Source organism: Chryseobacterium taiwanense (genome assembly GCF_000813825.1).
GTDB lineage: Bacteria > Bacteroidota > Bacteroidia > Flavobacteriales > Weeksellaceae > Chryseobacterium > Chryseobacterium taiwanense.
In genome coordinates this window covers 115,344-230,686 of the sequence record NZ_JWTA01000007.1, presented here as the reverse complement: position 1 = coordinate 230,686, position 115,343 = coordinate 115,344, and the positions used below count along the sequence as shown (strand labels likewise).

115 protein-coding genes, 1 tRNA gene and 1 pseudogene (2 of these 117 cut by a window edge) are annotated in these 115,343 nt (G+C 33.8%); 66 read left to right on the top strand and 51 right to left on the bottom strand.

From position 1 onward, the window contains the following. The 3 genes from RM51_RS10550 to RM51_RS10540 form a co-directional block, all read left to right on the top strand. Window positions 1-118, top strand: partial view of a DoxX family protein gene (locus RM51_RS10550; RefSeq protein ID WP_039368740.1) — the end only. It extends 311 nt beyond the left edge of the window; 118 of the gene's 429 nt are visible here — the last part of the coding sequence; its start codon lies beyond the left edge, outside the window; it ends in the stop codon at window positions 116-118. A gap of 94 nt (window positions 119-212) precedes the next feature. After that, window positions 213-2,615 (top strand): S9 family peptidase, encoded by a 2,403-nt coding sequence (locus tag RM51_RS10545; RefSeq protein WP_084111067.1) that lies wholly within the window; start codon window positions 213-215, stop codon window positions 2,613-2,615. Window positions 2,616-2,684: 69 nt separating this feature from the next. Then, window positions 2,685-3,119 (top strand): hypothetical protein, encoded by a 435-nt coding sequence (locus RM51_RS10540; protein ID WP_039368738.1) that lies wholly within the window; start codon window positions 2,685-2,687, stop codon window positions 3,117-3,119. 25 nt (window positions 3,120-3,144) lie between these two features. Here the strand turns inward: RM51_RS10540 and RM51_RS10535 are convergent, their stop codons facing one another. After that, entirely contained in the window at window positions 3,145-3,834 is a 690-nt protein-coding gene (locus RM51_RS10535; protein ID WP_039368734.1) for an HAD family hydrolase, read from the bottom strand. 88 nt (window positions 3,835-3,922) lie between these two features. On the opposite strand from RM51_RS10535, the gene RM51_RS10530 reads away from it, so the two are divergent. Together RM51_RS10530 and RM51_RS10525 are read left to right on the top strand one after the other, a co-directional pair. Then, window positions 3,923-4,501 (top strand): Crp/Fnr family transcriptional regulator, encoded by a 579-nt coding sequence (locus tag RM51_RS10530; RefSeq protein ID WP_039368731.1) that lies wholly within the window; start codon window positions 3,923-3,925, stop codon window positions 4,499-4,501. A gap of 50 nt (window positions 4,502-4,551) precedes the next feature. After that, on the top strand, window positions 4,552-5,061 hold the full coding sequence (locus tag RM51_RS10525) for a GNAT family N-acetyltransferase (protein ID WP_039368728.1): 510 nt from the start codon (window positions 4,552-4,554) through the stop codon (window positions 5,059-5,061). Window positions 5,062-5,064: 3 nt separating this feature from the next. On the opposite strand, the gene RM51_RS10520 is transcribed toward RM51_RS10525, so the two are convergent. The 9 genes from RM51_RS10520 to RM51_RS10480 form a co-directional block, all read right to left on the bottom strand. Further along, the gene (locus tag RM51_RS10520; protein ID WP_039368725.1) at window positions 5,065-5,559 is read right to left on the bottom strand and encodes a hypothetical protein; all 495 of its coding nucleotides are present in this window, start codon (window positions 5,557-5,559) and stop codon (window positions 5,065-5,067) included. 82 nt (window positions 5,560-5,641) lie between these two features. Beyond that, window positions 5,642-6,466, bottom strand: coding sequence for a GLPGLI family protein (locus RM51_RS10515; protein ID WP_039368722.1), 825 nt, complete (start codon window positions 6,464-6,466; stop codon window positions 5,642-5,644). Between the two features lie 119 nt (window positions 6,467-6,585). Further along, on the bottom strand, window positions 6,586-7,947 hold the full coding sequence (locus RM51_RS10510) for an MATE family efflux transporter (RefSeq protein ID WP_039368719.1): 1,362 nt from the start codon (window positions 7,945-7,947) through the stop codon (window positions 6,586-6,588). 94 nt (window positions 7,948-8,041) lie between these two features. Next, on the bottom strand, window positions 8,042-9,226 hold the full coding sequence (locus RM51_RS10505) for a sigma-54-dependent transcriptional regulator (RefSeq protein WP_039368717.1): 1,185 nt from the start codon (window positions 9,224-9,226) through the stop codon (window positions 8,042-8,044). 57 nt (window positions 9,227-9,283) lie between these two features. Beyond that, window positions 9,284-9,943, bottom strand: coding sequence for a YggS family pyridoxal phosphate-dependent enzyme (locus RM51_RS10500; protein ID WP_039368714.1), 660 nt, complete (start codon window positions 9,941-9,943; stop codon window positions 9,284-9,286). 201 nt (window positions 9,944-10,144) lie between these two features. Continuing rightward, window positions 10,145-11,011, bottom strand: a complete 867-nt coding sequence (locus RM51_RS10495) for a polysaccharide deacetylase family protein (RefSeq protein WP_039368712.1) — start codon at window positions 11,009-11,011, stop codon at window positions 10,145-10,147. A gap of 317 nt (window positions 11,012-11,328) precedes the next feature. Continuing rightward, entirely contained in the window at window positions 11,329-14,172 is a 2,844-nt protein-coding gene (locus RM51_RS10490; protein WP_039368710.1) for a heavy metal translocating P-type ATPase, read from the bottom strand. A gap of 149 nt (window positions 14,173-14,321) precedes the next feature. Beyond that, complete coding sequence (locus RM51_RS10485; RefSeq protein WP_039368708.1) at window positions 14,322-14,882, bottom strand: helix-turn-helix domain-containing protein; 561 nt, start codon at window positions 14,880-14,882, stop codon at window positions 14,322-14,324. After that, window positions 14,879-15,280: an acyl-CoA thioesterase gene (locus tag RM51_RS10480; RefSeq protein ID WP_039368705.1), complete on the bottom strand. Its 402-nt coding sequence runs from the start codon at window positions 15,278-15,280 to the stop codon at window positions 14,879-14,881. Before RM51_RS10480 ends, RM51_RS10485 begins: the two co-directional genes overlap by 4 nt. Before the next feature lie 300 nt (window positions 15,281-15,580). Here RM51_RS10480 and RM51_RS10475 point away from each other — a divergent pair, with 300 nt between their 5' ends. Beyond that, entirely contained in the window at window positions 15,581-15,943 is a 363-nt protein-coding gene (locus tag RM51_RS10475; RefSeq protein WP_039368703.1) for an RNA recognition motif domain-containing protein, read from the top strand. Between the two features lie 70 nt (window positions 15,944-16,013). On the opposite strand, the gene RM51_RS10470 is transcribed toward RM51_RS10475, so the two are convergent. Next, the gene (locus RM51_RS10470; RefSeq protein WP_039368700.1) at window positions 16,014-16,481 is read right to left on the bottom strand and encodes a BlaI/MecI/CopY family transcriptional regulator; all 468 of its coding nucleotides are present in this window, start codon (window positions 16,479-16,481) and stop codon (window positions 16,014-16,016) included. A gap of 9 nt (window positions 16,482-16,490) precedes the next feature. Next, window positions 16,491-17,093: a phosphatase PAP2 family protein gene (locus RM51_RS10465; protein WP_039368698.1), complete on the bottom strand. Its 603-nt coding sequence runs from the start codon at window positions 17,091-17,093 to the stop codon at window positions 16,491-16,493. 127 nt (window positions 17,094-17,220) lie between these two features. On the opposite strand from RM51_RS10465, the gene pdhA reads away from it, so the two are divergent. From pdhA to RM51_RS10385, 17 genes are all read left to right on the top strand, one after another. Beyond that, a complete protein-coding gene (gene pdhA, locus RM51_RS10460) occupies window positions 17,221-18,222 on the top strand; it encodes a pyruvate dehydrogenase (acetyl-transferring) E1 component subunit alpha (RefSeq protein ID WP_039368696.1) in 1,002 nt (333 codons plus the stop codon). Between the two features lie 81 nt (window positions 18,223-18,303). Continuing rightward, window positions 18,304-19,905, top strand: a complete 1,602-nt coding sequence (locus RM51_RS10455; protein ID WP_039368694.1) for a pyruvate dehydrogenase complex dihydrolipoamide acetyltransferase — start codon at window positions 18,304-18,306, stop codon at window positions 19,903-19,905. A 244-nt stretch (window positions 19,906-20,149) separates the two neighbouring features. Then, window positions 20,150-21,511, top strand: a complete 1,362-nt coding sequence (locus RM51_RS10450) for a hypothetical protein (protein WP_131667067.1) — start codon at window positions 20,150-20,152, stop codon at window positions 21,509-21,511. A 13-nt stretch (window positions 21,512-21,524) separates the two neighbouring features. Further along, window positions 21,525-22,088, top strand: coding sequence for a DUF6705 family protein (locus RM51_RS10445; RefSeq protein WP_039368687.1), 564 nt, complete (start codon window positions 21,525-21,527; stop codon window positions 22,086-22,088). 49 nt (window positions 22,089-22,137) lie between these two features. After that, window positions 22,138-22,704 (top strand): DUF6705 family protein, encoded by a 567-nt coding sequence (locus RM51_RS19125; protein WP_052248465.1) that lies wholly within the window; start codon window positions 22,138-22,140, stop codon window positions 22,702-22,704. A 202-nt stretch (window positions 22,705-22,906) separates the two neighbouring features. Next, window positions 22,907-23,077, top strand: a complete 171-nt coding sequence (locus RM51_RS19490; protein ID WP_165584999.1) for a hypothetical protein — start codon at window positions 22,907-22,909, stop codon at window positions 23,075-23,077. Window positions 23,078-23,307: 230 nt separating this feature from the next. Then, entirely contained in the window at window positions 23,308-23,664 is a 357-nt protein-coding gene (locus tag RM51_RS19120) for a hypothetical protein (protein ID WP_131667066.1), read from the top strand. 15 nt (window positions 23,665-23,679) lie between these two features. Further along, window positions 23,680-24,267 carry a DUF6705 family protein gene (locus tag RM51_RS10430; protein ID WP_039368684.1) on the top strand — a complete coding sequence of 196 codons (588 nt, stop codon included), beginning with the start codon at window positions 23,680-23,682 and terminating at the stop codon, window positions 24,265-24,267. 145 nt (window positions 24,268-24,412) lie between these two features. Next, window positions 24,413-25,081: an ABC transporter ATP-binding protein gene (locus RM51_RS10425; protein WP_039368683.1), complete on the top strand. Its 669-nt coding sequence runs from the start codon at window positions 24,413-24,415 to the stop codon at window positions 25,079-25,081. Window positions 25,082-25,093: 12 nt separating this feature from the next. Further along, window positions 25,094-25,675: a murein L,D-transpeptidase catalytic domain-containing protein gene (locus RM51_RS10420; RefSeq protein WP_039368680.1), complete on the top strand. Its 582-nt coding sequence runs from the start codon at window positions 25,094-25,096 to the stop codon at window positions 25,673-25,675. 23 nt (window positions 25,676-25,698) lie between these two features. Then, window positions 25,699-26,376: a RadC family protein gene (gene radC, locus RM51_RS10415; RefSeq protein ID WP_039368678.1), complete on the top strand. Its 678-nt coding sequence runs from the start codon at window positions 25,699-25,701 to the stop codon at window positions 26,374-26,376. Then, window positions 26,373-27,290 (top strand): hypothetical protein, encoded by a 918-nt coding sequence (locus tag RM51_RS10410; protein WP_052248463.1) that lies wholly within the window; start codon window positions 26,373-26,375, stop codon window positions 27,288-27,290. Before radC ends, RM51_RS10410 begins: the two co-directional genes overlap by 4 nt. Before the next feature lie 76 nt (window positions 27,291-27,366). Next, window positions 27,367-28,299, top strand: a complete 933-nt coding sequence (locus tag RM51_RS10405; protein WP_039368675.1) for a phytanoyl-CoA dioxygenase family protein — start codon at window positions 27,367-27,369, stop codon at window positions 28,297-28,299. A gap of 98 nt (window positions 28,300-28,397) precedes the next feature. Further along, window positions 28,398-29,519 carry an ArnT family glycosyltransferase gene (locus RM51_RS10400; protein WP_165584998.1) on the top strand — a complete coding sequence of 374 codons (1,122 nt, stop codon included), beginning with the start codon at window positions 28,398-28,400 and terminating at the stop codon, window positions 29,517-29,519. A gap of 92 nt (window positions 29,520-29,611) precedes the next feature. Further along, a complete protein-coding gene (locus RM51_RS10395; protein ID WP_039368667.1) occupies window positions 29,612-30,124 on the top strand; it encodes a DUF7935 family protein in 513 nt (170 codons plus the stop codon). A 24-nt stretch (window positions 30,125-30,148) separates the two neighbouring features. Beyond that, window positions 30,149-30,760, top strand: coding sequence for an inorganic pyrophosphatase (locus tag RM51_RS10390; RefSeq protein ID WP_039368665.1), 612 nt, complete (start codon window positions 30,149-30,151; stop codon window positions 30,758-30,760). A 184-nt stretch (window positions 30,761-30,944) separates the two neighbouring features. After that, complete coding sequence (locus tag RM51_RS10385; RefSeq protein ID WP_039368662.1) at window positions 30,945-33,677, top strand: sodium-translocating pyrophosphatase; 2,733 nt, start codon at window positions 30,945-30,947, stop codon at window positions 33,675-33,677. Between the two features lie 70 nt (window positions 33,678-33,747). Here the strand turns inward: RM51_RS10385 and RM51_RS10380 are convergent, their stop codons facing one another. Continuing rightward, entirely contained in the window at window positions 33,748-34,887 is a 1,140-nt protein-coding gene (locus RM51_RS10380) for an aminotransferase class I/II-fold pyridoxal phosphate-dependent enzyme (protein ID WP_039368657.1), read from the bottom strand. 87 nt (window positions 34,888-34,974) lie between these two features. Between RM51_RS10380 and RM51_RS10375 the strand changes: the two genes are divergently transcribed. The 3 genes from RM51_RS10375 (at window position 34,975) to RM51_RS10365 (ending at window position 36,905) form a co-directional block, all read left to right on the top strand. After that, on the top strand, window positions 34,975-36,021 hold the full coding sequence (locus tag RM51_RS10375) for a M28 family metallopeptidase (RefSeq protein ID WP_039368653.1): 1,047 nt from the start codon (window positions 34,975-34,977) through the stop codon (window positions 36,019-36,021). A 78-nt stretch (window positions 36,022-36,099) separates the two neighbouring features. Continuing rightward, the gene (locus tag RM51_RS10370; protein ID WP_039368650.1) at window positions 36,100-36,537 is read left to right on the top strand and encodes a GNAT family N-acetyltransferase; all 438 of its coding nucleotides are present in this window, start codon (window positions 36,100-36,102) and stop codon (window positions 36,535-36,537) included. Window positions 36,538-36,539: 2 nt separating this feature from the next. Beyond that, the gene (locus RM51_RS10365) at window positions 36,540-36,905 is read left to right on the top strand and encodes a VOC family protein (RefSeq protein WP_039368647.1); all 366 of its coding nucleotides are present in this window, start codon (window positions 36,540-36,542) and stop codon (window positions 36,903-36,905) included. Between the two features lie 208 nt (window positions 36,906-37,113). Here RM51_RS10365 and RM51_RS10360 read toward each other — a convergent pair whose 3' ends face one another. Beyond that, complete coding sequence (locus RM51_RS10360; protein WP_039368644.1) at window positions 37,114-37,473, bottom strand: winged helix-turn-helix transcriptional regulator; 360 nt, start codon at window positions 37,471-37,473, stop codon at window positions 37,114-37,116. A gap of 292 nt (window positions 37,474-37,765) precedes the next feature. Between RM51_RS10360 and RM51_RS10355 the strand changes: the two genes are divergently transcribed. Further along, the gene (locus RM51_RS10355; RefSeq protein ID WP_039368830.1) at window positions 37,766-38,677 is read left to right on the top strand and encodes a ClpXP adapter SpxH family protein; all 912 of its coding nucleotides are present in this window, start codon (window positions 37,766-37,768) and stop codon (window positions 38,675-38,677) included. A 65-nt stretch (window positions 38,678-38,742) separates the two neighbouring features. Here the strand turns inward: RM51_RS10355 and RM51_RS10350 are convergent, their stop codons facing one another. Next, on the bottom strand, window positions 38,743-39,141 hold the full coding sequence (locus RM51_RS10350; RefSeq protein ID WP_039368641.1) for a VOC family protein: 399 nt from the start codon (window positions 39,139-39,141) through the stop codon (window positions 38,743-38,745). A gap of 141 nt (window positions 39,142-39,282) precedes the next feature. Here RM51_RS10350 and RM51_RS10345 point away from each other — a divergent pair, with 141 nt between their 5' ends. From RM51_RS10345 to RM51_RS10335, 3 genes are all read left to right on the top strand, one after another. Beyond that, window positions 39,283-40,080, top strand: coding sequence for an SDR family oxidoreductase (locus RM51_RS10345; RefSeq protein WP_039368637.1), 798 nt, complete (start codon window positions 39,283-39,285; stop codon window positions 40,078-40,080). Window positions 40,081-40,158: 78 nt separating this feature from the next. Continuing rightward, entirely contained in the window at window positions 40,159-41,073 is a 915-nt protein-coding gene (locus tag RM51_RS10340; protein WP_039368634.1) for a helix-turn-helix domain-containing protein, read from the top strand. 381 nt (window positions 41,074-41,454) lie between these two features. Beyond that, window positions 41,455-43,287, top strand: a complete 1,833-nt coding sequence (locus tag RM51_RS10335; RefSeq protein ID WP_039368632.1) for a T9SS type A sorting domain-containing protein — start codon at window positions 41,455-41,457, stop codon at window positions 43,285-43,287. A gap of 70 nt (window positions 43,288-43,357) precedes the next feature. Here the strand turns inward: RM51_RS10335 and uvrA are convergent, their stop codons facing one another. Then, window positions 43,358-46,144 carry an excinuclease ABC subunit UvrA gene (gene uvrA / locus RM51_RS10330; protein ID WP_039368629.1) on the bottom strand — a complete coding sequence of 929 codons (2,787 nt, stop codon included), beginning with the start codon at window positions 46,142-46,144 and terminating at the stop codon, window positions 43,358-43,360. Between the two features lie 229 nt (window positions 46,145-46,373). Between uvrA and RM51_RS10325 the strand changes: the two genes are divergently transcribed. Continuing rightward, a complete protein-coding gene (locus tag RM51_RS10325; RefSeq protein WP_039368828.1) occupies window positions 46,374-48,185 on the top strand; it encodes a TonB-dependent receptor plug domain-containing protein in 1,812 nt (603 codons plus the stop codon). A 75-nt stretch (window positions 48,186-48,260) separates the two neighbouring features. After that, entirely contained in the window at window positions 48,261-48,977 is a 717-nt protein-coding gene (locus RM51_RS10320) for a DUF2490 domain-containing protein (RefSeq protein ID WP_039368626.1), read from the top strand. Between the two features lie 89 nt (window positions 48,978-49,066). On the opposite strand, the gene RM51_RS10315 is transcribed toward RM51_RS10320, so the two are convergent. From RM51_RS10315 to RM51_RS10305, 3 genes are read right to left on the bottom strand one after another with little or no spacing between them, the layout of a single operon-like run. After that, complete coding sequence (locus RM51_RS10315; protein ID WP_039368624.1) at window positions 49,067-49,513, bottom strand: phosphohydrolase; 447 nt, start codon at window positions 49,511-49,513, stop codon at window positions 49,067-49,069. Between the two features lie 60 nt (window positions 49,514-49,573). Next, window positions 49,574-50,020: a hypothetical protein gene (locus RM51_RS10310; protein WP_039368623.1), complete on the bottom strand. Its 447-nt coding sequence runs from the start codon at window positions 50,018-50,020 to the stop codon at window positions 49,574-49,576. A 37-nt stretch (window positions 50,021-50,057) separates the two neighbouring features. Beyond that, window positions 50,058-50,567 (bottom strand): hypothetical protein, encoded by a 510-nt coding sequence (locus RM51_RS10305; RefSeq protein WP_039368620.1) that lies wholly within the window; start codon window positions 50,565-50,567, stop codon window positions 50,058-50,060. Window positions 50,568-50,689: 122 nt separating this feature from the next. Between RM51_RS10305 and RM51_RS10300 the strand changes: the two genes are divergently transcribed. Continuing rightward, window positions 50,690-51,460: a response regulator transcription factor gene (locus RM51_RS10300; RefSeq protein ID WP_039368618.1), complete on the top strand. Its 771-nt coding sequence runs from the start codon at window positions 50,690-50,692 to the stop codon at window positions 51,458-51,460. A gap of 22 nt (window positions 51,461-51,482) precedes the next feature. Here the strand turns inward: RM51_RS10300 and RM51_RS10295 are convergent, their stop codons facing one another. The 13 genes and pseudogenes from RM51_RS10295 to RM51_RS10235 all read right to left on the bottom strand — a co-directional run bounded on the left by RM51_RS10295 (window position 51,483) and on the right by RM51_RS10235 (window position 63,825). Further along, on the bottom strand, window positions 51,483-51,764 hold the full coding sequence (locus tag RM51_RS10295; RefSeq protein WP_131667065.1) for a hypothetical protein: 282 nt from the start codon (window positions 51,762-51,764) through the stop codon (window positions 51,483-51,485). Between the two features lie 108 nt (window positions 51,765-51,872). Beyond that, window positions 51,873-52,352 (bottom strand): hypothetical protein, encoded by a 480-nt coding sequence (locus tag RM51_RS10290; RefSeq protein ID WP_039368616.1) that lies wholly within the window; start codon window positions 52,350-52,352, stop codon window positions 51,873-51,875. Further along, window positions 52,345-52,845: a hypothetical protein gene (locus RM51_RS10285; protein WP_039368614.1), complete on the bottom strand. Its 501-nt coding sequence runs from the start codon at window positions 52,843-52,845 to the stop codon at window positions 52,345-52,347. Before RM51_RS10285 ends, RM51_RS10290 begins: the two co-directional genes overlap by 8 nt. A gap of 6 nt (window positions 52,846-52,851) precedes the next feature. After that, window positions 52,852-53,976, bottom strand: coding sequence for an FISUMP domain-containing protein (locus RM51_RS19115; RefSeq protein ID WP_052248462.1), 1,125 nt, complete (start codon window positions 53,974-53,976; stop codon window positions 52,852-52,854). Between the two features lie 151 nt (window positions 53,977-54,127). After that, window positions 54,128-55,906, bottom strand: a complete 1,779-nt coding sequence (locus RM51_RS10275) for an acyl-CoA dehydrogenase family protein (RefSeq protein ID WP_039368611.1) — start codon at window positions 55,904-55,906, stop codon at window positions 54,128-54,130. A 48-nt stretch (window positions 55,907-55,954) separates the two neighbouring features. After that, window positions 55,955-56,314, bottom strand: a complete 360-nt coding sequence (locus tag RM51_RS10270; protein WP_039368608.1) for a four helix bundle protein — start codon at window positions 56,312-56,314, stop codon at window positions 55,955-55,957. Between the two features lie 31 nt (window positions 56,315-56,345). Further along, window positions 56,346-57,527, bottom strand: coding sequence for an acetyl-CoA C-acyltransferase (locus RM51_RS10265; protein WP_039368606.1), 1,182 nt, complete (start codon window positions 57,525-57,527; stop codon window positions 56,346-56,348). A gap of 113 nt (window positions 57,528-57,640) precedes the next feature. Further along, complete coding sequence (locus tag RM51_RS10260; RefSeq protein WP_039368603.1) at window positions 57,641-60,034, bottom strand: 3-hydroxyacyl-CoA dehydrogenase/enoyl-CoA hydratase family protein; 2,394 nt, start codon at window positions 60,032-60,034, stop codon at window positions 57,641-57,643. A gap of 108 nt (window positions 60,035-60,142) precedes the next feature. Further along, the gene (locus RM51_RS10255) at window positions 60,143-60,592 is read right to left on the bottom strand and encodes a MarR family winged helix-turn-helix transcriptional regulator (RefSeq protein WP_039368600.1); all 450 of its coding nucleotides are present in this window, start codon (window positions 60,590-60,592) and stop codon (window positions 60,143-60,145) included. 167 nt (window positions 60,593-60,759) lie between these two features. Beyond that, on the bottom strand, window positions 60,760-61,683 hold the full coding sequence (locus RM51_RS10250) for an ABC transporter ATP-binding protein (RefSeq protein ID WP_039368822.1): 924 nt from the start codon (window positions 61,681-61,683) through the stop codon (window positions 60,760-60,762). 100 nt (window positions 61,684-61,783) lie between these two features. After that, window positions 61,784-62,148, bottom strand: a pseudogene (locus tag RM51_RS10245) (GxxExxY protein). A gap of 134 nt (window positions 62,149-62,282) precedes the next feature. Then, on the bottom strand, window positions 62,283-63,254 hold the full coding sequence (locus RM51_RS10240; RefSeq protein ID WP_039368597.1) for an iron ABC transporter permease: 972 nt from the start codon (window positions 63,252-63,254) through the stop codon (window positions 62,283-62,285). Between the two features lie 16 nt (window positions 63,255-63,270). Then, complete coding sequence (locus tag RM51_RS10235; protein ID WP_039368594.1) at window positions 63,271-63,825, bottom strand: TlpA family protein disulfide reductase; 555 nt, start codon at window positions 63,823-63,825, stop codon at window positions 63,271-63,273. Between the two features lie 32 nt (window positions 63,826-63,857). On the opposite strand from RM51_RS10235, the gene RM51_RS10230 reads away from it, so the two are divergent. Both RM51_RS10230 and RM51_RS10225 read left to right on the top strand, forming a co-directional pair. Then, window positions 63,858-64,982 carry a ferredoxin--NADP reductase gene (locus RM51_RS10230; protein WP_039368591.1) on the top strand — a complete coding sequence of 375 codons (1,125 nt, stop codon included), beginning with the start codon at window positions 63,858-63,860 and terminating at the stop codon, window positions 64,980-64,982. A gap of 2 nt (window positions 64,983-64,984) precedes the next feature. After that, complete coding sequence (locus RM51_RS10225) at window positions 64,985-65,596, top strand: SanA/YdcF family protein (RefSeq protein ID WP_394330996.1); 612 nt, start codon at window positions 64,985-64,987, stop codon at window positions 65,594-65,596. Here RM51_RS10225 and tamL read toward each other — a convergent pair. Continuing rightward, on the bottom strand, window positions 65,593-68,187 hold the full coding sequence (gene tamL, locus RM51_RS10220; RefSeq protein WP_039368587.1) for a translocation and assembly module lipoprotein TamL: 2,595 nt from the start codon (window positions 68,185-68,187) through the stop codon (window positions 65,593-65,595). The two genes, RM51_RS10225 and tamL, sit on opposite strands and share 4 nt — an antisense overlap. On the opposite strand from tamL, the gene RM51_RS10215 reads away from it, so the two are divergent. Continuing rightward, complete coding sequence (locus RM51_RS10215) at window positions 68,173-68,901, top strand: TrmH family RNA methyltransferase (RefSeq protein ID WP_039368584.1); 729 nt, start codon at window positions 68,173-68,175, stop codon at window positions 68,899-68,901. The genes tamL and RM51_RS10215 overlap by 15 nt on opposite strands. A 38-nt stretch (window positions 68,902-68,939) precedes the next feature. On the opposite strand, the gene RM51_RS10210 is transcribed toward RM51_RS10215, so the two are convergent. The 5 genes from RM51_RS10210 to porQ all read right to left on the bottom strand — a co-directional run bounded on the left by RM51_RS10210 (window position 68,940) and on the right by porQ (window position 72,039). After that, complete coding sequence (locus tag RM51_RS10210) at window positions 68,940-69,437, bottom strand: hypothetical protein (protein ID WP_039368582.1); 498 nt, start codon at window positions 69,435-69,437, stop codon at window positions 68,940-68,942. A 3-nt stretch (window positions 69,438-69,440) separates the two neighbouring features. Next, complete coding sequence (locus tag RM51_RS10205) at window positions 69,441-69,749, bottom strand: phage holin family protein (protein ID WP_039368579.1); 309 nt, start codon at window positions 69,747-69,749, stop codon at window positions 69,441-69,443. Between the two features lie 79 nt (window positions 69,750-69,828). Continuing rightward, on the bottom strand, window positions 69,829-70,179 hold the full coding sequence (locus tag RM51_RS10200) for a YtxH domain-containing protein (protein ID WP_039368576.1): 351 nt from the start codon (window positions 70,177-70,179) through the stop codon (window positions 69,829-69,831). 95 nt (window positions 70,180-70,274) lie between these two features. Continuing rightward, window positions 70,275-70,949: a (d)CMP kinase gene (cmk, locus tag RM51_RS10195; RefSeq protein ID WP_039368572.1), complete on the bottom strand. Its 675-nt coding sequence runs from the start codon at window positions 70,947-70,949 to the stop codon at window positions 70,275-70,277. Window positions 70,950-71,046: 97 nt separating this feature from the next. After that, on the bottom strand, window positions 71,047-72,039 hold the full coding sequence (gene porQ, locus RM51_RS10190; RefSeq protein WP_039368568.1) for a type IX secretion system protein PorQ: 993 nt from the start codon (window positions 72,037-72,039) through the stop codon (window positions 71,047-71,049). 166 nt (window positions 72,040-72,205) lie between these two features. Between porQ and pyrH the strand changes: the two genes are divergently transcribed. Then, on the top strand, window positions 72,206-72,913 hold the full coding sequence (gene pyrH / locus RM51_RS10185; RefSeq protein ID WP_039368565.1) for a UMP kinase: 708 nt from the start codon (window positions 72,206-72,208) through the stop codon (window positions 72,911-72,913). Between the two features lie 107 nt (window positions 72,914-73,020). Then, complete coding sequence (gene frr / locus RM51_RS10180) at window positions 73,021-73,575, top strand: ribosome recycling factor (protein WP_039368561.1); 555 nt, start codon at window positions 73,021-73,023, stop codon at window positions 73,573-73,575. Window positions 73,576-73,630: 55 nt separating this feature from the next. Here the strand turns inward: frr and RM51_RS10175 are convergent, their stop codons facing one another. Both RM51_RS10175 and RM51_RS10170 read right to left on the bottom strand, forming a co-directional pair. Next, window positions 73,631-74,722, bottom strand: a complete 1,092-nt coding sequence (locus tag RM51_RS10175; protein WP_039368559.1) for a DUF695 domain-containing protein — start codon at window positions 74,720-74,722, stop codon at window positions 73,631-73,633. A 133-nt stretch (window positions 74,723-74,855) separates the two neighbouring features. Beyond that, on the bottom strand, window positions 74,856-75,605 hold the full coding sequence (locus RM51_RS10170; protein ID WP_039368556.1) for an NUDIX hydrolase: 750 nt from the start codon (window positions 75,603-75,605) through the stop codon (window positions 74,856-74,858). A 197-nt stretch (window positions 75,606-75,802) separates the two neighbouring features. Here RM51_RS10170 and RM51_RS10165 point away from each other — a divergent pair, with 197 nt between their 5' ends. Further along, window positions 75,803-77,224, top strand: coding sequence for a sugar MFS transporter (locus RM51_RS10165; RefSeq protein WP_228375806.1), 1,422 nt, complete (start codon window positions 75,803-75,805; stop codon window positions 77,222-77,224). A gap of 69 nt (window positions 77,225-77,293) precedes the next feature. On the opposite strand, the gene RM51_RS10160 is transcribed toward RM51_RS10165, so the two are convergent. From RM51_RS10160 to RM51_RS10145, 4 genes are all read right to left on the bottom strand, one after another. Then, entirely contained in the window at window positions 77,294-77,836 is a 543-nt protein-coding gene (locus tag RM51_RS10160) for a hypothetical protein (RefSeq protein WP_039368550.1), read from the bottom strand. 82 nt (window positions 77,837-77,918) lie between these two features. Beyond that, window positions 77,919-79,373, bottom strand: coding sequence for an LptF/LptG family permease (locus RM51_RS10155; protein ID WP_039368547.1), 1,455 nt, complete (start codon window positions 79,371-79,373; stop codon window positions 77,919-77,921). 66 nt (window positions 79,374-79,439) lie between these two features. Further along, window positions 79,440-80,087 (bottom strand): LolA family protein, encoded by a 648-nt coding sequence (locus RM51_RS10150; protein ID WP_039368544.1) that lies wholly within the window; start codon window positions 80,085-80,087, stop codon window positions 79,440-79,442. A gap of 62 nt (window positions 80,088-80,149) precedes the next feature. Then, a complete protein-coding gene (locus RM51_RS10145; protein WP_039368543.1) occupies window positions 80,150-82,672 on the bottom strand; it encodes an FtsK/SpoIIIE family DNA translocase in 2,523 nt (840 codons plus the stop codon). 343 nt (window positions 82,673-83,015) lie between these two features. Between RM51_RS10145 and ccsA the strand changes: the two genes are divergently transcribed. The 3 genes from ccsA (at window position 83,016) to RM51_RS10130 (ending at window position 87,739) form a co-directional block, all read left to right on the top strand. Then, window positions 83,016-86,261 carry a cytochrome c biogenesis protein CcsA gene (gene ccsA / locus RM51_RS10140; RefSeq protein ID WP_039368540.1) on the top strand — a complete coding sequence of 1,082 codons (3,246 nt, stop codon included), beginning with the start codon at window positions 83,016-83,018 and terminating at the stop codon, window positions 86,259-86,261. 360 nt (window positions 86,262-86,621) lie between these two features. After that, window positions 86,622-87,488, top strand: a complete 867-nt coding sequence (locus tag RM51_RS10135; RefSeq protein WP_039368537.1) for an SPFH domain-containing protein — start codon at window positions 86,622-86,624, stop codon at window positions 87,486-87,488. Window positions 87,489-87,550: 62 nt separating this feature from the next. Beyond that, on the top strand, window positions 87,551-87,739 hold the full coding sequence (locus RM51_RS10130; RefSeq protein ID WP_039368535.1) for a hypothetical protein: 189 nt from the start codon (window positions 87,551-87,553) through the stop codon (window positions 87,737-87,739). A gap of 102 nt (window positions 87,740-87,841) precedes the next feature. On the opposite strand, the gene RM51_RS10125 is transcribed toward RM51_RS10130, so the two are convergent. Further along, on the bottom strand, window positions 87,842-88,039 hold the full coding sequence (locus tag RM51_RS10125; protein ID WP_039368532.1) for a hypothetical protein: 198 nt from the start codon (window positions 88,037-88,039) through the stop codon (window positions 87,842-87,844). A 138-nt stretch (window positions 88,040-88,177) separates the two neighbouring features. Between RM51_RS10125 and amaB the strand changes: the two genes are divergently transcribed. The 10 genes from amaB to RM51_RS10075 all read left to right on the top strand — a co-directional run bounded on the left by amaB (window position 88,178) and on the right by RM51_RS10075 (window position 99,959). After that, window positions 88,178-89,728: an L-piperidine-6-carboxylate dehydrogenase gene (amaB, locus tag RM51_RS10120; RefSeq protein ID WP_039368530.1), complete on the top strand. Its 1,551-nt coding sequence runs from the start codon at window positions 88,178-88,180 to the stop codon at window positions 89,726-89,728. A 102-nt stretch (window positions 89,729-89,830) separates the two neighbouring features. Continuing rightward, a complete protein-coding gene (gene lat / locus RM51_RS10115; protein WP_039368528.1) occupies window positions 89,831-91,159 on the top strand; it encodes an L-lysine 6-transaminase in 1,329 nt (442 codons plus the stop codon). A 61-nt stretch (window positions 91,160-91,220) separates the two neighbouring features. Then, a complete protein-coding gene (locus RM51_RS10110) occupies window positions 91,221-91,451 on the top strand; it encodes a DUF2007 domain-containing protein (protein WP_039368525.1) in 231 nt (76 codons plus the stop codon). Between the two features lie 181 nt (window positions 91,452-91,632). After that, window positions 91,633-92,145, top strand: a complete 513-nt coding sequence (locus RM51_RS10105; RefSeq protein ID WP_039368522.1) for a GNAT family N-acetyltransferase — start codon at window positions 91,633-91,635, stop codon at window positions 92,143-92,145. Between the two features lie 116 nt (window positions 92,146-92,261). Next, window positions 92,262-92,717 carry a hypothetical protein gene (locus RM51_RS10100; RefSeq protein ID WP_039368520.1) on the top strand — a complete coding sequence of 152 codons (456 nt, stop codon included), beginning with the start codon at window positions 92,262-92,264 and terminating at the stop codon, window positions 92,715-92,717. A 1-nt stretch (window position 92,718) separates the two neighbouring features. After that, the gene (locus RM51_RS10095; protein ID WP_039368518.1) at window positions 92,719-93,903 is read left to right on the top strand and encodes an efflux RND transporter periplasmic adaptor subunit; all 1,185 of its coding nucleotides are present in this window, start codon (window positions 92,719-92,721) and stop codon (window positions 93,901-93,903) included. 1 nt (window position 93,904) lies between these two features. Next, entirely contained in the window at window positions 93,905-97,051 is a 3,147-nt protein-coding gene (locus RM51_RS10090) for an efflux RND transporter permease subunit (protein ID WP_039368515.1), read from the top strand. Window positions 97,052-97,130: 79 nt separating this feature from the next. Further along, window positions 97,131-98,546, top strand: coding sequence for an efflux transporter outer membrane subunit (locus RM51_RS10085; RefSeq protein WP_039368512.1), 1,416 nt, complete (start codon window positions 97,131-97,133; stop codon window positions 98,544-98,546). A gap of 435 nt (window positions 98,547-98,981) precedes the next feature. Further along, a complete protein-coding gene (locus RM51_RS10080) occupies window positions 98,982-99,470 on the top strand; it encodes a GNAT family N-acetyltransferase (RefSeq protein WP_039368510.1) in 489 nt (162 codons plus the stop codon). A 3-nt stretch (window positions 99,471-99,473) separates the two neighbouring features. Further along, window positions 99,474-99,959, top strand: coding sequence for a MarR family winged helix-turn-helix transcriptional regulator (locus tag RM51_RS10075; RefSeq protein WP_039368508.1), 486 nt, complete (start codon window positions 99,474-99,476; stop codon window positions 99,957-99,959). A 56-nt stretch (window positions 99,960-100,015) separates the two neighbouring features. Here the strand turns inward: RM51_RS10075 and RM51_RS10070 are convergent. Further along, a tRNA-Ala gene (locus RM51_RS10070) sits at window positions 100,016-100,089 on the bottom strand. Between the two features lie 298 nt (window positions 100,090-100,387). Between RM51_RS10070 and RM51_RS10065 the strand changes: the two genes are divergently transcribed. From RM51_RS10065 to RM51_RS19485, 14 genes are all read left to right on the top strand, one after another. Then, window positions 100,388-100,762 (top strand): hypothetical protein, encoded by a 375-nt coding sequence (locus tag RM51_RS10065; RefSeq protein WP_039368506.1) that lies wholly within the window; start codon window positions 100,388-100,390, stop codon window positions 100,760-100,762. 163 nt (window positions 100,763-100,925) lie between these two features. Beyond that, window positions 100,926-101,486: a C40 family peptidase gene (locus RM51_RS10060; RefSeq protein WP_052248460.1), complete on the top strand. Its 561-nt coding sequence runs from the start codon at window positions 100,926-100,928 to the stop codon at window positions 101,484-101,486. Between the two features lie 149 nt (window positions 101,487-101,635). After that, on the top strand, window positions 101,636-102,448 hold the full coding sequence (locus RM51_RS10055) for a 2,3,4,5-tetrahydropyridine-2,6-dicarboxylate N-succinyltransferase (protein WP_039368504.1): 813 nt from the start codon (window positions 101,636-101,638) through the stop codon (window positions 102,446-102,448). A gap of 14 nt (window positions 102,449-102,462) precedes the next feature. Next, the gene (locus RM51_RS10050) at window positions 102,463-103,137 is read left to right on the top strand and encodes a glycosyltransferase family 32 protein (RefSeq protein WP_039368501.1); all 675 of its coding nucleotides are present in this window, start codon (window positions 102,463-102,465) and stop codon (window positions 103,135-103,137) included. Beyond that, window positions 103,121-104,221, top strand: coding sequence for a glycosyltransferase family 4 protein (locus tag RM51_RS10045; protein ID WP_039368498.1), 1,101 nt, complete (start codon window positions 103,121-103,123; stop codon window positions 104,219-104,221). Before RM51_RS10050 ends, RM51_RS10045 begins: the two co-directional genes overlap by 17 nt. A gap of 250 nt (window positions 104,222-104,471) precedes the next feature. After that, the gene (gene hisG / locus RM51_RS10040; protein WP_039368495.1) at window positions 104,472-105,329 is read left to right on the top strand and encodes an ATP phosphoribosyltransferase; all 858 of its coding nucleotides are present in this window, start codon (window positions 104,472-104,474) and stop codon (window positions 105,327-105,329) included. Between the two features lies 1 nt (window position 105,330). After that, on the top strand, window positions 105,331-106,623 hold the full coding sequence (gene hisD / locus RM51_RS10035; protein WP_039368493.1) for a histidinol dehydrogenase: 1,293 nt from the start codon (window positions 105,331-105,333) through the stop codon (window positions 106,621-106,623). Then, entirely contained in the window at window positions 106,610-107,635 is a 1,026-nt protein-coding gene (hisC, locus tag RM51_RS10030; protein ID WP_039368490.1) for a histidinol-phosphate transaminase, read from the top strand. The genes hisD and hisC overlap by 14 nt, the downstream gene beginning before the upstream one ends. 2 nt (window positions 107,636-107,637) lie before the next feature. After that, window positions 107,638-108,732 (top strand): bifunctional histidinol-phosphatase/imidazoleglycerol-phosphate dehydratase HisB, encoded by a 1,095-nt coding sequence (gene hisB / locus RM51_RS10025; protein WP_039368487.1) that lies wholly within the window; start codon window positions 107,638-107,640, stop codon window positions 108,730-108,732. 1 nt (window position 108,733) lies between these two features. Further along, window positions 108,734-109,312, top strand: coding sequence for an imidazole glycerol phosphate synthase subunit HisH (gene hisH, locus RM51_RS10020; RefSeq protein WP_039368484.1), 579 nt, complete (start codon window positions 108,734-108,736; stop codon window positions 109,310-109,312). 2 nt (window positions 109,313-109,314) lie between these two features. Beyond that, window positions 109,315-110,037, top strand: coding sequence for a 1-(5-phosphoribosyl)-5-[(5-phosphoribosylamino)methylideneamino]imidazole-4-carboxamide isomerase (hisA, locus tag RM51_RS10015; protein WP_039368481.1), 723 nt, complete (start codon window positions 109,315-109,317; stop codon window positions 110,035-110,037). Further along, window positions 110,030-110,782, top strand: coding sequence for an imidazole glycerol phosphate synthase subunit HisF (gene hisF, locus RM51_RS10010; protein ID WP_039368480.1), 753 nt, complete (start codon window positions 110,030-110,032; stop codon window positions 110,780-110,782). The genes hisA and hisF overlap by 8 nt, the downstream gene beginning before the upstream one ends. Further along, the gene (gene hisIE / locus RM51_RS10005; RefSeq protein ID WP_039368478.1) at window positions 110,779-111,366 is read left to right on the top strand and encodes a bifunctional phosphoribosyl-AMP cyclohydrolase/phosphoribosyl-ATP diphosphatase HisIE; all 588 of its coding nucleotides are present in this window, start codon (window positions 110,779-110,781) and stop codon (window positions 111,364-111,366) included. Before hisF ends, hisIE begins: the two co-directional genes overlap by 4 nt. Before the next feature lie 34 nt (window positions 111,367-111,400). After that, window positions 111,401-111,544, top strand: coding sequence for a hypothetical protein (locus RM51_RS19485; protein WP_165584997.1), 144 nt, complete (start codon window positions 111,401-111,403; stop codon window positions 111,542-111,544). Window positions 111,545-111,601: 57 nt separating this feature from the next. Here RM51_RS19485 and RM51_RS10000 read toward each other — a convergent pair whose 3' ends face one another. The 5 genes from RM51_RS10000 to thrS all read right to left on the bottom strand — a co-directional run. Continuing rightward, window positions 111,602-112,768: a M28 family peptidase gene (locus tag RM51_RS10000; RefSeq protein ID WP_039368476.1), complete on the bottom strand. Its 1,167-nt coding sequence runs from the start codon at window positions 112,766-112,768 to the stop codon at window positions 111,602-111,604. A gap of 101 nt (window positions 112,769-112,869) precedes the next feature. After that, window positions 112,870-113,214: a 50S ribosomal protein L20 gene (gene rplT / locus RM51_RS09995; RefSeq protein WP_039368473.1), complete on the bottom strand. Its 345-nt coding sequence runs from the start codon at window positions 113,212-113,214 to the stop codon at window positions 112,870-112,872. Between the two features lie 122 nt (window positions 113,215-113,336). After that, window positions 113,337-113,534, bottom strand: coding sequence for a 50S ribosomal protein L35 (gene rpmI, locus RM51_RS09990; protein ID WP_034676300.1), 198 nt, complete (start codon window positions 113,532-113,534; stop codon window positions 113,337-113,339). A gap of 215 nt (window positions 113,535-113,749) precedes the next feature. Further along, entirely contained in the window at window positions 113,750-114,250 is a 501-nt protein-coding gene (gene infC, locus RM51_RS09985) for a translation initiation factor IF-3 (RefSeq protein ID WP_185095002.1), read from the bottom strand. 155 nt (window positions 114,251-114,405) lie between these two features. After that, window positions 114,406-115,343 carry the end of a threonine--tRNA ligase gene (thrS, locus tag RM51_RS09980; protein WP_039368469.1) on the bottom strand. Its footprint extends 1,000 nt past the window's final position, so only the last 938 of its 1,938 coding nucleotides appear in the window; its start codon lies beyond the right edge, outside the window; its stop codon occupies window positions 114,406-114,408.

The window sequence follows — 115,343 nt, the reverse complement described above, 5'->3', positions numbered from 1 at the left end:
TAAAAGAGAATTAAGTTTACTATATCTTTCCGTCTATTTATTGATCATTTCTTTCGGAGCAGGTAAACTCTCAATAGATTATATGATCGAAAAAAGAAAAAGAGCTTCAGATTGGTAATTCTTTTACGATAGAAATACTAAAAAGCAGGAAAATATTTTCCTGCTTTTTTTATGTCATTAATTTCGTTAAATTCGTGAAAAATGAAATTATAATGAAGATAAAACTAACAATCTGTCTTCTTGCGTTCCTTAATTTTTATAATGCGCAGGAAAATATTACGTACCAAAAACCCTCACCGGAAATTTTAAAACTTGCTGATTATGACAGACCACCAAGTGTTTTAATGAACAGTAAAAAAGACTGGATTGTTTTTACCTATCGTCCGACTTATAAAACTCTGGAAGATCTGAGTCAGCAGGAAATGAAGCTTGGAGGGTTAAGAATTAATCCTGTCACTAATATTTCAAGCAGTGTTACTTATCTGAATAACCTGAAGGTGAGAAAAACAAGCGATAAAAATGAGACTCAGGTGAAAAATCTACCTTCCAATCCTAAAATCGCGTATACTTCATTTTCTCCGGATGAGAAGAAGTTTGCTTTTACCAATACCACAAGCAAAGGAGTAGAGCTTTGGATTGTTGATTTGGAAACAGCTACGGCAAAAAAAATAACTTCAGATAATCTGAATGCTAATTTAGGTTCTCCATATGTTTGGTATAAGGACTCTCAGAATGTATTGATCAGAACATTACCTCAAAATAGAGGAACTTTAATTGATTCCAGTAAAGACTTACCTACAGGACCTATTGTTTCTACAGCAGATGGAAAAGTATCTCAAAACAGAACGTATCAGGATCTTCTGAAAAATCCTCAGGATGAAAAGAATTTTGAAATCCTTACGTCTTCAGATATTTATAAAGTTGACCTCAATGGAAACTTAAATAAGGTAAAAGAGAAAGATATGTATGCCGGATTGAGTTTTTCACCGGATGGAAATTATTTAATGGCAACGACCATTAAAAAACCATTCTCTTATATTGTTCCTTTAAGTAGGTTCCCAATGACGACAACGGTTTATGATAGTAACGGGAATGTCGTAAAAGTAGTGAATGAAACTCCTCTGAACGAAATCATGCCTAAAGGATTTTCTTCTGTAAGAGTAGGGAAAAGAGATATGGGATGGAGAAGCGATATGCCTGCAACTTTGGTATATGCGGAAGCTTTAGATGGAGGAGATCAGTCAAAATCTGCTGAATTCAGAGATGAAATTTTCACTTGGGAAGCACCGTTCAGTAGCAATTCAAAGTCTTTTTTCAAAACAAAACAAAGGTATGAGGATGTAAGCTGGACGAATGATCATTATGCGATTGTTCACGAATCTTGGTATGATACAAGAAATACAAAATCTTTCTTAGTAGATCTCAATAATAATGAATCTAAAGTTATTGACGACAGAAATTATCAGGATGTTTACAGCGATCCAGGAAACTTCAATACCACAAAAAATCAGTTTGGAAGAACCGTTCTTGATATAAAAGGCGGAAAGGCTTATTTAATTGGTGCCGGTTTTACAAAAGACGGGCAACATCCGTTCATTGATGAAATGGATATTAAAAGTTTGAAGAAAAAAAGATTATATACTTCTAATCTAAAAAATGAAAAAGAAGAAATCATTGATATTCTAAACCCGTCCAAAGGCGAAATCCTTACCGTACAGCAATCAGCAAGTCAGTATCCGAATTATTTTAAGCGAAATATAAAATCGAATAAAACAGAATCGGTAACCAATTTTGCCAATCCTTTTGAAAGTATAAAAGATGTGTACAAAGAGGTAATTACTTATAAAAGAAATGATGGTGTAACGCTTACAGGAACGCTTTATCTGCCTGCAAACTATGACAGAAAAGCAAAAAAAGAAAAACTTCCTTTGCTGATTTGGGCGTATCCTACAGAATATAAAGACAAAAATACAGCAGGACAAAGCACACAAAACCCGAATGACTTTACTTTCCCATATTACGGATCGTTTGTATATTGGACAACAAAAGGATATGCTGTATTGGATGATGCCGCTTTCCCGATTATCGGAGAAGGAAAAACAGAACCGAATGATACATTTATTCCTCAGTTGGTAGCAAATGGAAGAGCCGCCATTGATGCCGTTGATAAACTAGGTTATATCGACAGAAATAAAGTGGCAGTAGGAGGTCACTCTTACGGAGCATTTATGACCGCCAATCTTTTGACCCATTCTAAAGATTACGCCTGCGGAATTGCAAGAAGTGGAGCGTATAACAGAACATTGACTCCATTTGGTTTCCAGAGTGAGCAACGAAATTATTGGGATATTCCGGAAATTTACAATGCAATGTCTCCATTCATGAATGCTGATAAAATGAAAACTCCATTATTATTGGTTCACGGAGATGCCGACAATAACCCTGGAACATTTACACTACAGACCGAACGATATTTTCAGGCACTGAAAAATCTTGGGGCTCCTGTGAAAATGGTTCTTCTTCCAAAAGAAGCTCACGGATATGCTGCTAAAGAAAATATCCTGCATTTGCTTTGGGAACAGGATCAGTTCTTAGACAAGTGTTTGAAGAAGTAATAAATAGATAAAAAAACTCGTTCTTTTTGAGCGAGTTTTTATTTTATTTGTATTAAAATGATTTAGACTATGCCAATAATACGCCGTTCAGAACAAAAGAGACAAACTCTTGAAGATTTTTATAAAGAGTTTATACCTAAAGCCGAGAATGTATACCAAGACGTAGGAACGCCTATGCTAGAAGTTTTGAGAGTATTAAATGAAATGTTTTATGAAACGAAAATATATGGATTAACCTCTCATGCCTCTCTTCTTTTATTTAATAATGATGAGGAAGATTCAGACTACTTTATTGTTATTAATGCATGTCAATCAAATTATTATAATGAATTTAGAATAGAATATATAATTCCAGAAAATGAAAGACCTTGGGAAGGAGCTATAATACAAGGAGTATCAGGAACATTTAAAGAATTTGAAAAAATGATAATTATATCAATATATAATTCAGGAGGATGGAAGAACAATTTTGAAATTGAAAATTTATATCAAAAAATTAAATAATTCCATTCCAACCTGAATGATTTTTTTATAAATAATTCAAAATATCATTAATTCTTTCCAGCTCCATAAAATTAGAATGCTCCAGATTAAGATCATGCTGTTCATGAGACCACGTTACATGATATGGAATATGAGCAGCAAATCCTCCAATTTCTAAAACGGGTAAAATATCTGATTTAATCGAATTTCCAAGCATTAAAAAGTTCTTAGGTTTACAATCTAAGTGCTTTAAAAGTTTCTGATAATCACTTTCTTTTTTATCGCTCATGATTTCAATATGATGAAAATATTCCTGCAATCCTGATTTTTTTAATTTACGCTCCTGATCCAGTAAATCACCTTTTGTAGCAACAACCAATTTGTATTTTCCTTTTAAATTTTCTAAGGTTTCAGTAACGCCTTCTAAAAGTTCAACGGGTTTTTGAAGCAGTTCATGACCGATCTCAATGGTTTTATTGATTAATGTTAAAGGCGCAGTATCATTTGAAACTTTGCTTACTGTTTCGATCATACAAAGCATAAATCCTTTTACCCCATATCCGTACAAATGAAGATTTTTCATTTCCGTTTTGAATAATTCTTGAGAAACAGAATGTTGCGGAAGATAATCTTCCAACAAAGCACAAAACTCCTTTTCAGCCTCCTGAAAATAAGGTTCGTTGATCCAAAGAGTATCATCTGCATCAAAAGCGATAGTAGTTATATCATTATTCATATTGAGTTTACTTTAGTTTTTGTAATTTTCGCTCACAAAAATCAGGATAAAAAACAAAACAGAAAAGGACATTTGTCCCCGGTAAAATATGTTACGTACGAATCAACCATTTTTAGATTATTTAGAAAAGCTTTATGAAAATCAGGATCATAAAGAGAATATTGTGTTGAAGTCTTTTGAAAAAGGAGAAAAGATCTTGACGCAAAATGAAGTTTCCACCAAGATCATGCTTGTCAAAAGTGGAATTACGAAGTGCTATTTCGTGGAAGAAAATGATAAAGAATATATTGTTGAATTCTTAGGGAAAGGAGAAATTGTAGGAGAAATTGAGGTCATTAAGAATGTTCCGTGTCTGTGCAGTATTGAAGCCATTACAGAAGTTACTGTGTATTCGATGACGATACCATATTTTCAGTCTTTGATTAAAAATGATCTGACCTTGAATAATTTGTTACTTGATGTTTTTGCAGACCGTATCTTCAATACATCAAGCAGGGCATCTTATCAACAGCTTCACACGACAGAGCATACCTTATCGCAGCTTCTAGAGGTAAAATCAAAAGAAATGAAAATTTCAAAAGAAGATATGGCCGCTTATCTCGGAATTACAGTAAGAAGTCTTAACAGGGCTTTTAAAGAACTGAAAGATAAAGAACGTGATGAATAATCAGCTGTCATAGAACGAAAATCTTCATGTATCTTTGCAAAAATAAGATCATGACAATGGAAGAATTAACGTTCAGAAATGCAACGCTTGAAGATTTACCTAAAATAGTTGAAATTTATAACTCAACCATTGCCTCCAGAATGGTAACTGCAGATATGGAAGAAGTCTCTGTAGAAAGTAGACTAAAATGGTTTCAGGAACATAATCCGGAGACCCGACCTCTATGGATGATTGAAGACCAGCAAAATAATGTCATTGGCTGGGTAAGTTTCTCTTCATTTTATGGAAGACCTGCTTATGACGGAACCGTAGAAATGAGCATTTATATGAGCGAAAACAGCAGAGGAAAAGGCTTTGGAAAGAAAGTACTGCAATATTGCATAGACAATGCCGGAAAACTGGGCGTAAAGACATTGTTAGGTTTCATTTTCTTGCATAATGAACCCAGTTTGAAACTATTCAGACACTTTGGATTTGAAGATTGGGGTGTACTTCCAAATGTTGCAGTATTGGATGGAGTAGAGCGTACTTTAGTGATTTTAGGAAAGAGAATTAATTAGCGCTTAATTTGTATTAACAGGATATTGGATATATACCAACTGATTCCTCCAAGATTTCAAAACTTTAGTAATTTTACTTAAATTTCTTTCTTTGTTCAAAATTTTAATTCCATGATAAATAGGTGAATTATTAATATCTAAGTTATGGTTGTTTAAGTTTGTTTTTGAACTCTCAGTATTTGATGTAATGTACTCTGATAAAGTAAGAATCAAAATTATATCTGGTGAAAGATTGTAAAAATGTTGTGGATTTTTATATTCATTACACAAATTTGTAGCACTTGAAGTTATATAAGTTTCAAAAGCTAAAATAGCTAATCTATAAATTGTTTCACATTCATATTTTTCATCCATACACCCGTACCAATCAATACATAGTTCGGAGTCATAAAGATGTTTAAGAGCATTATTTAATCCTTCAATAATCGTTTCTAATCTTGAAAATTCAGGATCGAAAGATAAGGCATGCCTTCTTAAATCACGTATTGTTAAATCCATTCAATAATATTAACTATAAACAAATTTAATAAAAAAAGCGATCCTAAAAGATCGCTGCTTATATATAAATATCTAATAATAATTAATTGTTTTCAAATTTTGGAGCCTTATCTTTTTCAATATAAATATATCGGCTTTTTATTCCTTTCTGCAGCATAGCTTTCTTTTTATTCAGCTCTTCTAAAGATTCTACTGTTTCCTTTCCAAAAGTAGATCCGCCGTTTTTTACGCCATTAGAAAACATTCTTACAGGATCAGAATAGGTATCCTCAACATATTTATTGAATTTTTCATTAGAAATTGGCAATGCAGCTTTTCCATAATGGGTTTCAACAAAGTCTTTTGTATTATAGGTTTCTGGAAGTTTTATGTTTTTAACCAGCTTATAGATAAACTCTTTTTTATCATCTTCAATAATGAAAATCAATCCTGGAAGCCCTCTGAATTTATAAGGCCCTTCTTGAATATCGATCTCTTTAGAAAACCAAGCCGTCCATTGTCTGCCTCCGAAATCCGTAGTGGCTTTCTGTAAAGTGTAACCATTGTATGTTTGGGTATCTGATAAAAGCTTCCATTTCATCTCATCATTCGTTTTTATGACAAAATATTCAAAGAAATCTCTGTACCAGTTGTTTTTAAAAGAATTAGGCTGTCTTTCGATCACCTGATCTGTCCTTGTACTGAAATGAGAATTTCCCATTGATGAACTTTTATTGATAGAATCATAGTCGGCAAAATTCTTATCATAAAATTTGACCGATTTCGGACTTATATCAAGGTTCATTAAAGCTTTTCGGTATTCCTGATCAGTATCTGCTTTGAATTGAAGTTCATAAATAAATCTATTCGTTTGCGATTGGTAGAAAGATAATGTGCAAATACCTAACAGGAGAAAGATTTTTTTCATGTGAATTATACGTGTTTTTTTAATTTTTAAGGAAGCAAAAATACAAATATCTTTCCTTTACTTCATGGGATAATGAATAGGATTAAAAAAAACGATCCTTTTAAGGATCGTTTACTGTTTTATGAATTCAATTTAATCTTTTTTGCAGACATATTCAGGAATCGTTTTACGAGAAACAAGGCTGAAATAGTAAGTCCTAAACCTAAAGCAATCCACATTCCAAAAGCACCCATTTTTAAAGTGACACAAAGGAAATATCCTAATGGAATGGTGATGATCCAATACGCAATAAAAGTATAGATCGATGGAATCTTTACATCTTGCAGTCCTCTCAATGTTCCTAAAGCAGTCACCTGAATTCCGTCTGATAACTGAAATAAAGCCGCTATGATCATCAATTTGGAAGCGAGAGTAATCACTTCAATCTCTTCTTTTTTGGTAAAGAAAGTAGGCAGGATGTTTCTTCCTAAAATGAAGACAATCCCACAGATACACATGAAAATAAAAGCTATTTTCAGGTTATTGATTCCGACTTTTCTTAGCTCCACATAATTCTGTTCACCTAATTTTCTTCCAATCATTACAGTAGAGGCAACACTGAAACCAACACATAAATTGAAGGTAAATGAAGCCATACTCAATGCGATCTGGTGAGAGGCAATATCATGGGCAGAAATCAATCCGCAGATAAATGCAGCTCCGGCAAAAGCGGTAACCTCAAAAAACATCTGTAATGCAGTAGGAAGTCCCAATCTTACCATTTTATCAAACATTTTCTTAGAAAAAACTTCAACTTTTAAAGAAAAAGCTTTGATATACTGTCTGGTTTTAGGCTCTTTTAATAATACGATATAAAGGAAAACAACCATAAAGATACGGGCAATTAAACTTGCCAATGCGGATCCTTTTACTCCCATTTCGGGAAATATCCAAAGTCCTTTAATAAAGACATAATTAAGAACGATATTAATCACGTTGGCAATAATCGTAGCCTTTGTTACTCCAATCGTATAAGATAAGCCTTCAGATACCTCTCTTAAGGTCTGAAATGCCATAAACGGAACAATACTTACCGCCATAATGGTTAAAAAATCTACCGTATCAGGAATAATTTTAGCAGGCTGTCCCGAATGATAGAGTAGTGGCATTCCCAAAAACAAAATTCCCATCAAAATAATCCCTACAGACATATTAATAATAAATCCGTGGCTGAAAACCGAATTGATCGTTTTATGATCATGTTGTGAATGGGCTTCGGAAACCAATGGAGGAATCGCGAATGAGAATCCCAATGCCAAAACAAACATAGAGAAAAAAACCGCGTTTCCTAAGGATACAGAAGCCAAAGCATCTGCACCTAATAGTTTTCCAACGATAATATTGTCAAATAAGTTTACCGAGACTTGTCCTACCTGCGTTAGCATTACCGGTAAGGCAAGGGTCAAGGTTTCTTTTGTGTATTTTTTATTTAAAAAATTCATAGTTTACAATTCATATAGTTTGAGTTCAAAAAAAAATTGCAGTAACAAAAAATGATACTGCAATTTTATAATTTATAGTTAGTAATAATTTACATTATTTCCTCACAAAACTTGCAACATCTTCGGCAGAAACAGTGTTTCCTCCTAAAATAATTAATCTTTCCACCACGTTTCTCAACTCTCTGATATTTCCTGTCCAGGAAAGCGCTTTTAAGGCTTCAATAGCTTTATCATCAAATTTTTTTGTAGCGGTACCATGCTCATCGGCAATCATTCCTGAGAAATGCTCTACCAACAATTTGATATCATCTTTTCTTTCATCCAATGGTGGCACATAGATTTCGATCACAGAAAGTCTGTGATAAAGATCCTCTCTGAATCTTCCGGCTTCAATTTCCGTCTGCATATTTTTATTGGTTGCCGCCAATACTCTTACATCAACTTTTATTTCCTTATCACTTCCTACAGGAGATACTTTGCTTTCCTGTAAAGCTCTTAAAACCTTTGCCTGAGCAATAAGACTCATATCTCCGATTTCGTCTAAGAAAATAGTCCCTCCGTTTGCCTGCTCAAATTTTCCCTGCTTATCTTTAATAGCTCCTGTAAACGATCCTTTCACGTGACCGAAAAGTTCAGATTCTATAAGCTCAGAAGGAATAGCCGCACAGTTTACCTCAATCATTGGTCCTCTAGCTCGCTCACTTTGGTTGTGAATAGCATGAGCTACAAGCTCTTTTCCAGCTCCATTGGGTCCGGTAATTAAAACTCTAGCATCAGAAACAGCAACTTTATCAATCATATCCTGGATTTTCTGCAATCCTGCAGACTCACCAATCATCTGATATTTTTTGTTGACTTTTTTCTTCAGCGTTTTATTTTCGGTTTGAAGATTTTTGTTCTCTTTTTTAAGTGTTTCTTTAGTTAAAGCATTTTTCACGCTTGTAATCAGTCTGTTGATGTCAATAGGCTTTGAAATAAAGTCATAAGCACCTTCTTTCAAACAAGAAACTGCAGAATCAATATCTGCGTGTCCCGAAATCATAATAAAAGTAGTTTCAGGTTTTAAAACCAAACTTTGTTTCAAAAGTTCAGTTCCTGAAAGTTTCGGCATTTTGATATCAGAAATTACCAATGCAAAGTCTTCTTTCTCTACCTGTTTGTAGCCTTCTAGGCCATCTTCGGCGATTACAAATTCATAATCAGTAAGTTCATCTGAGAGAATACTGTGAAGAACTCCCGATATTGCTTTTTCGTCTTCTACGATAAGGATTTTTTGCATAGTTGCAAATTTAGAAATTTTTGATTGAATTATTAGCAAAAACCATACCTAAATGATCTATTTCGTATAATCTCTTCTGCCAAAAATTGCAGAACCTACTCTTACGGAATTGGCACCACATTCTATGGCAATGGGGAAGTCGTCGCTCATTCCCATAGATAAGGTGTTTAACGATTTTTGACTACTCAACTCATCAAAAAGGTTTTTTAATAATGAAAATTCTTTTCTAATTTGTTGTTCGTTGTCTGTGAATGTTGCCATTCCCATCAATCCTGTAATTTCTATATTTGAATAAGTTCCTTCAAGATATTTTTGAAATAAAGCTTTAGCCTCTTCAGTTTCTAATCCGAATTTGCTTTCTTCCTCGGCAATTTTGACCTGAAGTAAAACTTTAATTTTTCTATCGTATTTTGCTGCCTCTTTGTTGATTTCTAATAGTAATTTTTCAGAATCTACACTTTGAATTGTATCTACAAATTCAGCGATGTATTTTACTTTGTTGGTCTGCAAATGTCCGATAACATGCCATTGAATGTCTTTTGGAAGAAGCGGATGTTTTTCCATCACTTCCTGAACTTTATTCTCACCAAAGACTCTCTGACCTAAATCGTAGACCTCCTGAATTGCTGAAACCGGATGCGTTTTGGATACAGCCACCAATTGTACATTGTCCGGAAGCTGATTTTTTATCGTGTTGTAATTTTCCTGAATACTCATAATTGCAAATTTCTGAATTTTAAAAGCAAAAAACGAATGAATTTATAAATTTTAGAAGTTGGATTCTGTTTCAGGGTTTACAGAAAAGTAGTTTGCCTGTCATTCTGAACGAAATGAAGCGGAGTGAAGAATCTTTTTGGTAAATAATTAAATTAGAGATTCTTCCTTCGTCAGAATGACAGGCAAATTAAATTATTCAAATTAATTTAAAACTTCATTGATTTTAGGATATTCCGATATTTTTCTGAATACAAAACGGTTGCTTTTTTGAAGCTTTTCAATAAAGAGATCAAGCTCATTAATAGAATCCGCATCTGTTAAATACTGATCGTGAGTAAGAAATACAAGATGTCTTGATGTTTTTTCAAGATCATTGAAAAAAATGCTATCTACTTTTTTCAGCATGGCTTCATGGTTTCCTTTCAAAACCATTTTCTGACCTGGTTTCCATTCCAAATCCCAACCGATCACTTTGTATCCTGCTTCTTTAAGTTTATTCGCTGCTTCTGTAGAGCTTTTAAGATCGGTTACGGTTGTATTGTTGAGTCTCCATATATTTCTACCCGGGGTTCTGGCAATTTTATCGTACAGTTTTAGACTATCTTTTGCCGTATCAAAATCATGCACCACGGCTTGTGAATTTTTATAAAAATCGGTGTATTTATTATTGGCATGAGTAAAACTATGATTTGCCAGTTCTATTAACGGATCTCTTTTTAAGAGTTCGAAATCATTTTTTTGTGTTCTACTTCCATAGACATGTTTGCCAACAATAAAAGCGGTTGCACAGACATTTCTTTTATTTAAAATTTTCAGGAGATTTTTTGTCCCTTGATTGGGGCCATCATCAAAGGTAAGGTAGATAACCCTTTTATCTGAGGCTACATTTTCATCATCTATTTTAGGAATTGCTTTTGCGACGGGAAGCTTTTGGGGAATCAGTCTGTCTGATTCTTTTTTATCGTTTTTACGGTTACAACCGTTGAATAAGATTGACGTTGCACTCATCACTGCAAACATCCCAAGAAAAGTCTTGTTTCTAGACTTTTCCGCAAAAGTTTTTTTCATAAAAGTAAGGGAATTTAAATCGTTAAAAAATGTTAATTTTTACAAATTATTCTTAACAAATTGTATGCCGAATTGTAATGAAATTATCTTTTTAAGGATATTTTAATAATAAATTTTATGCTAGAAATTTCTTTAGATATAAACTGTATCGATTTAGTTTTATGTATTTTATAAAATTACATAAATATGTAAAGAAGATTGGTTTAATTTCAGCTTATATAATAAAGATAATGTTAATTCAAGCAGGTACATAAAAAAATATCAAGAAATTGAGTTTAATCAACATTCTCGATATTTTCTTTATTCTGAAGTCAGATTTATTTACTATTTAAATCCACTGAGTTTAACCGTAATGAATTTAAAATTACCGATAAAGAACTAAAACTCATTGCAGCGGCAGCAATCATTGGAGATAAAAGGATTCCAAAAAACGGATATAGTAATCCAGCCGCCACAGGAACTCCTAAAACGTTGTAAATAAAGGCGAAAAATAAGTTCTCTTTAATGTTTTTCAAGAGTTTTTCACTTAACAATTTCGCTTTAGCAACTCCAAGAATATCGCCTTTTAATAAAGTAATCTCCGAGCTTTCAATCGCAACATCTGTTCCTGTTCCCATTGCAATCCCGATATTAGCTTGAGCAAGGGCAGGAGAGTCATTGATTCCGTCTCCGGTCATTGCAACGATTTTTCCTTGTTGCTGAAGTTTTTTGACTTCATTTAATTTATCTTCAGGATGACAATTGGCTTTAAAATGTTTAATTCCCAATTCTTCAGCTACGGCTTTTGCAGTATGCTCATTATCTCCGGTCATCATTATCACATCTACACCTTCATCGAGGAGTTGCTGAACGGCTTTTTTAGAGCTTTCTTTGATTTTATCTGTAAAACTAATGAAACCTAAAGTCTCATTTCCTTGCGCTAGATAAGAAATAGTATGTGCCTTTGACTGAATTTCAATTGCTTTTTGTTTTAAATTTTCAGGGATTGATATTTGATGAGAAGTTAAAAGGCTTTCGTTTCCAAGATAGACAGTTTCTCCGTTGATATTTCCTTTCACTCCTTTTCCTGAAATATTTTCAAATTTTTCTACTTTTTCAGGGGAAATATTTTCATCTTTTGCTTTTTTTATCACCGCATTTGATAAAGGATGTTCAGAGTTCTGATTCAATGAATAAGCTAATTTCAAGATTGAATTTTTATCTCCATGAAGCGTTTCAATATATTCTACAGAAGGCTTACCTTCTGTTAAAGTTCCTGTTTTATCAGTGACTAGAACATTTACTCTATTCATTTGTTCAAGAGCTTCGGCATTTTTAATAAGGATTCCGTTTTTTGCTCCTTTTCCGATTCCCACCATTAAAGACATAGGAGTTGCTAATCCTAACGCACATGGACAGGCAACAATTAAAACTGCAACGGCATTTACAAAAGCAAATAAACTTCTTTTGCCTTCCGGTCCAAAAAACTGCCAGATAATAAAGGTTAAAACTGCAAGTAAGATCACCGTTGGTACAAATATTTTGGAAACTTTATCTGTTAATTTCTGAATCGGAGCTTTACTTCTGCTGGCTTCATTCACCATTTTAATGATCTGTGAAAGTAAGGTTTCATCACCTACTTTTTCAGCTTTCATAATGAATACCTGATTTCCGTTGATAGTTCCTGAAGAAACTCTGTCGTTGATGCTTTTCTCAACAGGAATAGGTTCTCCGGTAATCATGCTTTCGTCAACATAAGAACTTCCTTCTGTAATTTTACCGTCAACAGGAATTTTCTCCCCTGGTTTTACTTTCAATAAATCTCCTATTTTCACCTGAGAAAGCAAGACTTTCTTTTCTTCACCATTTATAATAAGGTTTGCTTCGTCCGGTGAAAGATTCATCAGCTCGCGAATGGCATTTCCTGTTTTTTTATGCGCAGCAGCTTCCATAAGCTGTCCCAAAATTACCAATGTTAAGATCACACAGACTGCTTCAAAATACAAAGGAATTTCATGATTATGACCACGAATTTCATGTGGAATCATATTAGGAAAGGCTAAAGCCACTATACTGAAAATAAACGCCGCAGCAACTCCTAAAGCAATTAAGCTGAACATATTTAAGTTCCAGGTTTTAAAGGAAACCCAGCCTCGCTTTATCAAGAACCATCCTGAATAGAAAAGAACAGGAAGCGTTAAAATAAGCTCAATAATACCTTGAATCTGATGTGAAAAAGGAAAGTTAATAAACATTCCCCCCATAGATAGAATGAAAACAGGAATAGTGAAGATTAAAGAAATGATGAATTTTCTTTTCAGGATATTATAAGTTTCATCTTCTCCATCATCGTTTGTATCCGGCATTTTTACTAAATCCATTCCACAGATAGGGCAGCTTCCCGGTTCGTCTCTCACGATTTCAGGGTGCATCGGACAGGTGTATTTTGCTACTTTTTTCTCAGGGTATTTTACCAGATCCATTCCGCAAACCGGACATCCGAGATTGCTGTCATATACTTTATCACCTTCACAATACATAGGACAGTAATATTTACCTGCCATTTCATCCGTAACTTTTGGAGTTTCATGATGATGACTGTGGTTATGAGAATGATGATGTGAGTGAGTTGCTGTATTTTTGACTAAATCCTCTGTAATTTCGTTTAAATGCATATGACAAACCGGGCAATCGCCTTTTTCATCATAGATTTTATCTCCTTCACAAAACATTGGACAGTAATATTTTCCAATATTGTCTTTAAAATTTCCAGGTAAATGCGTAGAAGAATAGGTTGGTTTATGATTGGGATCTTTTGCTAATTTCTCCTCAATAGGAACCAGATACATATTGCAGGTCGGACATCTTTTTCCTTGCTGGAAGTAGACTTTATCACCTTCACATTCCATTGGGCAATAGTAAACAGATGATGGAGAAACTCTGTCTTGTGGCTTGATAAAAGCTTTCTCAGGATTGTTCGGATCATCTAATTTATAGTTTCCGATCTCTTCCAATGCTTTGTTTAATGTATTTAATTCAATATCTTTTTCGGAAGTAATGGTGGCTGTATTGGCTTCTAAATTAACATCGGCTTGTACGCCTTCAATACTGTTCAGTTTTTCAGAGATTTTTTTCTGACAACCGGAGCAGGTCATTCCGAGTATTTTATATTGTTTTTCCATGATCCTTTTATTTATACTACAAATTTCCAAAATGCAATCGGAAGGTTGTTATAAATTTAAGGATAAAGTTTATAGAATTAGGTGGAAAAAATAGAAAGGATTAGAGTTTTGAAATTCTATCGAACTCAAAACTCTAATAAGGTTAATTCTCAGACAAGATCCAGCGGTTTTCTGTTGTGGACTTTCAATTTCTTGAATTCAGTAGGTGTAAATCCTGAACTGTTTCTGAATTGAGACGATAAATGCTGAACACTTTTATAACCCAGCTTTCCCGCAATTTCGGTTAATGTAAACTCATTATATAAAAGCAATTCTTTTACTTTTTCAATCTTTTGAAGAATAAAAAACTGCTCCAGTGTAATATTTTCGTTTTGTGAGAACGTTTTTGAAAGAGAACTGTAATCTTTATGAAACTTTGAAGTTAAAAACTCAGAAAGAAGGAAGTTTTCATCAATATCTAATTCGCTGACCTTTTCAATAATATGATTTTTAATTTTTTCGACAAGTTGATGAGCAGAATCTTTTATTCTTTCAAAACCTGTCTCCAATAATTGTTTTTCTATAGACTGAAGGTCATGTTCTGAGATTTCAGATTCCGTCTCCACTTCACCAAGACTAATGGATTTAATCTTCACATGAGCATCATTGAAAATATTTGTAACAGCAGAAATGCATCTGCCACACACCATATTCTTTATGAAAATCTTCATGATTGATTCTGATTGTTTAATCTGTCTTTTACAAATTCAACTTTTGTTTTTCCGTGTGGAACAGGGTTTCCATCTTCATCCAGGTTTACCATTACAATTCTGTCAACGGTAATAATGGTTTGGTGAGTCATTTTGTTTCTTACATCACATCTTAATGTAAGAGAAGTAGAACCAAAAGCTGAAACTTCAATACCGATTTCAATAATATCACCTTGTTTTGCAGAACTGACAAAATTAATCTCTGAAATGAATTTTGTTACGACTTTTTTATTTTCTAATTGAATAACAGCATATAATGCAGCCTCTTCATCAATCCATTGTAATAATCTTCCTCCAAAAAGTGATTGGTTAGGATTTAAGTCTTCGGGTTTTACCCATTTTCTTGTATGATAGTTCATGTTTTTAATAATTTGAAATACAAATTTAGGGCTAAAAACTCGTTTTTACCTTCGATTAATATTTAGTTAGTGAAAGATAGTGATTTGTTTTCTCAATTAAGCTCTTGGAATTTTCATAAATATTGTTGTATAGAAATTAAACTTCAATATTAAGTGAGAATTAATTATAAAAAAGCTTTGATTTGTAATTTTTAATTGTATCTTGCAATCGTTTATATTTGGAATCAATATTTGTTCATTAATTTATGTTGTTTTTCTTTTATATGCCAAATTTTTATTAATTTTTTAATTTTATTTAAAATGAACATTTTTGTTTCAAACATCAATTACGCAACTAAAGAATATGAGTTGCACGACTTATTTGCTGAATTTGGAGATATTGCATCTGCAAAAATAGTTACAGACAGAGAAACTGGCCGTTCTAGAGGTTTTGGTTTTATTGAAATGGGTGATGAAGAAGGAAAACAAGCTATCGAAGCTTTAAACCAAAAAGAATTTAACGGAAAGATTCTTAATGTATCTGAAGCTAAACCGAGAGAAGAAAAACCAAGAAGAAGTTTCGATAACAACAGAGGTGGTGGTTATGGAAACAACAGAGGAGGTAACAACGGTGGTGGTTACGGAAACAACAGAGGAGGTAACGGCGGTGGAAACCGTTGGTAAAAAATATAAGCGGCTTTTCGGAGCCGCTTTTTTTATGTCTTTATTTTAATTAAAAGTAATTAATTTTCAATTACTCTTTTTTCTTCTTTTTCTTCTTATCCTTGTTCTTTTTATCTTTTTTAGGATTTAATATTTCTTCGGCATATTCCAGTTTAGGTTCTTTTATTTTAGCCGGTTTTAATTCTATCTTAAGATCAAAATATCCTCTCAAATCGTCCTGAGAAATTAAATTCTCATTAAATAAAAACTCCAACATTTCTTTCCCTGAATTATTGAAGAAATTATGAGAAAGTTCTCTTAATAAAAATTTTCTATACTCTTCTAAAGGTACAAGAACTGTATATTTAAAGATTCTACCTTCTTTTTCGGTAGATAAATATCCTTTTTCAACTAATATTTTTAAGTAGGTAGAAACGGTATTCTGATGGGGTTTAGGCTCTGGATGCTGCTCCATAACGTCTTTTAAATAAAAAGACTCCAGCTTCCAAAACAGTTTCATTAAGTTTTCTTCAGCAGCGGTGAGATGATTTATTTTCATAATAGATTCTTAATGTTGAAATTCTATATTGCAATATAGGTAAATAAAAGATACAATAAAAGCAATGATGGCTCCCATGAATACTTCTTTCGGACTATGCCTCTTCAAAATAATCCTTGTAATTCCTACTAAAACAGCAATTCCCAACCAAATAAACCCAAAAGCTGGATCAAGAGCATAAAACAGTGCAGCGACAAATATATTGAATGCTGTATGCATAGAACTTTTAATAAAAAAATTACTGATCTGTAAAGCGAAAAGAAGAATGAGAATAAACAGCATTACAAAATCAATATATCCGTTTTTAAAATAATTAAAGGCGATATATCCGATGATACATGCTGCTATAAATATATATAAGGTCTTTCTCTGTACTCTGTTCGAAACATCCATATTTGTATATCTCCCGGTTTTAACATTCCAAACCAGCCAGACAATGATTGGGATAATAATAATTAATAAAATGGGTAAGAAATACAATAAAGAATCTTTCAATGAATAATTCTTTAGGCTCATATATAAAAAGAATATGAACAAAGAAAGGAGAGGATTAAAGAAATCTGAGATTATTTTTGATGCTTTAAGGATAAATGAAGGCTGTTTTTCTTCCATATTTTAGTTTGATAATGTAAATATAATATTATAAGTAAAAAAACAATTGGTATGTATACAATAAAAACAAAGTTTTTTTTATAATTTTGCTCAACTATTTCATAATAAATAAGCAAGAGCTCAACACATGAAAGAATTTTCTAAAGAGGTATACCTGAAGTGGTATGAAGATATGACTATGTGGAGAAGGTTTGAAGACAAATGCCGTTCTCTTTATCTAAAACAAAAAATCAGAGGTTTTTTACATTTGTATAACGGACAGGAGGCTATCCCTGCTGGTTTCACGCATGCAATGGATTTAACTAAAGATAGTATGATCACTGCTTACAGATGTCACATCCATCCTATGGCGATGGGAGTAGATCCTAAAAGAATCATGGCAGAACTTTGTGGTAAAGCTACAGGTACGTCAGGAGGTATGGGTGGATCTATGCACATTTTCAGCAAAGAACACAGATTTTACGGAGGTCATGGTATTGTAGGAGGACAAATTCCTTTGGGAGCAGGTATCGCTTTCGCGGATAAATTTTTCGACAGACAAGCTGTAAACATTTGTTTCTTCGGAGACGGAGCAGCTAGACAAGGGTCATTACATGAAACGTTTAACATGGCAATGAACTGGAAGTTACCTGTAATTTTCGTTGTTGAGAACAACCAATATGCAATGGGTACTTCTGTTAAGAGAACAGCTAACCACGAAGATATCTATAAATTAGGTTTAGGATACGAAATGCCATGTCTTGCTGTAGACGCGATGGATCCTGAGAAAGTAGCTGAAGCTGCTTACGAAGCTATCGAAAGAGCAAGAAGAGGAGACGGGCCAACTTTCATTGAAGCGAGAACTTACCGTTTCAGAGGTCACTCAATGTCTGATGCAGAACCTTATAGATCTAAAGAAGAAGTTGCCATTCACAAAAATGATGACCCAATTGAATTGATAAAACAAAGAATTTTATCAAACGGATGGGCTACAGAAGAAGAATTGGAAACTATGGATAACAAATCTAGAGATTTTGTAGAAGAATGTATCGAGTTCATGGAAAACTCTCCGTATCCGGATGCAGAAAAAGTATATGAATACGTATACGCTCAGGAAGATTATCCATTCTTAGATAAATTAGAAAACTAAAATTAATAATTAATTTGATATTTGAATTTGAGTTTCCCTAATCTCAAATCTCGAATCTCGAATCTCAAATCAATATATATTATGGCAGAAGTGATTACAATGCCACGTCTTTCTGATACTATGACGGAAGGAAAAGTGGCTAAATGGCATAAAAAAGTAGGAGATAAGGTAAAGGAAGGTGATATTTTAGCCGAAATTGAAACAGATAAAGCAGTTCAGGATTTCGAATCTGAAATAGAAGGTACTCTTCTATATGTAGGTGTGGAAGAAGGTAATGCAGCAGCTGTAGATTCTGTTTTGGCAATTATCGGTAATGAAGGAGAAGATATTTCAGGATTAACAGGTGGAGCTGCTGCTCCGGCTACAACTTCTGAGGAGAAAAAAGAAGAGCCTAAAGTAGAAACTGCTGCTCCGGAACAAGCATCTGCTGAAGTTCCTGCAGGAGTAGAAGTGATTACAATGCCGAGACTTTCTGATACAATGACAGAAGGGAAAGTGGCTAAATGGCACAAAAATATTGGTGATACAGTAAAAGAAGGAGATCTTCTTGCTGAAATCGAAACAGATAAAGCGGTTCAGGATTTCGAATCTGAATTCAATGGTGTATTATTGAAACAAGGTGTAGAAGAAGGTGGTGCTGCTCCGGTTGATACCGTTTTAGCAATTATCGGTCCTGCAGGAACAGACGTTTCTGGAGTGGGTGCTGCAAAACCTGCTGCTTCATCATCAGAAAAGCCTGCTGAGCAAAAAACTGAGGCTAAAGCAGAAGAAAAAGCTACTCCTGCTGTAAGTTCTTCATCTACAGATAGAATTGCAATTTCTCCGTTAGCGAAGAAAATGGCTCAGGATAAAGGTCTTGATATTAATTCTATTCAAGGTTCAGGTGAAAACGGAAGAATCGTTAGAAAAGATATTGAAAACTATCAGCCAGCTGTAAAACCAGCTGCTTCAGCTCCGACGGCAAGTCCTGCTGCTGCACAAGTTGCATTAAGCTTTGTACAGGGTGAAGATACAGAAACTCCGAATTCACAAGTAAGAAACATTATCGCTAAGCGTCTTTCTGAAAGTAAATTCTCTGCGCCTCACTACTATCTAATGGTAGAAATCAATATGGATAAAGCAATTGAGGCTAGAAAAGAAATCAATTCTTTACCGGATACTAAAATTTCTTTCAACGATATGATCATTAAGGCAACTGCTGTTGCATTAAGAAAACACCCACAGGTAAATTCAAGCTGGGCAGGTGATAAGATCATTCACAGAGGAAATATTAATGTTGGTGTAGCAGTTGCAATTCCTGACGGATTGGTAGTTCCTGTACTTAAAAATACAGACCAAATGAACTACACTCAAATTTCTGCTGCTGTGAAAGATATGGCTTCTAGAGCAAAATCTAAAGGTCTTAAAGCAAACGAAATGGAAGGTTCTACATTCTCAATTTCAAACTTGGGGATGTTCGGAATTGAAACATTTACAAGTATCATCAACCAGCCAAACTCTGCAATCCTTTCAGTAGGAGCAATTATCGAGAAGCCAATTGTTAAAAACGGTCAGATCGTAGTTGGAAACATCATGAAGCTTTCATTAGCTTGTGATCATAGAGTAGTAGACGGAGCTACAGGTGCTCAGTTCTTACAAACATTAAAAACATATTTAGAGAATCCATTAACTTTGTTACTGTAATTTTTCTAAACTGTACATAAAAAGCCTCCTGATAATTCAGGAGGCTTTTAGTTTTATAGGGCTTAAAGTTTTAAGTTGTTGATATTATTGAAGCGTAAGTTATAGTTTTTATTTATAATTATTAATTTTTTAAAAGTATATTTTTCTTGTTTACGGAAATCCGTAATGTTTTTTCAAATTTTATAATAAAATTTGCCAGATCATTAAAATTTTATATTTTTAATTCTTACAAACCAAATGATTGATGAAGAAAAATTTAACTCCTCGGCTATTATTAATAGCCTCTATGCTCGTATTATTTTCTTGCCGGAATGACGAAGATCTCATTTCTCCCGTCGAAAAAGAAACTTCCCAAAATGCTTTGCTCAAAGAAGGAAGCTCCCTGAGCCTCTGGAAAGAAGACGAAACCTACATCCGCAAAGTACAGGAAGTATATGCCCAATATGCAGATGAAAATTATATTTTCAGCACCCATGGAACCATCTTATGGGAATATGCCATGACAATGGATACCTTTAATGAAAACTATCTTATAGCCCCGGTAGTGAAAGACGGAAAAGTGATAAAGACATTGGAAGTATTCCGGGTAAAAGGTAAAGTATATTTTCAGTTTTCAGATAAAGATCCGGATGCAAACGATTTCTTCCAGACTCTTGTCTTTACGGAAAGAGATAAGATAAGTGCTTCTGTTGCAGAAGGAAAATACACATCCAAATCGGGTACCATAAGCACACCTATATGCAGGAAATTTATCCTTACAGTAGGATATGTAGATGGAGCCGGTGGTGAACAATACCCTATACAAGAAACTAAAACTATCTGTAAATTTGTAGAAACAGCCTTGCCAGATTCCGATTGTCTGGGAGATGTAGATCCTATAACAGGGGAATGTGGTGGCGGAGGTACAGGAGGAGCAGGAGGATATAATTATCCCGACCCTCCGGATACGGATGAAGATCCTTGTGAGAAATTGAAAGCACAGACTAGCAATTTCATTTTTAAAGAAAACGTTACAACGCTTGAAGGAAAAACGGGAGAGAGTTATGAAAGTGGTTTTAGAATTAGTAATTTAGGGCAAAGCCAATTGTTACAAAATAAACCCGGATCTCAGCAAGTAGATATGAAAGTATTCTCTAATACAGTTATTTTAATGCATTCTCATTATGATGGATTATATCCTATATTTTCACCAGGAGACATTATATTTTTTAACCAATGGATTGTTTGGGCTCAAAACTGGAACGCAATAGCGACAAATACACCTAAAATACCTTTAAATAACCTTACATTTACTTTGGTAACAAGTAATGGCAATTATTCATTTACCTTTGATGGAACATCTACAAATGCTTTTCCTAATTATACACAACAACAAATGGATGATTTGAATGATAAATATATAAAGTTATTAAGCAAAGCTAAAACCATTACAAATGTAAGTGGAGAGGTAATTTTTAATATGGAAAAACTAGAAGAAGAATTTTTGAAGTTTATGGATAAAGAAATGAACATGATAGGAATAAAATTATACAAAACCACAGACACAGGAAATTCAGAACTAAAACTAGTAAATGGAAATAGAGAAAAAAACGATTGTCCTCAATAAAAAATAAAAAATTATGAAACAAATATTATTAATACTGATTTCAATTTTTACCATTTCATGTAATGCACAAGTTTATCCTTTAAATTATCAGGATGATGTTCCCGACGGTGCTTACTATAAAGACTTGGACAATGAATTAGATAAATATGTTGGAACATGGAAAGGCACATGGAGTGGCAAAACCTTATATTTGGATCTAAGAAAAGTTAAATATCATTATACGGGAAATCAATCATATTATGAAGATAAAATTTTCGGTGAAAGAAAGGTTATCGCATCCGATGGTACTATTGAGATTGACAGAATTACAAATTTTGATATTCAATCACCGGAATTTAGAGGTATTGAGACTAGTTTAAAAAATGGAAATTGGAAAAGACTTTATTTTAATCCTAAAAATATGTGCAACAAAAAAGCTACTTTAGATATCACCAGTTTTACAGGAAACCAAATGACATTACATTTTGAATATCTTCCAAGCATTTATGATGAGAATTGTCAGCATAATGCCTATGTAGATCAGTATGGAGATTTTCCAATAAACTTTCCTAAAGATATTGTGTTGACAAAACAGTAAAAAGCAAAACCTCCAAAACTGGAGGTTTCACTTATTCAAAACACATATTATGAAACAGATATTTTTAATACTACTTTCAGTCGTTACAATTTCATGTAATGCTCAGATTTATCCATTAAATACATCACCAAGTGATATTCCAGATAACGCTTATATAAAAGATACAAACAATGAATTTGACAAGTATGTAGGCTTATGGAAAGGAACTTGGGATGGCAAAACTTTATATTTAGAGTTAAGAAAAGAAAAATATTACTATAATGGAAGTCATCCTTTCTATGCGGATAAAATATTAGGAGAGCGAAAGGTAGTAGCATCCGATGGAATAGTACAAATAGATAGAATTTCTAATTTTGGTAATGAAGGGGCAGAGTTTAGCGGTATTGGGATAAGTTTGAAAAATACTAATTGGAAAAGATTATATTTTTACCCTAAAAATATGTGCGGGAAAACAGGAACTCTTGATATTACAAGTTTTACAGGCAATCAAATGACATTACATTTTGAATATCTTCCAAGTATTATTGATGAAAACTGCCAACATAATGCTTATGTTGATCAGTATGGTGATTTTCCTATTAATTTTCCTAAGGATATTACATTAACTAAACAATAACTAGACCTCCCTATTTGTGGGAGGTTTATTTTTAAAAATGTTTTAAACTATATGGAGTAGTCTACAGAAATTCCAGATTAATTGGTAAATGGAATATGAAAGTATCATTGTTACTTTCACAGTAGGGTATGTAGAGGGAGTCGGTGGTGAACAATACCCTATACAATAAACGAAAACCATCTGCAAATTTGTAGAAGTAGTCTTGCCGGATTCCGATTGTCTGGGAGATGTAGATCCTATAACAGGGGAATGTGGTGGCGGAGGTACAGGAGGAGCAGGAGGATATAATTATCCCAACCCTCCGGATACGGATGAAGATCTTTGTGAGATATTAAAAAATAAAAATCTAAGTTTTGACTACAAAGAAAAATAACTGAGCTTAAAAAAAATTCTGTTTTAAGCCAAAAGAAAGAATCTGGTTATTCTGAAAGCAAAAGCGGAATTTTCACGGAGCTAGAGGAAGCTTCATCTACGGATAGTTCAGACGGTCTTAAAGTACCTGTATCTCCGGATACTAAAGGATATATCCATACTCATCAGAATGATTATGAGACAGGAAATACTGATGGAAATGGTAGTCCCGAGATAAGACAACCTATCAGAATGTTCTCTCCAGCAGATGTAAATACATTAATGACTATGGCTGGTTTTGTAACTGATGGGAATTATAGTCAACTATATGGAACAATGGTCTCCAGTTACGGAAATTATACCATTGTGTTTACAGGTACACCCTCAGATATTAAGGTAGGCTTTGATACTCAACAATGGAAAGACGATTATATTAATTATAGAAAAAATAATCCATATTGGTCATTTGAAAAGATATTTCTTACTTTTTTAAAAGATAAAATGAATGTAAAAGGGGTTGATTTATATAAAATAAAAAATGACTTTAGTATCCAAAAGAAAACATTAAATTCAAATAACCAAATAGAATCCACTGATTGTCCTCAATAACTAAAACATACAACAATGAAAAACAGATTATTTATCATCATATTATTTTTAACAATTGTTTCTTGCAAAGCACAGGTAGTAGGAACTTTAGAACAATTTGAGGAATGTGCAAGTCGTCCTAATCATGATGAAGGTTGTCCAGATTTAGAAAATATTACCTATGCAAAAGATACGAATAATAGATTGAATCCGTTTGTTGGAACTTGGAAAGGTGTATTCGGAGGTAAACAATATGAAATAAAACTTGAAAAAAAGTTACAAGTAGGAGAAGGCACGGTAAAATGGGATAGGATTATTGGCAGAATGTTAGTAAAAGATAGTTCTGGAAATATTATTTATAACTCCATGGATAAACCTGATAATAATACTTTTTTTTCAGGATACAACTTTCAACATAGAGCTTATATAATGGATTTTTTTGGAAATGTTGAATATTGTAATGATAGTGGTGTTGTTTTCATAGAAATAAGTCAAAATAATCCTAACATTATGTATTTAAGTTTTGATAGAGATAAGGGGGCATTTGATCCTGTAAAGTGTCCAAATTATTCAACTTTTGTTCCGTTGTTACCAAAAACTAAAATGACATTGACGAAGCAATAAACCATACCTCCTATTTGTGGGAGGTTTGTCATTACAAATACTTTATTAAATATTTGTATAGACGGGTAAACATACAAATTTTAAAAGTATAGAAAACCATTACATAATGGTTTTTTATTTCTAAGTAAATCACTATTTTTGAATCATGATTAAAGCAAGAAATATCCATAAATCATATGGGAATTTAGAAGTATTAAAAGGAGTCGATATTCATATAAAAGTAGGAGAAGTTGTTTCTATTGTTGGCGAATCCGGAGCTGGAAAATCTACACTTTTGCAGATTTTAGGAACGTTGGATCTTCCTACAAATTCGAAAAATTTTGATACTGAAATAACGATTGCAGGAGAGTCTTTCATTAATATGAACGATAAGCAGCTTTCTAAATTCAGAAATCAAAATATTGGTTTTGTATTTCAGTTTCATCAGTTACTTCCTGAGTTTACCGCTTTAGAAAATGTGCTACTTCCTACAAAAATTGCAGGAGCTAACGAAAAAGAAGCGATTGAGAAAGCCTATGCTTTATTTGAAGATCTGAAAATAGAACAGAGATTACATCATAAACCGAATCAATTATCCGGTGGTGAAGCACAAAGAGTTGCGGTAGCAAGAGCTTTAATTAACTCTCCAAAAATTATTTTTGCAGATGAACCTACAGGAAATTTAGATTCAAAAAATGCGGATGATCTTCACCGTCTTTTCTTTGATTTAAGAGATAAATATAACCAGACTTTTGTGATTGTAACGCATAATCCGGGTCTTGCTGAAATTACCGATCGAAAATTAGTAATGAAAGACGGAATGATTATCGAATAAACTTTCCGACAAATGATGAAACACCTTATTTTTTTATTTCTTTTCCTTATTTCCTGTTCAAAGTTTGAATCTCAGGCGAATCAGGTAATTGATTACTTACCCAAGTCAAAAATTTCGGAAATAAAGAATTATATCAAAGGAAAAAATTATAATCAAAATGTAGCTGTTTTTATCAACTTTAAAGTTCACTCTGGAAAGTACAGGTATTTTGTTTACGATCTGAAAAATAATAAGATCTTACAAAAAGCAATTGTGGCTCATGGTGACGGTTCGGTGGTGAAAAATTCAGAAGCTTTACAGTTCAGTAATATTGATGGCTCTCATCAATCATCTCTGGGTAAATATGAAATAAACGAAAGCTATACCGGAAAGTTTGGTAAGGCGTATCGATTGGATGGTTTAGATGAAACCAACAGTAATGCAAGATCAAGAGCGATCGTTCTTCATTCATATTATTGTATTCCGGATAAAGAATCAGCAAATTCAGCCTGCTTAAGTTTTGGTTGTCCAATGCTTTCAAAAAATGCATTTAATGAAACCGCAAAATATATTGACCAGTCAGAGCAGCCTATAATTTTATATGCTTTTTATTAGTTTAATTCCTTTATTCCATAAAAATGTCTATTAAGTTTTTAGCAGAAGATGACAGACCACGCGAAAAGTTTTTATCAAAAGGTAAAAATTCGCTTTCTGATTCGGAATTATTGGCTATTATTATGGGAAGCGGAAATAAAGATGAAACAGCAATTGAGTTGGCCAGAAAAATCTTAGCTTCAGTTAATAACAATTGGCATCAGTTAAGTTTACTTTCCTTAAAAGATTTGATGAAGTTTAAAGGAGTAGGAGAAGTAAAAGCTATTTCCATCATTACCGCTTTGGAAATTGGAAGAAGAAGGGCTAATCAAGAGATTCCTGAGAAACCAATTATATCGAACAGCAATGATGCCTATCTTATTTTGAAAAATCATTTGTCAGATTTAAGAACCGAAGAATTCTGGGCTATATTCTTAAATCAAAGCAATAAGGTTATTCATCTTACGCAATTGACACAGGGAGGAATAAACCAATCGATGGTAGATGTAAGAGTCTTGTTTAGAACAGCCTTAGAGCATTTTTCTACAGGAATTATTATCGCTCATAATCATCCATCCGGAAATTTAAAACCAAGCAGAGAAGATATTGATATTACACAAAAAATAAAAGAAGCCGGAAAACTATTGAGCATCCAGTTATTGGATCATTTAGTGATTACACAGAATTCATATGCCAGTTTCTCAGACGAAGGATTATTATGATTAGGAGATTAAAATATCACGAAATAGATTTTAAAAAATATTCTGATTGTCTTGAAAATTCTCAACAGAGAAAGTATTCTGCAACAAAAGATTTTTTAGATATTACCTCAGGAAAGCAATGGGAAGCATTAGTTTACAATGATTATGAAGCCGTAATGCCTGTTCCTTTTGTGATAAAATATGGTGTTAAAATCGTACACAATCCAAGACTTTGTCAGCAATTAGGAGTATTTTCTTCTAAGGACGACATTAAAATAAATGAAGATTTTCTCAATTATTTAAAGGAAAATTATTTAGTCCGAATTTATACATTTAATGATGCAAATCATTTTAATTCAACAATTGAATCAAAAAATAATTTTCTGATTTTTCCTGATGTATATGAGAAAGTATATGCTAAATATTCACCAAAAAGAAAAAGAAAACTAAGATTAGATGAAGAGGTTTTGCAATATTCTGAGATAAAAGAAATCACTTATGATGAAGCAAAAAACTTTATTAAAACTAATTTTATTGGAGCCAAAAGCGAAAGTGATAAGCTGAGTTTTATGAAAATTTTTGAATTATTTTTCGCAATGAATTTTCTAAAATTTTCTGCTTTTTATTACAAATCTAAAATCATTAATATTATTGTAACTTTTTGTGATAAAGATGCTATTGCACTTTTAGGCACTTTTAATGATAAAGAATACGTGAAGTTATCAGGAGCTTCTGTATTAATTGACAAGGCAATTAAAGAAAATATCGAAACTCACATCTTTGATTTTGAAGGTGGAAGTCTTCCCAATATTGAGGAGTTTTTCAGAGGTTTTCGTCCTGAATTAAAGCCCTATAGTATTATAGAGAGTTCTAAGAAAGAACTTTTTAAGACTCTTTTTAAACTTATTTTTAATGGTAAGTTCTTTAAAAATTGAGGCAATTAATTATTTAGATTCATTCTAATTGGCGTATTATTTTGTAACTTTAGAGTAAATTATTACATAGAATCTGATGTTGAAGCAAATCCGAAATTATAAACTTCCCTATATTATTTACAATTTCTTTAATAAGAGTAAATTAAAACATAATATTCCTTTATATAAAAAATACGGGATCAACAAAAATTACTTCTCAAGTATTTCAAGCAAAGACTTTGCCCATCTTCCTGAAAATGAAAGAAAAATAAATTTACATAAATTAACAGAAACTGCTTTCTACAAAAACCTTACAGAAGAAAATAAAAGCAGTGTAAATAGTTTCGACGATAAAGGATATTTGATCCTAAGGAATTATCTAAGTCCTGAAACTGCTGATCAAATCAACATAGAAATTGATAAATTGATGGCAGAAGGAACCATAAAATTCCGATATGGAGGGAAATTAATGTTCGTTATTCATCATTCTGAAATCATTAAAAATATTGGAGATAATAAAGAATTATTAGAATTCCTTTCTGTACTCATTGATGGACAAGCCAAACTATTTCAAAGTATTAATTTCATTAACGGAAGTCAGCAAAAGACACATTCCGACAGTATTCACATGACAACTTATCCTTTAGGTGGACTTTTGGGAGTCTGGATCGCACTGGAAGATATTGATGAAAATAATGGAGCTCTTCATTACATTCCGGAAAGTCATAAGTTACCCTATTTTTTAAATTCGGACTACGATAATGAAGGGGATGGAATCAGAATAGGTAAGAAAAGTTATAAAGCTTATGAAGAATTTCTTGAAGAGAAAGTAAAAGAATTAGGACTAAAAAAAGAAGTATTCAGAGCAAAAAAAGGTGACTTATTAATCTGGCATGCGAATATTTTGCATGGTGGTGAACCTCATTTGGATAAATCAAGAACGAGAAAAAGTCTTGTGTATCACTATTTTGATGAAAATAGCGTTTGTTATCATGAAGTGACGCAACGACCTGCACTTTTTGAGATATAAAAATATATAGTAGAATTTTAAATTATCAGATACCATCAAGAATGCTGAAAAAAGCCAATTCTCTTTTTACTTATTTCCTTTATATCTATTTATGTATAATGTCTTACTATTTATATACGCATCAGTATTATAACGTAGACATAGAAGCTTATATGGGTTTGGTATATAAAGCAGAGTATCCTGAGATGGAAATAAAGGAGATTCATGAAAAAGTATATGCTGAACTAAAGGAGAAAAATCCAGGACATTTTTTATATGACTTATCTCACGAAGAGATTGCAAAAGGAGAAAATACCTATTATAAAGTATTAGCAGAAAACCCGAGAGCATATGAAGAAGAACTGCAACTTTTTTCTGTGAAGCCTTTTTTTAATTTCGTTAATTCAATATTTTTCAAGTTGGGTTTTGAAGCTTCAACTTCCATATTTTTAGTATCTATTATTACCTATGTTCTTATTCTACTTTTAGTTTTTAGATTTCTGACTAAAGTTTTAAATAATCAAAGTCTTGCGGTATTCATTACAATTATTCTATCATTATTTAAACCTCTTTTAGAATCCAGTAGACACGCTTCTCCTGATAATTTAGCATGTTTTTTACTTTTATTAAGTTTCTATTGCTTTATTATCAAACGGAACTTTCTTTGGGCAACTATTGTTGCGATGTTATGCATCTTAACAAGACCAGAATACTATATTTTTTATTCCTTTATTTTAATATTCCTATTTTTTTATAGAAAAAAAACTGGAGTTTCTTTACGTAATTGGGGTTTTTCTTGCATGTATTTAAGCTTATCTTTTTTTCTGATCCAATATTTTAATCAGATTTCTTGGTCGACCTTATTTATGAATCAATTCACCAAAGTCCAGATTTACCCAATTTCTAATCCCGATCCTTTTTATTTTTCTTCTTATTATAATTTTATAAAGAGTAATATATTACTTGAGTTCAATGGCTCTTATTTTCCAATTTTATTGCTGTTCATTATTATCATCCTTGCAAGTAAGTTCAATTTTAAAAATCCTAAACTTCAGTTTTACAGTTTATTTTTTGCCTGTATTTACCTCTCTGTTTTTATAAGATTTTTAATATTTCCTAGTTTAGTAAACAGAATGATGTTAGGGTATTATCTTCTTATAATTTTAGCTTTAATTTATATCCAATTCTCAGAAAAAGATATTTTAAATAAGAAAAATATTGAAATCAGTTATTCTTCATAAGACTATTGAATATTACCTTTATATAAATTTAAATGCTTTGGTTATTTAGAAGGTAAATTCAGAAAATATTAGTAATTTTGCTACCTCAAATTATGACAAATTTTTCAGGATATCTGCCGTATGCATTTGCATTAATTATTGCAATCCCTTTCTTGGTTTTACTAAGACAGTTTGTATTCACTTATATTAGGCTTAAAGAGCAGGAAATTAGATTACTTACTGTAAAATCAAACTCTGAAAATAAGACTCAGGCGTATGAAAGAATGACCTTGTTTTTGGAAAGAATAAAACCTTCTAACTTGGTTCAGAGATTCAATAAAGATCTTGCAAGTCACGAATTTATTTTCCTTACTGAAAAGACAATCAATGAAGAATTTGAATATAACTCTTCTCAGCAATTATATGTTACGAAAAATTCATGGCAGAATATTGTTGATTCTAAAAATGCTGTAATAGATTTGCTTCACAAAACATATGATGGCTTGAACGGAAATGCTAACCTTGAAGAATTCAAGACCATTTTCATCATGAATTATATGGAAAATGAAGACTATATCTCAACAACCATTGAAGATTTAAGACGAGAAATTCTAATAATAGCTTAACTAAAAAATAAAATTTTAAATAAAATGATTCCAAATTTTAAAGCACATCCATGGCATGGGATTTCTGCGGGAGAAGATGCGCCAAATGTTGTAAATGTTTTCGTGGAGATCGTTCCTTCAGACACTATTAAATACGAAGTAGATAAAGAAACAGGGTTTTTAAAGGTTGACAGACCTCAAAAATTCTCAAATATCATTCCTGCATTATATGGTTTTGTTCCAAGAACATACTGTGATACAGCTGTAATGAACTTAGCAATCGAAAGAGGAGCTAATGACGTTACGATGGGAGATCATGACCCGCTTGACATTTGTGTTTTGAGCTCTCACAACATTCATTCAGGAGGACTATTGATGGAAGCTATTCCAATCGGTGGATTTAAAATGATTGATGGAGGAGAAGCTGATGATAAAATCGTTGCGGTAATGATAGGTGACCACGCTTTTGGACATTACAGAGATATTACTGAATTACCTGAAGCTGAAGTTAAGAGATTAATGCACTACTTCCTAACGTATAAAAACTTACCGGATGAGCCTGCAAAATGCAGAATTCAGGAAGTTTACGGAGCAGATCATGCTAAAAAAGTAATTAAAGCTTCTCAGGAAGATTACGCAAATAACTACGGAGGATAATATCTTTCGTTAAGATAAAATTAAAGGATAAATGAAGTTTCATTTGTCCTTTTTTATTTTGTCCATTACATCTATTTTGATTATTCGTTTAATCTTAGTTTTTAGGTAGTTATCTTATTTTTTGAAAAATCCTTAAGAATTATTTATTATATTTAATTCTCTATTACCAAAAAAATATTAAACTATGGACTTATTTGTGTTAGTACCAATTTTTGGTGTCGTTGCTTTGTTATATACCTTCATTCAAAGTAACTGGGTTAGCAAGCAGGATGCCGGAAATGACAAAATGAAAGTTATCAGCGGACATATCGCTGACGGTGCAATGGCCTTTCTAAAAGCCGAGTACAAGATTTTAACTTATTTCGTAGTAATTGTAGCCATTCTTTTAGCGGTGATGGGAATGAGCAATGCCAACTCACATTGGAGTATTGGAGTTGCTTTTGCGGTAGGAGCTATATTTTCTGCTTCGGCAGGTTTTATCGGAATGAAAATCGCTACTAAAGCGAATGTAAGAACTGCAGAAGCTGCAAGAACTTCACTTTCAAAAGCGCTTAAAGTTTCTTTTACAGGAGGTTCTGTAATGGGAATGGGTGTTGCCGGATTGGCTGTTTTAGGATTAGGAGCTTTATTTTTAATTATAAAACAGATTTTTGCGCCAGATGCTACGGTAGATTCTCACGAAATGGAAAGAACCATTGAAATCTTAACCGGATTTTCTTTAGGAGCAGAATCTATTGCCCTTTTTGCAAGAGTAGGTGGTGGAATTTATACAAAAGCTGCAGATGTTGGAGCCGATTTGGTTGGAAAAGTAGAAGCGGGAATCCCGGAAGATGATCCTAGAAATCCGGCAACAATTGCAGATAACGTTGGAGATAATGTTGGAGACGTTGCAGGAATGGGTGCCGATTTATTCGGTTCTTATGTAGCTACGGTTTTAGCAACAATGGTTTTAGGAAGAGAAACCATTTCCGAAGATTCTTTTGGTGGTTTCGCACCGATTCTTCTTCCTATGCTGATTGCAGGAACGGGAATCATTTTTTCAATTATAGGAACTTTATTTGTGAGAATTAATGACAATGAAGGTTCATCTACTTCAAGTGTTCAGAATGCATTAAATCTTGGAAACTGGGGAAGTATTGTTATCACGGCGATAGCTTCGTATTTCTTGGTAACTTATATCCTCCCTGATAAAATGGTTCTAAGAGGCCAGGAATTCACTAAAATGGGCGTTTTCGGGGCAATTATGGTAGGTTTGGTTGTGGGTACATTAATGAGTATCATTACAGAATATTATACCGCAATGGGAAAAAGACCGGTTTCAAGTATTGTAAGACAATCTTCAACAGGTCATGCCACCAATATTATCGGTGGACTTTCGGTGGGAATGGAATCTACTTTGCTTCCGATTATTGTTTTAGCAGGTGGAATTTACGGTTCTTATTTATGTGCAGGATTATACGGAGTTGCCATTGCAGCTGCGGGAATGATGGCAACAACAGCGATGCAGCTAGCAATCGACGCATTTGGACCTATTGCGGACAATGCAGGAGGAATTGCCGAAATGAGTGAATTACCTAAAGAAGTACGCGAAAAAACAGATATTTTAGATGCTGTCGGAAACACTACGGCAGCTACAGGAAAAGGATTTGCAATTGCTTCAGCAGCATTGACAGCTTTAGCTTTATTTGCAGCTTTCGTAGGAATTGCAGGTATCGATGGAATTGATATTTACAGAGCCGATGTGTTGGCCGGATTATTTATCGGAGGAATGATTCCTTTTATCTTCTCTTCATTAGCTATTACAGCGGTTGGACAAGCGGCAATGGCAATGGTAGAAGAAGTTCGTAGACAGTTCAGGGAGATTCCAGGGATTTTGGAAGGAAAAGCACAACCCGAATATGAGAAATGTGTTGCGATTTCTACCGATGCTTCTATCAGAAAAATGATGCTTCCGGGAGCGATTGCGATTATTTCACCATTATTAATCGGATTTATTTTTGATCCTGAAGTATTAGGCGGATTTTTAGCGGGAGCTACCGTAAGTGGTGTTTTAATGGGGATGTTCCAGAATAATGCCGGTGGAGCTTGGGATAATGCTAAAAAATCCTTCGAAAAAGGAGTTGATATTAACGGACAAACGTATTACAAAGGCTCTGAACCTCATAAAGCTTCGGTAACAGGAGATACAGTAGGAGATCCATTTAAAGACACTTCTGGGCCTTCAATGAATATTCTAATCAAGTTAATGTCTATCGTTTCTTTGGTGATTGCTCCAACTTTGGCTACATTACATAAAGATAAAATTGAGGCCAACCGAAAAGCAAAAATTGAAGCTTTAACGGGTATTTCAGGGCTTAATTCTTCTATAAATACTCATAGTGGAACAGTTGCATTAGCTCCAAAAGAAATTAAAGGATATGTAAATGAAAATGGTGACTTTGTGTATGATACAGGCACTATTCAAGAAATTAATTTAAAAGGAGGAAAGAAAATTTCTATCGGTGAAGGAAGTCAATTGTATCAACTGTATAATTCTTTAAAACAAAAAGACAAAAGAATTTTAGATCCTAATAATTGGTATACAATCGAGAATCTTTATTTTGAAACAGGTTCAAGTGATTTAAAACCTGGTTCAGAAGCTCAATTATTAAATCTGGTTGAAATCATGACTGCTTATCCGGATCTGAAAATAAAATTAGGAGGCTATACCGATAATTCAGGAAATGATGAAAGCAATCAAAAGCTTTCAAATTTAAGAGCTCAGACTGCAAAACTGAAATTGTTAGAATTAGGAATTGCTGCAGATAGAGTAGAAGCTGAAGGATATGGTGCTCAACATCCTATTTGTGCCGCAAACGATACGGATGAATGTAAAGCAAAAAACAGGAGAATTGATATAAGAGTCCTATCTTTTTAATCAATGACAACATCAAACTAAAAAGCACTGTAATCACAGTGCTTTTTTATTTTGATTATTCTGTAAATTTTCAAAGACTCTTTCTCAAATGTTCCAGAGCATCAATAATTAAATCATCTTTTTTTGCAAAACTAAATCGGATATAATCCGAATTTAATTTTGAATGATAAAATGCAGAAACCGGAAGACAGGATACTTTTTTCTCAATAGTCAGCCATTTGGAAAACTCAACATCAGTCATAGTTTTAGAAATATTTCTGAAGTTAACAATCTGGAAAAAACTTCCCTGTGCCTTTTGCTCAACCTGCAAAGGAGTATACTGAATAAGGTCATTAAAAATATCTCTTTTATTTTGCATAGCCTTTCGATTTTCTTCGGGATCAAATACTTCAAGATATTTGGCAACTGCATACTGAGCCGGAGCATTAGTACTGAAAGAAATATACTGCTGATAGCTTCTGAAATTATTTAATAAATCTTCTGCAGCAAGTAAGTAGCTTACTTTCCAGCCTGTTGCATGAAACATTTTTCCAAAAGAAAATATACAAAAGGTTCTTTTTCGTAAATCCGGATGAATAAATGAACTGTAATGCTCAATATCATCATAACAGTAAATATCATAAATCTCTTCTGAAATAAGGTATATTTCCTGATCTTTAATCAATTCATATAAGTGATTCCAATCATGCTGATTCCAGATTTTTCCGGTAGGATTTTGGGGAGAATTTACAATGATCGCCTTTGTTTTCGTTGAAATACAAGTTTTAAGTTTATCCCAATCTACCTCAAAATTATCTTCCAGATCATAATACACCGGAACACCGCCATTAATGACAATTGAAGGAGCATAAGTATAATAAGAAGGTTGAATAACAATTACTTCATCTCCTTGATTAATAATAGATTTTAGAGAAGTATATAAAGCAAATGTTGAACAAGGAACAATGTTCACTTCTTCTTTTTTTATAATAACTTTATTCTTTCTTTTAGCATTGAATTTAATGATATTATCAATCAGTAAAGCATTCCCTTCAAGAGATTCATAGCTGTGGCTAATACTGTCTGCAGATTCTTTCAGATAATATCGTAATCGACTGTCTACCTCAAAATCAGGTAATCCTAAAGACAAATCAAAACTTCCGTGCTTTTGAGAAAGCTCGGACATTTCTGTAAAAAAGGAAAAATGGCTAAACCCGTAAAGTTCTTGCATCTATTTTGCATTTAAATCAAATATAATAAATTTTAGATTCCACCAAAGAATAAATATATTTTGCTATTTTTAAGGAAATTATTTTACATGAAAAAGTTAATCATTCCGCTATTCGCTGCCGTTTTACTTACCAGTTGTGGAGCTTCAAAAGTTTCTAAAGAAAAGGCTGGTTCCTCCGTTGCTTCTCCTAAAACATATAACAAAGCTTTTCAGTCTGCTTACAAAGAGATTAAGGCAGAAGACCTAAAGAAAAACTTATATGTAATTGCTTCCGACGAAATGGAAGGGAGAGATACAGGAAGTCCCGGACAAAAAAAGGCAGGGGAATACATGATTAACTATTATAAAAACTTAGGAATTTCTTATCCTAAAGCTTTAGGATCGTATTACCAGAAGGTTCCGGCAGACTTTATGAAGAAAAGAGGAGGAGGAAATCTTCCCGATTCTGAAAACATCTTGGCATTTATCGAAGGAAGTGAAAAACCTGATGAGATTGTCGTTATTTCCGGTCATTACGATCACGTAGGAACAAGAAACGGAATCGTTTATAACGGTGCAGATGATGACGGAAGTGGAACTGTTGCCGTAATGGAAATTGCAAAAGCTTTTCAGAGTGCTAAAAAAGCTGGAAAAGGACCTAAAAGATCAATCTTATTTCTTCACGTAACTGGAGAAGAACATGGCTTGTTCGGTTCAGAATATTATACGGATAATCCCGTGTTTCCTTTGGCCAATACGGTTGTAGACCTGAACATTGATATGATTGGTCGTGATGATCCTGAGAACAGAGGAAAACAATATGTGTATGTTATCGGTTCAGATATGTTAAGCTCCCAATTAAAGGTCATTAATGAAGCTGCCAACAAAACAACCAATAACCTAGAGTTAAATTATAAGTATGATGATCCGAATGATCCACAAAGGTTATATTACAGATCAGACCACTATAATTTTGCTAAAAACAATATTCCTGTAGCATTTTTCTTTGATGGAATTCATGAAGATTACCATAAACCGACAGATGATGTAGAAAAAATTGATTACAATTTGTTAGCGAAAAGAACTCAATTGGTTTTTGCCACAGCCTGGGAATTGGCGAATAGAGCAGAAAGAATTGTAGTAGATAAAAAGTAATTGGTTTTACCATAATAATACATGTAAGAAGGCAGATTTGTAGATAAACAATTTGCCTTTTTACTTTTACATTTTGAAATGATGATTAGAGAAGCTAGAGTAGAAGACATTCCACAGATACAGATTGTAAGAAATTCAGTGAAAGAAAATACATTATCAAATCCAAATTTAGTAACTGATAAAGACTGTGAAGAGTTTTTATTTGAAAGAGGAAAGGGTTGGGTTTGTGAAATTGACAATCACATAGTTGGGTTTTCCATTGTGGATTTAAAGGAGAATAATATTTGGGCGTTATTTTTACATCCTGATTTTGAAAAGAAAGGAATCGGACGGGAACTTCATGATATAATGCTCAATTGGTATTTTGAGCAAACTCAAGAAAATATCTGGCTAGGAACTTCACCCAACACAAGAGCCGAATTTTTTTATAGGAAATCTGGTTGGAAAGAAATAGGGATTCATGGAAAAGGAGAAATAAAGTTTGAAATGACTTATAGCAATTGGAAAAACAAATAATTATGAAACAGAAAATCAAATCAATCCGACCATTTATAGGATCAGAAAATTTTGAAGTCAGCCGCAGTTTTTATAGAGATTTAGGCTTTGAAGAAATTGTATTAGAACCTAAACTATCTCTTTTCATATGGAATGAAATCGGATTTTATTTACAGGATGCCTATGTAAAAGACTGGATGGATAATACCATGCTTTTTATTGAAGTAGGGAATGTGGATGAATTCTGGACTGAACTTCAGCAATTAAATCTAGAGAAATATGAAGGAGTAAGATTAACTCCTATAAGAACAATGCCTTGGGGAAAAGAATGTTTTGTTCACGATCCGGCCGGAGTTTTATGGCATTTTGGAGAATTTTTCACGCAATAATTTGGAATAAACAAGATATGATCAGATAAAAGAATTTTTATAAAGGTGACAAATGTCAATGTTATTTTATTTTTATTAATTCTAAATAAATATAAATTTGTATCAACAAAAAAATACATAACTAGAATTTATAAAAACACATATCTAATCATATCCATATCAATTTTTGTTTTTTGAACCGGCATGCCATATTTGCCGGTTTTTATTTTTAATTCTGATACAAAGATTTCCTGTATTCAATGCCCCATTTAGCAATTTCATCAATAATAGGCTGTACAGTTCTGCCATATTCCGTTACTTCATATTCTACGGTTACAGGTTTTGTACTCAATACCGTACGTTTAATAAGATGATTGATCTCCATATCTTGAAGCTCTTTTGAAAGCATTTTTGCAGCAATCCCGTCAATTTCCCTCAATAAATCCATAAAACGCATTTTTTCACCCTGCAATAACGTTCCTAAAATATGAAATTTCCATTTGCCGGATAATATTTCCATGGCATCTTTAATGGCGTTCATTCTGTGCTTACAAACTAATGATGAATTTAAATTGGCCTCCTTTTTCATGATCTTTCAAATAATATATTCTTAATAAATGACTAAAATCCCTTACAAAAACGTAAAGAAATTAGATTTTGTAAATGTATAAAAAAATATTCAGGTAGTTTCATCGAGGAAACTGGTTTCCAAAAGGAAATGCATTGTGAAAATGTAATGTTTAAATATTAGCTTTGCAGTCAATAACAAGTATTAAAATCTTATCATGGTTAAAAGAATGATAAACTACAAGATACTAACATTCTTTTTCCTTACCTTAACTTTAGGCAGTTGTAAGGGACAGAACGATAAAAGTAAGAAAATGGAAAACAAAACTACTAACCCATTATTATGTGATCCTGCAACAGGGGTCTGTGAAACTCCAGGAGAAAAAACAGAGAATGGGCATGCAAAAACCAATGAAAAACCAGTGAAAGTTATTTATTTTACAGATCCTATCTGCTCTTCTTGTTGGGGGATCGAACCTCAATTGAGAAAGCTGAAATTAGAATACGGAAACAATGTAGAGATAGAATACAGAATGGGAGGTCTTCTTCCTGACTGGAGCTACAACAGTGGCGGAATCAACAAGCCTTCAGATGTTGCTCATCACTGGGATGAAGTAAGCGGGTATTACGATATGCCGATTGATGGAGATGTGTGGTTGAAAGATCCGTTAGATTCTTCTTATCCACCTTCAATTGCTTTTAAGGCGGCTCAGCTTCAGGATAAATATAAAGCGTTGGATTTCATGAGAGAGCTTCGCGAAATGGTATTTTTAAAGAAAAAGAATATCGCAAAATGGGAGCATATCGCTGCTGCTGCTGAAAAAGTTGGGTTAGATACCAATCAACTAAAAGCAGATTTTGAAGGAAAAGCAAAAGACCTTTTCCAGGAAGATCTGAAATTGGCAAGAGAAATGGGAGTTCGTGGTTTTCCTACTATGTTTTTTACAAACGGAGGTGGAAACAGAGAAACAGTATATGGTTCAAAGCCTTATGCATTCTATGAAACTGCGATCTTAAAAATAAATGCAGATACGAAAAAATCTGAATATTCTAAAAACTGGGAGAGTTTATTCGCAAAATATCCTTCTATGACTGCAAAGGAATTTTCAGAACTATCGGGAACGCCAAGAGTTGAAAGTGAGAAAATTTTAAATGACCTTGCTTCTAAAGGAACTCTTGAAAAATTTACGACAAAGAACGGTTCAATTTGGACTTTAAAATCGTAATTAATTTCAATCATATTTAGCAAATTTTACCAAAGATTCTTAGAATCTTTGGTATTTTTTTACAGCTACATTCCCGGCCAGTATAAGACATTGAATTTATGTCCGTCCGGATCTGAAAACCCAAATGTATATCCTTCTCCGGTTGTATATGGTGTTGTAGAAATAATACCACCTGCATTCTCAACTACTTGTACCCATTCATCTACTTCTTCTTTACTTTTAGCAGAAAGACTAAAAATGATTTCATTTTCTTCCTTTACACCTGAAAACTTCATTTTGGTATTAGTTTCGAGAATGTCTTTCAGGAAAAAATTGATGATAAAGTTATTTTCTCCAAACGAAAAACTTATTAATTCATGAGGTTTTACTGAGTTGTTTAATGTAAACCCTAATTCTTCATAAAACTTTTTCGTTCTTTCAAGATCAGTTATAGGGAGATTGGCCCAAATTTGTTTTGTTTTCATATTTGTTATATTAGTGATATTTTGATTTTAGAATGAAATTTTCAGACCAATTTCATTTTGGCTACATCAATATCCGTTTTGGCAACTTTAATCATCTCATAAGTTTAGAATTTTGTCATGTAATTTTTAAACAACAAAAAAATGAAAACAATTTTCATAACAGGTGCCTCAACAGGACTAGGAAAAACAACCGCAAAATTATTTCAAAGCAGAGGATGGAACGTCATCGCAACCATGAGAAATCCGGAAGCTGAAACAGAGCTGAATCAATTAGAAAATGTAACACTTCTTCCATTAGATGTTACCAATTTAGAGCAAATTCAGACCACAGTAAAAAAAGCACTGGAATATAGCGATATTGATTTGGTATTCAATAATGCGGGTTATGGCTTAATTGGTCCTTTAGAAGCGCTTCATGATGATCAAATCTTAAAACAATTAGATACTAATTTATTAGGTGTGATTCGTGTTACCAAAGAATTTATTCCTTACTTCAGAGAGAGAAAAAGCGGAATGTTTATTACGACAACATCCATCGGAGGATTAATTGCATTTCCATTAGGTTCAACTTATCATGCGACAAAATGGGCATTGGAAGGATGGAGCGAAAGTTTGGCGTATGAACTCAATACATTTGGAATAGATGTAAAAACAGTTTCTCCGGGTGGAATTAAAACCGATTTTATCAGCCGTTCTTTGGATATGGGTACAAAACCTGAATATCAAAAAATGGTAGATACCATGTTTTCAAATACTGAAACGATGATGGAAGGAGCTTCTGAGCCTGAACTCATTGCAGAAGTAGTATACGAGGCTGCAACAGATGGCAAAAAACAGTTGAGATATGTTGCCGGTGAAGATGCTAAAGCATTATATGCACAACGATTGGAAATGGGAGCTGAAGCATTCAGGGAACAGTTCGGAAAACAATTTATTTAATTTCAAAGTTTGAATGTCTCATAACAATGAGACATTCAAACTTAAATACAATATCACTTCTTTTTAATACCTTTAATTATGGAAAAGAAAGATAATTCTCCTTTAAAAATTTCATCGATCTCGGAACTCCATCAAATACTAAATGTTCCGAAACCGCTTCATCCACTGATTAGTCTAGTAGATAATACGGTGATGAGTGTAGATAAAGATTCTCTTTACAGAAGCTTTACGTTAGGTTTTTATAAGATTTCTTATAAATTTTCCGATAAGGGAAAAATGGGGTATGGACAAGGTTATTACGATTTCAATGAAGGAGGAATGATGTTTACAGCTCCTAATCAGGTTTTAGCTACTGATGAAAATGCAAAATATTATGGTTATACTTTATTTATTCATCCTGATTTTTTAAGGAATTATCCTTTAGCGAAAAGCATCAAAAAATATGGTTTCTTTTCTTATGATACGAATGAAGCATTGCATTTATCCGAAAAAGAAAAGACATTAATTGTAGGCATCTTGAATAATATTAATGATGAACTGAATACATCCATTGACGAAATCAGTCAGGATGTTATCATCTCTTACTTGGAAGTTTTACTCAATTACAGCAACCGTTTTTATAAAAGACAGTTCATTACACGAAAGGTAGTAAATCATGACCTTCTTTCCAGAATGGAAGATCTCTTGGAAGATTATTTTGATTCTCAGAAAACCCTTACACAAGGACTTCCAACTGTAGACTTTTTAGCTTCTGAATTGAATCTTTCATCCCATTATCTGAGTGATATGCTTCGTAATCTGACGGGCAGAAATGCCCAACAACATATTCATGAAAAACTTATAGAAAAAGCAAAGGATTATCTTACAACAACTAGTTTTTCTATATCTGAAGTGGCTTATCAATTAGGATTTGAACACTCTCAATCTTTCAATAAGTTATTTAAGAAGAAAACAGATATGACGCCTTTGAGCTATAAACAATCATTTAATTAAAATGAAAGAATCCGCTCTTTAGGAACGGATTCAGTAGATAAATACATCTCATTTTTTTAATTAGACAACAATAAAAAAGCACAGCCGACAATGCTGTGCTTAAATTTTTATAAATTTAATTGCAATTTCAAAACTGAAAAAAGCAAAATTTGATTTCATTTCAGATTTATTACATAGTAAATGTAGTAATAATTTTAATACGAAACATTAATTTAATGTTAAAATTAACAAGTTACTAACAATTCGTTGTGGATAAAATAAAAGATGAAATTTCTATTTAATAACGACATACACAGGAATTTTATCGTAAAAACATTGAGCAAATTACCTATTCTATTGTGAATCAATTAATTTTTTATAAATTTGAGAAAATTCACAAATATGAGACAAATTTTTATTTTAATTTCCTTTATCTTTTCATCATACATACTAAATGCTCAAACCTCATTTCCATACAACAGAGAATGGGGAACCTATGTAGGAGGTACGGGAAGTTTATTATTTGATGAATACAAGGTAGGAACCAATATATTTCATGATTCTCAAAATAATATCTATACCAATTCACAAACAACTCTACAAAGTGGTTATCAGAGCAGTTATTATAATCAGTTTGTGTTAGGAGGAAATAATTGCGATCTTTCTTCTTCTATTAATCTGTATCATGCAGCATTCGGAAATTCAGGAGCGATGATATATGCAGGTTATAAAGGTTCTGATATAGGAAGCAATGTTAATTTCGAAATTATAAGAGGTATTGATCCGCAGAACAACAAATATGTATTGAAGGGATACAATAGTATTGTCAATAATCTTTCAACTCCAGGAGTTTGGCTGACTCAAAATCAAAATTTACCTACCAATAAAACATTCACCCTTTCAAAATATTCTCCTTCTGGAAGCTTATTATGGACAACTTATCTTCCTAGGACAAATTCATCAAGGGCAATGATGCTTAGATTTGATGAAGAAAGTAATGTCTATCTGGAAGGCTCTACAGATGAAAATATTCCGGGACTTACTACTTCAGGGGTGTTTATAGAGAATTTTATTAGTTATCAGGTGGGTACAGCACCGGGGGCAATCAGTTATTTGGTAAAGCTTAACAGTTCCGGGCAGAAAATATGGGCGACGTATTCACCGTCTATTTTTGATTATGAATACCAAGAAGGATATATTTACACTGTTTCACAATATACGTCATCAATGCCTGGAAATTATACAGATTCAGGAACTTTTCAGCCTACGGGAAATGCTAAAAATTTAATTACTAAAATTAATAGTACAACAGGACAAAAAGTATGGGGCACATTTTACGGAACCCCAGCCTCTACAACTACTTACACGGGAGTTGGAATTTACGGAATCGAAGTAAGTTCTACAGGAATCTATGTGTCTGGGGAAAATCAAGATACAAATTACCCAACTTACTTCGCAACGAGCGGAGCTTTTAAACCACAAATGACAGGTTCCGGAGATCTTTTCTTAAGTAAATTTGATTTTACAGGCAACAGAGTCTGGAGTACTTATTTCGGAACCAATGGCTATGACATTAATTTAGGATTCGACAACCTGTCTGTTTATGGAAACAAAATTATTATTACAGGTAACCAATATGGAGCTTCTGATAATATTTCTACTCAAAATGCTTTTTTAACTACAATTCCCAATACTTCGCCGAATTGGACGAATATGTATTTTGCCGAGTTTGATGATACAGGTGCAAGAATGTGGTGTTCGTATTACGGTGGCCCTGGAACTAGTTTCTGGGGAGAATATATTACCCCTCAATTTTTAAATGATGGTTCTTTTATTATTTATGGTACAACTGGAGCCGTTACCGGAATAGGAACTTCCAATGGTGCTTTTCCAACCATGATCAATCCAGCTGTTCAGCAACCCTTTGGCTATATTGGGAAATTCGTTTTAAAAGAACAGCTTTCCACCTCTGAAGTTGCAGAGTCTACAGATCTTGTCCTTTATGATAATCCTAATAATGGAAACTTCTATTTAAAAGGTGATATTCTTGAAAAAAAGCAAGCCATAATGAAGCTTCTAGATCTATCCGGAAGATTGATTTCCGAACAAAAACTGGAGAAGAACAAAACTAATTTTATTCAGATGAAAGGAAGACTTTCTACAGGAAATTACATGCTTCAGGTACTTTCTGACCAAGGAGAGCAGATTAAGGTTTTTAAAATGACTGTGAAATAATTTAGTAATAAATAAAAACAACAAAAAAGGAAGCAAAATTTGCTTCCTTTTTTATATAGTAAATGATTTTCTATAATTTCTCTGCCACATATTTTGCAGTATGTGATTTTTTATTCTTTGCCAAATCTTCAGGAGTTCCTGCAAAAACGACTTCACCACCGTATTTTCCGGCTTCCGGACCAATGTCGATGATGTAATCAGCACTTTTGATAATATCCGGTTGGTGTTCAATAACAATTACAGAATGTCCTAAATCAATTAATGCTTGTAAAGATTTCAGTAATTTTTTAATATCATGAAAATGAAGTCCTGTAGAAGGCTCATCGAAAATAAATAAGGTTTTATCTGTGGTAACCCCTTTTACCAGGAATGAGGCCAGCTTCACACGCTGTGCTTCACCTCCGGAAAGGGTAGAAGAGCTTTGCCCTAATTGTAAATACCCCAATCCAACATCCTGTAAAGGTCTTAGTTTAGTAACAATTTTATCTTCATGATTATCTTTAAAAAATTCCAAAGCTTCATCAACGGTCATGTGAAGAATGTCTGAAATATTCTTTTCATCATATTTCACCTCAAGAATTTCATTCTTAAAACGGGTTCCTTTACACACTTCACATTCAAGCTCAATATCTGCCATGAACTGCATTGAAACATTGATGACTCCTTCACCTTTACATTCGTCACATCTTCCGCCGTCTACGTTGAAAGAGAAATGCTTAGGTTTATAACCCATCATTTTGGCTACTTTTTGTTTCGCAAACAAATCTCTGATATCATCATACGCTTTCAGATAGGTTACTGGGTTTGATCTTGATGATTTTCCGATTGGATTTTGATCAATCAGTTCAATATGCTTGATGAGCTTTTTAGGAAACTCCACTGAATCATAATCTCCTTTTTTACCGCCCATTCCTAACTGAATCTGAATATCATTGGTAAGAATTTCTTTCATTAAGGTAGATTTTCCACTTCCTGAAACTCCTGAAATCACCACAAGATTTTCTAACGGAAGATCTACATCTATATTCTTAAGATTATTTTGGCGTGCACCTTTTATATGAATCCATTCTTTAGCCTTTCTACGTTTTGCAGGAACTTCAATTTCCAGTCTTCCTGTCAAATATTTTGAGGTTAAAGTATCCGCATCTTTCAATTCTTTATAATCACCTGCAAATACCAATTCTCCACCCAAATAACCCGCTTCCGGACCAATATCAATAATATAATCTGCCGCTCTCATTACGTCTTCGTCATGTTCTACAACGATTACGGTATTTCCAAGATCACGAAGATTTTGAAGTACTTCAATCAGGTTTTCCGTATCTCTGGAGTGAAGTCCGATTGACGGTTCATCCAGGATATAAATCGATCCTACCAAAGAGCTCCCTAAACTTGTCGCAAGGTTAATTCTCTGGCTTTCTCCTCCTGAAAGGGTATTGGATGTTCTGTTTAAGGTTAAATATCCTAAACCAACCTTTAATAAAAATTCAAGTCGGGTAGTGATTTCATATAATAATCTTTTGGAAACTTCCTGATCGTGTTCAGATAACTTTAAGTCTTTTATTAATGGGAAAAGCTCATCTAAAGGAAGCTCGATCATTGACTGAATATTGTGTCCGTCGATTTTCACCCAGCTTGTTTCTTCACGCAATCTCAACCCTTCACAAGTCGGGCAAAGTGTTTTTCCACGATATCTGGAAAGCATGACACGATACTGGATTTTATATAAATTTTCCTCCAACATCTGGAAGAAATTATTTACTGATGGGAAATTTGTACTTCCATCTCCTTTCCAAAGATACGTTCTCTGTTCTTTGGTTAACTGATGATACGGCTTATGAATAGGAAAGTCTTTGGCTTTTTTAATGAAGTCTTTCTTCCATTCGCTCATCGTTTCTCCTTTCCAGGAAGCAACAGCATCTTCAAAAATCGACAACGTTTTATTCGGGATTACCAAATCTTCATCAATTCCGATTACTTTTCCGTAGCCTTCACAAGTAGGACATGCTCCATAAGGATTATTAAAGCTGAAAAAATGAACGTTGGGTTCTAGAAATTCGATCCCGTCAAGTTCAAATTTATTTGAAAATTCTTTGATTTTTCCGGACTCAATATTCTTCAAAGAACAATAGCCACGACCTTCATAGAAAGCCATCTGGATAGAATCTGCCAATCTCTGTAGGAAACTTTCATCTTCTTCATAAGAAAAACGGTCGATCACCAAATTGATCTGCATTCCTTTTTCAGGAGCAAAACCAAAGCTTTCTAAATCTTCAATTCCGGCAACATTTCCGTTAATTTCCAATCGGGTGAAACCTGCTAATTTCAGAATATTCAAAGTTTCTCCAAAATTTGCAAGGTCATATTCCAATGGAGCTGTTAACAAAAATGAAGTCTCTTTTTTAGAATCTTTAATAAAGTCTACGACATCAGAAACCGAATCTTTTTTTACTTCTTCACCGGAAACCGGAGAAAATGTTTTTCCGATTCTGGCAAAAAGGAGTTTCATATAATCGTAAATCTCCGTTGAAGTTCCCACTGTTGAACGTGGGTTCGAAGAAATTACTTTCTGCTGAATAGCAATAGAGGGTGCTAATCCTTTAATATCATCTACTTTCGGCTTTTCTAATTTGCCCAAAAACTGACGTGCATAAGAGCTTAAACTCTCAACATATCGTCTCTGTCCTTCGGCATAAATGGTATCAAAAGCCAATGAAGATTTTCCGCTTCCGGAAACTCCTGTGATGACAATTAATTTATTTTTAGGGATAAGTACATCTATGTGTTTCAGATTATTAAGATGTGCATTCTTAACGAAAATCTGTTTTTTAATATCTATATCTGTAGTTGAAGCCATAGTAAAATTAAGACTAACAAAATTACGAATTTTTGCGGGAATATTGTCATCTCAAAAATTCTTAATCAGATAGATTCTTTTTCCTTTCATTCTTACCCTTTTTACAGCTTAAATAGTTTAATTTTAAATGTTTTTGCAGTGTATGACAACAATCATTTTGTGATGTAAGTAAACTCCGCTACTTTTGGGGACTTTTAAAAATGACCAAAAATTAAAAGTAAATACCGTTATGATTAAGAAAATAGGCAGCCTTTTCTTTATTGGATCTGTACTTTTTGTACATGCTCAGGAAAAAACCACCGATATAGAAACGATTGAAGTTCAGGGAAAATTTATTTCTACTCCTTATAAATTGGCCAATCAAAATATTACTGTAATTACAAAAGAGGAAATTGCCAACTCACCTGCAAAAAGTGTGGATGAAGTTCTTCAGCAGGTTGCCGGAATGGATATCAGAAGGAGAGGAGCCAATGGAGTACAAAGTGATGTTACTTTTAGAGGAAGTTCTTTTGAACAGGTTCTTCTTCTTATCAACGGAATTCGAATGAATGATTCTCAAACAGGACATAACGCTCTTAATATTCCGGTTAATTTGGCAGATGTAGAAAGAATTGAAGTGATAAAAGGACCTGCAGCCAGAAGATTTGGACAAAATGCCTACGCAGGAGCGATCAATATTATTACCAAGATCAATCCAGGTAAAAACGTAAGAATAAATGCTGAAGCCGGAGATTATGAAACGTACGGATTAGGACTTAATGCTAGTTTGGGAGGTGAAAAATTCTCGAACTCATTAAATATAAATTCCAATTCTTCTCAGGGATATATGCATAATACGGATTATGAAATCCGAAATGTATTTTACCAGAGTCAATTAAAAATAAAAGAAGGGGATATCAAATTACAGGCTGGGTTTTCTGAGAAAAAATTTGGAGCTAACGGTTTTTACTCCTCCGCAGCCGCGACAGAACAATATGAAGAACTTCAGGCTTCAATTATCAGCTTGGCTCACAGACAGACTTTTGGAAAGTTTAAACTGAATTCTAATGTGTACTGGAGAAGAGGACAGGATATGTATCTATATAACCGTCAGAAGCCGGAAATCTATAGAAATATGCACATTGGGAACAATATAGGTGGTGAAGTAAATTCAAGCTATAATTGGGGATTAGGAACCACCGGAATAGGAGTGGAGTTAAGAAAAGAATTTCTGGCAAGTAATAATTTAGGAGACAGAGAACGATTTGTATCTCAGGTTTTCTTTGAACATTATTTTTCTTTCTTTGATAAGAAACTTAATATTTCTCCGGGAATTTCATGGGCTAATTATTCCAATGCGGGCAACTTTTTTTATCCCGGGTTAGATATTGGATATAACTTTAGCACCAATAGCAAAGTCTATGGAAATATTTCAAAAGTTCATAGAGTTCCCACTTTTACCGATCTTTATTATGTAAGTAAAACAGAGCAAGGGAATCCTAATTTGCAACCGGAAAGTGCTTTGTATGCAGAAGTTGGATATCAGTATCAAACTAAAAATATTTTAGCCAAAGTGAGTGGTTTCCTAAGGAGTTCCGATAATCCGATCGACTGGACAAAAACCTTTTTAAATGATCCTATTTGGTATGCTCAGAATGTGGGAGATACAGAAATAAAAGGAATAGAGGTTGAAGTCAATCAACAGGTATTAAACTGGTTGAGATATTCTGTCGGATATACCTATTTGGACAATGATTTTAAACAGGTAAAAGATCTGGTTTCAAGATATACTTTAGATAACTTAAAACATCAGTTTATTGGGAAATTGGAAACGAAGTTTTTGAAAAACTTTACCAATGAACTTGTATACCGATATAATCAGAGACTGAACAATGGAAGCTATAATCTTTTGGACGAAAAAATAAGTTTCGCTAAAAAAGACTTTTCAGTGTATGTTTTGGTGAATAATATTACGAATACAGAATATACAGAAGCATTTGGAGTGAAAATGCCACAAAGATGGTTTCACTTAGGATTTACCTACAATATCAATATTAAGTAAATGTTAATTGATGATGAATTAAAGTTAATATTACGAAATTGTTAATTCAATTACATTTGCAAAAATTTTTTAAAGATGAAACTTTTTCTAAGTCTTAGTTTACTTTTAAGCCTTACATTTATTAAAGCCCAGGAACATATTTCCGGATTCGGCGCATTAACTTTAACCTATAAGTTTCATCCGAAATTTTTCCTCTACGCAGAAGGTCAAATGAGAAGTATTGAAGAATATACTTACCCTGATTATTATGAAATAAAAGGAGGACTAGGATATAATCTTACTAAAAATCATAAGCCTTTCGTTGGTTTAGGAAGATACGCAACCTACAAAGACCATGCAATCAATAAAGAAGAATTCCGAGTATGGTTACAGGATGTAATTGATATTAAAAAAGGGATCGTAAAATTTGAAAACCGTTTTCGTGTGGAGAAAAGCTGGTTTTATGAACCACAGACCGATAAAAACTCGCAAAGAATGCGTTACCGTTACCGTTTAAATGTGAGTGTTCCTTTAAATGCTAAAGAAGTGAAAAAAGGGACTGTTTTTGCAAACGTATATGATGAAGTATTTGTTGTAACCCCTATGAAACCTGCTTTTGCAAGAAACAGAGTATACGGAGGATTTGGGTATCAGATTGATAACAGTATTGGAATTGCAGCAGGATACCTTTGGCAAAGAGAATTTGAGGCAAAAGGAAACAAAAATTTACATTTTACTTATCTTGCTTTAAACATCAATATTGACGGTACAAATCACCCTGTAAAAACGTTTGATTATCCTGGAGCGGATTAATTCTCCTAATATAAAAGCATAAATTAAGGCATTAAGAATTTTTTTCTTGATGCCTTAATTATTTTATAACGTAAAGATTATACCTTTGTTTAATATTTTTCAGTCAGATAGCGGTACGCTTTTAAGTATTTATTAAACCTCTTAATATCTCTTGGAGTAAGCTCTCGATTGACTCTTCTCAAATCCATATTATCTCGAAGGTCATTTATTTTTACAGCTACGGCTAAAGGAGATCTTTCGGTTCTTTTGATAAAATCATCATATTCTTCTTCCGGATCATACTTTGTAAGACAGCTCACTGCAAAAATAATATATTCAGGAAATCCCTCATTTCTCAGATAATCTAGGCTGAATTCCGAAGGATGATCTTCTACCACATCGTGTAAAACACCTACTATTTTTTCGTCAGTTGTTTTTCCGTATTCCATCACACGCATTACGTGTGCTATATAAGGTGCATGATATTTATCGGTTTGCCCTTTGTGTGCTTTAGCAGCTATCTTAATTGCTTTATGAAGCAGTTCTTCTTTTGTCATTTTTCTTAGAAAAGTAGATACAAAAATAAAAAATGCTTCAACATATCTAAGCATTTGTATTTATTTTTTTTTCAGTTTTTCTATGATTTTTAAAAGGGCTTCTCTGTTTTTAGATTCGTGATAAAATTTAGGAAGTTTTTCTAATAAAGTAAAGCCTGTTCTGTCTTTATGCTCCCGTAATGTGGCAGAAATATATTCTTCCAAATAAGAAAGGTGTTCACCGTTGTATGCGAAAAAAATATGTTCTTTAAAGGGATATTGCAGCCAGAGTTCCGCTTCAAAAAATCGATGGGCCGCCGTTCTTATATTTACTTTTTTGTTGAGAATAGTAGATTCTGTAGAAGAATCTTTGTGATAACCACAACTCAGACACTGAAGATGAACCCTGTGTTTTTCTACATCGGTTTTAGCAATTCCTTTTTTACTACAAACGGGGCAAACCACCCAAACTTTGTCGTAAAAATCTGAAATGATCTTATTCTGATCTGCGAAACGTTGGTTTTCCATTGGTTATTCTTTTTTTACGATCACCTATAAATGATTTTTAATCATACCAATATTCTTTCTTGATAGAGTAGCCGGCTTTTTTAAAGGCTTGAATCAGTTCATAGGCTAATTTCTCATTCTTTTTTTCATAAGAGAGATTCAAGAAATACATATCTCCGGTAGATATACTTTCTTTGCCATTTTCATCCACTTCTGTGACTTTTGAAGCGTCGGAATCTGTCCTGAAAATGATATTGATATCTTTCACAATGGCTTTTATCTTAGATAAGTCTATTTCCTGTTGTATGGTATAATGCGTATTACTATAAGTATCTTTCTTTTTGATTTCAAGAGCTAAAATATTAATATTCTGATCATTAGTATCTTTAATACTGTATTGTTTTATCACCTCAAACCTTTCTCCATAATAATTGGAAGAGTCTTTCTGTTGTGCTTTCACCTCTTTCTGAAGTTCACGGTTCAGGATCTTCACAATTTTTTGCACTTGTGAAGGAGCATACAACCACTGTAAAAGAAATGCAATAAAGAAGAGTTTTTTATTGATCATGATTGGTTTGTCTTAATTATTTAACAACTTCACAATTTTATCAATTGATATTTACATAAAAATACCATATTTATACGATTTTTTAAAATAATTTTAATTATTTTTATAAAAACTCTCCGCCTATGAAATCTGTTAAACATATTTTGAATGATGTTTGGGATCAATATCCAGAAGTTTTATCTAATCAGCAAATTGTAGGAGCAATCCCTGAAATAGAACGGCTTATTGCCGAATTATTTACATTAGGTCCGTTTTATTATTATACTTTAAATGTTGAAAACAGCACATTGAGTAATTTTAGTGAAGGTATTCTATCTATTCACAGTTTAAAAAAATATCCAAAACATTTAAAAGATATTATAGATCTGATACATCCGGACGATTTAGCCTTTGTAATGGAAGCAGAAACGTGGACGTTGGAAATGTATAAAGAAATTGGTTTCGAACATCAAATGCAGTTGAAATCCGGTTATTCTTTTCGAATGAAAACAAAAGAGAATGTATATGAAATGTTTCACCACCAAGCTATTCATACCCTAAAAGATCAAAATGGGAAGCTATTGGAAACCATAAATATTCATACCAATATTCAGCATCTTTCGCAAGAAAATAATTATGTAGTCACCGTTTCAGGCATTGGAACGAGACACGATTTTCATCAAAAAACCTTACGTCCCGAATTATTTGCATTGAATATAACAGACCGTCTTACCAAAAGAGAACTGGAGGTTTTTGTCCTATTAATAAAAGGATATAGTGATAAAGAAATCGCGGAAACCATCGTAATTTCATATCATACGGTTCGTACTCATCACAAAAATATTCTCAAGAAAACCAAAAGCAGGAACAGCAAAGAACTCATAAAAAAAGGATTGGTACAGGGATTTTTATAAGTTCTTATCCGTTCGTTTTATCTTATTTTGGAAAAGTCTTTATTTTTTCTGGAGGGGTAGAATTTAATACTTTATAATCCGTATTATCCTTTATTTTAACTTTTAAACATGAATAAATAGCCGTGTCTTTAGGCTTTGCCACCAGTATTTTGTACATGTTTTTTGGCTGGTTTTTCTTTTGTTGATTAAGTCCAATACTCTTTGTCTTTAAGGTATCTATTCTAAGAGACGGAATTTTTTTCTCTGTTTTCTGAGCTGATATCGAAATCGAAACAAATATAATAGGAATAAGTAATAATTTCATGGGTGTAATTTTATTGAAGTGAATCGTCACTATTTTTAGTAAGACAATTCAAATAACCTAAATATTACATCTTGTTTTAAAATAAATAAGAAAATTGCATTATAATCTTCATCTTAGGCTGATTATTAATTCAACCTTGGGATACTGCTGTTGCCAAAGTTCAATAAAATTACTTTCATTCTCCGGGATTTCTGCTATCAAAGTCTGCAATCCTGAAAATGACTGCAATATTTTTGAAATGCCATTTACCGTGACATCTGTAAATTTTATATAGAGATATTCCAGGTTTTTAAAGTGTAAAATACAGTCTAAATTATCATCATTTAGACGCATACTTCGCAGGTCTAAATATTCCACATTATTTAGTTTCTTTAGATATTGTAACCCGTGTTCTGTTACAAAAGTACCACCAAGAGCCAAGTGATTAACTTCTGTAATATATTGGGTAAGAAAGAATAGATCTTCATCGGTTGTATCACAGTCACGACAACCAAACTGACTTAAGTAGGCAGGAATATTCTTTTTATTTTTAGTGTTAAAATATTTTTCCAGCAAATACTTTTCACGGCTTTTGGAGAATTTAGTCATACCAGTTTTCCATTTTGATAGAATATCCTGCTTTTTCGAGTAGTCCTAAGAGTTCTTTAGCCCATATCTCATTATATTTTCCTGAACAGCAGAGTTGGAGAAAAAACAGGCTGTATTTTCGAGTTTCTTTACCGTTTTCGTAAATTTTCACCGCATCAGGTTGGGTTACAAAGATTACGTTGATATCTTTAGTAAGCTGAGTGATTTTACTCAATTCGACCTCTTGTTTTTCAAGATAATACGTTTCTGTGTATTGATTATCTTTTTCCGAAAAATCTACTTTTTTACGCTTTACACTTATGCTTAAGACACCGTTTTTAATTTGAAAAGGTTCTGCTACGACAAGGGTATCGTATCGTTCAATTCTTTCAGAATTTTTAAATTGATTTTTAACTTCCCAACGCAGATCTTTATTTAAGAAGTCTACGATTTTCTTTTCCTGCCCTTTAAAATGTAGAGCGAAAAGGAATATGAACAAAAAACAGAACCTCATTTGTATTTAATCTTTAATTAAACGAACAGAAAAACCTCTTTGTGGGGCTTCAGATCCTACTCCCGTAAGATTTTTTTTGTAAGAACTGAAACCTAAGGCAAATCCATTATTGTAATAACCATATTGTCCTCCATTATCATTCCAGCGTGCGGAACCATCAATGGTAGAAGACCACCATTGTCCATCACTATAATAAGGATGAAAAACATCTGCTTCAGAAGTAGGGTCTTTACTGTATTCATTTTCCCAAGCTCTTCCGCTCGGTAAAAAATTCAACCCGGATTCGTTGGTTCCGTTCCCTGCATATTCACCATATTTTTTATCAGGAATATCCCAACTTTTTGTAGCTCTCATTTTCTTTCCGGCTTCATATTTTCCTCCTAAAAATGAAATCAAATTTTCAAATTCATTTTGACTAGGAACATGCCATCCATTAGGTGCTAAACCTCTGGGATCCATAACGGCGTGAAAATTATACAGCTTTCCATATTTTTTTCCGTTTTTAGAATCAAAATTCAGATAAACAAAAGCGGGTTTATTATTTGTACAGAATTCTTTCCATTCAGCAGCATTTTTCGCTTCCGGAATAGGATCTCCATTTCTAAAAGTACTGACATCTAAATTTCTATTACTCCATATTTGATTACCCACCTTCACCGGTGCTTCAATTTCTTCAGTGGCATTATATATTTCCTTTGAAGTTCCTGTATTGGCAGAGTTACAACTCCATACAAAATTACTGGGAGTAGCTCCGTTGCTTCGCTTCAAAGCTTCTTTTGTGGCAATAGCATCCGCCGCTTCTTTTGTTTTGGCAAAACCCCAACCAAATGCAGTTCCAACATTACCGTCAATTGTACGATAAGCTGCGCATCCAGTTCCTGAAAAAGAAAGGACTACAGAACAATTTCCGCCTTTGTTATCACATTCAGATTTAGCTTTATCTTCAGCTTCGTTTAATGTGGCATAATCATAGGAAAAGCCATAGTAAAAACCATTGCTTCTGTCAATTGCCAAAGCTCCATATTTGGAAGCTGTTGATTTTGGAGCTACTTTTCCAGCTGTTTTTTTTGCTTGGGCAGCTATTTGTACTGAAAGTCCACAAATAACCATAGGGATAATAAAACATTTCATAGTATTCGTTTTTAGTTTTAATAATAATATCAGGGTAAATTTCCGATTAATCCCAATGCAAAAAAATACCACATTTGTAGTATTTTTTAAATAAAAAAACGTCCCAAAAGATTGAGACGTTTTTTAAAAATCAAATGTATATTTATAGAGATTAGTACGCTCCTTTATCAATAAAGTGAGCCGCTACTTTTTCTGTTAATGCCACTACATTCGGATGGTTTGCATACTTCGTAAATCTTCTTAATCCTGAAAGCATCATTCTTTGCTCATCACCTTCCGCGAAAGAAACAATTCCTTCTTTTGCTGCTACAATGATTTTCTCAACCGCTTTATAAAGGTTTAACTGAGCCATTGCAGCTTCTACCGAATCAGCAGAGAAGTGCTTTTCAGCTCTTAAAATTGCGGATTCTGCCATATAGATCTGGTTCAGAATTTCAGAAGCATTTAATAATAAATGTTGTTGTTTCTCAATATCCATCATATATTTTTGAAGAGCAGCACCCGAAACCATTAAGAAAACTTTCTTAAGATTTGCGATAATTGACTTTTCTTCACTCATGAATGCAGAATAATCAGGAACTTCGAAAGACGGAATTCCCATCAATTCTTTGCTGATTGCCATTGCCGGAGATAATAAATCCAATTCTCCTTTCATTGCTCTCTTAATCAACATTCCAACTGCTAAAAGTCTGTTGATTTCATTGGTTCCTTCATAGATTCTACCAATTCTAGCGTCTCTCCATGCAGATTCCATTGGAGTATCTTCTGAAAATCCCATTCCTCCATAGATCTGAATTCCTTCATCCGCTGTATTTTGAGTAAGATCTGATACAAAAACTTTAAGGATAGAAGCTTCTACCGCGAATTCTTCAACTCCTTTTAGTTCAGCTTGTTGATGATCCATTCCTCCTGCAACTAATTCTGCAATTTTATCTTCAACATTTTTTGCCAAACGGTAAGAACCTGCTTCACTTACAAAAACACCTGTCGACATTTCTGCAATTTTCTTTCTGATTGCTCCGAAAGTTGAAATAGAAACTCCAAACTGTTTTCTTTCATTTGAATATTGAATAGAGTGGTTTAAGATTCTTCTTTGTCCGTCAAGATTCGCTGCAGCTAATTTAATTCTACCAACATTCAATGCATTCAAAGCGATTTTGAAACCGTTGTTTCTTTCACCCAACATATTCTCTACAGGAACCTTCATATCATTGAAGAAAACCTGACGAGTAGAAGATGAACGGATTCCTAATTTATGTTCTTCCTCACCAAAAGTTAAGCTTTCAGGATTTTCTAATTCAGAACGGTTGATTACGAAACCTGTGATGTTTTTATCATCATCAATTTTAGCAAACAAAGTGAAAGTATCTGCAAAACCTGCATTAGAAATCCACATTTTTTGTCCGTTGATGATATAATGTTTTCCGTCTTCAGACAATCTTGCTCTTGTCTTTCCTGAGTTTGCATCAGAACCAGCATCCGGTTCAGTCAAACAATAAGCTCCGAATTTTGTTCCGGTAGCTAAATCCGGAAGATATTTCTTTTTCAACTCCTCGCTTCCGTAAAGAAGGGTAGGAAGGGTTCCGATTCCTGTATGAGCACCGTAAGCTGTAGCTAATGAGCCGTTTCCTCCTGAAACATAATCGCAAGCCAACATTGTGCTCACGAATCCCATTCCAAGACCGCCGTATTCTTCTGGAACTGTGATTCCCAATAATCCCATTTCTCCTAATTGACGCATTGTCTGCTCTGTCAATGCATAATCTTTTTTCTCAAAACGATCGTGATGAGGAATTACTTCTCTATCAATAAATTCTTTCGCAGAATCACGAAGCATTTTTTGTTCTTCGCTTAATTCTTCAAGACTAAAAATTTCATTAGCTGGAATTTCCTTGATCAGGAATTCACCACCTTTTAATATATTGCTCATTATTGTTTATTTTAAATTTTAGATTATAAATTTTAAATTAGATTTCAGTTATAAATTTTCAGATGAAGTTTTAATGATCTTAGTCAAAATATTAATGATACTTTCTATTTCTTTCAAATAAGAGTTAATTTCAATTTGAACCAAATTTGAAGATTGATAAAGTCTTAACCAATATCTAGTTTCTCTTGCTTCTTTGTTTGCAATTGAAAGTTTTGAAATAAAATCTTTTTTAGATTGAGCAGCAATTGCTTCTTCTACATTTGCGCCAATTGAAGTTCCACAACGAAGAATTTGTTTAGATAAAATAAATTCATTTTGAGTTTTACATTGAGTATACAATTTAATAATTCTTAATGCAAATTCAAAGGTCTTTATCTGAATCAAATTATCTTCTTTGAAGTTATTCATCTAAAATTTATAATTTAAAATCTATAATTAATTAAAGAAGTTCAAAAATTGAAGCCGCTCCTTGTCCTGTTCCTACGCACATAGAAACCATTCCGTATTTGTTTCCGCGTTTTCTCATTTCATCAAGAAGTTGAACAGTTAATTTTGTTCCTGTACATCCAAGTGGGTGACCAAGAGCGATTGCACCTCCGTTTACATTCAAAATATCAGGATTTAAACCTAATTCTTTTTTAATCGCAACAGATTGAGATGCAAATGCTTCATTTAACTCAATTAATTCAATATCTTTTAGTTCTAAACCAGCTTGCTTTAAAGCTTTTGGAATAGCATAGATAGGTCCCATTCCCATAATTCTAGGCTCAAGACCAGCAGCTGCGTAAGCCACTAATCTAGCTTCCGGTTGCAATCCTAATTCTTTTACCATTTCCTCGCTCATTACCATAACGAAAGCTGCACCGTCACTCATTTGAGAAGAGTTTCCTGCTGTTACACTTCCTCCGTTGGCGAAAACAGGTCTTAATTTAGATAAACCAGCTAAAGATGTATCTGCTCTCGGACCTTCATCTACTGAGAAATCAAACTTTTTAGTTTGCATTTTCTGGTTTTCATCTAAGAAGTTGTATTCAACCGGGATAGGAACAATCTGATTGGCAAATTTACCTTCCTGATTTGCTTTCAAAGCCTTCATGTGAGATTCGAAAGCAAACTGATCCTGTTCTTCTCTTGTAATATTGTATTGTTTTGCAACTTCTTCTGCGGTGTAACCCATTCCCCAATAATAATCAGGGTTTGTTTTAGCGATGTCCGTTTCAGGAACTGGTTTATAACCTCCCATTGGAATATAAGACATGGATTCTGTTCCTCCTGCAATAATGCAATCCGCCATTCCAGCCTGGATTTTTGCAGAAGCAATCGCAATCGCCTCACTTCCTGATGCACAATATCTGTTTACCGTAACTCCGGGAACTTTATCTGTATTTAAACCCATCAAAGAAATCAAACGAGCCACATTTAAGCCTTGTTCAGCTTCCGGCATTGCGTTTCCTACGATAAGGTCATCGATTCTGTTTTTGTCTAATTGCGGAAGTTCAGCCATTAATTTTTCAATTACGGTTGCCGCCATTACATCGGGTCTTGTAAATCTTAAACTTCCTTTTGGAGCTTTTCCAACGGCAGTTCTGAAACCCTTTACTATATATGCTTGTTTTGACATTTGTTTATTAATTATTTGATTTTAATTAAAAAATTATACATCAAGTTTGTCATGTTGAAAGCATCTAAGCTTAGATTCCTATGGAATGACAAACTATATGGAAATTTTTAATTTTAATTTCTCAAAGGCTTTCCGTTTTGTAACATGTACTGAATTCTCTCCAATGTTTTTCTCTCACCACAAAGTTGCAAGAACGTTTCTCTTTCAAGATTCAATAAGTATTGTTCAGTAACAACGGTTGGTTCAGAAAGATTTCCTCCGACCATTACATTAGCTAATTTGTCCGCAATTTTTTTGTCGTGTGCAGAGATATAATTTCCGGTTAACATTTGATCTGTTCCAACATAAAACATTCCCAATGCATCTTTACCCAACACTTTTACTTTCTGCTCGATAGGTTGAGTATAGCCTTGTTCTGCTAATAATTTTGCCACTTTTTTTGCTTCGGCAATTTGTCTGTTTTTGCTTACGGAAACGATATCTTTTCCTTTTTCAAGGATTCCCATATCGTAGGCTTCATAAGCAGAAGTAGCGACTTTACCCATTGCGATATTCATGAAAGCTTCACGAAGTCTGTTGTTCTTCACATCATCGCTGTGGAATTCTCTTGACGTTCTCAAAGTCAGTTCTTTTGTTCCACCACCACCAGGAATTACACCCACTCCGGTTTCAACCAATCCGATGTAAGTTTCTGCTGCTGCGACAACTCTGTCTGCATGCATAGTCATTTCACAACCACCACCAAGAGTCATTCCGTGAGGAGCAACAACAACAGGAATAGAAGAGTAGCGAACTCTCATCATCGATTTTTGGAAATAAGCAATGGCCATATTCAAATCATCCCAATCCTGTTCGATCGCCATCATTAGAATCATTGCTAAATTCGCTCCCACAGAGAAATTTGTGCCTTGATTTCCAACCACCAGACCATCATATTCTTTTTCAGCTAAATCAATGGCTCTGTTTAATCCGTCTAAAACTTCACCTCCCAAAGAGTTCATTTTAGAACGAATTTCAAAATTGATAATTCCATCGCCTAAATCTTCAATCGCAGCACCTGAATTACTCCAAAGCGTTTTATTTTTTCTGATATTATCTAAAATAATGAAAGCATCCTGTCCAGGAATTTTGTTGTATTCCCCAGAATTTTTGTCAACATAAATGCTTTGTCCTTCATCATTTACTTTATAGAAAGTCTCTACATTTTTCACCCAGTCTGAAACTTGATAACCAGCTTCTGTAGCTAATTCAATACCTTTTTGAACACCAACAGCATCCCAAATTTCAAACGGACCATTTTCCCAACCGAAACCTGCTCTCATCGCATCATCGATTTTGTACACTTCATCAGAAATTTCAGGCACTTTATGCGAAACATAAGCGAATAATGCACCTAATGATTTTCTGTACAATTCTCCGGCTTTGTCTTTTCCACCAATTAAGACTTTAAATCTGTCAATTGGTTTATCAATATTTTTAGTTAATTCTAAAGTAGGGAAAGAAGATTTTCCTTGAAGTTCATACTCTAAAGTATCAAGATTTAATCCGTGAATTTCAGATTTTCCTTCTGCATTTTTCACTTTTTTGTAGAAACCTTGCTCTGTTTTTGAACCTAACCATTTATTCTCAACCATTTTCTGGATGTAATCTGGAAGAGCAAAAACGTTGTTGAAATCATTCGCTTCTGCGCCGCTTTGACGAACACCATTTGCTACCATTACCAATGTATCCAACCCAACAACATCTGCTGTTCTGAACGTCGCAGATTTTGGTCGACCGATTACCGGCCCTGTCAATTTATCAACTTCAGAAACCGTTAAGCCAAGTTTTTGAACGTTGTGAAGCAAATCCATCATCGAGAAAACTCCAATTCTATTGGCGATAAACGCAGGCGTATCTTTTGCTAAAACGGTTGTTTTTCCTAAGAATTTCGCTCCGTAATTCATGTAGAAATCAATGATTTCCGAATTTGTATCGTTTGTCGGAATAATCTCTAAAAGAGGAAGATATCTTACAGGATTAAAGAAGTGAGTTCCTGCAAAATAATGTTTGAAATCGTCGCTTCTTCCTTCCACCAACATATTAATTGGAATACCTGAAGTATTTGATGAAACTAAAGTTCCCGGTTTTCTGAATTGTTCGATTTTTTCGTAAACGGATTTCTTGATGTCTAGTCTTTCTACTACCACTTCAATAATCCAGTCTGTATTTTTTATTTTTGGTAAATCATCATCAAAATTTCCAACTTTTATTCTATCTGCGAATTTTGGAGAATAGAGTAGAGCCGGACTTGCTTTTTTAAGTTTTTCAAAGTTTTCAGAAGCGATTCTGTTCCTTACCGCTTTATCCTCTTTGGTCAAACCTTTCTTCTGTTCTGCTTCAGTGAGTTCAAAAGGAACGATATCTAAAAGCGAAACTTCTACGCCAATATTAGCGAAGTGAGCCGCAATACCGCTTCCCATAATTCCTGAACCAAGAACTGTAACGTGTTTGATTCTTCTTTTCATTTGATTTATTATTTGTAATTGTTTTAATTTTATGATTATTCTGATTCAAACGAGGCGTAATGAAGAATTTCATTACTAAATACTTCATCAGAATGACAATTATAATCTCTATTTTTTGTTGTTTAGGTCTGTAGCGATTTTCATGATCTCGCACATGACATCTTTGAACATTTCTAACTTTTCAGGAGCAATTTTCTCCATGACTCTTTTATTGAAGTTCACGACAACTTCTTTAGACATATTTCTTGAATTCAGTCCTTTATCTGTAAGTTTAATGATCACTTCACGTTTATCCGTCGTTGTCTTTTCCTTATAGATATATCCGTTGTCTTCTAAAAGCTTAATAATTCTTGTTAATGAAGTAGGTTCAATCGCCATTTTCGGACCTAGATTTGTACTTCTTGTACCTTCTTTAGGATCGATTTTAAGTAAAGTAAGGGCCTGAACAGCCGTAGAATCATGTTCTTGGGCAAGATCGGTATACATTTTAGAAACAGCCAACCAAGTCTGCTTTAAAATTAAATCTACGTTTTCTATTTTATCTTTATTATTATCCATTATATTTTTACTGAAATGGTTTTACCCAAATTTAGCAAATATTATGCATGCATAATATTTATTAACGTTAAAATTTGTTAATACACTGATAATAAACTGATTAAATTGTATGATTAGCATAATACTATGCATGCATAGTATATGGAATATGTAAAGAAAAAAGAAGATTAATAAATGGTTTTCACGAAATTAACGATTTCTTCAAAGGATTCGCATTGGTGTTTTGAAGAGTTGTCAGAAATTAACCAAAAATTGTTCTGAAATTCAAAATTCAGAGCCGAAAGATCTTTTTGAAAGTTTTTTTGAAGTAAAGAATACAGCATTTCTTTATAAAAATCAGGTGCGATAATCTTAGGCGCAACAAATTTTTCGTTGATCTGGAATAAAGAAGCATTGGTAAGTTCTTCATGTTGCAACAAAACATCTTCAACAATTCCAGAGTACAAATGCTGATCTTTTACATACCAGATTTTATCTGCAAATTCTTTAGCTAAACGCCAATCATGAGAAGAAAATAAAATTAATTTATTCTGTTCCTGAGCTAATCTTCGGAGTGTTTTTAAGATGATAATCTTATTTTTTTCGTCTAAATGTGTTGTGGGTTCATCAAGAATGATGATAGGGGAGTTCTGCGTTAAAGCCCGACCAATAAAAGCTTTTTGAAGGTTTCCGTCTGAAAGGTTTTTGAGTAATGTATTTTTATATTGTACCAGATCAAGCTCTTCAATAATATGCGATACTTCTTCTCGGTCTTCTTTTTTAAGCTCAAAATAAAAAGGATAGTAAATGTATTTCCCTAATGAAATTAAATCTTCTACGGTATAATTCTGCGGAATGATCGACTTAGAAAAAACAACAGCTATTTGTTCTGCAATTTCTTTAACGGAAAGATTCTTTACATTTTTATTATGAATTGAAATTCCTCCGCTTAATAAAGGTATCTGATGTAAAATTGATTTAATTAATGTTGTTTTTCCAACACCATTATTACCGATCAACAAGCATACTTCTCCTAATTTCAAATGAGCATTTGCATTTGAAATTAAGGTTTTGTTGTAGCCGATATTTGCTTGCTTGATTTGTAGGTGCATTTCTCTTTGTTGATTTTTCACGAAGGCGCAAAGTTGGTTTACAAAAATACTGTTTTAAGGCTCAAAGAATTTGACAAAGTCAAATTTTAATGCTGATTATTTATAAAAAATTTATCATTCTTGTTACTCCATTTTTGAAAAGATCACTTTGAAAATTGATTAATAATCCTAATTTACAATTTGTCATTTTTAAATAAGTCAAAAGTTGAGCTTTATGAGATGAATTAATATAATCAACTGTTTTTATTTCTAAAATTAATTTATTTTCAACAATCATATCTAATCTGAAAGCATTCTCAATTTTTAATTCTTCATAAATAATTGGAAGTAATTTTTGTTTTTCTACGAAGAGTCCGAGCTTTGTCAATTCATAGAATAAACATGTTCAAATAATCCTGCTCCGAGTGTCTTATGTATTTTTAGTCCTGTCTCAAAAACTACTTTTGATAATTCGTTTTCTGTCATTTGTATTGTGTTTTATTTTATGCTAATTTGAATAATACAAATATGCATGTTAAATTTTATCAAAGATAAAATCCTTGAGCCTCAAAACAGTATTTTTATAACAAGAACTTTGTGTCTTTGCGATAAACCCAAAATTAAACTTTATTCTGCTTCAAAAGCATCATCAAAATTACAGGAATCCCAAAGACAGAGCTTATTACATTTAAAGGAATCTGTGTTTTTTCTGCAATAATTGAAAAGAAAAGCATAATTAACATTCCCAAAAACATATTTAAGATCCATTGCTGCCAAAGTTTTGCAGGATTGTATATTAATCTGCAAAAATGCGGGACAATGATTCCTATAAATAAAATAGGCCCCAAAAATGCAGTGACAGATGCTGAAAGCAGGGAAGAAGCAACAATAATGAATATTTTCAACTGGTTTAAATTGACTCCCAAACTTTGTGCGTATGAATTACCTAATGAATTTCCAATCAAAGGTTTTATGCTTTTAAAACAGATAAATAACCCTAGTAAAACTAAGACTGATAATACATAAATTTGATTTCTGGAAACCATATTATTAGCGCCGAAAGACCATAAAATATAGTTTTTCAAACTTTGATTTTCCGCATAAAACTGAAGTAAAGAAACAATAGCTCCCGCAAAAGCTGAAACCAGAAATCCAAAAATAATGAGATATGATTTATCCTGAAACTTATTTGACATTGACAATAAAACCAGCATCAATAGTAAGCTTCCTCCAATGGCAGCTAAACTTAAAAAACTGTTTTGAAGAAATTCATGAAGCAAAATATCATGTGAAAAGAAAATATAAAATGCGACCGATAAGCTTGCGACGGAAGTAATTCCTAAAATATCAGGACCGGCTAAAGGATTCTGAAAATATTCCTGCATCAAAAAACCTGAAGTAGGAATAGAAATTCCGGCCAAAAGCATCACTAATACACGATTTACACGAATTTCTGCAATCTGGCTATTCTGTGAGTCCTGAAAGAAATCCTGAAGATGTAAACTTAGAAATCCTGTGTTCAGATTGATAATCGAAGTCAATAGAATTGCGATTACTAAAATTAAACACAGGATTTTAAACTTGTTTGACATTATTAGAGTCTAACGTTTATTTTAACAAAGAATTGATCTTCTCGTTTAGCTGTTCTTCAGAGATCATTCCTAGCGTTTCATCAGTTTTATCACCTCTTCTCATGAAGGTAAAAGGAATTGCATTTCCAGTCCATTCTTTGAAGTTGTTTTTGAAGAAATCACCATCCATAAGCTGTCCGTCTACAAGAACTGTATGATCCTGAATTCCGTGTTCTGCTACAAAGCGGGGAACTTCTGTATTCCATGCTTCTTTCTGGTCTAAGCTTATAAAGGTAATTTTTACCGGTTTTCCTTTTAGCTCCTCAATTTTATTTTTAAAATGCGGTATTTCTTTTACACAAGGTCCGCACCAAGTGGCAAAAAAATTGGTTACATATAATGTGTCATTTTTTTTGTTTAAATATTCGGAAACTTTATCCAGTGTAAGCATTTTTAAAGGAACAACTGCAGGAGATGGTTCCGGAGCTGAAACAGAATCTGTAGTTGCAACAGCTTCATCATTTTTCTGACTTTCTTTTTTACAGCTTGCTAAGGCAAACAGAACAAGCGTGGATAAAATTATCTTCTTCATAAATTATTTTTTATCTATTTTTGAATAGAGGTATGGAACAACAAATCTATAAGGGGAAACTGACACAGTTTCATTGGCTAAAAATAGCGAAAAAGGTAGAACTAACCAAAAATACTTTTTCTCTGGAGTTTGAAATTCCGGAGAATTTAAAGGCGAATTTTAAGTTTGAAGCCGGTCAGTTCGTAAGTGTAAAATTTCAGTCTCACGGGGAAGATGTTATTAATGATTATTCGATGACTTCGGCGCCTTATGAGCATAAAATATCCTTAGGAATAAAAATAAATTCTCCTGATGGAGCGACATCTCAATTATTCAAAAATTATAATGTTGGTGATGAATTACTTGTAAGTGAACCGAACGGAAGATTTACATTGGTTTCCAAACCAAGTGAATTCAGAACGATTGTTGGTTTTGCAGCCGGAATAGGAATTACTCCTATTTTAAGCCATTTCAAAAATATCATTCATAATGAACCCAGAACAAGATTGTTTTTGTTTTTTGGAAATAAGAGCTCTCAAGATTTAATTTACAGAGATTTATTGGATGATCTTGCTAAAAAACATAGTGACAGACTACAGATTTTTTATTTTTATTCTCAGGAAAAAACGGCAGATCAGTTTTTTTATGGAAGGCTGGATGCAAAAAAATTAAACTTAATTATCAATCAAATCCTTCATTTGGACGATACAGATGAAGAGTCTACGATTTGGGATGCTGTAGATGATGTTTTAATTTGTGGAAAGGGAGAGATGATCAAAACCTTAGCCAATGCATGTTACCATCACGGAATTCCGAAAAAAAATATCCATTTTGAACTTTTTGAAGAGTTTAACGATGATATTTATCCTGTAGAAAAGGAATTTCCTCTCATCGAGAATGTAGAAATAGAGTTTAAGATATTAGGTGAAAAATATGAAACAAATCTCCCAACCAATAAGGAAAAAATTCTACAGCAGTTGCTTATTCAAAAATTTCCTGTACCTTATTCCTGCAAATCCGGAATTTGTGGAAGTTGTGAATGTATTTTGGAAGAAGGAGAGGTTGAACTGCTTGAAAATGAATATTTAACGGAAAAAGAAGAGGAAAGAGGACATATTTTAGCTTGTATGTCTATTGCTAAAAGTAAAAAAATAAAGCTTAACTTTGATTTTAGTTGAAAATTCTAAGTAACATATATAAACTTCTTTTATTATCAATAGAGCTTGGTGCTTTATTGATTATTTTGGCGAACGCATGGGTTTTTGCCCTCACCAACGGAAGAACATATACTAAAATATCTAAAATACCCCCCAGAGAAATCGCTCTAGTTTTAGGAACTTCGCCTAAAATGAGATCGGGCATATCCAATCCTTATTTTACAAAAAGAATGGATGCAGCTGCGCTTCTTTATCACCACGGAAAAATCAAGAAGATCATTGTAAGCGGAGAAAAAAGCAAGGGCTACAACGAACCTGCTGCCATGAAAAATTATCTTGTATACGAAGAAGGGGTTCCTGAAGAAATCATCATTGAAGATCCGAAAGGCTTTAATACCTATAAAAGTATTTTACGTTGTAAGAACGTTTATAAAAGTAAAAATGTGATTATTGTATCGCAAGGCTTTCATAATCTTCGTGCTTTATTTTTTGCTCGAAATAACAATATGAATGCACTAGGATTTGATGCTCAGGACGTAAATAAACCTGAAAGCTTCTACAGAAACCAAGCCAGAGAAGTTCTGGCAAGAGTTGCCGCTGTAGTGTATTATATTTTGGGAATTTCTCCTGATTAGAAAGGATAACCGAAACCAATATTAAAGGTAGGTTTCAAAGGATTAAACTCTTTAAATCTCCATTTTTCTCCTTCAGGTTTGTTCGGTTCATAGATTTTATAGGCAAAGTCAAATCTTAATTTGATATAGGCGATATTCACTCTTAATCCGACTCCACTTCCGATACCTACTTGCTTTAAAAACTTGCTGAACTTAAACTGATCGTTAAATCCATTATCTCTTAAGCTCCAGATGTTACCAATGTCTGTAAAGATTGCTCCTTCATACATATCATTAAGAGGAACTCGATATTCTATGTTGGTTGTCAGTTTCAGATTATCCATTACATACGTACGTACTTTTTCGTCAACTTGAGAATCTGCAGGTCCTAAACCTCCAAACACCGTCCAAGCTCTGATGTCATTAGGACCTCCGTTGATGTAAGAACGAATTACAGGCATTGAAGAAGAATTACCATAAGGAATTCCTATCCCCATAAATTGTCTGAATACTAATGTGTTATTACCAAACTTAAGGTATTTTCTGATATCAAAATCGAACTTTATAAACTGAGAATAAGGCACTCCGAATATGGTACGTTGCGGATTAGATGCTACAACACCACTTTCTTCTCTTTTCTGATTAAAAATACTTGGAATATTCCCTGCAAGTTCTACTTTTCCATTAAAATAGAAAGGGTTTTCATATTCTTTTTTACCAATTTCACTATAAATAAAATTATAGATCATAGAAGAAATAATCACATCCTGTGTCTGTCGGTCTTTGTTAATCAAAGACTGGTGGAAACTGTTCAGATCATTAGTCTTTTGTGGATCGAGACTGTTTTTATAAGCATCGTTATTAATGATCTTTGTTGAAACTTCATCTGCTGTAATTAAGCCATTATCATAATCTTGTTTTGTATCTGTGTCAAATAAAAAGTAATCTTGAAAAACCACATCTCTTACTTTTGCATCATTCACAAAATAATCGTAGTAGGCATTTTTATTTTTAGTTAAACTCAACTGAAGGTTAAATAATGTCAGTCTATGGGTAATCTTATCATTCACATTCGCAGAATAATTAAGCCCTGTATTAAAGTTAATTCTACCTAATCCAATATTATTCTGAATAGATGATCCCAAAAGAATGGAGGTAGTAGGCGTGTAGCGCTTCGGAATCAGTTTGTAATAATTAAAAGGAACCAGTAATCTCGGGAAGTTAAGAGCGACCTGAGCAGTCAATTCATAAGCTAAAATTCTTTTATCTTGATTCTTAGGGTTTTTAATCGTACCAAAAGTTCCGGCAACGCTTGTCGACAAGTTTTCGGCTCCTCCAAAAACATTTCGGGTAACTAAATCTACAGATGGAGCAACCCCAAAGTTCAACAATGGGGAATAATTGACATCTGTTGCTACTTTTAAATCATATTTATCAAGAGGCTTTAAAACATAAAGTACATCGACAATACTATCATTTGGAGATGTTCCACCACCTCTTCTTAAAGAGTCTTTTGCCTTCAAAATACTGAAGTTATTCATCGATAAGATGTTTCTTTTCGTTACATCCAACTGCTTTTGGTCATAAATAGAATTTGGAGTAACAATAATTGATCTCCATAATGCCGGAGTTTTATACTGGTTGTTAACTTTATGAAATCTGATCCTTCTAAGACTATCCTTTTTAGTATTTTGAGGAAAATCATTCATTCGGTCTACAATCGCTACATCCACATTTCCAATGGTAGCAATTTTATAAGGAGTATTTGCAGAATCTTTATGAATTTCAAGTGTTAAAGGCACATTTTTAGTGCTTTTCAGCGAGTCTGCTACAAAACCAACTTCTTCGCCGGAAGCATTGAATTTGTAGTATCCTTGCTCTTTCATCAGATCATTAATTCTGTTCACTTCCTTTTCCAGAACAGTCTGGTCAAGAATTTGCCCGGATCTGATAAGACTTTTATTCAAAGCCAGCTGATAATTGGCCTTTATTCCGGGATCAGGAATGTTGTAATAATATTCTTTAATGAACGTAGGATCATTATGTTGAATATAATAAATAGTTTGTGCCTTTTTAGAAGTAGAGTCTGTTACATTTTTAAACCTCACTTTTGCATCCCAATATCCTCTGTAGCCCATTCTGTTTTCAATGGACCCTGCTCCTTTTTCAGTTCGGGTAGGATCTAAAATTACAGGTGCAGATCCCCAATTATGATACAGTCTGTCCAGGAATAAACTTTTCCCAACACTGCTTTTCATATCATATTTCAGGAAAAGAGAGTCTCTGAGTTTTTGATCTCTCATTTCATTAGGATACGTCATGTATTCATTCAGAATAGTATCGTATTTAGGGTTTGCAGCGTTGTACAGCCACAAACTTAAGGGCATGAAAAGAAACTGCTTTTTATTCGGTTTTTGCTGCACATATCCTTTCAATTCACTATCAAAAGGTTGTTTCTCATCTTCAAACTCAAATGAATTTTTGGTAAGCAAATATTCTCCATCCGGAACTTTTTTGGTGGTGCTACAAGCATAAAGTAGCCCCACAAATGTTGCAAATGATATAATTTTATAATATTTTTGAGGAGAATTCATAAAATGCTTACAGCTCATACAATAAAAATTTTACAGTCTTTAGATAAAAAGAAGTTCAGACAAAAATACAATTTGTTTTTGGTTGAAGGTAATAAAACCATTCGAGAACTCTTCGATTCTAAGTTTAAAATTAAAGAAATATTCTCTACCGATCCACAAAAATTAGACCACAGCAATGTGCCTGTTACTCATGTCTCTGAAAATGAATTAAAAAAGATAAGTTTTCTGATGAATCCTAAAGATTCCGTTGCTGTTTGTTCGCTTAATGAGGAGCAAACTGAGATTGAAGATAAGAAGATTCAGCTTGTTTTAGATGGTATTCAGGATCCTGGTAATTTAGGAACCATTATTCGTTTGGCGGATTGGTTCGGAATAGAACAGATCGTTTGCAGTGAAGATACAGTAGATTTTTATAATCCTAAAGTTGTTCAGGCAACAATGGGCTCATTTACACGAGTAAATATTGTTTACACGGATCTTACAGAATTTCTTTCCCATACAAAAAATATAAATGTAGGAACGGATATGATAGGAGAGAGCATCTATTCTTTCGAAAAACCCGAAAATTTAAATTTGATTTTAGGAAATGAAGGAAACGGAATACGTCCGGAAACCGAAAAATTACTTCATAAAAATATTACAATCCCTAGATTCGGAAAATCCCAATCAACAGAAAGCCTTAATGTCTCTATGGCGGCAGGGATTATTCTAGGACAATTATTTTCAAAGTAACAAGAAAAAGAGGTTAGAAAAAATTCTAACCTCTTTTTTTATATTAGCTGTTCCAAACTGGAAACACTTTTATTTTTTTGATACTCTTCCAATTTTTTTCTCACCATTTTCAAGGCAATAGGAGCAATATATATTAAAGCGGCACCAATCAGTTTTTTCTTCCAATTGGAACTGCCCATATTTTTTTTCGCATAGTTCCCTACAAGAGCCGTTACTCCTAGTTTCACGACACTGTCCAAAGCATTTCCTTTGAATGCGGAACTGGCAATTCCTAAGGCTGTATTTTTATTCAGAAACACATCTTTCACTTCTGTGGCAAGCTGTTTGGCAATCACATCTTTTCTTAAAACAATCTTCTCATCTCCGTCTTCATCTACTTTCTCCTGCAGATACTGATCCGTAAGTCCATTGGTAAAAGCACTTAAACTCTCTTTTGTATTTTTAAAAGTTAAAAGACCTTCTAAATCATTAATTTCATTTTTTAATAATTTTTTCTTGATTCTTAACTCTTGTATGCTCTCATATTTTGTACTCATGGTCTAATGATTTAAAAATTTTATTACCTTATCTGCTACAGAATATACTATTTTTTGCTTGAAAGCTACCACGAAAATCATAATAACGAAATAAAATGCAGCAACAATTAAAAAACCGTAAGAAGTATTATCCAGAGCTTTTCCTATCAGAAAGGCAATCCCAAAATTAAAAAGAATAATGAAGAACGCAAAAGCTACCAACAAGATGACAAGATAAGTAATAATACCTGCTGAAAGAGAAGACTTTTCCGTAGCTTCCAGTTTTAGCAGATCTATCCTTTTCGACGCATATTCCTTAATAGTTTCTATCATTGTTTTTTTTTAAAGTTACAAAAAAAGGAACTTTAATTCACAAAGTTCCTTCTTATAATTTACTCAAAAAATAAATTATTTACGATTTCAGATCATTCAATTCTGCTTCTACATCTTTTACAACGTCTGTAGTTTTAGCAACAATTTGATCTTTGTATTTATCATAGCCATCCTTTACAGTATGCGCTACACTATTTGCTGTTTCTTTAAAAGTAGACGAAATATTGCTATACTGGTCTTTTACTCTTTCAGAAACTTCTCCGTATTTATCTTTAGCCTGATCTTTTAAATCATTTGCTTTATTTCTGATTTTCTTTCTCGTTTCTTTCCCTTCTTCCGGCGCATAAAGCATTCCTAAAATAACTCCTGCAGCTGCTCCTGCAAGAAGTCCGGCTAAAATTCCTGCTGTATTGTTTCCTTTTCTAGACATTTTTCGTTTTTTTTAATAGTTAATAAAATTAGTTTTTACGGTAAAAATAATTACAATTAATATACCAAAGGACAGAAATATGCTATTAAAAAATGTTAAATCTTCTGAATATAAGCCAGTATGCTCTCTATAGTCTGTTCTTTGGTCAAAAGACTGTTGTCTATGACAATCGCGTCATCTGCCTGCCTTAATGGCGCAATTTCTCTTTCGCTGTCTATTTTGTCACGTTCTATAAGGTTTTCTTTTACCTGCTGCTCATCTGCTTCTATTCCTAAACCTAATAATTCCTGATATCTTCTTTTTGTTCTCTCATCTATACTTGCTGTAAGAAAGAATTTGTAATCTGCATTGGGAAGAACTACAGTTCCTATATCTCTTCCATCCATGATAATTCCGCCTTTTTCAGCCTGTGAACGTTGTGCCTGTAATAAGAAATCTCTCACTTCTTTTTGTTTAGCCACCAAGCTTACATTATCCGAAACTTCATTAGTTCTTATCTGTTTAGAAATATCAATATGATTAAGGAAAAGAATAAGTTCACTATCTACATTTTTAAATTCTAATTCAATCTGATCGAAAGAAGAAAATAACTCGTTCAGATTGATCGTACCATCTTCATTAAGGCAATTCTGAAGAGCAAACCACGTTACTCCTCTGTAAAGGGCTCCGGTATCTAAATGAATAATCCCAAGTTTTTGGGCAATAACTTTAGATATTGAACTTTTTCCGGTAGATGAGTACCCATCAATTGCTATTACAGGTTTTTTCATACTGCAAATTTCAAGAAATTTTCTTAAAAAACAATAGAAAAACCCTAAGAGATTTTCTTAGGGCTTCTTTATGTTTTATTTAAACTTTTAATACGAATTAATATCCTGCATGGCTTGAAAGGTCTACCGAAACGCCTATCTGATTGACATTAGATGAGTTGTGATATCTTACATGTGCATAATCTATTCTGAATCTTGAAAGCTTAATTCCAAAACCGGCGGAAAGCCCTGAAAAGTTTCTTTGATCGGCAACAGCCAATTCATTTCCTCTTTTCACATTATACCCCAGTCTGATGTTAAAGCCTTTTTCAGGGAATAGCTCAGCTCCGATAGAGAAGTGATCGGCAATTTTTCTTCCGATATTAACTTCCTGACCGTCTACATTATATTCCGATGAAATATCAAATTGTTGTAAGTCATGTGCTGTAATGGTAACCGCTAAAGGAATAGTCTTCAATATTTTTGTATATCCTAAATCTACTCTGAAAGGAAGATTTTCTCTTGTTCCATTGAAAGATTTAAATTGATACCCAAAGTTTCTTGCCACTACAGATACTACCTCTTTATTTTTCTTATTGTGATAAGTGATTCCTGCTGTACCTGAAATTGCAGAAGAGGTAAAATTATCAATTTTTGAAGTGATGAAGTTTAATCCTCCTCCAATTGTCCAGTCTTCTTCAAATTGATAAGCATATCCAGCTCCGACTGACACATCTGAAGCTGAAAATTCTCCGTTTTCAAAACCACTTTCATCTGTTCTTGGGATATTACCATAGCTCATATAACGAGCATTGATGGTAGCCATATGTCCATTGTCAAAGTCTTTTGCATAGGCAATGGTTCCATATTTTGAATCAGCTAAATACGCCGCTCCGTTTACAGAAAGTTGTTTGTCTGAGTCTTTATTGAGCAAAGCCGGGTTGGCAATTGCAAAGGAAACATCATAATCTCTTATCGTAATTGCATCTCCTCCCAAAGCTGCTTGTCGAGCAGATACAGGAATATTTAAGAATGGATAAACATTTGTTCCTGTTTGTGCATAAGAAACAATTCCTGACAGAAATAATGAAAAAATGATAATTTTCTTCAATTCAATTTATAATTAATGCAAAAATAATTCTTTTTCGTAGGTATCAAAATATTTAGAACATTATTTACACTTAAATATTTTTCTTTTTTCAATATTTTTAATGATTATATTTGCAGCATCAAATTTAAAAGAATTTGGTTCTAAAATAAACTCTTAAAAATAAAAGATGAAATATAAAAGAATCCTTCTAAAACTTAGTGGTGAAGCCTTAATGGGAAACAGACAATATGGTATTGATAATGACAGGCTGCAGGAATATGCATTGGAGATAAAAAGAGTAGTAGATAAAGGATGTGAAGTAGCTATTGTAATTGGAGGAGGAAACATTTTCCGAGGAGTAGCAGGAGCTGCTAAAGGAATGGACAGAGTACAAGGAGACTATATGGGAATGCTTGCCACAGTAATCAACGGAATGGCTCTACAGGGTGCATTGGAAGATGCAGGAATCAAAACAAGACTTCAGTCTGCAATTGAAATGGATAAAGTAGCTGAACCTTTCATCAAAAGAAGAGCGGTAAGACATCTTGAAAAAGGTAGAGTAGTGATCTTCGGAGCAGGAACAGGAAACCCATATTTCACAACAGATACAGCTGCAACACTAAGAGCAATCGAAATTGGAGCAGATGTAATTTTAAAAGGAACAAGAGTAGATGGTATCTACGATAGTGATCCTGAAAAAAATGAAAACGCCGTAAAATATAATTCATTATCTTTCGACGAAGTTTATGCTAAGAATCTTAAAGTAATGGATATGACTGCATTTACTTTAAGCCATGAAAATAAATTGCCTATTATTGTTTTTGATATGAATAAGGATGGTAATTTAGAGAGAATTGTTGATGGGGAAAATGTAGGGACTTTAGTAGATTTGTAATCAGGTAAAAGGCGATAGATTTTAGGAATTAGGCATATTACTCATTGCCCATTACTTATTACTAATCAATTTAATTAATGTGTAACTTTTCAAATTTTAAATATATAATGGAAGAATTAGATCTTATATTAGAATCTGTAAAACAGGACATGGATGCAGCAGTAAAGCATTTGGATCATGCATTTCAAAGAATTAGAGCAGGACGTGCTTCTACAGCTATGGTTCAGGATGTAATGGTAGAATATTATGGAGCAATGACTCCGATCAACCAGGTTGCAAACGTTTCTGTACCGGATGCCATGACGATTTCTATTCAACCTTGGGATGCAAAAGCGATTAATGATATTGAAAAAGCAATCATCAATTCAAATTTAGGTTTTGCACCTTCAAATAACGGAATCAATATTATCCTTAATGTACCGCCTTTAACGGAGGAAAGAAGAAAGGATTTAGCAAAACAAGCTAAAGTAGAAGCTGAGAACACTAAAATTGTAATCAGAAACGCAAGACAGGACGGTTTAAAAGAACTTAAAAAACTGGATGGTGTTTCTGAAGATGTTGTTAAAGGAATCGAAGCAGAAATTCAGGTGCTTACTGACAAATATGTAAAAGTTTGTGATGAGCATTTAAAAGCTAAAGAAGCTGATATCATGAAAGTATAACTTTCTGCGAAATAATAAAAAAGAGGTTTTCAATTGAAGACCTCTTTTTTGTATATTAATGTTTAAACCTATCGAAGGTCTGCCAATATTTGTCTTTATAGATATGGTATTCTATTTTTAATTTATCAGAATATTTAGTGATAATTTCATATGTAATTCTTGAGGATTCTCTAAATTCCCTGCAAGCAAAGAAAATTTCTCTAAGATTATCAGCTGTTTCTCTTCCTATATTCAAATAACCTTCCGTATCAATAAGTGTATTAGTAAGCTCATCTTCAAAATCATTCATGGCCTGAGTATCGTCAAGATTTGGAAGTCCATGATTATCTTTTCCTTCATAGTGGATTTCTATTTTTAAAACCCAAGGATGAGAAGCTTTATGATCCCAATCCAACACTGTAGTATTAGCAATTGCAAAATAAGGTTTTCCATTGCTAAGAGCTGCTTCAAAACTTCCCCATTTATCTTTTTCAGCAGAGTATCTTTTATGCTGGTATTTCTGCTCAAACTCACTTTCTCTCCAAGCCAGATAATCTTTTAGCTTTGTAATCGGGATAAGCTCTCCTTGCTCCTGATTATTTCCTTTGATCTGTAAATGATCAATAATTGTAGCCGAGGATAATTCACCAAGAAGATTATTGATGTAGAGATAAACACCGTTTATAATAACATCTTTCTCGGCTTCATTAAATTGATCATAGACTACTGTAAGGTCTATTTCATCAGGATATAGCTCATCATGAGTCGCATAAAAAGATAAGTTCTCTGCGGAAAAGGTATGGTTTTCAATTTTTATTTGAAACTCAGAAATATTCACCTCAGGTTTTAGTGCTGTGAATTTCCATTTGTCGATATCGGGAGCCGAATTAATAAGGTCCTCTACGAAAACAATATTCTTAATGTTTGTATCGGCTGTCAAGATAAGTTCTGCAGTCTGATTATCATGCATTCCGGTAAGGAAATACACTCCGTCTTTCACTTGATTCAGTTTAGACATCATTTTATTGAAAAAGACTTCTTCTATCTTTTCTCCATCATGTATTGCTTTCCAGATTTTTTTTTGGTTTACTGAAAACCAATCCCAAAAATCTGTATTCGTTGCAATATTTTCGTGTTTAGAAGGGAACATTCTACGCAAAAATTTCATCGATCTATTTGTATTGCTACAAAAGTAGGAAAGAAGTTTTTAAAAAGCCCCTATTTTAGATTAAATTTATCAGTATTTACAAAATTTTTATTAAAATTTTAATTTTTTCACATTTTTAGCCTTGAATTTTTATCTACCAGTTATTAAGTCCGTTTTCAAGAGCTTTTGTATAATTTTCTTCATCAAAACTATACAGATCAGGTGCTTTATAAGCGCCTCCACGACGTTGTTCATCTAATTTTCTAAGGATCCCCAGATTTTTGATTTTTCTATAAAAATTCCCACGATTCAATTCTTTTCCTAAAATTGCTTCATATAATTTCTGTAATTCCGGTAAAGTAAATTTTTCAGGAAGGAGATTAAATCCAATTGGTTTAATTGAAATTTTTTCCCTTAAAGTCAGTAAAGCCTTTTCGATGATTTCACGGTGATCCATTGCCAATTCAATTTCAGGAAGCTCACTTAAGTAAATCCATTCGCAGGTTTCACTCATTTCATCCGCTACAGGATGAAGTTTTGTAGCATTATAAAGTGCGTAAAAACCAATCGTAATAAACCTCTGTTTTTGGAACAACGTTTCATCAAAATCTTCAAAATAAAACTCACTTCGGTTCTTTTTCCCAAACACACCGAATTCTTCAAGGTAAGATACTGTAACACCCGCTCTTTCTTTCAAAAGTCTTACAATAGCTTCATCCAGATCTTCATCTCTTTTAATATAGCCTCCCGGAAGCATCCATTGCTTTCTGTAGTTCATTTTCAGAAGCAGAACTTTGAGTTCATTATTGTCAAACCCGAAAATCACTGGGTCTGTCGATAAATGTGGCAAAAAGATTTCCTTTGCTTCGGAAGATTTATCTAAAAATTGTTGTTTAGAGTCCATGCTAAATACTGGTATAATCTGAGACTACAAATGTAAGGTTTAATTTTAGAGATCATTCTAATTTTACATCCTGCTGTAGTGAAATTTATAGATTTTACAAATTTTATACACTTTTAGTAAAAAAAACGGGATTTAAAAACATAAAATCAAGTAAAAAGGAATTACCTTTAGCCTCTTCTTATTTTAAATGAATGATTATGACGGATGAAGTAAAAACAAAAAGCAGGAATTACACTATTCCTCTTATTACCATTACACTTTTATTTTTTATGTGGGGATTCATTACATGTATGAATGACATCCTTATTCCTTATCTGAAACAGCTTTTTAAACTGACTTTTTTCGAATCGATGTTGGTACAATTCTGTTTCTTTGGGGCTTATTTTATAGGCTCATTAATTTATTTCCTGATCTCAACTTCAAGCGGAGATCCCATCAACAAAGTAGGTTACAAAAAGGGAATCCTTTTCGGAATTTTTCTGGCAGCTTTAGGATGTGTTTTATTTTATCCTGCAGCTACTTTTTCTTCTTACGGATTGTTTTTAGGAGCTTTGTTTGTTTTAGGACTAGGATTTACGGTTTTGCAGATTACTGCAAATGCTTATGTTTCTCTTTTAGGTTCGGAAGAATCTGCATCCAGCAGACTGAACATGACACAGGCTTTCAATGCTTTCGGAACGACTATTGCTCCGGTATTGGGAGGGCATTTAATTTTTGAATTTTTCTCTGCTGCAGATGGATCTTTCAGTGCAGTTGCTACTAGAATTCCTTATTTAATTTTTGCTGCAATTTTATTATTAGTGGCTTTATTGATTTCAAGAGTGAAGCTTCCTTCTTTCCAGACTGAGGAAGAAGAGATTGAAAAAGGTTTTGGAGCTTTTAAATTCAATCACTTGAAATTTGGGGTTTTCGCCATGTTTTGTTATGTTGGTGGGGAAGTAGCAGTAGGAAGCTTTATCATCAGCTTTTTAGAACAACCTCAGGTAATGAATCTGAATGAAGTTGTGAGTAAGAACTACCTTTCTCTCTATTGGGGAGGTGCAATGATTGGTAGATTTTTGGGAGCAATTTCTTTAAATCAATCTATTAGCCAAGCAAAAAAAGCAATTTATATGTTGGGAGCTGCCACATTGGTTTTCCTTGTAATTTTCAGTATTGTTGACTTAACGTTTGCGCAAATAAGCTTCTTCATCGTATTTATTGTTCTTAATTTTATCGCTTTCTTTATTGGAAAAGCGGCTCCGGCAAGAACGTTATCAATCTTTGCTGCTATCAATGTAGTTCTACTTATTTCTGCAATGGTAAATCATGGTGAATTGGCGATGTACAGCATCTTAGGAATTGGAATTTTCAACTCTATCATGTTCTCTAATATTTATACATTAGCAATTTCAGGATTAGGGAAGTACACGAGTCAAGGTTCTTCATTAGTCGTAATGGCAATTTTGGGTGGAGCAATCGTACCTATTTTCCAGGGATATCTTGCTGATAATTTTGGAGTACAGCATTCTTTTATTATTCCGGTATTCTGTTATTTGGTGATTTTGATTTTTGGAGCGTATTGTACGAAGTATCTAAGTCATGTACAACATGATGGGGATGCAAAATCCGGACATTAAAATTTACTTTATATAAAATAAAAACCTGCTTGTAAGCAGGTTTTTTTGTTGATATTTAATTTATTATAATCAAACTCGTTTGGCAGCTTTTAATTTAGAATAAAAGAATCCTGTGAGCTTTCGAATGGCATAGAAAATAATAATTCCTAATAGCAAACCTGCAATACTCCCACTAACAGCTCCCACCAAAACGGATGTATGCAAAGGCCAATAATGAACAATTTTATTATAAATAATAAAACTTCCAATTCCTAAAATAGTACAGCCAATAGTAGAACCTCCAATAATGAAGATTTTAAACCCTTTTAAAAATGATTTATTATAAAGTCCTACTAATATGGAACTGGAGATCAATCCCATTGCGATGATTCCAAACAATAATAAAAATAATAAGGTAGCGACTACAATTCCGATTCCGATACAAACCAGAATAAAAATAAGCATAAGAAAAATAAATAACCCAGGAGCTCCGTCATAACCTTCATCATATGTTTCCTCAACAAAATGCAGGCTTTTAAAATCGGTAATTAAAGAAGGTTCCTGCTGACCAAAAGCATAGAGGGAAGTAAAAAATAAAATAATAAAAAGTAAAGCTTTACCTGTATAATTCATCTGTTGGTTTTAGTTTTTTACAAATTTAAAATATCTTCTATCTTTCACCCATAAAAAAAATCCGGAAAACCCGGATTTTAAATTATTGATATCTTTTATGTTCTTTACTTTTTGAAAACCTTTTCGTAATTGGTTTCAGAAGAGATTTATATTTTTCTGCATCAAAAAGCTGAGAATCTGTAAGCGCTTTATAAGTCATCCACACTCCAAAAGGGAAGAGTACCATATTCGGAATCCAGGAAGCCAGATAAGGATTCATTTTACCCGCCCAAGCTATGTTTTCCATTCCTACGTTAATGATATAGAAAATGATAAAAATAACGATGGCTATAATCACCGGTAATCCCATTCCTCCTTTTCTGATAATAGAACCTAAACTTGCTCCAATTAAGAAGAAAATAATACATGTGAAAGAATAGGTAACAATTCTCTGTTGATACATCACCACTTTCCCAAAGTATTTTACACTCGGATTTATTTCATTGTTTTTGGTTTCTAAAGTCGCCTTTAGATTATTTAATCTGTCATAAGCATTAGAGATCATGTCAAGCTTCTTGTTACCTTTTACCGTATCAAGCTTTAGCTGTTGTTTTGCTGCAACTTTAGACTTGCTTTTATCCATATAGGTAATCACAGAGTTTACCTGATTCAGGACATCATTATTAACTGTATTAAAGTAAGATTCGTTATCTTTTTTACTTTTTTCAATCGTTTTATTCAGTTCACGATACGTTTGGAAACGGTAATCATCCGTGATCTGCTCTTCTTCGATCGCTTTATTAATAAGCTCGCTGACATCAAAGTGAGAAACCAAGGTGTCAAATTTAATCACCTGATCCGGTTGTTTAAGCCTTACATTTTCCCCTTTTCCCGCAAAGTTGTCTTCCGTTACATAACCATCATAAAGCTCAAGCTTCAAAAAGTTTTTATTAGCAGGGGTTACAAACTTTCCTTTTTTAGCAACAATGGTCTGCTGATTTTCAAAAGTACTTGCTTTTTTATGAACAAAAACACCTTCTATATCTTTTCCATCTTCACCATAAATTTTATCAAACTTCACCATATACCCTGGAAGCTGATCGATAAACTGTCCTGGAGTAAAGTTCAATGCAGGTTTTGTCTGTGCAATATTGAAAAGCATATTCTTTGCCTTTCTCTGAAAATCGGGAATGATATTATTGGAAAAGAAATACAGCATAATGGCGAGCACTGCTGCAACCCCTAAAAGAGGAGTCATAACTCTCGTCAATGAAATACCTGCTGCTTTCATTGCAGCAAGCTCATAGCGTTCACCAAATTCCCCGAAAGACATAATACTTGCGAGAAGTATGGTGAGCGGTAATACCATACTAATAACACTTACTCCGAGATAAAACAGAAGCTTAACGATTTGAAAAGTTGTAAGCCCTTTTCCCATAAACTGCCCTAATTGTACCCAAATAATATTTACAATGAAGATAAAAAACAATACACTGAAAATAAAGAAAAAGGGACCAAAGAAGGTTTTTATGATATAGCGGTCTAATATTTTAAACATTTGCCAAAATTAAAAAAAAAGCCACAAAGTTGTTCTTTGCGACTTTATATATTTTATAGATTCCTGTTACAATTCTGTGATGATGTAGTTTTTGAACTTATTTTTATCAAAAATAAACATATTAGGATCTAAATTCTGATTTTCTTTGTACTCTTTAATAGCAATAACGGCTACATCTTTATTATTTCCATGTTGTTCCAGCTTTAACATTTGTTTTTTTGCAGAGTTTACGAAAATATATACTGCTTCAAGACCATTGTTCTTTACAGGGGTTAATTTGATAAAATCAGCACTTACTCCATCCACAGTTTTTTTACCATTATAACTTACATTATAATCTTTTCTGTATGTAGTAAGATAATTAATAGGAGAGAACATGGCAGCGCTTCCATTAGGTTTAGCAATGGTAACCTCCATATCTTCCGTATTGATGTTGTAAATCTTGTTTCCATCAAAAATCTGCTCAGTTTCCATGATTTTCAACTTATACTTATCTCCGGCTACATAATAAATTCCTGGTTCTGTTTTAGAAATCTGTCCATTCACACCGCTTCCAAAAGAGAATTTGAAATAAGAGTTTTTCTTAGAATTATAATTTGCAGTCACATCATCCAGGATTTTCTTAGCTTTTGCATCAATTTTTTGTGCACTTACCAATCCTACTGTTCCTACTACCAAACCACTCAATATAATTTTTGAAATAATATTTTTCATTTTTTTATTTTATACTATATAGATATTTTAGAATTATAAAGAGTAAACACTTATTTTTCCCTTTACTTACGCAGATCTTCCAAAAACTGTTCCAAAGAATGAAGATCCCCGATAATCACTTCTCTTGCTTTAGCTCCATTAAATCCACCAACGATTCCACTTGCTTCCAACTGATCCATAATTCTTCCAGCTCTGTTGTAGCCTAATTTTAATTGTCTTTGAAGCATCGAAGTAGAACCTTGTTGTGTAGAAACGATAATTCTTGCAGCTTCTTCAAATAAAGCATCTTTTTCATTAGGATCGAAAGCTCCCACTGTACTCGTTGATTCTTCAGAAACATATTCAGGAAGTAGAAGCGCAGAAGCATAGCCTTTTTGTTCTCCAATAAATTCTGCCAGTCTTTCTACTTCAGGAGTATCAACAAAAGCACATTGAAGTCTTAAAATCTCATTTCCATTGAAATAAAGCATATCTCCTTTACCGATCAGCTGATCCGCTCCCGGAGAATCCAGAATCGTTCTGGAATCGACACTCGAAATTACTCTGAATGCTGCTCTAGCAGGGAAGTTAGCTTTAATCATACCAGTAATAACATTCACAGAAGGTCTTTGTGTCGCAACAATTAAGTGAATTCCTACTGCTCTTGCCAACTGTGCTAATCTGGCAATTGGTAATTCCACCTCTTTTCCGGCTGTCATAATCAGGTCGGCAAACTCATCTACTACCAAAACGATATACGGTAAATACCTGTGTCCATTTTCCGGATTAAGCTTTCTTTCCGTGAATTTTTTGTTGTATTCTTTTAGGTTTTTACAAAATGCGTTTTTAAGCAAATCATATCTTGTATCCATCTCTATACAAAGAGAATTCAAAGTATTAATTACTTTATTCGTATCTGTAATAATTGCCTCTTCTGCATCAGGAAGTTTTGCTAAATAATGTCTTTCAATTTTTGAGTATAAAGAAAGTTCCACTTTTTTAGGATCTACCATTACGAATTTCAATTCGCTTGGATGCTTTTTGTAGAGTAGGGAAGTCAAAATAGCATTAATCCCTACTGATTTTCCCTGACCTGTTGCTCCTGCCATCAATAAGTGAGGCATTTTTGATAAATCGGCCATGAAGATCTCGTTGGAAATCGTTTTCCCAAAAACTACAGGAAGATCCATATCCGTATTCTGGAATTTCTGAGAAGCAATCACTGAACGCATAGAAACCATCGTAGGATTTTTTCTTGGCACTTCAATTCCTATCGTTCCTTTACCCGGCATCGGAGCAATAATTCTGATTCCTAATGCAGATAAATTCAGAGCAATGTCATCTTGTAATTTTTTAATTGCAGCCACTCTGATCCCCGCTTCCGGTACAATTTCATACAACGTAACTGTTGGACCAATCGTAGCTTTAATCTCGGCAATTCCAACATTAAAGTTTTTAAGAAGTCCTACAATTTTATTTTTGTTTTCTTCTAACTCTTCTTTATTGATGGATATTTCTTCGTTTCCGTAATCTTTCAAAAGATCTACAGGAGGCATCTGGAAATTAGCCAGATCCAATTTATGATCATAAAGCCCATGCTTTTCTACAAGCTCTTGTGATTTTTTATCAGACTCATCCAAAATATCAATAACCGGAGCCACTTCTACATTGAATTTAATATCCTCTTCAATTGGCTTCTGTGGTGTTACCGGTTTAGTTTCAAAAGCATCTGCAGGACTTACCACAGGAATTGAAGGCTTTGTATTTAGATTTAAATTAATAGACTGAGTGATTTCTTTATCATTCTCAAATGAAGTCTGATTAGGGGTAGAAATAGTTTCAATAACCGGAGAAGATGGAATTTCCGTAAAATCTTTTGCCAAATTCACGGGTTCTTCATCAACTTTTGGAGTTACCATTTCAGTAACGGTAACATTATTTTCAAGAACTTCTTCTTCCAGTTCTTCATCTGCTTCAAAATTCTCATCAGAACTCGGCATCATAGACTTTACTCTTCCGATGGTATTTTCATTGATTTCATCCAATTTCGCTTTTACAGAACTCGGACGAAGATTGAATTCTAAAATAAAATACAACGCAATACTTGCTACCAATACCAACCACATTCCGACATCTCCAATAAGAGCGTTCAAAGAATCCATGATTTGGTATCCATACACTCCGCTTAACACTCCACCCTGATTTTTTGTAAAGGCAGCTCCAAAGAAAATAGGAAGCCAGCAAATGAAAAACAAAGAATGACCAATCGTTTTCCAAGGTTTGAAATACGATTTTTTCAGAATAAGAGTTCCGACAACGAACACTAAAAATGCAATAATGAATGATGCAACGCCAATACTTTCAAAAATAAAAATATTGCCCAGCCAATCTCCAACCTTTCCAAAAAGATTAGATGATTTTATGGTTTTATCAAGCATGGTTCCTGCCTGACTTTGATCTGATTTCCAATTCATCAGATAAGAGATGAATGAAAAGGTGAGGATAATAGAAAAAAGTATAAGTATAAGCCCGAAGAATATACGCGGCTTCGATAATATTTTGCCCTTATCAGGCGATTCCTGTGTTTTTGTTTGCGTCTTATTCATAATATCAATGTGGGCAAATTTAATGTTTTTTGAACATTAAAAGATAATTTTGATTTCTAAATTTTAGATGGTAATTTAATAGTATTTTATTAAAAACACGAGCTTTTTCAAAGGAAATTTGGGAATACTTTTCCCATTAATAAATAGAAGATTGCAATAAGGTCTATAGCTTTTATTAATCAGTATCGATAGGATATTAATATTTAAATTTTTCTCAAGATATTTTACATTATTAAGAATGAATCAAAATAAGGTTTTAGGGGCTTTCAACTGACAAATGACAGTTTTTTTTGTATCCCTTTTCATTAATCATCCTTATTTTTGCATGTCAAGTATATAAAATATGAAGAAGCTCCAGGACATTCTTATTTCAACCAGGACAATGGCTGTATTGCTGCTGGTTTATGCATTTGCGATGGCATATGCAACGTTCCTAGAAAACGATTACGGAACACCTACAGCAAAAGCACTGATATATGAAGCTAAATGGTTTGAATTCATTATGCTTCTGCTTATTTTAAACTTCATTGGAAATATCGGAAGATACAGACTTTGGAAAAGAGAAAAATGGCCGGTGTTGGTTTTTCACTTAGCCTTTATTTTAATCTTCATTGGAGGTGCTATCACAAGATACATCAGTTTTGAAGGTCAAATGCACATCAGAGAAGGAGAAACTTCCAACGAAATCGTAACCGATAAAACGTTCCTTAAAATTCAGATTGAAGAAAAAGGTGATGTTCTTAATTACCAAGACATTCCTTATTTGATGTCTCCTTTGCACAAAGATCTTGAAGCTACTTATGATTTCCACGGAAAAGAAGTGAAAGTTGTAGCGAAAGAATACGTACAGAGAAAGAAAGATAGTTTATTAACAGATCCAAATGGAGCAGAATATCTTCATTTAGTATCTACAGGAAACACAGGAAGACAGAATATCTACATCAAACCGGGAGAAACAAAGTCGATCAACGGAACATTAGTAACATTCAACAGACCGATTGAAGGAGCGGTTGAATTTAAAAATGAAAACGGACAGTTATTCATTAAAACTCCTGTCGATGCGGCTTATATGACCATGGCTACTCAGGCTACAGGAAATACGGTAAAAGACCAGTTCCAACCTTTAGCATTAAGAAGTTTATATACCATCAACGAATTAAAATTAGTTGTTCCTGAAGGATTGAAAAAAGGGAAGTTAATGGCAGTCGAAGGAGACAGAAAGAAAGACCAGAGTGTTCCTGATATGCTTACGGTTGAACTTCAAGGACCTAAGACAAAACAATTGGTTGATCTATCTGTTGAAAAAGGAAATCCAAATGCTTACAAACAAGTAACAATGGATGGATTAAACATTATGGTAGGTTTCGGACCAAAGATTTACAACACTCCTTTTGCACTTAAATTGGATGATTTCGTAATGGAAACTTATCCGGGAAGTTCATCTCCAAGTGCTTATGAAAGTCATGTAAAAATTGTAGACGAAGGGAAAGAAACTCCTTATAAAATATATATGAACCATGTTCTTAACCATAAAGGATACCGTTTCTTCCAGTCTAGTTTCGATCCGGACAGAATGGGAACTGTACTTTCTGTAAACCATGATTACTGGGGAACTTTGATTTCTTATATCGGTTATGCATTATTATTCGGTGGAATGTTTGTTATTTTCTTCTGGAAAGGAACACACTTCTGGAAATTGAATAAAATGCTGAAAGACGTTAATAAGAAAAGAGCTGCAGCAGTATTATTACTATTCTTAAGCTTTGGATTAAACGCTCAGAAAATTGAAACACACGGAACAACTGACGGAAGCCGAGAACATGTTCATGTAGAAGGAGAGCCTCATAATCATGCTCCGACATCTGAAACAGTTCAGCCACAAGGTGCACAGCCATTTAAGAAAATGAAAATGGTTTCACCGGACGAAATCATTGCAAGAAATAAAATCAGCAAAGAGCACGCAGATAAATTCGGGCATCTTTTGGTTCAGAATTTTGAAGGGAGAATTGTTCCTATCAATACAGAAGCATTAGATGTTTTAAGAAAATTATACAAAAAAGACGAATTCAAAGGAACTGACGGAAAATATTTAACGGCTAATCAGTGGTTTATTTCCATCAATACAGACACACCAAGCTGGACGATGGTTCCGATGATTAAAGTCGGTTCAAAAGGAGGTGATGAATTAAAAAATAAAACGAAGGCAAATGATGATGAGTACACCTCATTAATGAACCTTTTCCCTGCAGATGCTAATGGGAACTTAACATACATTCTTGAGCACGATTACAACACAGCTTTCCGTAAAAAACCTTCTGAGCAGACCAATTATGATAAAGAAGTAATTGCGGTAAACGAAAGAGTTCAGATTTTCAATGAATTTTTCAGTGGTCAGTTTATGAGAATTGTTCCTGTGAAAAATGATGCAAATCACACTTGGCATTCTTGGCTTGACCAAAAATTTGAACCGGATATGGAGTCTCAACAAGTAATGGGACCTTATTTTGCAGAAGTTCTGCAAGCTCAACAATCAGGAAACTGGAGCAAAGCAGACAAAGAATTAGCTAAGCTTTCTGACTACCAACAAAAATGGGGGAAAGCTGTAGTACCTTCAAAATCTAAAGTGGATCTTGAAGTTTTCATGAACGAGGTGAATCTTAATTTCAAACTCTTAATTTTCTATACGATCATTGGTGGTCTATTATTGATCTTAGGATTTGTTGAATTATTCAGATCTAAAAAAGTTTTAAGTAAAATCATCAAAGTAATCATCGCTCTTGGGATTGTCGGATATGCTTTCCATTTCTTAGGATTAGTAGCAAGATGGTACATTTCTGGTCACGCTCCTTGGAGTAACGGGTATGAAGCTATTATCTTCATTTCTTGGGTGGGTATTACTGCTGGTTTAATTTTGTACAGAAACTCAAATGCATTAATTCCTGCGGCAGGATTTATGGTTGCAGTAATTATGATGGGATTTGCTCACGGAGGTTCAGCACTTGACCCTCAGATTACACCGCTTGTTCCTGTACTAAAATCATATTGGTTGATTGTACACGTGGCAATTATCACATCAAGTTACGGGTTCTTTGCCTTATCAATGATTATTGCCGTGATCAGTTTAGTATTCTATATTATTTCAAATAAAGAAACATACAAAATTCACCACGATACCACATTGAAAGAATTGGTAATCGTTTCTGAAATGTCTTTAACGATTGGATTATTTGCATTAACGGTTGGAAACTTCTTGGGAGGAATCTGGGCAAATGAATCTTGGGGAAGATACTGGAGCTGGGATCCAAAAGAAACTTGGGCATTTATCTCAATCATGGTGTATGCATTTGTATTGCACATGAGATTGGTTCCTGGATTAAGAAGCAAATGGGCATTCCATGTAGCAGCAATGTTTGCTTTCTGTTCCATGGTAATGACTTATTTTGGGGTTAATTACTACCTAAGCGGACTTCACTCTTATGCAGCAGGAGATCCTGTTCCCGTTCCGGCTTGGGTATACATCGGACTTGGAACAATGCTAGCATTAGCAGTTGTTTCTTATCTTAAATTTAAAGCTTTGAATAAGAAATAAATTTAAATTTTATCATAAAACAAAATCCCTGAAATTAGTTTTTCAGGGATTTTTTATTTGACCGAAAAAACTGAAGCCTAAAGAAAAATTTCTTTTTTTTGCATTCAGTTTCCAAGTCTTGAACTTTTGTTTAAGGACATAATAAAATTTAATTGAAAATAGATGCTTCAACTTCGCTCAGTATGACAACTCTAATACTACCTGTTTAATATTTGCAGATAATTTATTGTAATATCATATTGGAGCTAAGTCGAAACATCTCAAATTCATACATTAAAAACCTCAAAACTAATAACACATAATTCAAAACTTATACATATCTTTATGATATCAAAATAATATCAAATTAAAAATCACATCATGGAAAAAGTTTTAAAACCAATGTCCGGCTACTTAGCTTTAGTTATTTGCCTTATCCTTTTCGTAGCTGCCATTTATCTATTCATAACAGGGGTTGACAACAATATTACGTTTGTTATCATTTCTGTTCTTTGCTTTCTAGTATCCTGTTTTTTCTTAAAAGGATTAATGATCATTCAGCCCAACCATTCAAGAGTTCTAAATTTCTTCGGTAAATATGTTGGAACGGTAAAAGAAAACGGCATGTTTTTTATCAACCCGTTATATTCTTCTCAAAGAATGAGTCTTCGTTCTGAAAACCTTCAAGGACAAACATTAAAAGTAAACGACAAAATGGGAAACCCAATTGAAATTGCAGTCGTGATCGTATGGAAAGTAGGAGATACTTACAAAGCAGCTTTTGATGTAGAGCGTTACTCCGATTTCGTAAAAATGCAGAGTGAAGCAGCCGTTCGTCATTTAGCAATGAGTTTCCCGTATGATAACTTAGAAGATGATCACGCTCCAATCACCTTGAGAGAAGGTGGAGACAAGATTAATTCAATTTTGGAACAGGAACTTACAGATAGACTTTCAAAAGCAGGAATTGTGATTCAGGAAGCCAGAATTTCTCACCTTGCCTATGCTTCAGAAATTGCAGGAGCCATGCTTCAAAGACAGCAGGCAACCGCAATTGTAGCAGCAAGAACTAAGATCGTAGAAGGTGCAGTAGGAATGGTGGATTTAGCCTTAAAAAAGCTTTCAGAAGAAAATATCGTAGAACTCGATGACGAAAGAAAAGCAGCTATGGTAAGCAATTTAATGGTCGTTTTATGTGGTGAAAAAGCAGCCACTCCAATTTTAAATGCAGGAACTTTGTATAATTAATCTGTCATTTCGACAAAGGAAAAATCTTTTGAAAAAATCGACATTAAGCAAACAATTAGAAAATGAAATCAGATAAAACTCAAACTTCTCCCGAAAACAAAGGCAAAAAATCTTTCGTTATAAGGATAGATGAGTCTACTTACAAACTCCTTGAAAAATGGGCGAATGATGAATTCAGGAGTGTAAATGGGCAGATTGAGTATTTGCTTCATCAAAGTTTAATCAATTCGGGAAGAAAGAAAAAAGAATAACCTTAGTTAACCTTTACTTTACAACAGTCATTTAATTTGACTTAAAATGACAAAAAAAGCAGAGAAATTTTCTCTGCTTTCGTGTTCCATATATCAATTAAATTAATCAAAAATAGTGGTGAAATAATTGCTAATTATGCTCCAGAAATTTTTTCCAAGAAAATAAATTAAGGTAGAAGTAATAATTCCCTTCACGGTAAAGAAAATAATTCCGCCAATTCCAAACTTCTTTACCAAGCTTTTCCATTTAGAATTTTTCTTTACTTCTTCAGATTCCTTTACTACTTTATTATTTTCCATTTCTGAAATTCAAATATTTACTCTACAAAGATAAGCATGTTTATAATTAGTCCAAATAAAAAAATGAGTTAAAAAAAATTAAATTTTGAGGTTCGCATAATATTTTTATCTTTAGAGAAAACGAAAAGTAAAATTTTTATGTCTAAAAAAATAAAGGATTTCGGAATCGAAAAAACACTGAAAAACTTAGGAATTAAAGAGGAAAACAAAGGAACTTCGGTAGGTGGAAAATATTTCGCTTCAGGAAAAACGATAGAAAGTTTTTCACCAGTTGATGGTAATTTGATTGCTAAAATAAAGACTTCCGGAGAATCTGATTATGATAAGGTGATTGAAACGGCTGAAAAAGCGTTTAAAGAATTCAGGTTGATTCCGGCTCCTAAAAGAGGGGAAATCGTAAGACAGCTGGGTCAGAAATTAAGACAATATAAAGATGACTTAGGAAAACTGGTTTCTTATGAAATGGGTAAGTCTTTACAGGAAGGTTTAGGAGAAGTTCAGGAAATGATCGATATCTGTGATTTTGCAGTAGGAGTTTCAAGACAACTTCACGGATATACAATGCACTCGGAAAGACCGGGACACAGAATGTACGAACAATACCATCCACTTGGAATAGTAGGAATCATTACAGCTTTCAACTTTCCGGTAGCAGTTTGGTCTTGGAATACAGCTTTAGCATGGATCTGTGGTAACGTTACCATCTGGAAACCTTCAGAAAAAACACCACTTTGTGCCATTGCTTGTCAAAATATCATGAATGAAGTAATCAAGGAAAACAATCTTCCTGAAGGAATTTCGAGTGTATTGGTAGCAGATCATGAAATCGGACAAAAATTAGTTGACGATAAAAGAGTTTCTCTAGTTTCTTTCACAGGTTCTACAAGAGTAGGAAGAATGGTTTCTACAAATGTTGCTCAGAGATTCGGGAAATCTATCCTTGAATTGGGAGGAAACAATGCTATTATTATCTCTAAAGATGCAGATATCGATATGTCGATTATCGGAGCAGTTTTTGGAGCGGTTGGAACGGCTGGACAGAGATGTACTTCTACCAGAAGATTGATCATCCATGAAAGTGTTTATGATGAAGTAAAAAACAGATTGGTAAAAGCTTACGGACAATTAAAAATCGGAAATCCTTTGGACGAAACGAATCATGTTGGACCGCTTATCGATACAGATGCTGTAAATATGTATCAGGAAGCCATTAAAAAAGGCAAAAAAGAAGGGGCAAAATTCATCGTTGAAGGTGAAGTTTTAAAAGGAAAAGGATACGAATCAGGGTGCTACGTAAAACCTTGTATCGCAGAAGTGAAGAACTCTTACGAAATCGTTCAACACGAAACATTTGCACCGATTTTATACTTAATCAAGTACAAAACGTTGGATGAAGCGATTGCCATTCAAAATGATGTTCCTCAAGGATTATCATCGTCAATCATGACACAGAACTTAAGAGAAGCAGAATTATTCCTTTCTCACGCTGGTTCAGACTGCGGTATTGCCAACGTAAACATCGGAACATCTGGTGCAGAAATCGGGGGAGCTTTCGGTGGTGAAAAAGAAACAGGAGGCGGTAGAGAATCCGGTTCAGATGTTTGGAAATACTACATGAGAAGACAAACCAATACAATAAACTACACAGCGCAACTTCCTTTAGCACAGGGGATTAAATTTGATTTATAAAATTTATTATAAGGAAATAATTAAACAATTGAGAGGTTCAGAAATTACCAATCACTACTATCTAAATCTCTCAATTCCTTAATCACTCAATTTTAAAATAATATGGAATACACAACAATTGATATACAAGCAAATAAAGTAAAAGAAACCGTAGGAAGACACGTTTTGGCAGATGGTTTTGATTTCGTAATGGATATTGAAAAATCTCACGGATCTTGGCTTTATGACAAACTTACGAACAGAGAATATTTAGATATGTTTTCGATGTTCGCTTCGGCTTCTGTAGGCTACAATCATCCTTATATTGTAGAGAAATCAGCTTGGCTAGGAAAAATGGCTGTAAATAAGCCAACATTGGCAGATGTATACTCGGAAGAATATGCTCACTTTTTAGAAGTTTTTGAAAGGGTGGTGATTCCTGAAGAGTTGCAATATGCCTTCTTTATCGAAGGAGGAACTTTAGGAGTAGAGAACGCGATGAAAGCATGTTTCGACTGGAAAACCAGAAAAAACTTTGAAAAAGGTCTTGACATCGAAGCTGGAATCTGCATTCATTTCAGACAAGCATTTCATGGAAGAAGCGGTTATACACTGAGTCTGACCAATACTTCAGATCCTAGAAAATATCAATATTTCCCAATGTTCGATTGGCCTAGAATCTTGAATCCTAAACTAAGTTTCCCAATCACAGAAGAAAATCTTGAGGAAACAATTAAGAACGAAAGACTGGCTTTAATTCAGATTGAAGAAGCTATTTTAATGAATCCTAATAAAGTAGCTTGTATCATTATCGAGCCTATTCAGGCTGAAGGTGGTGACAATCATTTCAGAGATGAATTTTTACTAGGATTGAGAAAAATTTGTGATGAAAGCGAAATCTTACTGATCTTTGACGAAGTTCAGACAGGAATCGGAATTACCGGAAAAATGTGGGCTTTCCAACACTTCACAGCAAAACCGGATATCATTTCTTTTGGAAAGAAAGCACAGGTTTGCGGCGTTTTAGCCAATAAGGAAAAATTTGATGAGATTCCGAATAATGTGTTCAGAGAAAGCTCAAGAATCAATTCTACGTTTGGAGGAAACTTTATTGATATGCTTCGTTTTCAATTGGTAATGGAAATTATTGAAAAAGAAAATCTTGTAGAAAATGCAAGAATTGTTGGTGATTATTTATTAGAGGAATTAAAAAAACTTGCAGAAAAATATCCTGAAAAATTATCCAACGCAAGAGGTAGAGGATTGATGTGTGCTATTGATCTTCCTAGTCCGGAGCAAAGAAATGCATTAAGAGATGAATTATGGAATGATGGAATGATTATCCTTTCGTGTGGAGATCAGTCACTTAGATTCAGGCCTCATTTAAATGTAACCAAGGAAGAAATTCAACTTGCCATAGACAAAATCGAGAATAATATGAACAAAATTTAAAATCCGAATTTGGGATTTTGAAAAATTTGTCATATATTTAGATACTCAAACGGAATCGAATATGGAAAGAAGCACAAGAGTATCAGTTTTTGAAAGTGACAAACCAACAGAAATTCAGTTAATCAAATCTAAGTTAGACGACGCACAGATTACAAATGCGGTAGAAAATAACTATCTGACTTTTACCACAACGCCTACAGCCACTTCGCTAAAAGTGATGGTAGATTTGAATGATGAGAAGAAAGCATTTGATGTGATCGATGCTTATCTTCAACAAAATGGAAATTATTAAAAAACAATTTCATAATTTTAAATTTTACTACTTCGAACCGAAAATTAATACCAATTAGTTTTCGGTTTTTTAATTTTCTATTAAAACAATTAAAAGATTCTTAAATTATTTTACACAAATTAAACGTTTAGATCATTTTTAATTTCTAAATATTCCAATCTTTTAATTAAAAATATAAACAATGAATTCAGAAATTAAACTAAGAAAGGCAGAAATTGAAGACAGAGATATTATCTGGAACATTTTACAACAAGCTATTGAAAGAAGAAGACAAGACGGAAGCACACAATGGCAACAAGGCTATCCTAATCTAGATACCGTAGAAAGTGACATCGCGAAAAACTTCGGTTATGTAATGACAGTAGACGGAGAAATTGCTGTATACACCGCTCTAATTATGAATGATGAACCTGCCTACAGTACCATAGAAGGAGAATGGTTGAGCAACGGAGAATTCGTTGTGGTACACAGAGTAGCCGTAGATGAAAAATTTGCAGGTCAGGGAATGGTGAAAAAATTGTTTGACCACATTGAAGTATTCACCAGATCAAATGGAATTCAGAGTGTTAAAGTTGATACCAACTTTGACAATATTGCTATGTTAAAAATTCTTGAGGCGAAAGGCTATTCGTATTGCGGAGAAGTTTTTTTGGCCGGTGGAATGAGAAAGGCTTTTGAGAAGATTATAATTTAAGGCAAAAGTTAAATCCACTTTCATTGAATTTTTAAAAGACCCAGTATTGAGAATCTCTATTGGGTTTGTTCGTTTAGTTCTGAACTAATTTTTACATTTGTTCAAATTTATATACCATGCATAAGAGTATAGAAATTGATGAGAAAATTTTTCAGGATGCTGTAAAGTTCTATGGCACCATTTTCAACGTACCTCCATTAGCTTCCAAAATTTATGCCTATCTACTTTTCGATTACGAAAAGGTAGGAATTACTTTTGATGAGTTTGTGGAAGTTCTTTCTGCAAGCAAAAGCTCGGTATCTACAAGTATTTCTTTATTACTGAAAGCCCAGCTTATTGTAGATCATAATAAAATGGATGAACGAAAACGATATTTTTTCATCAATGATGAATATAAGAAGATAAGATTTGAAAAAATAGTTCAAAAGATGCAAGACGAATTAAAACTACTAGATGACTTAGATCAATTTAAAAAAAATCATGACGATGGGTACAACGAAAAAATGAAAGCTTACAAAGCTCTCTTAAACAAAAACATAATTAATATTCAGGAATCTCTTAATAAACTATAAAATGAACAGTAAACTAGTTATACTTTCTATTGCAGCGCTATCACTCACAGCCTGCAAAAAAGAAGCTCCGAAACAGGATGGTGCAAAACCATATCCTGTAGTGAATGTGGAGTTAAAAAATATAGTCGGCTATCAAACTTTCCCCGCTACCATTCAAGGTAGAGTAAATAATAACGTTCGTGCTAAAATACAGGGATATATTACCCAGGTGTTGGTAGATGAAGGACAGTACGTTACAAAAGGACAGGCTTTGTTCCGTCTTGAAACCAATATTTTAAGTGAAAATGCTGCTGCTTCAAAAGCAGGAATCGGTGCGGCAGAATCTACGATTGCAGCAGCTCAGGCTTCAGTAAATGCAGCTCAGGTGGAAGTGAACAAACTGAAACCATTGGTTCAGAAAAATATCATCAGTAATGTTCAGCTGCAAACTGCTCAGGCTAATTTAGCACAAGCTCAAGCTCAATTACAACAGGCAAATGCGGCGAAAAGACAAGCAGTTGCTAATTATAAAGGAGTAGAAGCCAATATCGAATATTCGGTGATTCGTGCGCCTATTTCTGGGGTTATCGGAAAATTACCTTTAAAAGTAGGAAGTTTGGTAGGTCCGACAGATCAGACCGCTTTGACTACCATTTCTGATACTTCTCAATTATACGCTTACTTTTCAATGAATGAAAAAGAATATTTTGATTTCCTTGAAAAATCTCCGGGAGCATCTTTACCAGAAAAGATCAAAAACCTTCCAATGGTAGAATTACAATTGGCCAACGGAAGCATTTATGGTGAAAAAGGTAGAATTGAAGCTATTACTGGGCAAATAGATGCTACAACAGGTACTATTCAGTTCAGAGTTGGTTTCTCAAACCCTCAAAAACTCTTGAGCAACGGAAATAGCGGAACTATCAGATTACCAAAAACATATGAAAACGTTTTAGTCATTCCGGAAAGTGCTACTTACGAACAACAAGGTATTGTTTACGTTTATAAAGTAGAAAAAGATACTGCTAAAAATGTTGTTGTAAATGTAATTGACAGAATTGACAATATGGCTCTGATCAAATCAGGACTTAATAAAGATGAAGCCATCATCGCTGCTGGTATCGGAGGTCTGAAACCGGGAACAGCAGTCATTAAAAAGCCTGTAAAAATGGATAGTCTTGTTCAATCAATAAAACCGAAATTCTAAAATGATTAAAAATTTTATAAACCGACCGGTTTTATCCACGGTAATCTCAATCTTGATTGTGATTCTCGGGGTATTGGGATTGATCTCGCTTCCGGTTACACAGTATCCTGATATTGCACCTCCTACAGTAAGTGTTTCTACAAATTACACCGGAGCCAATGCGGAAACTGTGATGAAAAGTGTTGTCGTACCTTTGGAAGAACAGATCAACGGGGTGGAAGGTATGGATTACATCACTTCTACAGCTGGAAACGATGGTTCTGCACAGATTCAGGTATTCTTTAAACAAGGAATAGATCCGGATATTGCTGCGGTAAACGTACAAAACCGTGTAGCCAGAGCAACTCCTTTATTGCCAAGTGAAGTTACACGTTCTGGGGTTGTTACCCAAAAACAACAGACCAGTGCCTTGATGTATATGTCTTTCTATTCTGAAAATAAAGATTTAGATGACGTATATCTTCAAAACTTCCTGAATATTAACGTTATTCCAAACTTAAAAAGAATTAACGGGGTAGGTGATGCCAACGTTTTCGGAGGTAAAAACTACTCAATGAGAATCTGGCTGGATCCCGCTAAAATGGCGGCTTACGGAGTAACACCAACCGATGTTACCAATGCGATCAATGAACAGAGTAGAGAAGCAGCAGCAGGTTCTATCGGACAAAACAGTGGTAGCTCTTTCGAATATATCATTAAATACGTTGGTAAGTTCAACGACAAAGAACAATACGATAATATTATCATTAAATCTCTTGCAGACGGGCAAAACCTTATGCTGAAAGATGTGGCTAAAGTAGAATTAGCAGGTCAGTCTTACACAGGAATCGGAGAGAACGGAAACAACCCGTCCATCAGTATGGGGATCTTCCAGACACCGGGTTCCAACGCTCAGGAGATCATTAAAAACATTAAAACTTATCTAAAATCAGCAGAGGGAAGTTTCCCTGAAGGGATTAAATATACGTTCAACTTCGATACCAATGAATTCTTGGATGCATCTATTGAAAAGGTAGTTCATACCTTAATTGAAGCTTTCATCCTGGTATTTATTGTGGTGTATATTTTCCTTCAGGATTTCAGATCTACTTTGATTCCGGCAATTGCAGTTCCAGTTTCTATTGTGGGAGCCTTTTTCTTCCTGAATTTATTTGGATATTCATTAAACTTATTGACGCTATTTGCTTTAGTATTGGCGATCGGTATCGTTGTGGATGACGCGATTGTCGTCGTCGAAGCCGTTCACGCCAAGATGGAGCACGGTATTTCTGATGCTAAAAAAGCAACGGTAGAAGCGATGGACGAAATTACAGGAGCTATCATTTCAATTACCTTGGTAATGGCAGCGGTATTCGTTCCGGTAACGTTTATTACAGGTCCTACTGGTGTATTCTATCAGCAATTTGGTATCACTCTGATTATTGCGATTATTATATCTGCAATTAATGCCTTGACTTTGAGTCCGGTTTTATGTTCATTATTCTTAAAACCACACGATGCACATCATGCAGAATATAAAAACATGAATTTCCTTCAAAAATTCTTCTATAAATTCAATATTGCTTTTAAAACAGCTACAGAACGTTACGGAAGAGGATTTGTATTCTTGTTGAGACATAAATGGGTTACGTTGATCATCTTTGCGGTAACTGGTGGTATCTTATATTGGGCAAGTACAACAATGAAGAAAGGTTTCGTACCTACAGAAGATAGAGGGATTATCTTTACCGATGTTCAGCTTCCTCCGGGAGCATCAATGGAAAGAACGTACAACGCTTTGAAAACACTTCAGGCAAAAGCTTTAAAAGTTCCAGGAGTACAAAACGTGACGATCTCTACAGGTAGAGGTTTCCTATCCGGAAACGGTAGTAACAACGGTCTTGCTTTCATTAAATTAAAACCATTTGACGAAAGGAAAAAAGACGGACAAACTTCCGAAGATATTACGAAAAAACTATTTGGAATTTCGGGAGCCGTTCCTGATGCTAAAGTGGTATTCTTCCAGCCGCCAAGTGTACCTGGTTTTGGTAACAGTGCCGGTTTCGAGATGGTATTATTGGATAAAGCAGGTGGAGAATATGCAGACTTAGATAACAAAATGAATGAATTCATCGGTAAACTGATGCAAAGACCGGAAATTGAATTTGCGCAGTCTTCATTCAATACAAAATATCCTCAGTATGAAATGCAGGTAAATGTACCATTAGCTAAACAAATGGGAGTTTCTGTAAGTGATATCTTAGCAACGATGCAGGGATACATCGGAGGTATTTATACCGCCGACTTTACAAAATACGGAAAACAGTTCAGAGTAATGGTTCAGGCTCTTCCTGATAACAGAAAAAGCATTGAAAACCTTAATGAATTGTATGTAAAAACAGGTTCTGGAGCAATGTCACCGATTTCTCAGTTTGTAACAATGGAAAAAGCATACGGACCACAATCTGTAAGCCGTTACAACCTATTTACTTCGGTAAAAATTACAGGGGCAAACTCTGCAGGATACAGTTCCGGAGATGCCATTACAGCTGTTCAGCAGGTAGCTAGTGAAACTTTGAACCAAAATTATGATGTAGAATTCACGGGATTAACGAGAGAGGAATTAAATTCAGGATCTCAGACTTTATTGATCTTCGGATTGAGTTTGGTTTTCGTATATTTCATCCTTTCCGCACAATATGAAAGTTATATCCTTCCGCTCATTGTAGTCATTTCTCTTCCTCTCGGGGTAATGGGAGCTTATTTTGGTCAGAAGATCATGGGATTGGAAAATAACATTTATTTCCAGATTGCACTGATCATGTTGGTCGGACTATTGGCGAAAAATGCGATTTTGATTGTCGAATTTGCCGTTCAGAGAAGACACCATGGAGAAACCATCGTTATGTCTGCTATCAATGCCGCAAAAGCAAGATTAAGACCGATCCTAATGACCTCATTTGCATTCATCTTCGGTTTATTACCATTGGTTTTAGCAAGCGGAATTGGTGCCGTAGGTAACCGATCTATTGCAACAGGTGCGGCAATAGGATTGTTGATAGGAACTATTCTTGGATTATTTGTAATCCCAGTATTGTATGTAATTTTTGAATACTTACAGGAGAAAATTAAGCCTATCAAAAAAGAAGAAATCAATTTAGCAGAATAATATTAAAGTTAAAGAAATTAGGAGCTAGGAATTTAAAACTGGCTTCTGATTTCTAAACTCTAACTTCTAATAATAAAAAATGAAGAGTTTATTAAACATCATAAAAGGAATTACTTTTTCAGTTGCAATTCTTGCTGCCGTATCATCTTGTATGGCAAGAAAAGAATATGAGCGTCCTCAAAATGTTGTAGACGAAAAGCTGTTCCGTACAGATATGCTTCCTTCCGACAGTACAAATATTGCCAACGTTTCATGGAAGGATATTTTTACAGATCCAATACTTCAGCAGCATATTACAAAAGCTTTAGAAAATAACCTGGATATAAGAATCGCATTACAGAGTATTACTTCTGCTGAGGCTTATTTAAAACAAAGCAAAGCAGCGTATATGCCGACTTTAACGGTTGGTCCCGGTTACACTTTCCAAACTCAGTCTTTGAATACACAAACCGGACAGTTATTTGGACAGAGACGTTATATCAATCAGCTAGATCTTACGGCAAGTGTTGGTTTTGAAGCCGATCTTTGGGGGAAATTAAAAGCTCAGGAAAAAGCTCAGATGGCCACCTACTTAGGAACTGTTGCCGCTCATAAAAGTGTAAAAAGTGACTTGGTTGCTTCTATCGCTTCTTCGTACTATCAGTTATTGACTTTTGATGATCAAAAAAGAATCATTACTGAAACGATTGCCGTTCGTGAGAAAAACTTGGAAACAACAAAAGCTTTAAAAGCTTCGGGAACATTAACTGAAGTTGCCGTTCAGCAAAGTGAAGCACTTGTTTTCAATGCGAAATCTTTATTGATTGATATCGATACACAGATTCAATTGCTAGAAAATACAATGAGCCTTTTAATGGGAGAGCCTTCTCATACCATTGAAAGATCTACATTGAAAAGCCAGCATGTTCCAATTGATTTAAAATTGGGATATCCTGCACAATTATTAGCAAACAGACCCGATGTCATGAGAGCTGAATATACGTTAATGAATGCTTTTGAATTGACCAATGCAGCAAAAGCTCAGTTTTATCCTACGCTTAAAATCACAGGAAATGCAGGATTACAGTCTATGGATATAGACCACTTATTCAGTGTAAATTCATTATTTGCAAGTGTAGTAGGAGGTTTAGCTCAGCCTATTTTAAATAAAAGAACGATTAAGACCAACTATGAAGTAAGTCTTGCTAATCAGGAAACAGCATATTTAAACTTCAGAAAAACAGTGCTAACAGCTGGAAAAGAAGTTTCGGATGCCATAAGAGTATTCTCCGTTCAGGATTCTTTTATTGAATTAAAGCAAAAAGAACTGGAATCTTATAAAAAATCTGTAGATTATTCTCAGGAATTAGTTAATTACGGAATGGCAAACTACCTTGAAGTATTGAATGCAAGCGTGAATTCATTAAACGCAGAACTTAATATTTCAAATGCACAATACAGTAAAATGAAAGCTTCCGTAGAGCTGTATCAGGCTCTTGGTGGCGGTTGGAAATAATTTCTAATAATAAATAGTAATAAAACGTGCGTTGATTAATTTCAGCACACGTTTTTTATATTATTTAGTCACAATTCGAGATAAGATTTCACATAATGAATTGATCATCAAAGCTTCATCAAATCAATGGATTGATTAAAACCTTTGCTCACTTGCATAGTATATTAGATAATAAAATCTTTGCGTTAAAAAATTGAAACCTTTGTCATTCTGAATGAAACATAGTGTAATGAAGAATCTCAGCTATCTTTGATGAAATGTTTTAATGATATCCCGCAGATTTCACAGATTGCGCAGATGTTGATGTTTGAGATAATATACAACCTCTTTAAATTAAATTTTAAACAACTGTATTATAGAATTTTAAATACAAAATTATATTTCTATTTGCATACATGTAGTTAACTACGTAGTTTTGTACATAAATAAAATATCATGCTAGAAATCAAAACAATAAACAATATCTATTCAGAATCAGTGATAGACTTAATTCTGAATATCCAGCAAAAAGAATTCAATGTTCCGATCACGATAGAAGACCAGCCGGATCTTAAGCAAATCGAAGAATTCTATTTCGCCAGTGGCGGCAGCTTTTGGGGCACTTTTATTAATGGTGAACTTGTTGGAACCATTGCCTTGGTAAAATTTGATGAAAACGCTGCCGCTATCCGAAAAATGTTTGTCAAAAAAGAATTCAGAGGAAAAGAGCATAATATTGCTCAGAAGCTATTGGAAATCCTGATTGCTTACTGCAATGAAAATGGAATAGAAGAAGTATATTTGGGAACCGTATCGATACTCAAAGCGGCGTTACGTTTTTACGAACGAAACCACTTTAAAATCATTGACAAGGAATTATTACCTGTAAAATTCCCTTTGATGAGCGCCGATAATGTATTTTGCTTTCTCCATCTAAAATCATAACCTATGAATGTCATTAACGAATCCGGAACTCTTGCTTTATCAACCCGATTGCAACGTCTCAGTGAACAGTTACGTAAAGATGGAGCTTTAGTCTATAAAGAATTCGGAATAGATTTCGAACCTAAATACTTTCCGGTCATCTTTACCCTGCATCACAAAAACACACTCAGTGTAGTAGAAATTGCTAATGAAATAGGGTATACCCATCCTTCCACCATCAGTCTTTTAAAAGAACTTGAAAAACAGCAAATGATTCAGTCTAAAAAAGATAAAACTGATGAAAGAAAACGCTTGATTGAATTGGCCCCTAAAGGAATTGAACTCATAGCACAGATGAAGCCGGTGTGGGAAATCATTTCAAAAGTTTTGGGCGAAATCTCAGATAATCAAAACCACTTACTGAAAGCAATTAATGAAGCAGAAGAAAAAATTGCGAATCAGTCGTTTTTGCAGAGAGTATTACAACTGAAGAATACAGAAAGCAAATAATGTGAAACTTATTTAAATAAAAAAGAGTTACAATTGATTGTAACTCTTTTCATTTGTGGAGAATACGGGGGTCGAACCCGTCACCTTTAGACTGCCAGTCTAACGCTCTAGCCAGATGAGCTAATTCCCCAATTCCGTTTTGGTGATTGCAAAAATAGAAATTATTTACCAACTTCAATTCGTTTAATTGATTTTTATATTAAAATAATAAAATACTTTTCTTTTAACGATCTGGTTTCTTTCAAAATCATCAAATAATTTCTCACAAAACTAATTTTATGAATTTGATTACAATATTAAATGAAATTAAATCTTTCTTTAATTACTGAAAAATAAACATTTCAAAAAGCCTAAGAAATTAAATTAAAATTATATATTTGCCAAATTCAAACTCAACAAGATTTATTTCATAAAACTTTTATTACACTATGAAGAAACTTTTTTTACTCTTATTAACAGCTTTTTTATTTATCGGATGTAGCTCAGATGATGACAGCATTTATGATTTTATCGGGACTTGGCATGGAACCTATGAAGGAAGTGATAAAGGAGTGTGGAATATTGTTGTAGCAACTGACGGAAAAGTTACCGGAACAATGCATTCTGATACCAATCAGGAAAATTATAACATTTCCGGAACCCTTAGTACTTCTGGAGATTTAAATGCTGTAGTAGGTCTTCCTTCAGACGGAGAGTTCAGAGGGAATCTTACAGTAGATAAAGTTGGAAACGGAAGTTGGGTAAATTCAGTTCCTACCCCTGGAAGATCAGGAACCTGGAAAGGAGAAAAAGACAAAAATTAAGATTTAAAAAAATAGAGATAAGATCCGGAAAAGTATATTTTCCGGATTTTTTTGTTTTCAATGAAAAAAAATAGGTTTTATGGGTTTAATTTAACAAATTCTAAATAATATATAATGCTCCAAATGTATATATTTGCAATACATCATTAAATAACGGAAGCGCATGAAATTGGGATTACTTGAAAATCATTTAAACATAAAGCAATTATCTGTTGTATTGATTGCATTCTCAATGATTATTTCCTGCGGAAGCTCAAAAAATGTTTCTGAAAAAAATAAATCTGTCGCAAGAACTGAAAACCTCAGAAAACTGGATTCAAAATTTGACGGTAAAGTACCCAAATCTATCAACGCTATTTTAAAAGACGCCGAAAAATATATAGGAACGCCCTACAAATTTGGAGGAAATACATCTTCCGGATTCGATTGCTCAGGATTTACCGTAAAAGTATTTGAAGAAAACGATTTCAAACTTCCCAGAAGATCTTCAGATCAGGCTTTAACAGGAAAAGAAATTGATATTGATGAAGTAAAACCCGGAGATCTTTTATTCTTTGCTACAGGAGGCGGAAGCAGAGTTTCCCATGTAGGAATTGTACACGATATAGGAAGTGACGGAGAAGTGAAATTTATCCATGCTTCTACCTCAAAAGGAGTGATCATTTCTTCCCTCAACGAAAAATATTGGAACAAAGCCTATCTTCATGCTCAAAGAGTCTTATAATTTATAGCTTACAAGTTTTATTTTTTCGATGATTACAATTTTTATAAAAGCCTAAAAAACTCGACAATCATCAATTTTTTGTCGCCGTTCCGGTTCAGAAGAAGGTGAACTTTTTTGTATATTTGGCGAAATAATTTTAAATAAGAAACATGTCGTTACAACAAACTATTGAAAATATCTGGGACAACAGAGATTTATTGCAGAATGAAGACAGCCAAAAGGCTATCAGAGAGGTTATTTCTTTGGTTGATAAAGGAGAACTTCGTACAGCTGAACCTACAGAAAACGGATGGCAGGTAAATGAATGGGTAAAGAAAGCTGTGGTAATGTATTTCCCGATCCAAAAGATGGAAACTATTGAAGTAGGTCCGTTTGAATTTCATGATAAAATGCCTTTGAAGAGAAATTATGCTGAAAAAGGAGTAAGAGTTGTACCGCATGCAGTTGCAAGAGAAGGAGCTTATATTGCTCCGGGAGTAATCATGATGCCTTCTTATGTAAATATCGGAGCTTACGTAGATTCAGGAACAATGGTTGATACTTGGGCTACTGTAGGAAGCTGCGCACAAATTGGTAAAAACGTTCACTTGAGTGGTGGTGTTGGTATCGGTGGTGTATTAGAACCGCTTCAGGCTGCTCCGGTAATCATTGAAGATGACTGTTTCATCGGTTCAAGATGTATCGTAGTAGAAGGAGTTCATGTAGAAAAAGAAGCTGTTTTAGGAGCAAACGTTGTATTAACAGCTTCAACTAAAATCATTGACGTTACAGGTCCGGAACCTATTGAAATTAAAGGGAGAGTTCCTGCACGTTCAGTAGTAATTCCTGGAAGTTATACAAAGCAATATCCGGCAGGAGAATATCAGGTTCCTTGTGCTTTGATCATCGGTCAGAGAAAAGAATCTACAGATAAAAAAACGTCTCTTAATGACGCATTGAGAGAAAACAATGTAGCAGTTTAAATTTAGACAAAACTATGGCCATTCCTAAACAGATCTTTCAGACCTTCAAAACGGATAAGCTTCCTTGGCTTACGAAGTTTCATATTAAAAGAATGCTTAAGAAAAATCCTGAATACCAATATCATTTTTATGATGATAAAAGGATTACCGAATTCTTTAAAGATGAATTCCCACCTGAATATCTGAAAGCCTACAACAGGTTGACCATAGGAGCAGCTAAAGCAGATTTTTTCAGATATGCTATTCTGTATAAAAAAGGAGGGGTATATCTGGATATCGACAGCGGAATCAATATTCCTTTAAGAAAGCTGATTCGCGAAGATGATACTGCGTTAGTAACGGATGAAGATCCGCCAACATATTATGTACAATGGGGTCTGGTGTATGAAGCCGGACACCCATTTCTACAAAGAACATTAGAAAATATACTGGATAACATTAAGAATAATCCGTATCCTCACAATGTTCATAAAACCACTGGTCCAACAGTTTATACAGACTCCATTAAAGAATGTCTTAAAGAAAATCCAAATATCCCGCACCGATTTTTGGGACCTCATTATGACAACAAAATGCAGTTTAAATATAAGCTTGGAAAATTCTTCCTGTATAAAGACAAATCCGAACACTGGAAAAAGAAACAGCTGACTCAAAACATCATAAGACCTGAGAATGAAGATAGCGTATGATGCAAAGCGTTTTTTCCATAACACCTCAGGATTAGGAAACTATTCCCGCGATCTGATTCGTATTTTGTCAAAATATTTTCCTGAAAACGAATATATTTTATTGCACAAAAACAAATCAGAAAGAGGAGCAGATATTCTGAAAAATTCTAATGTTCAGTTTGTTGAAACGTCCAAAGGGAATATGTCCCGCCAGTTTAAAATGGGAAAGGACGCACAGAAACAAAATGCTGATATTTTTCATGGATTATCTGGTGAATTACCTTTAAAATGGGATAATAAGCCGATCAAAAAAATCGTTACCATTCACGATTTGATTTTTGTCCGTTATCCTCAATATTACTCATTTTTTGACCGAAAAATTCATTTTTGGAAGTTTAAAAAAGCGGCAAATTCTGCCGATAAAATCATTGCGATTTCAGAACAGACAAAAAGAGATATTGTCCAGTTTTTGAAAGTTCCGGAATCAAAGATCGAAGTGATTTATCAAGGGTGCCACAAAGCTTTTAAAGAAGAACAGTCTCAGGAATTTATTCAGGCCACTAAAGAAAAATTCAGTCTGTCTGAAAGATTTATTTTAAATGTCGGAACCATAGAAGATCGTAAAAACCTTTTAAATATTGTAAAAGGAATAAACGGAACGAATATTCCATTGGTCGTAGTTGGGAAGAAGACAAAATATTTTCAAAAAATAGCAAGCTTTATTCAGAAAAACAAAATGGAAAAGCAAGTTCATTTTTTAGAAGGAGTTTCTATGGATGAATTGGCGATTATTTATAAATTAGCAGATGTTTTTGTTTATCCGAGTTTTTTTGAAGGCTTTGGAATCCCTGTCATAGAAGCACTTTTCTCAAAAACTGTGACTGTTACAAGCAATACAAGCTGCCTTCCTGAAGCGGGAGGTCCTGATTCCGTTTATATAGATCCGAACAACCATTTAGATATTCAGTCAAAAATAAAATTTTTGTGGGAGAACGAATCCGAAAGAAAACGCCGTACTGAAAAGGGTTTTGAGTTTGTTCAGAAATTTAATGACGAGCCTATTGCCAACGAACTGATGACGCTATACAGAAAAATTATTTCGTAAAATTCTTGGCAGTTTAAAAATAAGTCCTACATTTGTACCATAAAATTTCAATAATGAAACCGAATTTTTTAACAGTACATCATTATCACCATCATATCTGCTAGACGGAATTGATTGATATATATTATGTTAAAAATCAAAATAATTAAAAACCGTCTGAGTAAATAGACGGTTTTTTTGTTTCTAAATTTATCCCGGGAAATTTTTCAAATCAACCAGCTTTCATTTACTCAGACACAACAAAAGTGAAATGAGTAAATTAAAAATAGCGATACAAAAAAGCGGACGCCTTTACGAAGAATCTCTTCAGCTTCTCAAAGACTGCGGAATTTTCATCAACAACGGAAAAGACCAGCTCAAAGTTTCTGTAGACAATTTTCCGATGGAAATCATGTACTTACGAAATTCGGACATTCCTCAATATCTGGAAGATGGAGTCGTTGACATTGCCATTGTTGGTGAAAATCTTTTAGTTGAAAAACAAAAGAATATTGAGATTATTCAACCTCTTGGCTTCTCAAAATGCAGAGTTTCTCTAGCCATTCCAAAGGAAATTGAAACGGATGACATCAATTATTTCCAAGGGAAAAAAATTGCTACGTCTTATCCGAATACCCTTAACAACTTTCTTCAGAAAAATAATATTTCAGCGGATATTCACATCATTTCCGGCTCTGTAGAAATCGCCCCAAATATTGGTCTTGCTGATGGCATCTGTGATATTGTAAGCTCCGGAAGCACTTTATTCAAAAATGGGTTGAGAGAAACCATTACCCTGTTAAAATCTGAAGCTGTACTGGCAAAAACATCACAATTAAGCCCGGAAAAAGTGTCTATTTTAGAGAAATTCCTATTCAGAATCAAAGCGGTTTTAAAGGCAAAAAACTCAAAATATATTCTGATGAATGTTCCGAATAAAAAGATAGATCTTATTTCAAAAACACTTCCTGTTTTGAAGAGCCCTACGGTAATTCCTTTAGCAGAAAAAGGCTGGAGCAGCATTCATTCAGTCATTGATGAAGAACGTTTTTGGGAAGTCATAGACGAACTGAAAGACAACGGAGCACAAGATATTCTCATAATTCCAATCGATAAAATGGTGATTTAATATGAAAATTAATACATATCCTCAAAAAGAAAGCTGGTCGGAATTGGTAAAAAGACCCATTTTACAAAGAGAAAAGCTTACAGAATTAATTACAGAGATTTTTAGTGAAGTTGAAAAAAACGGAGATCAGGCTTTACTAGATTTTAATAAAAAATTTGATGGAGCTGAAATCCAAAATATAAAAGTTTCTGAAACAGAAATAGAAAGTGCAGAAAACCAGATCAGTAATGAATTAAAACAAGCCATTCAGCAGGCAAAAGACAATATTACAGCATTTCACGCTTCCCAAAACACTGAAAAAGAAAAAATTGAGACCACAAAAGGAGTCGTTTGCTGGAGAGAAAACAGAGCTATAGAAAAGGTCGGAATTTATATTCCGGGAGGAACAGCGCCTTTATTTTCTACGGTTCTCATGCTTGCCATTCCCGCTCAGTTAGCGGGTTGTAAAGAAATCATCTTATGTACACCTACCGATAAGAACGGAAATATTAATCCTGCTATTTTATATACTGCAAAAATTTGCGGAGTAACTCAACTCTTTAAAGTAGGTGGAGCACAGGCAATTGCAGCCATGACTTTAGGCACAGAAAATATCCCAAATGTCTTTAAAATTTTTGGACCCGGAAATCAATACGTGGTAGCAGCAAAAGAATTTGCTCAAAATTATAACGTAGCCATCGATATGCCTGCAGGACCGAGTGAAGTTTTGGTGATTGCAGATGAAAAAGCAATTCCCGAATTCTGTGCCGCAGATCTGCTTTCTCAGGCGGAACACGGAAGTGACAGTCAGGTAGTTTTTCTTGCAACGGATGAAGAGATTTTTAACCAAACGATTGAAGAAACAGAAAAGCAGCTTAAAGAGCTTCCCAGAAATGAATTAGCCGAAGAAGCCCTTAAGAACAGTCATTTCGTTTTATTAAATACACAGGAAGAAGCCTTTGAATTTAGCAATCTATATGCTCCAGAGCATTTGATTTTAGCTTTGGAAGACTTTGAAAAATATATTCCAAAAATTCAAAATGCAGGTTCTGTTTTCCTTGGAAATTATTCTTGTGAAAGTGCCGGAGATTACGCAAGTGGAACCAATCACACACTTCCAACCAACGGATTTTCAAAGAATTACAGCGGAGTTTCTTTAGATAGCTTTGTAAAGAAAATAACTTTTCAAAATCTGTCGAAAGAAGGACTTCAGAATTTAGGAAAAACAATAGAAATCATGGCAGAAGCAGAAGGACTGTTTGCCCACAAAAATGCCGTAAGTATCAGATTAAAACAAGAAAATGAAAGAATTTAATATCAATAGTTTAGTAAGAAAAAACATCTTAGAACTGCAACCTTATATAAGTTTCAGAGATACCAATGAATTTGAAAACCCGGTTTTACTGGATTCCAATGAAAGTCCGTTTGGAGAATTGAACCGTTATCCTGATTCAACACAGAAAGAACTAAAGCAAAAACTTTCTGAGATAAAAAATATTTCGGCCAGTCAAATTGCAGTCGGAAATGGAAGTGATGAATTAATTGATTTAATTATAAAGGTTTTCTGTGAGCCGAAAAAGGATTCAATTTTAATGATGAACCCTTCTTTTGCGATGTATGGATTTTATGCTTCCATTAATGAAAATAATGTTGTAAAACTAAACTTAAATGAAAATTTTGAAATCTATAAAGATGAATTTTTAAATATAATAAAGGAAAATCAATTAAAAATATTCTTTCTGTGCTCTCCAAACAATCCGACAGGAAATTGTATCGAAGATATTGAGTTTTATATTAAAAATTTCAATGGAATTGTTGTTGTTGATGAAGCTTATATAGAATTTTCCGGCAAAAAATCTTGTACTGAATTATTAGAAAAATATCCAAATCTGATTGTTCTTCAAACGTTTTCAAAAGCTTGGGGAATGGCAGGAACAAGAGTTGGAATTGCTTATTCTTCACAAGAAATCATTAAGCTGATCAATACGGTGAAAGCTCCTTACAACGTTAATTCATTAAGTTTAAATAAAATAATTGAAATAATTAATAAACAAGAAGTTGTAAATTCAAATATAGAAAATACTTTAAATGAAATTTCCTGGCTTAAAAATGAATTTCAGTCTGTAAAATGTATTAAAAAAATATATCCTACAAATGCCAATTTCTTTTTAATTGAATTTGAAAACGTAGAAAAAGTGTATGATAAATTATTAAAAAATGAAATCCTGACCAGTAAAAGGAGTCCACAAATTCCGAACTGTATCAGAATTAATGTTGGAAATCGAAAAGAAAACACGCAATTAATCCAGGTTTTAAAAAGTATATAAAGATGAAAAAAGTATTGTTTATAGACCGTGACGGAACTTTGATTCTAGAACCACCCACAGATTTTCAGGTTGACTCTTTAGAAAAACTGGAATTCTATCCCGGCGTTTTTCAAAATCTTTCAAAAATTGCAAAGGAACTCGACTTTGAATTGGTCATGGTAACCAATCAGGATGGATTGGGAACAGAGAGTTTTCCTTACGAAGATTTTAAAAAGCCTCATGAAAAGATGCTAAAAGCGTTAAAAAATGAAGGAATTATTTTCAATGATATTCTGATCGATAAAAGCTTTGAAAGTGAAAATTTACCTACAAGAAAGCCGGGAATCGGAATGTTAGGAAAATACATCTACGGAGACTATGATCTTGAAAATTCTTTTGTGATCGGAGATCGGTTAACAGATATTCAGTTGGCAAAAAATTTAAATTCCAAAGCTATTTTCATTAATACTATTCAGAATGAAAATGCAAAATTAACGACTGAAAGCTGGAGTGAAATCTACCAATATTTAAAGCAAATTCCCCGAAAATCTAAAGTATCAAGAAAAACCAATGAAACCGATATTGAAATCGAAGTAAATCTTGATGGAAGCGGAAATTCTGAAATCTCAACGGGTTTACATTTTTTTGATCACATGTTGGAACAGATTTCAAAACATGGCAATCTGGACCTGAAAATTAACGTAAATGGAGATTTACAGGTTGATGAACACCACACGATTGAAGATACGGGAATCGTTTTAGGAGAAGCTATTTTAAAAGCGTTAGGAAAGAAAAAAGGGATTGAAAGATATGGTTTTCTTCTTCCGATGGACGATTGTTTAGCACAAGTCGCTCTTGATTTCGGAGGACGCTCATGGTTGGTTTGGGATGCAGATTTCAAACGTGAAAAGATCGGAGATGTTCCGACTGAAATGTTTGAACATTTCTTCAAATCTTTCACAGATTCTGCTAAATGCAATCTGAATATTAAAGTGGAAGGAGAAAATGAGCACCACAAGATTGAATCTATTTTTAAAGCCTTCGCAAAAGCAATAAAAATGGCGGTTAATCAATCTGATCAGAATTTCAATTTACCCTCAACAAAAGGAAGTTTATAACATGATAGCGATTATAAAATACAACGGTGGAAACGTTAATTCTGTACAGAATGCCTTGAACAGATTAGGAGCAGAATCAATTATTACAGATGATTTTGAGCTCATTAAAAAGGCAGATAAAGTGATTTTCCCGGGAGTTGGAAAAGCGTCTTCTACCATGAACAATTTAAAAGAAAAAGGGTTAGATCAATTAATTCCTACGTTAAAACAGCCTGTTTTGGGAATCTGTCTGGGAATGCAGCTGATGTGCAAAAACAATGAAGAAGGAAACACTATCGGAATGGGAATTTTTGATATTAATGTAAAGAAATTCCCTGCGATAGATATTGTTCCACATATGGGATGGAATACGATTTCAGATTTCAAATCATCTGTTTTTTCTGGAATTGAAGAGGAAAGTGATATGTATTTTGTTCACAGCTATTATTGTGAACTCTCTGAGCATACAACGTCGATTTGTAATTATATTCTGCCTTTCAGCGCATCTTTACAAAAAGATAATTTCTACGCCACGCAGTTTCACCCTGAAAAATCAGGCAGAATTGGAAGTCAAATTTTGAATAACTTTTTAAAACTTTAACCATGCGAATTATCCCTGCAATCGATATTATCGACGGAAAATGTGTCCGTTTGTCAAAAGGAGATTACGGAACAAAAAAAATATACAATGAAAATCCGGTAGAAGTTGCCAAAGAATTTGAAAGTTTTGGGATTAAGTTTCTGCATTTGGTTGATTTGGATGGTGCAAAATCCAAACATCTTGTCAATCAAAAAGTACTGGAAAATATTGCGCGAGAAACCACTTTAGAGATTGATTTTGGTGGAGGATTAAAGACGTTAGAAGATATCGAAATTGCTTTTAATGCAGGAGCGAAACAAATTACGATCGGAAGCATTGCTGTCCAAAATCCGGAGTTTTGTTTTGATTTAATCAAAAAATACGGTTCAGGAAAAATTATTCTGGGAGCCGATTGTGAAAATAGAAAAATCAAAACTTCAGGCTGGCTGGAAGAAAGCAATCAGGATGTCATTGATTTTATTCTTCGGTATCAGCAAAAAGGAGTGAACAATGTAATCTGCACCGATATTTCAAAAGATGGGATGTTGGAAGGAGCTTCAACGGATTTATATAAAGAAATATTAAGTCAAACCTCCATTCGGTTGGTGGCAAGTGGCGGAATTTCGGGAATTGAAGATGTTTACGAGATGAAAAAAATCGGGTGCTCCGGAACAATTATCGGAAAAGCGATTTATGAAGGAAGAATTGAATTGAAAGAACTACAAAAATTGATTGAAAATGCTTAAAAAGAGAATCATTCCCTGTCTGGATATCAAAGACGGAACAACGGTAAAAGGAATCAATTTTGAAGGGTTGAGAAACGCCGGAAATCCCATTGAGCTAGCAAAAAAATATGAAAACGATGGAGCAGATGAACTGGTTTTTCTGGATATCACTGCTACCATTGAAGAACGAAAAACTTTTGTCGAATTGGTGAAAGAAATTGCAAAAGAATTAAGTATTCCTTTCACTGTCGGTGGTGGAATTTCAACAATTGAAGATGTGAGAAAATTACTGGAAGCCGGAGCCGATAAAATCAGTATCAATTCTTCTGCAGTTAAAAATCCACATTTAATTTCGGATTTATCCAACGAATTTGGAAGTCAATGTATCGTTGTCGCTATTGACACAAAATTTGTTGAGGGTTCGGATTGGGTTCATGTGAAAGGAGGAAGGGAAATTACAGGTTTAAAAACGTTGGATTGGGCAAAAAAAGCGGAAGAATTGGGAGTGGGAGAAATTCTTTTAACTTCAATGGACGGAGACGGAACCAAAAACGGTTTTGATTTGAGAATTACAAAATTGATTTCCGAAAGTATAAACATTCCGATCATTGCTTCCGGTGGTGCAGGAAAAATTGAAGATTTTGAAACCGTTTTTAATGAAACAAAAGCGACAGGAGGTTTAGCAGCAAGTATCTTCCATTTTGGAGAGGTAAAAATCCAGGATTTAAAAAGTGAATTAAAATCTAAAAAAATTGCAATACGATGAACAGAAATTTTAATAAAAGCGAAGGATTGGTTCCTGTTATTATTCAGGATGACAGAACATTACAGGTTCTTATGTTGGGTTATATGAATGAAGAGGCATTTAAAAAGACAAAAAACGAAGGGATTGTCACATTTTTCAGTCGTTCAAAAAACAGACTCTGGACTAAAGGGGAAGAATCAGGCAATTTTTTAACGGTAAAAAGCATGGAAATTGATTGTGATAATGATACGATTTTAATTAAAGCTGTTCCTAAAAATATAGTTTGTCACACCGGAAGTTTCAGTTGCTTTGGAAATAAAGATTCCAAAGGTTTCCTTTATGAATTAGAAGAAAAAATTAGCCACAGAATTGATGAAAAAGTGGAAGGTTCTTACACGTATTCATTATTTCAGAGAGGAATCAATAAAGTCGCTCAAAAAGTAGGAGAGGAAGCTGTAGAATTGGTCATTGAAGCAAAGGATAACAATGATGACTTGTTTAAAAATGAAGCGGCTGATTTACTGTATCATTATTTAATTTTACTGAAAGCTAAAAATATGAAACTGGAAGATATTGAAGAGATTTTGATCAATCGTAATAAATAAAACGTATTTTTATATTTCATTAAAACTAAAAACCATGTCAGAAAACGAAAAGAAAAGAAATTCTCAACCTATTAAAGATGAGGATAATGAACAAGAAAATATTTCCGAAAAAAGCGGAGGTCATGGAGGAAAAATAAAACCTAATGAATCTGCAAAAGGCGGAACCAGAGGAGGATAAAATATAAAAAGAGCCAATTTTAATAATTGGCCCTTTACTTTTTCGTTGAGTTCAATATTATTTGATGAGAAACTTTCTCACAGCAGTTTTACCGTCGGATTTAATAATCCCTAAATAAGCCCCTTTTTTCAGCGTAGAAACATTAACTATTATTTCATTTTCTGTTGTAAATAAAGATCTTCCGGATAGATCTGTAATCTCAAAATGGAAATTTTTAATATCGTGAGGAAGTTCAATATTTAAAATATCTTTTGCAGGATTAGGGTAGATCTTTACCGCATCTATTTTATCAATTGATATATCAGAAGTTGACAACGTAGAACTTGCTATTGCAAAATGCTGAAGTGCACCTACTGAAGCTTTTCCTACCTTAAAAACATAAGTAGGGTCTACATTGGCAAAAGTATCATTTACTGTATGTTCATTATAACTTCTTGTTGTTTCATAAAAACCAGTGATGATATCTCCTTTATTTTCAAAAGGCATATAATCTGAAGCATATGCATTTGACATATTCGTCAGAAGCGGCGAGTATAATGTTGTGCAAGCAGCCAATTGTTGTGTAAAAGACAGAGAAGCAGCATCATTTCCAGACTGACCACTCTGATCGCTTTCACAATTAATTGTAGTATTTGCATTTCCGATTTTTCCACCTACCTGATCAATATTAAAGACCACACGTAAATTCAATTGACGCACACTGTTTTGGAATACTACATTATTCACATAGTGAGTACTGCCTACCAAACCTTGTTCTTCCCCTGAGAAATGAATAAATTTAATAGAATATTCTGTAGGAACATCTTTCAGAATTCTTGCAGCTTCCAAAATGATTGAAGTACCACTTCCGTTATCACTTACTCCCGGTCCTGTTATCGTATCATAATGACCACAGATAATCACATAAGTATTCGGATATAAAGTTCCTGTTTTGGTAATAATCAGGTTTTTTGAGGTAGAACTTCCATACGTAAAAGAATCTTCCGTCATTTGGCTTGCATCATAACCATAAGACTGATATTTTGCCTTTAGCCAATCCAATGCATTGTTATTTGCTGTAGAACCAGTAGTTTTTACTCCCAAATTACCAAACTCCTGCAAAAGAGTAGTAACATTCGTCTGAGAAACCTGATCGGCTCTCGTTTGATAAGCCTGAATAAAACTTTGTGCCTTACTGCAAAATCCGACAACTGATAAAAATAGGAGAGTACTGATCTTTTTCACTGGAAATCCTTGATTTTAAACTTTAATAAAGAACAAATGTAGATAATAAAAAAATCCCGAGCAAAAAACCCGGGATTTATATTGATAACAAAAATTTTACATTATTTTACTTGATCTACAACTGCTTTGAAAGCTTCAGGGTGATTCATTGCTAAATCTGCTAAAACTTTTCTGTTAAGCTCAATGTTGTTCTTTTTAAGAGCTCCCATAAATTGAGAGTAAGACATTCCGTGTACTCTAGCTCCCGCGTTGATACGAGTGATCCAAAGTGCTCTGAAGTTTCTTTTCTTCTCTTTTCTACCACGGTAAGCATATTGCATTGCTTTTTCTACCGCGTTTTTAGCTACAGTCCAAACGTTCTTTCTTCTACCGAAAAAACCTTTAGCTTGCTTAAAAATTTTCTTTCTGCGTGCTCTTGAAGCTACGGCATTTACTGATCTTGGCATAATTTAAATTGTTTTTTTGAAATGTGCGGCAAACTGTTTCATTGCACTTAGCTGCTCCATTTCAGGGTTAAATTGTTGAATTTGTTTTGAATTCTTATAAACCGAATATAGATTTATAAAAACTACTTGATTGCTAATTGACGTTGAACGCTTTTCTCATCCACTTTAGCTACGTAAGAAGTAGTAGTAAGATTTCTCTTCTGCTTAGTTTCTTTCTTAGTTAAGATGTGGCTTTTGTAAGCATTTTTTCTTTTGATCTTACCTGTTCCAGTAAGAGCAAAACGCTTTTTAGCACCTGATTTCGTTTTTAATTTTGGCATTGTTTTGCTTTTTATTGTTTTGTTATCAATATCTGTATTGGTTTCCTATAATAGGAATAATAGTTTGCAAAATTAAGAAAAAAAATCGAGACATGAATACGCTTTAACGTAATATTTTACGCTTTTCAAAACAGAAAAAAGAGACTTCTAAAAGAAATCTCTTTTTATATGTCTCAATCAGTAGATTTTGATACTACTGAAATGTGTTTTTAAAATTATTTTGCTGGTTTTTTAGGACTCATCATCATAATCATTCTCTTTCCTTCAAGCTTAGGAAGCTGGTCTACTTTTCCAACGTGCTCTAGTTCCTGAGCCAGTTTTAGAAGCAAGATTTCTCCCTGATCTTTAAAGATAATCGAACGTCCTTTAAAAAATACGTAGGTCTTTAATTTTGAACCTTCCTCAAGGAATTTCTCAGCATGTTTTTTCTTAAATTCGTAATCGTGCTCATCGGTCTGAGGTCCGAAACGGATCTCTTTTACAACCACTTTTACTTGCTTAGCTTTTAGTTCCTTTTGCTTTTTCTTTTGCTCATATAAGAATTTCTTGTATTCTAATATTCTTGCAATAAACGGTTCTGCCTTATCGGAAATTACTACTAGATCCAATTCTTGTTCCGCAGCAATTTGTCTTGCTTTGTCAATCGGATAAACTCCCGGCTCTACGTTATCGCCCACCAAACGAAGCTCTCTCACACGAATTTTATCGTTGATCAAGTGTAAGTCCTCCTGTACCGGACGTCTTTGTGGGCCCCTGTTGTTAAATCTTTGTGCTATTGTATTATAATTTTATTGGTTAACTTTCTATTTTTTATAAACCATTCTGAATAAAAATTAGCTTAAAATGTATTCAGAATGGTATTTTTTTAGATTTAAGCGTTAAACTCAAATCCTGTTTTTGACTGTTCTTTAAAATAAGTAACGAAATTTTCGATGCTCATTGATCCCAAATCACCTTCGCCACGTCTTCTTACAGAAATTGTGCCATCATTTTCTTCATTTTCTCCCACTACAATCATAAATGGAATCTTCTTCAATTCTGCATCACGGATCTTTTTACCCGTTTTCTCGTTTCTATCGTCAATTAATCCGCTAATATCGTGATTTTCCAGTAATTGAGAAACTTTTTTAGCATAATCTACATATTTCTCACTGATTGGCAAAATGATGAATTGATCCGGAGCCAGCCATAATGGGAAATCTCCAGCCGTATTTTCAATCAAAATCGCAATAAATCTTTCCATAGAACCAAACGGAGCTCTGTGAATCATTACCGGTCTGTGTTTTTCACCATCATTTCCTGTGTACCAAAGATCGAATCTTTCAGGTAAGTTATAATCCACCTGAATTGTTCCAAGCTGCCATTTTCTACCCAAAGCATCTTTTACCATGAAATCCAATTTAGGACCGTAGAATGCAGCTTCACCATATTCAGTTACTGTATTTAATCCTTTTTCAGTTGCAGCCGTTACGATTGCATTTTCTGCTTTTTCCCAGTTTTCGTCAGTTCCGATGTATTTTTCTTTATTTTCAGGATCTCTTAATGAAATCTGAGCTGTAAAATCAGCAAAACCTAATGAACCAAAAACATAAAGAACTAAATCAATCGTTTTCTTAAATTCATCCATTAACTGATCCGGAGTACAGAATAAATGCGCATCATCCTGAGTAAACCCACGAACTCTCGTTAAACCGTGAAGCTCACCACTTTGCTCATATCTGTATACCGTACCAAATTCTGCATATCTTTTAGGCAGATCTCTGTAGCTCCATTGTGAAGTTTTGTAAATCTCACAGTGATGCGGACAGT

What these genes read in the sequence shown, in the direction of transcription:
- RM51_RS10510 (WP_039368719.1), bottom strand. Translation starts at nt 7,947, where the DNA reads ATGAATTTTTTAAATAAAAAATACACAAAAGAAACCTTGACCCTTGCC.
- RM51_RS10305 (WP_039368620.1), bottom strand. Translation starts at nt 50,567, where the DNA reads ATGATCAATAAAAAACTCTTCTTTATTGCATTTCTTTTACAGTGGTTG.
- RM51_RS10455 (WP_039368694.1), top strand. Translation starts at nt 18,304, where the DNA reads ATGGCAGAAGTGATTACAATGCCACGTCTTTCTGATACTATGACGGAA.
- RM51_RS10310 (WP_039368623.1), bottom strand. Translation starts at nt 50,020, where the DNA reads ATGGAAAACCAACGTTTCGCAGATCAGAATAAGATCATTTCAGATTTT.
- RM51_RS10445 (WP_039368687.1), top strand. Translation starts at nt 21,525, where the DNA reads ATGAAACAAATATTATTAATACTGATTTCAATTTTTACCATTTCATGT.
- RM51_RS10075 (WP_039368508.1), top strand. Translation starts at nt 99,474, where the DNA reads ATGAATGTCATTAACGAATCCGGAACTCTTGCTTTATCAACCCGATTG.
- RM51_RS10325 (WP_039368828.1), top strand. Translation starts at nt 46,374, where the DNA reads ATGATTAAGAAAATAGGCAGCCTTTTCTTTATTGGATCTGTACTTTTT.
- RM51_RS10525 (WP_039368728.1), top strand. Translation starts at nt 4,552, where the DNA reads ATGACAATGGAAGAATTAACGTTCAGAAATGCAACGCTTGAAGATTTA.
- RM51_RS10110 (WP_039368525.1), top strand. Translation starts at nt 91,221, where the DNA reads ATGGAAAGAAGCACAAGAGTATCAGTTTTTGAAAGTGACAAACCAACA.
- radC (WP_039368678.1), top strand. Translation starts at nt 25,699, where the DNA reads ATGTCTATTAAGTTTTTAGCAGAAGATGACAGACCACGCGAAAAGTTT.
- ccsA (WP_039368540.1), top strand. Translation starts at nt 83,016, where the DNA reads ATGAAGAAGCTCCAGGACATTCTTATTTCAACCAGGACAATGGCTGTA.
- RM51_RS10250 (WP_039368822.1), bottom strand. Translation starts at nt 61,683, where the DNA reads ATGCACCTACAAATCAAGCAAGCAAATATCGGCTACAACAAAACCTTA.
- RM51_RS10470 (WP_039368700.1), bottom strand. Translation starts at nt 16,481, where the DNA reads ATGAAAATAAATCATCTCACCGCTGCTGAAGAAAACTTAATGAAACTG.
- rpmI (WP_034676300.1), bottom strand. Translation starts at nt 113,534, where the DNA reads ATGCCAAAATTAAAAACGAAATCAGGTGCTAAAAAGCGTTTTGCTCTT.
- RM51_RS10150 (WP_039368544.1), bottom strand. Translation starts at nt 80,087, where the DNA reads ATGAAAAATATTATTTCAAAAATTATATTGAGTGGTTTGGTAGTAGGA.
- RM51_RS10315 (WP_039368624.1), bottom strand. Translation starts at nt 49,513, where the DNA reads ATGACAAAAGAAGAACTGCTTCATAAAGCAATTAAGATAGCTGCTAAA.
- RM51_RS10205 (WP_039368579.1), bottom strand. Translation starts at nt 69,749, where the DNA reads ATGATAGAAACTATTAAGGAATATGCGTCGAAAAGGATAGATCTGCTA.
- RM51_RS10135 (WP_039368537.1), top strand. Translation starts at nt 86,622, where the DNA reads ATGGAAAAAGTTTTAAAACCAATGTCCGGCTACTTAGCTTTAGTTATT.
- RM51_RS10050 (WP_039368501.1), top strand. Translation starts at nt 102,463, where the DNA reads ATGGCCATTCCTAAACAGATCTTTCAGACCTTCAAAACGGATAAGCTT.
- RM51_RS10165 (WP_228375806.1), top strand. Translation starts at nt 75,803, where the DNA reads ATGACGGATGAAGTAAAAACAAAAAGCAGGAATTACACTATTCCTCTT.
- RM51_RS19120 (WP_131667066.1), top strand. Translation starts at nt 23,308, where the DNA reads ATGTTCTCTCCAGCAGATGTAAATACATTAATGACTATGGCTGGTTTT.
- RM51_RS10200 (WP_039368576.1), bottom strand. Translation starts at nt 70,179, where the DNA reads ATGTCTAGAAAAGGAAACAATACAGCAGGAATTTTAGCCGGACTTCTT.
- RM51_RS10125 (WP_039368532.1), bottom strand. Translation starts at nt 88,039, where the DNA reads ATGGAAAATAATAAAGTAGTAAAGGAATCTGAAGAAGTAAAGAAAAAT.
- RM51_RS10365 (WP_039368647.1), top strand. Translation starts at nt 36,540, where the DNA reads ATGAAACAGAAAATCAAATCAATCCGACCATTTATAGGATCAGAAAAT.
- cmk (WP_039368572.1), bottom strand. Translation starts at nt 70,949, where the DNA reads ATGAAAAAACCTGTAATAGCAATTGATGGGTACTCATCTACCGGAAAA.
- RM51_RS10260 (WP_039368603.1), bottom strand. Translation starts at nt 60,034, where the DNA reads ATGAAAAGAAGAATCAAACACGTTACAGTTCTTGGTTCAGGAATTATG.
- RM51_RS10360 (WP_039368644.1), bottom strand. Translation starts at nt 37,473, where the DNA reads ATGAAAAAGGAGGCCAATTTAAATTCATCATTAGTTTGTAAGCACAGA.
- RM51_RS10395 (WP_039368667.1), top strand. Translation starts at nt 29,612, where the DNA reads ATGACAAATTTTTCAGGATATCTGCCGTATGCATTTGCATTAATTATT.
- RM51_RS10430 (WP_039368684.1), top strand. Translation starts at nt 23,680, where the DNA reads ATGAAAAACAGATTATTTATCATCATATTATTTTTAACAATTGTTTCT.
- RM51_RS10385 (WP_039368662.1), top strand. Translation starts at nt 30,945, where the DNA reads ATGGACTTATTTGTGTTAGTACCAATTTTTGGTGTCGTTGCTTTGTTA.
- RM51_RS10335 (WP_039368632.1), top strand. Translation starts at nt 41,455, where the DNA reads ATGAGACAAATTTTTATTTTAATTTCCTTTATCTTTTCATCATACATA.
- RM51_RS10045 (WP_039368498.1), top strand. Translation starts at nt 103,121, where the DNA reads ATGAAGATAGCGTATGATGCAAAGCGTTTTTTCCATAACACCTCAGGA.
- RM51_RS10290 (WP_039368616.1), bottom strand. Translation starts at nt 52,352, where the DNA reads ATGACTAAATTCTCCAAAAGCCGTGAAAAGTATTTGCTGGAAAAATAT.
- amaB (WP_039368530.1), top strand. Translation starts at nt 88,178, where the DNA reads ATGTCTAAAAAAATAAAGGATTTCGGAATCGAAAAAACACTGAAAAAC.
- uvrA (WP_039368629.1), bottom strand. Translation starts at nt 46,144, where the DNA reads ATGGCTTCAACTACAGATATAGATATTAAAAAACAGATTTTCGTTAAG.
- RM51_RS10240 (WP_039368597.1), bottom strand. Translation starts at nt 63,254, where the DNA reads ATGTCAAACAAGTTTAAAATCCTGTGTTTAATTTTAGTAATCGCAATT.
- RM51_RS19115 (WP_052248462.1), bottom strand. Translation starts at nt 53,976, where the DNA reads ATGAAATGTTTTATTATCCCTATGGTTATTTGTGGACTTTCAGTACAA.
- RM51_RS10350 (WP_039368641.1), bottom strand. Translation starts at nt 39,141, where the DNA reads ATGAAAACAAAACAAATTTGGGCCAATCTCCCTATAACTGATCTTGAA.
- RM51_RS10545 (WP_084111067.1), top strand. Translation starts at nt 213, where the DNA reads ATGAAGATAAAACTAACAATCTGTCTTCTTGCGTTCCTTAATTTTTAT.
- RM51_RS10085 (WP_039368512.1), top strand. Translation starts at nt 97,131, where the DNA reads ATGAAGAGTTTATTAAACATCATAAAAGGAATTACTTTTTCAGTTGCA.
- RM51_RS10530 (WP_039368731.1), top strand. Translation starts at nt 3,923, where the DNA reads ATGTTACGTACGAATCAACCATTTTTAGATTATTTAGAAAAGCTTTAT.
- RM51_RS10490 (WP_039368710.1), bottom strand. Translation starts at nt 14,172, where the DNA reads ATGGAAAAACAATATAAAATACTCGGAATGACCTGCTCCGGTTGTCAG.
- RM51_RS10405 (WP_039368675.1), top strand. Translation starts at nt 27,367, where the DNA reads ATGTTGAAGCAAATCCGAAATTATAAACTTCCCTATATTATTTACAAT.
- RM51_RS10500 (WP_039368714.1), bottom strand. Translation starts at nt 9,943, where the DNA reads ATGAGTATTCAGGAAAATTACAACACGATAAAAAATCAGCTTCCGGAC.
- RM51_RS10520 (WP_039368725.1), bottom strand. Translation starts at nt 5,559, where the DNA reads ATGGATTTAACAATACGTGATTTAAGAAGGCATGCCTTATCTTTCGAT.
- hisH (WP_039368484.1), top strand. Translation starts at nt 108,734, where the DNA reads ATGATAGCGATTATAAAATACAACGGTGGAAACGTTAATTCTGTACAG.
- hisG (WP_039368495.1), top strand. Translation starts at nt 104,472, where the DNA reads ATGAGTAAATTAAAAATAGCGATACAAAAAAGCGGACGCCTTTACGAA.
- RM51_RS10515 (WP_039368722.1), bottom strand. Translation starts at nt 6,466, where the DNA reads ATGAAAAAAATCTTTCTCCTGTTAGGTATTTGCACATTATCTTTCTAC.
- RM51_RS10475 (WP_039368703.1), top strand. Translation starts at nt 15,581, where the DNA reads ATGAACATTTTTGTTTCAAACATCAATTACGCAACTAAAGAATATGAG.
- RM51_RS10100 (WP_039368520.1), top strand. Translation starts at nt 92,262, where the DNA reads ATGCATAAGAGTATAGAAATTGATGAGAAAATTTTTCAGGATGCTGTA.
- lat (WP_039368528.1), top strand. Translation starts at nt 89,831, where the DNA reads ATGGAATACACAACAATTGATATACAAGCAAATAAAGTAAAAGAAACC.
- RM51_RS10275 (WP_039368611.1), bottom strand. Translation starts at nt 55,906, where the DNA reads ATGAGCAATATATTAAAAGGTGGTGAATTCCTGATCAAGGAAATTCCA.
- RM51_RS10425 (WP_039368683.1), top strand. Translation starts at nt 24,413, where the DNA reads ATGATTAAAGCAAGAAATATCCATAAATCATATGGGAATTTAGAAGTA.
- RM51_RS10300 (WP_039368618.1), top strand. Translation starts at nt 50,690, where the DNA reads ATGAAATCTGTTAAACATATTTTGAATGATGTTTGGGATCAATATCCA.
- RM51_RS10485 (WP_039368708.1), bottom strand. Translation starts at nt 14,882, where the DNA reads ATGAAGATTTTCATAAAGAATATGGTGTGTGGCAGATGCATTTCTGCT.
- RM51_RS10535 (WP_039368734.1), bottom strand. Translation starts at nt 3,834, where the DNA reads ATGAATAATGATATAACTACTATCGCTTTTGATGCAGATGATACTCTT.
- RM51_RS10235 (WP_039368594.1), bottom strand. Translation starts at nt 63,825, where the DNA reads ATGAAGAAGATAATTTTATCCACGCTTGTTCTGTTTGCCTTAGCAAGC.
- RM51_RS10160 (WP_039368550.1), bottom strand. Translation starts at nt 77,836, where the DNA reads ATGAATTATACAGGTAAAGCTTTACTTTTTATTATTTTATTTTTTACT.
- RM51_RS10080 (WP_039368510.1), top strand. Translation starts at nt 98,982, where the DNA reads ATGCTAGAAATCAAAACAATAAACAATATCTATTCAGAATCAGTGATA.
- RM51_RS10505 (WP_039368717.1), bottom strand. Translation starts at nt 9,226, where the DNA reads ATGCAAAAAATCCTTATCGTAGAAGACGAAAAAGCAATATCGGGAGTT.
- RM51_RS10295 (WP_131667065.1), bottom strand. Translation starts at nt 51,764, where the DNA reads ATGAAATTATTACTTATTCCTATTATATTTGTTTCGATTTCGATATCA.
- tamL (WP_039368587.1), bottom strand. Translation starts at nt 68,187, where the DNA reads ATGAGCTGTAAGCATTTTATGAATTCTCCTCAAAAATATTATAAAATT.
- hisB (WP_039368487.1), top strand. Translation starts at nt 107,638, where the DNA reads ATGAAAAAAGTATTGTTTATAGACCGTGACGGAACTTTGATTCTAGAA.
- RM51_RS10095 (WP_039368518.1), top strand. Translation starts at nt 92,719, where the DNA reads ATGAACAGTAAACTAGTTATACTTTCTATTGCAGCGCTATCACTCACA.
- RM51_RS19125 (WP_052248465.1), top strand. Translation starts at nt 22,138, where the DNA reads ATGAAACAGATATTTTTAATACTACTTTCAGTCGTTACAATTTCATGT.
- RM51_RS10540 (WP_039368738.1), top strand. Translation starts at nt 2,685, where the DNA reads ATGCCAATAATACGCCGTTCAGAACAAAAGAGACAAACTCTTGAAGAT.
- RM51_RS10450 (WP_131667067.1), top strand. Translation starts at nt 20,150, where the DNA reads ATGAAGAAAAATTTAACTCCTCGGCTATTATTAATAGCCTCTATGCTC.
- RM51_RS10355 (WP_039368830.1), top strand. Translation starts at nt 37,766, where the DNA reads ATGGAAAACAAAACTACTAACCCATTATTATGTGATCCTGCAACAGGG.
- RM51_RS10390 (WP_039368665.1), top strand. Translation starts at nt 30,149, where the DNA reads ATGATTCCAAATTTTAAAGCACATCCATGGCATGGGATTTCTGCGGGA.
- RM51_RS10145 (WP_039368543.1), bottom strand. Translation starts at nt 82,672, where the DNA reads ATGAATAAGACGCAAACAAAAACACAGGAATCGCCTGATAAGGGCAAA.
- RM51_RS10340 (WP_039368634.1), top strand. Translation starts at nt 40,159, where the DNA reads ATGGAAAAGAAAGATAATTCTCCTTTAAAAATTTCATCGATCTCGGAA.
- RM51_RS10170 (WP_039368556.1), bottom strand. Translation starts at nt 75,605, where the DNA reads ATGGACTCTAAACAACAATTTTTAGATAAATCTTCCGAAGCAAAGGAA.
- RM51_RS10480 (WP_039368705.1), bottom strand. Translation starts at nt 15,280, where the DNA reads ATGAACTATCATACAAGAAAATGGGTAAAACCCGAAGACTTAAATCCT.
- hisA (WP_039368481.1), top strand. Translation starts at nt 109,315, where the DNA reads ATGCGAATTATCCCTGCAATCGATATTATCGACGGAAAATGTGTCCGT.
- RM51_RS10155 (WP_039368547.1), bottom strand. Translation starts at nt 79,373, where the DNA reads ATGTTTAAAATATTAGACCGCTATATCATAAAAACCTTCTTTGGTCCC.
- hisIE (WP_039368478.1), top strand. Translation starts at nt 110,779, where the DNA reads ATGAACAGAAATTTTAATAAAAGCGAAGGATTGGTTCCTGTTATTATT.
- rplT (WP_039368473.1), bottom strand. Translation starts at nt 113,214, where the DNA reads ATGCCAAGATCAGTAAATGCCGTAGCTTCAAGAGCACGCAGAAAGAAA.
- hisC (WP_039368490.1), top strand. Translation starts at nt 106,610, where the DNA reads ATGAAAGAATTTAATATCAATAGTTTAGTAAGAAAAAACATCTTAGAA.
- RM51_RS10465 (WP_039368698.1), bottom strand. Translation starts at nt 17,093, where the DNA reads ATGGAAGAAAAACAGCCTTCATTTATCCTTAAAGCATCAAAAATAATC.
- RM51_RS10410 (WP_052248463.1), top strand. Translation starts at nt 26,373, where the DNA reads ATGATTAGGAGATTAAAATATCACGAAATAGATTTTAAAAAATATTCT.
- RM51_RS10265 (WP_039368606.1), bottom strand. Translation starts at nt 57,527, where the DNA reads ATGTCAAAACAAGCATATATAGTAAAGGGTTTCAGAACTGCCGTTGGA.
- RM51_RS10060 (WP_052248460.1), top strand. Translation starts at nt 100,926, where the DNA reads ATGAAATTGGGATTACTTGAAAATCATTTAAACATAAAGCAATTATCT.
- hisF (WP_039368480.1), top strand. Translation starts at nt 110,030, where the DNA reads ATGCTTAAAAAGAGAATCATTCCCTGTCTGGATATCAAAGACGGAACA.
- RM51_RS10270 (WP_039368608.1), bottom strand. Translation starts at nt 56,314, where the DNA reads ATGAATAACTTCAAAGAAGATAATTTGATTCAGATAAAGACCTTTGAA.
- RM51_RS10230 (WP_039368591.1), top strand. Translation starts at nt 63,858, where the DNA reads ATGGAACAACAAATCTATAAGGGGAAACTGACACAGTTTCATTGGCTA.
- RM51_RS10420 (WP_039368680.1), top strand. Translation starts at nt 25,094, where the DNA reads ATGATGAAACACCTTATTTTTTTATTTCTTTTCCTTATTTCCTGTTCA.
- RM51_RS10210 (WP_039368582.1), bottom strand. Translation starts at nt 69,437, where the DNA reads ATGAGTACAAAATATGAGAGCATACAAGAGTTAAGAATCAAGAAAAAA.
- RM51_RS10055 (WP_039368504.1), top strand. Translation starts at nt 101,636, where the DNA reads ATGTCGTTACAACAAACTATTGAAAATATCTGGGACAACAGAGATTTA.
- hisD (WP_039368493.1), top strand. Translation starts at nt 105,331, where the DNA reads ATGAAAATTAATACATATCCTCAAAAAGAAAGCTGGTCGGAATTGGTA.
- RM51_RS10345 (WP_039368637.1), top strand. Translation starts at nt 39,283, where the DNA reads ATGAAAACAATTTTCATAACAGGTGCCTCAACAGGACTAGGAAAAACA.
- RM51_RS10370 (WP_039368650.1), top strand. Translation starts at nt 36,100, where the DNA reads ATGATGATTAGAGAAGCTAGAGTAGAAGACATTCCACAGATACAGATT.
- RM51_RS10255 (WP_039368600.1), bottom strand. Translation starts at nt 60,592, where the DNA reads ATGGATAATAATAAAGATAAAATAGAAAACGTAGATTTAATTTTAAAG.
- RM51_RS10130 (WP_039368535.1), top strand. Translation starts at nt 87,551, where the DNA reads ATGAAATCAGATAAAACTCAAACTTCTCCCGAAAACAAAGGCAAAAAA.
- RM51_RS10105 (WP_039368522.1), top strand. Translation starts at nt 91,633, where the DNA reads ATGAATTCAGAAATTAAACTAAGAAAGGCAGAAATTGAAGACAGAGAT.
- RM51_RS10400 (WP_165584998.1), top strand. Translation starts at nt 28,398, where the DNA reads ATGTCTTACTATTTATATACGCATCAGTATTATAACGTAGACATAGAA.
- pyrH (WP_039368565.1), top strand. Translation starts at nt 72,206, where the DNA reads ATGAAATATAAAAGAATCCTTCTAAAACTTAGTGGTGAAGCCTTAATG.
- frr (WP_039368561.1), top strand. Translation starts at nt 73,021, where the DNA reads ATGGAAGAATTAGATCTTATATTAGAATCTGTAAAACAGGACATGGAT.
- RM51_RS10065 (WP_039368506.1), top strand. Translation starts at nt 100,388, where the DNA reads ATGAAGAAACTTTTTTTACTCTTATTAACAGCTTTTTTATTTATCGGA.
- RM51_RS10175 (WP_039368559.1), bottom strand. Translation starts at nt 74,722, where the DNA reads ATGAAATTTTTGCGTAGAATGTTCCCTTCTAAACACGAAAATATTGCA.
- RM51_RS19485 (WP_165584997.1), top strand. Translation starts at nt 111,401, where the DNA reads ATGTCAGAAAACGAAAAGAAAAGAAATTCTCAACCTATTAAAGATGAG.
- RM51_RS10320 (WP_039368626.1), top strand. Translation starts at nt 48,261, where the DNA reads ATGAAACTTTTTCTAAGTCTTAGTTTACTTTTAAGCCTTACATTTATT.
- RM51_RS10090 (WP_039368515.1), top strand. Translation starts at nt 93,905, where the DNA reads ATGATTAAAAATTTTATAAACCGACCGGTTTTATCCACGGTAATCTCA.
- RM51_RS10285 (WP_039368614.1), bottom strand. Translation starts at nt 52,845, where the DNA reads ATGAGGTTCTGTTTTTTGTTCATATTCCTTTTCGCTCTACATTTTAAA.
- RM51_RS10375 (WP_039368653.1), top strand. Translation starts at nt 34,975, where the DNA reads ATGAAAAAGTTAATCATTCCGCTATTCGCTGCCGTTTTACTTACCAGT.
- RM51_RS10495 (WP_039368712.1), bottom strand. Translation starts at nt 11,011, where the DNA reads ATGAAAAAAACTTTTGCGGAAAAGTCTAGAAACAAGACTTTTCTTGGG.
- RM51_RS10380 (WP_039368657.1), bottom strand. Translation starts at nt 34,887, where the DNA reads ATGCAAGAACTTTACGGGTTTAGCCATTTTTCCTTTTTTACAGAAATG.
- pdhA (WP_039368696.1), top strand. Translation starts at nt 17,221, where the DNA reads ATGAAAGAATTTTCTAAAGAGGTATACCTGAAGTGGTATGAAGATATG.
- RM51_RS10215 (WP_039368584.1), top strand. Translation starts at nt 68,173, where the DNA reads ATGCTTACAGCTCATACAATAAAAATTTTACAGTCTTTAGATAAAAAG.